The sequence below is a fragment of the Peristeroidobacter agariperforans genome, from assembly GCF_004138335.1.
GTDB lineage: Bacteria > Pseudomonadota > Gammaproteobacteria > Steroidobacterales > Steroidobacteraceae > Steroidobacter > Steroidobacter agariperforans.
This window is the reverse complement of record NZ_RYFW01000001.1, coordinates 2,531,770-2,647,112: the sequence shown is the minus strand read 5'-3', so window position 1 is coordinate 2,647,112 and position 115,343 is coordinate 2,531,770. Positions and strand designations below refer to the sequence as shown.

Genomic DNA, 115,343 nt, shown 5'->3' with positions numbered 1-115,343 from the left:
CATCCCAACGCTGATCACGCAGGCCGACCCCATCGAGCTGATCGCCGCCACCACGGCGCAGCTCAATCGGGTGATCCTGGGCAAGGAGCACCAGGTGCGACTGTGCATCTCGTGCCTGCTGGCTCGCGGTCATCTGCTGATCGAGGACATTCCCGGCGTCGGCAAGACCACGCTGGCGCACGCCATCGCCGAATCGCTCGGTCTGAGCTATCAGCGCATCCAGTTCACCAGCGACCTGCTGCCGGCCGACATCATCGGCACCTCGGTGTTCGATCGTGAGACCAGCACGTTCCAGTTCCACAAAGGTCCGGTGTTCTCGCAGCTGGTGCTCGCCGATGAAGTCAACCGCGCAACGCCGAAGGCACAGAGCGCGCTGCTCGAAGCGATGGAAGAACACCAGGTCACCGCCGATGGCGCCACCTATCCGCTCGCGGCGCCGTTCTTCGTCATCGCCACGCAGAATCCGGTGTATCAGATCGGCACCTATCCGCTGCCCGAGTCGCAGCTCGACCGGTTCCTGATGCGCATCGAGCTCGGCTATCCCGATGCAACGCTGGAACGTCAGCTGCTGCTCGGTCAGGACCGTCGCGATCTGGTCGCCACGCTCGCGCCCACGCTGTCGCCTCAGCAATTGTTGTTGATGCAGACGATGGTGCCGAAAGTGCACGTCTCCGACGCCTTGCTGGACTATGTGCAGGCCCTGGTTCGCTATACCCGCGAATCCCCGTTGTTCGAAGCCGGCATCTCTCCTCGCGCTTCGATTGGCCTGCTCCGATCGGCGCAGGCGTGGGCTTTGATTCACGGCCATTCCGGCGTCATGCCGGAGGACGTCCAGGCAGTGCTCGCCGCAGTCGTCGGCCATCGCCTCAAGCCGCGCGATGAGGCCGCCCCCAAAACGCCCACCGAAATCGGTCAGTTCGTCCTGAAAGAAGTCGCGGTTCCCTGACCGGTGGCGCCAGTGGTCGCGCGGCCATGAACTTGAGCCTTCATCTCGACTTCGGACTCATGCGACGGCTGCGTCAGTGGTCGCGCCGCTGGGCTCGCAAACGTCACGGCGTCGATCCCGATCCGCTGACACTGCCGAGCCGCCGCATTTATATCGTCCCCACCGGCTTGGGGATTGCGTTCACGCTGATGCTTTTTGCGATGTTCGTCGGCGCGATGAACTATGCAAACAACCTGGCGCTGGGGCTGACGTTCCTGCTCGGATCGCTGGCGCTCATCGCCATGCACTACTGTCATCGCAATCTGTCCGGCATCGTGATTCGTTCCGCAAGCAGCGAGCCGGTCTTTGCCGGCCACGACGCGACATTTCACATCGCACTGGAAAACACGGCGCCGCTGGCCAGGCACGAGTTGCTGGTTTCGAACGATCGAGGCGCAGCGAACCCGCAGCTCGTGCCAGCGAACGGCCGCGCCGTGTTCGATCTGCAGCTGCCTGCCCCTCGGCGCGGCCTGCTGACACTGGACCACTTCGAGATCGTCACCCGGCATCCTTTCAGCTTGTTTCGCGCCTGGACTCACGTGCACATGAATCTCACATGTGTCGTGTATCCCAAACCCGCCGCGCGCGGCCTGACGCCGCCGCCGGTGGAAACCGATACAGGCGGCGCTCAGGACTCGGTGCGCGGTGATGAAGAATTCGCCGGCATGCGTCCCTTTCATCCCGGCGACTCGCCACGTCGAATCGCGTGGAAGGCGTACGCGCGTGAGCAAGGACTGCAGGTGAAGCTCTATGCCGGCACCGCCGTCACATCGCATGTCTTCGATTGGAACGGACTCACCGGTCTCGACACCGAAGCACGCTTGTCACAACTGTGCCGCTGGATCGAAGACGCCTACGCCGAGGGACGCGCCTTTGCCTTGAAGCTGCCGGGCCTGGACGTCCCAGCAAACATCGGTCCCGGCCATCGGCAGCGATGCCTGACTGCACTGGCGCTGTTCGAGCCATGAGCGCCGTCACACTCGACCACCGCCTGCAGCAGCTGACGCCGCTCGGCCAGCGCCTGGTGTGGGTGATCGCGGGGCTGGCGCTGGCGGCCGCGCCGCATTTCGGTCACATCGCCCCATGGACGATGTTGATCGCGGCGCTCGCCGCCGCGTTCCGCATGACGGCCGAGGTCAAACGTTGGCCATTGCCCTCGAGAGCGGTTTGCACCGGCATCGCGTTCGCCTCGCTGCTCGGCGTGCTCGCAGGCTACCGCACGCTCAACGGCATCGACGCCGGCACCTCTTTGCTGATCGTGATGGCGGGCATGAAATTGCTCGAAACACGCACGGTCCGTGACCTCACCGTCGTGGTGTTCCTTTCCTACTTCGCGCTGTTCGCCGCCTTCCTGTACAACCAGAACATGCTCTTGCTGCCGTACATGCTGCTCACGGCGGGGCTGCTGACCATGACGCTGATGCGCATCCATCAGACCGAAGCGATGGCGCTGCGCGAGGCCGCGACGACCACGGCAAAAATGTTTCTACAGGCGCTGCCGCTCGCCGCCCTGTTGTTCCTGTTCTTCCCGCGCCTGCCCGGACAGTTCTGGGCGGTGCCGGCGCGCGAGCGATCCATCACCGGCCTGAGCGAAGAAATGACGCCAGGCGACGTCTCCGACCTGAGCGTGTCCGGCGCAGTCGCATTCAGAGCGAAGTTCGAGGGCGACCCGCCGCCACCGCGCGAGCGCTATTGGCGGGGCCCCGTGATGCATATGTTCGATGGGCGCACCTGGCGCTACGGCGGCGCTTCGCTGACGCCCCAGCAGGTCGCGTCGTCGGGCTCGAGTTATCGCTATCGCATCTCCCTGGAGCCGCAACAACGCAACTGGATCTTTGGGCTAGACATGGCCACCGGCTGGGATCCGAGGCGCGCCTATCGTGCTGAAGACTTTCAACTCCATGCGCGGCAGCAACAGATCTCGGTGCTGACTTCATTCGATCTGGAATCTTCGCCCACGTACGTCACGACAGGCGAGCTTCGCGACGACCTGCGGCGCCTGGATACATACATTCCTCGCAACCGGAACAGGCGCACCATCGAACTGGCGCGGCAGATGCGCGATCGCGCCGGCAGCGACGAGGCCTTCATCCAGTCCGTGCTCACCAAGTTCGGCAGCGAAGAGTACTACTACACGCTGCAGCCTCCGGCGCTGGACTTGAACGCCGTCGACGACTTCCTGTTCAACAGCAGGCGCGGCTTTTGCGAGCACTTCGCGTCGGCCTTTACGACGATGGCGCGCAGCGTCGGCATTCCCGCCCGAGTCGTGACCGGCTATCAAGGCGGCGAATTCAATCCCATGTCCGGCTATCTGGTCGTGCGTCAGTCCGATGCGCACGCCTGGTCCGAGGTCTGGCTGGAAGGCCGCGGTTGGCAGCGTATAGATCCGACCGCCGCGATCGCCCCGGAGCGCATCGAAAGCGGATTGGACGCCGCTATTTCAGCCGAGGAAGAAGTCCCCGGCAGAATGCTGCGCCAGAGCGCGGTGCTCTCTAAGCTGCGCATGACGTGGGATGCGGCAAACACGTTCTGGAACGATCAGATCGTCGAGTTCGGCGAAGCGCAGCAGAACTGGCTGCTGGAGCTGTTCAACATCAAGAATCCGCGCTGGCAGTATCTGGGCATCGGCCTGGCCATCACCCTGATCGGATTCTTTGCGATCCTGTCGGCTTATCTCGCGTGGAAATTCAAGCCTCGGTCGCGCGACCCGGTTGCACACGTTTACGAACAGTTGTGCCGCAAGCTCGCGAAGCTCGGTGTGCCCCGGCTGCCGCACGAAGGACCGAATGACTACGTCGCACGCGCCGCTCAGGCGCGGCCGGAATTGGCCGCGCAGCTGGCGGAAGTTCGATCGGTGTACGTGGGTTTACGCTACGGCCCGATGCCGCTGCCGACGCAGCTCAGCCGGCTGAAGTTTCTGGTAAACCAGCTGGAGGCGTAACGCCGCGCGCCGCGCGTGCTGCGATGACCAGCACGATCGCGCCGCCCGCGAACAACAGCGCCACCGACAGAATCGCCATGCGCGAACTGCCCGTGAGCAGCGCCGTGAATGCCATCAGCAGAGGGCCCAGCACTGCGGCGAATTTGCCCATCATGTTGTAGAAGCCGTAGAACTCGCCGGCCCGATCCGGGGGAATCAAACGACCGTAATACGAGCGACTCATGGCCTGCACCGCGCCTTGCACGCAGCCGATGGCGGCCGCCATCAAATAAAACTCGGACACCGTAGTCATGAACACGGCGTAAAACGTCACGGCGGCATAAACGCCGATGCCGACGAAAATGCCGACCAGCGGACTGATGCGATCGCCCATCGCGCCGAACAACAAAGTCGCCGGGAAGCCGATGAACTGGATCATCAAGATGCCGGAGATCAGGCTGTCCGCCGGGAATCCCAGCGCCAGGCCGTAGTCCACCGCCATCTTCATGATGGTGTTCACGCCGTCGATATACATCCAGTAAGCAAGCAGGAACAGAATCACCGGACGATAGGTGCGCACTTGCTTGAAGGTCCGCACCAGTTCTCGGAATCCTTCGAGCAACGCGCTGCCAGCAGCGACGGGCGCGCGCTCCGCGGTACGCGCGTACGATTTGAAGATGGGAATCGAGAACAGCGTCCACCACACTGCGACCGATACGAACGATGCACGAATTGCCGCTTCGGGGCTCGCCAGACCGAACGCCGCTGGTTTTGCAAACATCAGCACGTTGATGGTGAGCAACAGCGCACCGCCCAGATAGCCCATCGCGTAGCCGAAGCCCGAAACCGAATCGAGCCGCTTGGCCGGCGCGACCTTCACCAGCATCGAGTCGTAGAAAATCAATCCGCCCCAGAAGCCGAGCGAGGCAATGGCGAACAACACCGCCGCGGCCTGCCAATCGCCGAGGCCCACAAAGGCGAGCAGCGCCGTCGGAAGTACGCCGATGGCAGTGAAGGCCGCCAGGAAACGTAGATGATTACCGCCGCGATCGGCCAACGCGCCGAGCCAGGGCGCCATGATGGCCAGCACGAAACTCGACACGCCGTTGGCGATACCGAGCCAGAAGGTGCTGGTGGTCGCATCCTGCCCCGGCGTGAGGAACTGTTTGAAGAACAGCGGGAAGAACACGACCATCACCGTGGTCGCGAACGACGAATTCGCCCAGTCGTACAACGCCCAGGCGAACACCTTCTTGGTGATGAGGGGTGACTTCATGCCTTCCTGATTCGTCACGCAGCCGCCGCCAGATGCTCGCGCGTCTCGCGGAAGTCGAGATCCGGCCAGCGCTCCAGCGTCAGTTGCAGGTTGACCCGTGTCGGCGCGAGATAGACCAGCGCGCCCGAATGATCCAGCGCCAGGTTCTCGTAAGCCTTGGTGCGGAACTCCTCGAGCTTCTTCGCATCCTTGCCGTACACCCAGCGCGCGGTGTAGACGTTGACGTTGTCGAACGACGACTGCACGGAATATTCGTCCTGAAGACGGAACGTGACCACATCGAATTGCAGCTGGCCGACGGCGCCGAGAATCAAATCGTTGTTACGCAGCGGACGGAACACCTGCGTGGCGCCTTCTTCGCACAACTGATCCAGGCCCTTCTGCAGCGCCTTCATGCGCAGCGGATCGCGCAACACCACGCGACGGAACATTTCCGGCGCGAAGTTCGGGATGCCCGTGAACATCAAAGACTCGCCCTCGGTAAAGGTATCGCCGATGTTGATCGTGCCGTGATTGTGCAAACCGAGAATGTCGCCGGCGAACGCTTCGTCGGTGTGCTGACGATCGGCTGCGAGGAAGGTGAGCGCGTCGTTGATGCGCATTTCCTTGCGAAGCCGCACATGGAACAACCGCATGCCCTTGGTGAACTTGCCGGAGCAGATGCGCATGAAGGCGATCCGGTCGCGATGCCCCGGATCCATGTTCGCCTGGATCTTGAACACGAAGCCGGTGAGCTTCTCTTCCAGCGGCTTGACGACCCGTCCGGTCGTCTCGCGTTGTTTCGGACCTGGCGCATGCCGCACGAATGACGCCAGCAGCTCGGTCACGCCAAAGTTGCTGATGGCAGAACCGAAGAACACCGGAGTCTGCTTGGCCGCCAGATATTGCTCGAGATCGAACTCGGGCGCTGCGCCGCGCACCAGCTCCACTTCATCACGGAACGACTGGGCACGCGCGCCGAGAAATTCGGTGGCCTCGTCGCTGTCGAGCTTATCGATGGTCGCGTGCGTGCCGGCGCGGCCCTTTTCGCCCGCCTGATAGATATAAATGCGATCTTCGATCAGGTGATAGATGCCCTGCAGGTCGCGGCCCATGCCGATCGGCCAGGTAATGGGCGCGCAGGAGATCTTCAGCACCTTCTCGATTTCATCCAACAGCTCCATGGGCTCACGGCCTTCGCGGTCGAGCTTGTTGATGAACGTCATGATGGGCGTGTCGCGCAGGCGCGTGACTTCCATCAGCTTGATGGTGCGCTCTTCGACGCCCTTGGCGCAGTCGATCACCATCAACGCCGAGTCCACCGCCGTCAGCGTGCGATAGGTGTCTTCGGAGAAGTCTTCGTGGCCGGGCGTATCCAGCAGGTTCACCATGCGGCCGTCGTAGGGAAACTGCATCACCGAGGAGGTGACCGAGATGCCGCGCTGCTGTTCCAGGGCCATCCAGTCCGAGGTCGCGTGCCGGGCCGCCTTGCGGCCCTTCACCGTGCCGGCCAGCTGGATTGCGCCGCCGAACAACAGCAGCTTCTCGGTCAGCGTGGTCTTGCCGGCGTCCGGGTGGCTGATGATGGCAAAAGTCCTTCTTTTGCTTATCTCCCGGGCACTTAGACTGTTAGCTAAATCTTCTGACATGGGTGGAATCAGGCGCAAGCGATGCTGACAAAGTTGCGCATGATAGCCCACAAGTCCCTGGGCGCACGCCCTCGTGGCGGTCAGGGATTGGCGAGCACGCGTTTGTAGACCAGCGCGTCTTCGCGGCCGCCGGCCGCCTGGTAATAGGCCTTGCGGATGCCCACTTTGACGAACCCCAGCGACTCGTAGAGCTTGATGGCAACGGGGTTCGACGGGCGCACTTCCAGGAACACGTCCTGCATCTCGGCTTCCTTGGCCCGGCTCAGCAGGAAGTCCATCAAGCGCCGGCCGATGCCGACGCCGCGCAGATCGTTGCGAATGCAGATGTTGAGGATGTGGGCTTCACCGGCGCCATACGACATGATGCCGTAGCCGGCGACCTGCCCATCGAACTCGACGACGCGGCACAAATAGCCGACGCGCACGCAATCGTGAAAGACGCCTTCGCTCCAGGGAAACAGGTACGAGGCCCGCTCGACGGTCACGACCGCAGGAACATCGACGAGCGTCATCGGCCGGAAGCGAACCGCATGTGACAGCGCGCTACGGTCGAGCTCGGCGCTCACGTCGTTGCCCCACTTTGCAACGTCTCGAAGGTACGCATGGCCAATAACAGATCGGCCCATGATTTGCGCTTCTCCACCGGACTGCGTAACAGATAAGCCGGATGGTAGGTGACCACCATCGGCCGGTTGGTTGCAATACTATGCACGACGCCGCGCAGCTTGCCGATCGGCGTGTCCACATCGAGCAGGGTCTGGGCGGCAATGCGCCCGACGCACAGGATCAACCCTGGGTTGACCAGCTCGATCTGCCGATACAGGTAAGGAATGCAGGCGCGCACTTCTTCGGGTTTGGGGTCGCGGTTGTTGGGCGGTCGCGATTTCAAAATGTTCGCAATGAACACCTGTTCCCTCGCGAGCCCAATCGCCTTGAGCATGGAGTTGAGCAACTGACCGGCGCGCCCCACGAACGGTTCGCCCTGGCGGTCTTCGTCCGCGCCAGGCGCTTCGCCGATGATCATCCAGCGGGCGGTGCGGTTACCGACTCCGAAGACACCATTGGTACGCGTGGCGTGCAATGGGCACTTCGTGCACGAGCGCACCGCGGTTGCAAGCTCTTCCCAACCCAGCTTGGAAATGCCGGTGTCATCCTCGGGCAGAGCGGACTTGAGTGCGACGACCGGCGGCGCCTGAACGGTCCGGACCTGCACGGGAGCCAGCGTTTCCGCCGGCAGAACAGACGTGCGCGCGCTGCCGTCTCGACGTTCCCAGACGTCGATATCGAGTGCCTTGAGGTAGGCCAGGCGGCGGGAATCCATGCGGGACGATGCGCTGTAGATGGTTATGGGTGGAGCTTACCGAGACCCGCCCGAGTAGACCATCAGCAATCGCTACGCAACTTCGGCCGGGCGCTTCTTGCGAGTCAGTTTGCGCCACACCCAGTGCAAAGGGGCCGACGCTGCATACAGGCCGAACAGGGTGAACAATGAGACGGGCGCCAGCGAGACCAGCACATAAATCAATGGGATCAGCGCGGCGTACACCCACGGGATACGGCCCCGCATGTTGAGCTCTTTGCCGCTCCAGTAGGAGAACTTGCTGACCATCAAGGCGCCGATGCAAATGGTGATCGCGAAGGCCAGCGCCAGCGCCGGCAGCCCGGTGACTGGGAATTCGCTGACCAGCCAGATGAAGCTGGCGACCGCGGCCGCCGCCGAGGGGCTCGGCAACCCCTCGAAGTAGCGCTTGTCCGCCGTCGCGGCGCGGGCATTGAAGCGAGCCAGGCGCAAGGCCGCGGCGACTGCAAAGAAGAAGCAGGCGAGCCAGCCGAACCGGCCCCAAAACTTGCCGTAATCGTAGATGCGCTCGATGCCCCACTGGTACACGACGATGGCCGGGGCGAGACCGAAGGCGACCATGTCGCAAAGACTGTCGTACTCCTTGCCGAAGTCGCTTTGGGTGTTGGTCCAGCGCGCGACGCGGCCGTCCAGGCCATCGGCGATCATGGCCACGAAGATGGCGATGCCCGCGTTCGAAAAGTTACCGTCGATGGCGGCGACGATGGCGTAGAAGCCGCCGAACAGCGTGCCGGTGGTGAACAGGTTCGGCAGCCAATACACGCCACGACTCGGCCGCCGGGTCTCGGCCGGCTGCTCAACGTCGCTGCTGTGGTATTCGGCGCTCATGGTTTCCGGCGTCCTGTTCAGGCGGGGGTCTGTTTGCCGATCCTTGGAACGGCAATGCAGAATGAATGTGTTGACGCGAGCCAGGTTCCGCCCCCCCGCGATCGGTGCGCAGGATGGACGGTGTGACGTGCTCGATCTATCGCTGTTTCCGCGCATGATATTGTGCGGCCCGCAACGCGCACAACATACACGGTCGAAGAGTGACTGCACCGCGCAGCTTTCTCCTTACACTGCTACTGACCCTGCTTGCCCTGCCCGCCTGGGCCGATCGGCAACAGGACCCTGCGCTCGGCAAATTCCTGGCAAAGACCCTGAAGGAAGCCCCCTGCTTCGAAGACGAGTTCGAGAAGAAGGTGTGGCTCGCGGCCATGGAGCCGAAGCTGCTCAAGCTGGTCAAGGACCAGAAAGAGCGTGGCGAAATCCTGCACCACGTGTTTTGCGAGGCTCGACGCCTGCAACTACCGCCCGGCCTGGTGATGGCGGTGATCGACGTGGAAAGCCGGTTCGATCGCTGGGCCGTGTCCTCGGCCGGCGCCGTCGGCCTGATGCAGGTGATGCCGTTCTGGCCCAATCAGCTGGGCATGACCAACGCGGAGTTGGTCCGCACGCCGCAAAACGTGCGCATGGGGTGCACGATCCTCAAGTTCTACCTGGACCGGGAAAAGGGCGATTACACCAAGGCGCTGGCTCGCTATAACGGCAGCGTCGGGCGTCGTAACTACGCCGACCTGGTGCTGGTGCGACTGGCCAATCGCTGGCAGTACCACTGAAGGAATAGCTGTTGGGGTTGGGCGCTGGGCTGAATTCAGCGTTGGCCGAAGCCGACCGGCAGGTCTTCGAGTTCCTCGAGCGCCAGTTCCTGAACGTCCACCTGCCGTACGTCCGAGGCAGGCGATCCTCGCCACAACCAATCGAGCAGTCCCTGCACTGCCTGGGGCTCGCCGACCGCCAGCACTTCCACCCGGCCGTCAGGCAAATTGCGGGCAAAGCCGGAGCAGCCCAGCTCGGTGGCCTTCTGCCGGGCCGAGGCGCGGTAGAACACTCCCTGAACCCGGCCGGAAACAAAACAACGACGTGCGATCAGAGTCGACATCGCGGGATGGTAACGCCAATGAATCAGCTGGCGCCGTTGCGGTCGTCGGCTGTGCGGGTGGAGCTGAGTGCCTCGGCGGCCTTGCCGCGGGCGGCGATCGCATCCCGGCGGGCTTGTTTGTAAGCGCGCTTCTGCAGGTTGCTTTCAGCGCGATTCAACAAGGTCTCGGCCTCGATCAGGGAAGCAGGCGCGCTCGTCGATGGACCGGCGGCTTCACGCGCGGCCTTGATGGCCTGGCGGGCGTTGCTCATTTCCTGCACCGGAGCGCCCGCGCACGCGGTCATGCCCGCGCAGAGCACGAGTAACACCAGACTACGAAGGGATGACTGACTTACCATGGCGATTTTTTCAATCGACCGTAGCAATCGCAATCTACACCGTCAAGGAGCGCCTGAATACAATGCACACGCCTCGACTGCGAGCTTCGCGTTGCATTCCACCCACATGACGCGCGCAGCGATGATTTTCCGGAGCATCCGCGCGCATGGCTGAAATCCTTGTTTTGTTTTATTCACGCAAAGGCATGACGGCCGAGCTGGCCCGGCAAGTGTGTCGGGGCATCGAGTCCGTGCCCGGCGCAAAGGCTAAATTGCGCACGGTTCCGCAGGTCACCGCGGTGATCGAGCAACCGCAGCCGGCAGTGCCGAGCGAAGGCCCGCCATTCGCCACGCACGACGACCTGCGTCAATGTGACGGTTTGGTGTTGGGCAGCCCGACGCGCTTCGGCAACATGGCCGCACCCATGAAGTACTTTCTGGACGGCACCAGTGCGTTGTGGGCCAGTGGCGCGCTCGCCGACAAACCGGCCGGTGTGTTTACTTCCACGCAGACCATGCACGGCGGCCAGGAAACAACGCTGGTCAGCATGATGATGCCGTTGATCCATCACGGTATGTATATCGTCGGCCTGCCTTACACCGAACCGGCGCTCACCCACACTCGCTCCGGCGGCTCGCCATACGGCGCCAGCCACGTCGCCGGCCTCAGCCCCGGCAAGCTCACCGACGACGAACGTTTGCTGGCTTCACTGCTGGGCAAGCGAGTCGCCGAGCTCGCCGTCCGGTTGTCCTCCGAGCGTTGAGAGAATCTCATGATGAACTCAGACATGATCGCGCGAGTCCGAATCGCAGTCGTCTCGACCATCGGCATTTTGATTGCAGGGCTGGTGACCTGGCGGGTGCGGACCGGCTTTTCGATCGGCGATGCCGTGCTCATCGCTGCACTGACATTGCCTTTGTTGATCGCGTTGCCTCGCGTGTTCGCAGGCCATCGACGCACCTACGCGTGGCTGTCGCTGGCGGTCACACCGTTCCTGATCGTGGCGACCACCGAAGCCGTCGCCAATCCCGCCGGGCGGGTCTGGGCGGCCCTGTGCCTGATGGTCGCTTTCCTGTTGTTTGTTTTGCTGATCGCGTATCTGCGAGTGACGCGCGGAGAAGCTTAAGGAGCGAAGCGCCGCTCCAGTACTTCTTTCACGAAGCGCACGGTCAGCCGACGTTGCGCCACCAGTGACGCCGCATCGAGCTCATCGAGCACTGCATAGAGATGTGTCATGTCACGCGGCAACCGTCGCAACATGAACTGCGCCGTGTCGTCGGGCAATTCCAGTCCGCGCAGTTGTGCCCGCAAGCGCAACGCCGCGATCTGCTCCGAATCCTCCAGGGGCTGCAGCGTCAACACCAGTCCGCCATTCAGTCGGGAGCCGAGGTCGCGCAGCTTGAACGGGAGCGCGGCCGGCGGCGCATTGCCGGCGACGAGCAGCTTGCCGCCGCGCTCGTCCAGCTCGACGTGCAGACGAAACAACGCCCGCTCCCAGGGCTCGCGGTCGGCCAACACTTGCGCATCATCGAGACAAACGATGGCGAGCTCACCGAAACCGGCCAGCAATCCTTCGCCCAGCTGGATCACTTCAGTCAGCGGCAGGTAGGCAGCCGTGCGTCCATCGCGGGTTGCGCGGGCGCAGACGGCCTGTAATAGATGAGTCTTGCCCGTGCCCGTCGCGCCGTGAATCCAGGTGCACGTCGGCGCCTGCGGCCGCTCGCCTCCCTGCAACGACAGCAGCGCATCGACGACCGGCTGATTGCGGCCGGCGTAATAACTTTCGAACACCGAGCTGTCCGGCAAGCGGATGCCCAGCGATAACTGCGGCGATCGAATCATCCCGTGAGCCCGCGTTGCTGGCGGCTCGCATCGACCGCCTTGCGCGACCACACGACGACGTAATCGATGCCGCTCACCACGGTCGTCACAAACACCAGCGCGCCCAGAATCGTCAACGCCACCTCGGGGCACCATTCGCCCGCTCTCGCCGCCACGGCCAGCAGCAGATAGGCGATCTGGCACAGCGTGTTGATCTTGCTGATGACGGTCGGATTGCCGTGCGGATAACCATACAGCGCGTTGTAACCAATCGCGCCCGCAGTGATGGTGACATCGCGCAACACCGCGGTCGCCGCAAGCCACACCGGCACGATGTCGAGCACCGCAAGGATGATGAACACGCTCACCAGCAGGATCTTGTCGGCGAGCGGATCGAGCACCTTGCCCAGCTCCGACATCCAGCCACAGCGCTTGGCGAGAAAGCCGTCGAGCCCGTCGGTGAAGCCGGCAAACGCGAACACCCAGAGCGTGAGCTTGTATTCGCCGGCGTTCAGCAACCAGGCGATGGGCACGACCAGCAGCATGCGCAAAATGCACAGGGCATTTGGAATGTGCCGCATGGCCGCCGCCTGTTATTTTTAGGAGTGGCTCAGGGGCGGTACCGGAACGACAGCCGCTCGCCCATCGGCGCGGCGCCATCGTCTTGCGATACCAACCGGCTGTCGAGTGCAATCGCACGACGCAGCGTCGCCGCGTCGCCGCGCACGGCCAGCTTGAAGCGCATGGTGTCGCCGGACACCTGCTCCAACGCCACGGCACGCACCAACGTCATGCCTTCCAGATAATTCAGCGTGCTCGCGTAGGCGTCGAGATCGCCGATGCCGGACACTTCGACGACCACATTGCCCAGCGAAGAAGCCGACGCGGCAAATACGCGCGCGAAGGTGTCGGCCGCCAGATGAACGCCCTCGTCCATGCCGCCGCTGGCCTGTGACGAACCTTCGCTCGACACCAGCGTCCAGCGCACCGCACCGCCCTGCGCACGACCGAGCAACGCCGCGTTCGCGCCATAGCGCTCAGCTTCCTGAAGGGCGGACGCCTCATCTATGCCCTGCGGCGCGACGGCCGGCCACTTCAATGGCAAGCCGCGCTCGCGGGCAACCTTTTCCAGGATGTCCTTTTGCGCATTTGGCTGGTCGCCGCTGATCCAGTAGCTGTAACCGCTGGGGTCGATCACATTCAACAGCACCAGCGTCGCGGGACGCTCGCGCCCCCAGATCGGCAGGCCCGACTCCTGCAGCAGCCGGTCCACCGAGACGCTGTCGAAGCCCACCTGCAGAACATTGTCGACGGTGAAGCCGAAGCGTTGAACATATTTACGGGGATCGTTCAGCGCCCCGCCCAGGCGGGCCGGAGCGTCGCGCTGACCGCTGACACGCACCACCACTGTCTTCAGCGCATCGACGAAAGCGGCGTCACGCGCGTTGTTCAGCACGGGCTGGTCGGTTTCGTACAGGTTCCCGAGCGTCACGGCGCCCACGGGCATCGCGCCCGCCACCAGCGCCCACGCCATGCACAACGACAACCCGCGGATCAACGCCTTTGTCCTACTCATCAGTCAGAGCCCATCCCTTTAAAAACTCATTGCCCAATAAATCAAATCAGGGGCAGGTCCCCTCATCGAGCAACGACGTGTAAAATAACACACCCCCCATCGACCAATTTTGGCCATGCAACCTCCCGAGCCGATCACCTACAAAGACGCTGGCGTCGATATCGAAGCCGGCGATGAACTCGTCGAGCGCATCAAGCCCGCGGTCAAACGCTCGATGCGGCCCGAGGTGCTGGGCGGCCTGGGCGGTTTCGGCGCGCTGTTCGAGATCCCGCTGGACCGCTACAAGAAGCCGGTACTGGTGTCGGGCACGGACGGCGTCGGCACCAAGCTGCGCCTGGCTATCGAGACCGGCCGTCACGCCACCATCGGCATCGATCTGGTCGCGATGTGCGCCAACGACGTTGTCGTACAAGGCGCCGAGCCGCTGTTCTTCCTCGACTACTACGCCACCGGCAAGCTGAGCGTCGAAGTCGCGGAGACCGTGATCAAGGGCATCGTCGAGGGCTGCATTCAGGCAGGCGCGGCGCTGATCGGCGGCGAGACGGCAGAAATGCCCGGCATGTACGCGGATGGCGACTACGACCTGGCGGGCTTCTGCGTGGGCATCGTCGAGAAGGACGCCATCATCGATGGCCGCAATACGCGCCCCGGCGATGTGATCATCGGCCTGCCCTCCTCCGGCCCGCACTCGAACGGCTATTCGCTGATCCGCAAGCTGATCAAGACCAGCAAGGCCACGCCGACGACCAAGATCGACGGCGGCCTGCTGTACGACGCGCTGCTCGCGCCGACGCGTATCTATGTGAAGCCGCTGCTCGAGCTGGCGAAGATCGTGCCGGTGCGCAGCTTTGCTCACATCACCGGCGGCGGTCTCACTGAAAACATTCCTCGCGTCATTCCGAACGGGTTGGAAGTGATGCTCAGCGCGCAAACATGGCAACAGCCCGCGGTGTTCGACTGGTTGCAAAAGGCAGGCAGCATTCCGGCCGCCGAGATGTATCGCACCTTCAACTGCGGCATCGGCATGACGGTGTGCGTGGCCGCCGAGCACGCCGACAAGGCGATGCGCTCGCTTACCGAACACGGTGAGAAGCCGGCCATCATCGGCGAAGTGCGCCGTGGCGACGCCGGTGTCGTCATTCGCAGCTGACGCCAGGGAATGACATTCGTTGCCGGCGGCGAGCCGCTCAAGAAATTACCCATCGTCATTCTGATCTCGGGTCGCGGCAGTAACATGCGCGCGATCGCGGAGCGGGCGGCGAATGGCGAGCTGCCCGTCGAAGTTCGCGCTGTCATCAGCGACAAGGCTGACGCTGCCGGCCTCGCGATCGCCGCCGCAATGAATATTCCCACTCGTTCGCTGTCGGCGAAGGAGTTTGCGGATCGCGCGAGTTATGACCAGGCGCTTGCCGCGCTGGTGCAAAGCTTCGAGCCCGAACTGGTCGTGCTGGCGGGCTTCATGCGCATCTTGAGCCCCGGATTCATTGCCGCCTTCGCCGATCGCACCCTCAATATTCATCCGTCGCTGCTGCCTCTGTATCGCGGCCTGCACACCCATCGACGTGCGCTCGAGGCCGGCGACATCCTGCACGGCTGCAGCGTGCACTTTGTCACGGAGGAACTTGACGGGGGGCCGCTCGTTATTCAGTCGCAGGTTAAAGTCCTGCCTGGCGACAGTGAAAGCAGCCTTTCAGCGCGAGTTCAGCAGCAGGAACACAGGATCTATTCGCAGGCCATCGACTGGTTTGCCCGCCGCCGACTGCAGTTGCGCGAGCAGCGGGTCTGGCTCGATGGCCGACCGCTCGACGCTCCGGTGATCCAGACCGCGAGCGACTGACGAGGTACCGAATGCGGCGACTGGCTCGGTTGACGACGTTTCTATTCGCGACACTGCTGTTCGCCACTGCGGCGAGGTCCGACGCCATTCTTCCCAAACCCGTCACCGCCACCTACGAAGTCACTTATCGCGGCATGCGCGCCGGACAGCTGACGTTCAAGCTGACCCGGGACGATGCGACTGGCCGTTACACGTATGAAACAACGGCCGCCCCTTCGATGCTCGCGCGCTTTGTGATCAGCAGCGCCGCCGTCGAACGCAGCGTGCTGGAAATCGGCCCGGACGGCGTGCGCCCGCTCGAATGGTCGTTGGAGGATGGCAAGTCGAGCACCGATAGGGACGGCCACCTCAAGTTCGACTGGGACCGCAAAGTCGCGACCGGCGAGATCGAAGGCGAGAAGATCGAGCTGCCGCTGGAGCCCGGCCTGCAGGATCGGTTGTCCATTCAAATCCACGTTGTGACATCGCTGCTGCGCGGCCAGGAGCCCGGCCTCATTCCGCTGATCGACGACAACCGCATCAAGCGCTACAGCTACGTAAAGAAAGAAACAACGTCGATCGACACCGCCCTCGGCAAGCTCGACGCCGTCGTCTACGAAAGCACCCGCGAAGGCTCGAACCGCCAGTCCCGCTTCTGGCTCGTGCCCAAAATGGAATATCTCGCCGCCCGCGCGGAGCAGATCCGCAAAGGCAAGGTCGAGACGGTGATGGTGCTGCAGTCGGTGCAATAGGGCTGCGCCGGGCACGAGTTTCGACTACGTACCCATCAGGTGTGGTGCGCCGGAACTTGTTTGTTTACGGCCCATTGGACAGGCAGATCGTCTGGAGATATGCCATGGCCACCGTCGTTCACGAGCACCTCGATGTCGTCCCCGTCTCAGGCTTCAAGATTTCCTGGGGTGGAATCTGGGCTGGTGTGCTCACCGTCATGGGCACATTGCTGTTTCTAACTACACTCGGACTCGCAATCGGCATTTCCGCCGTCGACCCCGGGCAAACCGAGGCCGACACATTCGGCACCGGCGCCGCGATCTGGAGCGGTTTGTCTCTTTTGATCGCGCTGTTTGTAGGTGGAATGGCGGCGACGCGGCTGGGCATGGTGTTCGACAGGGCCGCGGGCGCGTTCGAAGGCGCCTTGGTGTGGGTACTGAGCTTTCTGGTCGTATTGTGGCTGGCGAGCAGCGGCGTACAGCTGGTAGCCAATGGCATATCCGGGCTGTTCGGCGGCATCGGCCAGACGATCGGGGCGAGCATGGCAGGAATAGAGGATTTGTCTGCGGGCGATGTGCAGCGAATCCGTCAGCGTCTCGATGACCCGCGCACGGCTCAGACCATTGCAGGCGCAACCGGCATGTCGGAGCAGGAAGTTCGTTCGCAGCTCGCCGACGTATCGCGCCAGGTCGAGGCGGCGGCGAATGATCCGCAGGCCGCAGCGGCAGCAGTACGTCAAGGCACGGCCCAGATGATGGAGCGCGCCCGCGCCCAACTGCCAGCCATGGCGGAACGCGCTCAGGATGAAGCAACCAAGGCTGCGTGGATTACCTTCGGCGCGATGCTCATCTCGCTGATCGCGGCCATTGCCGGCGCGATGGTCGGTCGGCGTCGAGTGGTGCAAACACTCGCCCACTCGGATGTGCCTTCCGAAATTGCGGACGCGAGCCTCGACCCGAGCTTCCGCGGCGAAAGAGGCAGACCTGCGCGCTGAGAGCCACGCAGGTCCACAGGCACGTCAGGCGCGAGGCAGCGTCACGCCCTTCTGGCCCTGATATTTGCCGCCGCGGTCCTTGTATGAGGTCTCGCAAACTTCATCGGACTCCAGGAACAGCATCTGCGCGACGCCTTCGTTGGCGTAGATTTTCGCGGGCAGCGTAGTGGTGTTGGAGAACTCGAGGGTAACGTGGCCTTCCCACTCCGGCTCGAGCGGGGTGACGTTCACGATGATGCCGCAGCGGGCGTAAGTGGACTTGCCGAGGCAGATCGTCAGCACGTTGCGCGGAATGCGGAAGTATTCGACGGTGCGGGCGAGCGCGAAGGAATTCGGCGGGATGATGCAGACATCCGAAGTCACATCGACGAAGCTCTTCGAATCGAAGTCCTTCGGGTCGACGATGGTCGAATTGATGTTGGTGAAGATCTTGAATTCGTTCGCGCAACGCACGTCGTAGCCATAGCTCGAGGTGCCGTACGAAATGATCTTGCCATTGTTGGCCGTGCGGACCTGTCCCGGCTCGAAGGGTTCGATCATGCCTTGCGCAGCCATGCGACGAATCCAGCGATCAGACTTGATGCTCATGATTTCCCGAAGTGATTGATGACTAACGACTGGTGACTGACGACGACCGTTCAGGTGTCTTCGACAGAGATATTTGGGAACGCCGCGGCGGGCTGCAAACCCGTGACCACCAGGCGGGCCGCCGTGCGGCGCGCGAGATCGATGTAGGCACGGCCGAGATTGCTGTCCGGTTCGGCAACCACGGTCGGCCGACCGCCGTCCGCTTGCTCTCGAATTCGAATATCCAGCGGCAACTCTCCCAGCAATTCGACGCCGTACTGTTCCGCCATCCGCTTACCGCCGCCCGCGCCGAAGATATGTTCCTCGAAGCCGCAGTTCGAGCACACGTGCGTGCTCATGTTCTCGACCACGCCGAGCACCGGCACTTCGACCTTCTGAAACATTCGCAGGCCCTTGCGGGCATCCAGCAGCGCGATGTCCTGCGGAGTGGTCACGATCACGGCGCCGCTGACCGGTGCGCGCTGAGCGAGCGTGAGCTGCGTGTCTCCCGTGCCCGGCGGCATGTCGACGATGAGATAGTCGAGATCGCCCCAGCGCGTCGCCTCGAGCAACTGCAGCAGCGCCTGCGTGGCCATCGGCCCGCGCCAGACCATGGGCTGCTCCACGTCCACCAGAAAGCCGATGGACATCACCTTCAGGCCATAGGCCTCCGGCGCAAGCATCGTTTTCTCATCCGGGCTGGTGGGCTTTTCGCGGCTGAGGCCCATCATTTGCGGCTGACTCGGGCCGTAAATGTCGGCATCGAGCAGGCCGACTGCCGCGCCGTCGTGCGCCAGGGCCAGCGCCAGGTTCACTGCGGTCGTGGACTTGCCCACGCCGCCCTTGCCGGAGGCAACCGCGATGATGTTCCGGATCCCCTGGATGGGCTTCAGATTCTTCTGCACCGAGTGCGAAGCAACGCGCCAGCTGACATCGACCTTCAGCTGTTTCAGCCAGCCCAGCGAGCGCGCCCGACGCTCCAGTTCGGCGGCCAACTCTGTACCATAGCGGCCGGCCGGAAAGCCCAGCTCGACGCTCACCGCGGCGTCGCCGTTGCCGACTTGGACGGTCTTGAGGGAACCGGCGCGCTCCAGCGTCAGACCGAGATAGGGGTCCACGTAGGCGCCCAGGAGCTGGCGCAGCTCGGATTCGTGCACAGTAGTTTCGGAGCTCATCGAATAGCCCAGCTGAGTGGGTCGCGGATTGTAGCGGATCTGGCCTGAAGACTCGGCCCCGCGTGCGGCTTTCGACCGATGGCGCCAGGACCGACCTAGAGAGGAAATGCCCGACCTGAACTTGCTGCTCGTCAGCCGTGGCATAATGCGCGGCAATATGCAGTGCGCATGGCAGCTGCGCCACTAAGAAACGGATACCGGACTTCTAGATGAGTTTTTTTTCCGATCTGAGAGCAGAGCGCCTGATCGCCGAGATCCGCCAGATCGGGGACCCGCTGCATCCGGATTCGCAAAAAGCGCTGCAAAAGCTCGCGAAGATCGGTCCGGGCGCCATCCCCAAGATCCTGGACACGCTAGCCGTCGCCGATCGCAAGGAAACCGCGGTCTACACCGACATCCTGACCCAGCTGATCGACAACAAGAGCTTTGCGATCCTGGCTGAAGGCATGGCCGAGGGCAGCCCGCGCACCGTCCAGGCCATCGGCCAAGCGCTGGCCGCCAGCCGCAACTACAGCGCCAACCTGCTGATCGAGCTGCTCGGCCGGGCCGAGATGCCCAAGCCGACCATTCTCGAAGTGATCGCGAGTCAGAAGGGCCGCTTCACCGTGCGCGACCTGCTGCAGCACGCTTACAGCCAGGAGGCGAACGAAAAGGCCGCGCTGTTCAAGATCGTCGCCGAGCTGGCCGATGAGTCGGCCCTGCCCGAGCTGATCAGCCGCATCGAAGGCAAGGACTCGACCGCCCGCATCCACATCATCAACATCCTGGCCCGCTTCAACCGGCCGGAGGTGTCGCAGGCCATTCAGACTCAGCTGCGCGACCCGAATAAGATGATTCGGCAAGCGGCGCTGAACGCGCTGTCGAAGATGGATGGCCCGTTGAACATCGGACCGATCTGCCAGCTGCTGCGCGATCCGGACCTGGAAGTCGCCAACCGCGCCATCGACGTGGTGGTGCGCGCCAAGGATCCGGACACGATGAAATATCTCATCGAGGTGCTCAAGGACGAGAACGAGTACGCCCGCCGCGCCGGCGTCGAAGTGCTGAACCATCTCGGCACCGCCAACGACATCAAACATCTGTTGCAGGTCATCAAGGATGACGACTGGTGGGTCCGAACCCGCGCCGCCGACGCGCTCGGCAAGATCGGCGGCCCGCGCGTCGTCGATGCCGTGATCGAGCTGATCCGCGATGAAGATGAAGACGTGCGGCGCGCCGCCATCGAGATCCTGAACCAGACCAAGGACGAGCGTGCTATCAACTTCCTGATCGAGGCCACCAAGGACAAAGACTGGTGGGTCAGCGAGCGCGCCGTCGATGCGCTCGCCGAAATCGGCAGCAAGAAGGCCATGCCCGCGCTGATGGATCTGCTGAAAACAGATAACACACGCTCGCTGCCGACCGTCGTGCGGGCGCTCGGCAAACTGGGCGACACGCGCGTGATCGAACCGCTGGTGCAGCTGTTGGATCGGCCGGAAAAGGAAATCAAGGTCGAGGCCATCAATGCCCTCGCCCGTCTCGCCGACGACAAGCGCGCCGATGCCGTGCGCAGCTACATTCAAGCCGCAGGCTCGAGCGCGAACGATCCGACGATCGAGTCCGCCGCGATCCGCGCGATCGAAGACATCGACCTGCGCTACTCGAGCACCGCCGTCGCTGCCGCCATCAAGGCCAGCCGCACCGGCTCCGAGCCGGCACGGAGCCCGGGCCGGACCATGGGTGCAGAACCGGCGCGCACGCTGCTGATCGATCGCGGCGACGTCGATCAAGTGATCAAGAAGGCCGAGGAATCGGCGGCGGCCAGCGCCAAGCTCGATATCGGCACGCTCAAGCCGGGCGATGTGGTTGAAGGCCGCTACAAGTTCATCGAGAAGATCGGCAAGGGCGCGTTCGGCACCGTGCTGTTGATGGAAGATACGGTGGTCGAGGAGCGGCTGATCCTCAAGTTCCTGAACCCGAACGTGGCGCAGGACGAGGAGATGATGAAACGTTTCGTGCACGAGCTGCGCTACTCGCGCAAGATCACGCACCGGAACGTCATCCGCATCTATGACTTCCTGTACATGCGCGGCAACTACGCCATTTCGATGGAGTATTTCCCCTCGCACACGCTCGGCAGCGAAATCGTCAACGAGAAGCCGCTGCCGTTGCCGCGCGCCATCAAGTACGGCATCGATATCTGCACCGGCATGACCATCGCGCACCAGGCCGGCATCGTGCACCGTGACTTGAAGCCCGCGAACATCCTGATCAACAACGAGGGGCTGCTCAAGATCGTGGACTTTGGCGTGGCCGCCGCGCAGAAGGAAGGCGATACGCAGCTCACCAAGACCGGCTACGTGATCGGCTCGCCCAAGTACATGGCGCCCGAGCAGATCCTCGGCAAGAAGGTCGATGAGCGCGCCGACATCTACAGCGTCGGCGTGATCCTGTATGAAATGGTCACGGGCGTGCCGCCTTACAGCCGCGGCGACCACATGTCGGTCATGTACCAGCACGTGCAGGGCAAGGCGAAGTCGGCGATCGAGGTCAACACGCAACTGCCCCGCCCGCTGTCCGAGCTGGTCAGCAAGGCCATGTCGGTGGACAAAGCCAAGCGCTACCAGAGCATGGACGAGCTGCGCGAGGCGCTGGAAAAAGCCCTGACCTGATCCCCTGCCCTGACGGATTTTTGACGGCCCGCCGATCAGCACGGGCCGCCCGTTGGTCGCTTGCAGTGGCGGCGACCCGCCCTTACACGGTAGGCTCCCGCCCGCCACGGCACCTCAGTTCTTCGCATGGCCCGAATAGACGCCTTTTTGAAGCTCGGCACCGACCAAGGCTGCTCCGACATCCATTTCGCGGTCGGCCTGCCGCCCATGTTGCGAATGCATGGCGACCTGCTGCCGATCAAGTTCCGCGACCTGAGCCAGTCCGAGCTCGAAGGTTACATCGTCGAGATCATGAATCGCGGCCACCAGGAGCAGCTGCGCCGAGGCCATGACGTCGACTTCTCGTACGTCTCCGGCACTGGCGGGCGGTTCCGCGTCAACGTCTTCCGCAAGGAAACGGGGGTGGGCGCGACGTTCCGAGCCATTCCGTCGGACGTGCCGACCATCGACCGGCTGGCGCTGCCGCCCATCGTCAAGAAGCTGTGCGACAACCACCAGGGCATGATCCTGGTCACCGGCTCCACCGGCACGGGCAAGTCGACCACGCTCGCGGCGATGATCGATTACCTGAACTCGACGCGCCGGCTGAACATCATCAGCCTGGAAGATCCGATCGAGTTCGTGCACAAGAGCAAACAAAGCCAGGTCATCCAGCGCGAGCTGAACACGCATCTGCCGTCCTTCTCCGAAGGCGTGCGCGCAGCCATGCGTGAGGATCCAGACGTGATTCTGGTCGGCGAGTTGCGCGATGCCGATACCATCCGCTGGGCGATGACGGCGGCGGAAACCGGCCACCTGGTGCTCGGCACGCTGCACACGACGGGCGCGGTGAAAACCATCGATCGTATCGTCGACGCGTTGCCCGCCGATGAGCGCGAGCAGACCAAGGCGTTCCTTGCGAACAGCCTGCTCGCCGTCGTCACGCAGGTGCTGGTGAAGACCGCCGATCAGCGTGGCCGCAAGGCGATCTGCGAAATCATGGTGGTCACGCGCGCCATCGGCAAGCTGATCATGACCGATCAGACGCACCAGATTCCCTCGCAGCTGCAGATGGGCAAGGACTTGGGCATGCAGATGCTCGACCAGTCGCTGCTCGCCAACGTGCAGGCCAAGGAGATCGATCCCGACGACGCCTATGTCTACGCGAACGACAAGAAGCTGTTCGCGCGCTTCGTCACTGATACCAGCGTACTGCCCAAGCTCGACCTGGCGCCGAGCTGATCTATGAGCACAGAACCCAGCCAAGCCGTAGCCGGCGCGACGCAGAGCGCTTATGTGCCGCGCAAGATCGACGAGTTCCTCAAGGAAGTGCTGAGCAAGAACGGCTCGGACCTGCACTTCATCGCCGGCGACCCGCCGCGCATTCGTTTATATGGCGAGCTGCACAACCTCCGGCCGGAGCCGCTGACGGCGCAGTTCGTCGAAGAAACATTGAAAGAGATCATGCCGCGCGCCGCACTGATGCGCCTGGAAGAAAAGCACGGCGCCGACTTCGCGTACATCATTCCCGGCGTCTCGCGCTTCCGCGTCAATGTCATGCGGCATTTGTATGGTCTGGGCTGCGTGTGCCGGGCCATTCCTTCCAAAGCATTGACGCTGGACCAGCTCAATGCGCCGGATGCGATCCGCAACCTGTGCAAAGTGAACAACGGCCTGATCCTGGTGACCGGCAAGACCGGCTCCGGCAAGTCGACCACGCTGGCCGCGATGATCGATGACATGAACCTGCGGCTCAAAGGTCACATCCTGACCATCGAGGACCCGATCGAGTTCGTGCATCAGCGCAAGAACTGCCTGGTGAGCCAGCGCGAGATCGGCACGCACAGTCCGTCGTTCTCCGAGGCGCTGCACTCGGCACTGCGTGAAGATCCGGACGTGATTCTGGTCGGCGAGTTGCGCGACTACGAAACCATGAGCATTGCGGTGACCGCCGCCGAGATGGGCATTCTGGTGATGGGCACACTGCACACCAACGGCGCGGCGCCGACCGTCGATCGCATCGTGAACGCGTTCCCGGCAGATAAGCAGTCGCACGTACGAGCGATGCTCTCGACCTCGCTGCGAGGTGTGATCTCGCAGCAGCTGATTCCCCGAGCGGGCAAGCCCGGCCGCGTCGCGGCCCACGAGATCCTGGTGAACACCCCGGCCGTGGCCAACCTGATCCGCCAGGGCAAGCTCGACCAGCTCGAGAACGCCATGCAGAGCGGCGCGGCACACGGCATGCGCCTGATGGACAGCGCGATCCAGGATTTGCTGGACAAGGCCATCATCAGCGGCAAGCACGCCTACCAGAAGGCCATCAACAAGGCGAAGTTCGAGCAGTTCAAGGACATGGGCTGACAGCGGACAGCTGCCAGCCGCGCCGGATCGTTCCACATGTGGAATCGTTCCACATGTGGAATAATTTGGCTCTTTGCCGCTGCCCTCCCGCGCCTAAATGACTGCCGCACCTCGTAATTATTTCGTCACGACCGCCCTGCCGTACGCCAATGGACCGTTCCACATCGGTCACATCATGGAGTACATCCAGGCCGACATCTGGGTGCGGTTCCAGCGCCTGCAGGGCCACAAGGTCCACTGGATGGGCGCGGATGACGCTCACGGGGCGCCCATCATGCTCAAGGCCGAAGCCGAAGGCATCACCCCGGAAGCGCTGATCGCTCGCATCGCCGCCGGCCGCCCGCAGTCGCTGAACGGGTTCCTGCTGAGCTTCGATCACTGGCATTCGACTCACTCGCCCGAGAACACCGAGTTATCTCAGGAGATCTATCGCGCGCTCCAAGCCAACGACCTGATCTACCGCGAGCCGGTGGAACAATTCTTCGATCCGGTGAAGAACATGTTCCTCGCCGATCGATATATCAAAGGCGAATGCCCGAACTGCCACTCCAAGGATCAGTACGGCGACGCCTGCGAGGTCTGCAGCTCGGTGTATTCGCCCACCGACCTGATCAATCCCTATTCGACGCTGTCCGGCGCCAAGCCGGTGCTGAAGTCGTCGGATCATTTCTTTTTCAAGCTGTCCGACCCGCGCTGCGTCGAACTCCTCACCGAGTGGACCCGACGTTTGCAGCCTTCGGTGGCGAACAAGGCCAGCGAATGGCTCACCGGCAAAGGGGACCGGGAACTGGGCGACTGGGACATCTCCCGCGACGCGCCCTACTTCGGCATCCCGATTCCGGACGCGCCGGGCAAGTATTTCTATGTGTGGCTGGACGCGCCGGTCGGTTATCTCGCGTCGTTGAAGAACTATTTCACGACCGGCAAGGCGAAGGCGAACGGCGAATCGCGCACGTTCGAACAGTTCATCACGTCGGATGACGTCCAGCAGATCCACTTCATCGGCAAGGACATCATCTACTTCCACACGCTGTTCTGGCCGGCGATGCTGAAGTTCGCGGGCCGCAAGGTTCCGGACAACGTCTATGTGCACGGCTTCATCACCGTGTCCGGCCTGAAGATGTCGAAGTCTCGCGGCACCGGCCTGAGCCCGGTTCGCTATCTCGAGCTCGGCATGAATCCCGAGTGGCTGCGCTATTACCTCGCCGCCAAGCTCAACGCGTATGTCGAAGACATCGATTTCAACCCCGATGATTTCGTCGCGCGCGTGAACTCCGACCTGGTCGGCAAGTACGTGAACATTGCCAGCCGCTGCGCCGGGTTCATCACCAAACGTTTCGGCGGCAAGCTCGGCGCGCTCGATCCAGCCGCGCAACAGTTGGCGCAGGATTTCGTCAGCGACAGCGAATGCTGGAATCGCATCGGCGAGTTGTATGAAGGCCGCGAGTTCGGCAAGGCGATGCGCGAGATCGGCTCGTTGCTCGATCGCGTGAATCAATACATCGACTCCGCCAAGCCGTGGGAGCTGGCGAAGGTCGCCGGCGAAGAACAGCGACTGCACCAGGTGTGCTCGACCGCCTTGAACTTGTTCTGGTACCTCACCGTATTGCTGGCGCCGGTGCTGCCGGAGACTGCGCGCAAGGTGCAGGGCTTCCTGCGACTGAGCGATGCGCAGATGCGCTGGGGTCAGCATCAGTGGCTGCCGGAAGGTCACGAGATCGGCGCCTATGAGCATCTGCTCCAGCGCGTCGATCCAAAACAACTGGTCGCGCTGTTCGATAACGGCGAGCCGGAAGTAAAGCCAGCCGCGAAGGCCACGACCGTCGCGTCCACGACGCCGGCCAAACCGGCCGAGGAAACTCCACCGGTGGGCGCGCTGGCCGAAGTCACCGTCGAGGATTTCGCGAAGCTCGATCTGCGTATCGCAAAGATCGTGGCAGCTGATGCCGTCGAAGGCGCCGACAAACTGCTCAAGCTCACGCTGGATCTCGGCGAGAGTCAGCGCACGGTGTTTGCCGGCATTCGCTCCGCGTACACGCCGGATCAGCTGGTCGGCCGCTTCACGCTGATGCTCGCCAATCTGAAGCCGCGCAAGATGCGCTTTGGAATGTCCGAGGGAATGGTGTTGGCGGCGGGTCCGGGCGGCAAAGATATCTTCCTGCTCTCGCCGGATTCCGGCGCGACCGCAGGCATGAAAGTGAAATAGCAACGCGGCGGCAGCGCTCTAACCATGTCCGCGCTCTTGCTCATTCTGCTCAGCGCCGTCCTGGTGAACGTGATGGCACTGACACGCATGCCCTCGTGGCGGCCGTTCGAAGCCGTCACGGGCACTTTGCAAGGCGCACAGGGCTTGGCAATCGCTTCGCTGATTGCGATTCCGGTCGTGGCCGCAATCGCCTGGTCGCTGTCGAGCTGGCTGCTGGAGCCGAACGCGCTGGGCTACCTGCGAACGTTTGTATTCGTGATCGTGGCAGTGGCGGTCGTGCCGCTGGTTGAGTTCGCCCTGCGGCGTGACGGCCGCCTGCAGCCGCAGCGCCCCGGTTTCACCCTGCTCGTAACAACGAACTCCGCCGTGCTCGGCATCGCGCTGATGGTCGACGCACGGATGCAGAATATTGTCGACGCCGTGGCATTCTCCATTGCGATGGCCGTGGCATTGGGCTTTTTGATGCTGGCGTTCGCGGCCATGCACGACCGGTTACAACATGCCGACGTGCCCAAGGTGTTTCGGGACGCACCGCTCGCGCTGGTGAGTGCTGGCATCATGGCGCTGGCGTTCATGGGGTTCACCGGGCTGATTCAGGAATGACGAACTCGCGATGATTACCGCGCTCGTCACAATCGTCGTCCTCGCCGCGCTTGCCGGCGTTGCGAGCGTTGCCACTGCCGGCGCGCCCAGAGAAATCTCTCTGGCCGATCGCATCGACGCGCTGCTGCCACAGACACAATGCCGCCGCTGCACCTTCGAAGGCTGCCGGCCGTATGCGGAAGCCATCGCGCGAGGCGCGGCCGATATCAATCAATGCCCGCCCGGCGGCGAACGCACGGCGAAAGCACTGGCCGGCCTCATGGGCGTCGAGCCCAAGCCGGTGGGCAAGGAATTCGGCGTCGTGCCCGACCATCCGGCGGTCGCTTTCATCGAAGAGGACGCCTGCATCGGCTGCACCAAGTGCATTCAAGCGTGCCCCGTCGATGCCATCGTCGGCGCTTCACGCCATATGCATACGGTGATCGCGGCGGACTGCACCGGCTGTGAGTTGTGCATTCCACCCTGCCCGGTCGATTGCATCGTCATGCGACCGGCGCCCGCGGTTGCACGATGACCGCCCGAGAATTACTCGCCGGCGGTCTGCGCATCGAAGCGCACAAGCAGCGCTCCACCAAAGCCCCGATCCGCGCGGCGAGTCTGGTCGAGCGCTATGTGATTCCGCTCGATCAGCACTCCGGCCTGCCAGCCGTGCCGCTGGTGAAGCCTGCCGATCGCGTCCGCATGTGGCAACCGATTGCGCAGCCTGCGCCGGGCATCAGCGCCTGGTTGCACGCGCCCGTGTCTGGCGAAGTGATCGCCATCGAGCCTCGGCCGGCGCCGCATCGCATGGGTGCGCCGACGCTCAGCATCGTGATTGCCAACGATGGTCGCGACGAGCGATTCGACAACGCCGCGGCCATCGTTTCGTTCGAACAGATCTCGCCGAACGAGGCCTGCGAGCACATCGCTCGCGGCGGCATCGTGGGCTTGGGCGGCGCCGCGTTCCCGACCGCGAACAAACTCGAAAGCTCGTTGTGCGAGAACGGCCCGCAGCTGCTGCTCAACGGAGCGGAGTGCGAGCCGTACATCAGTTGCGACGAAGTGCTGATGCGCGAGCGCGCCGAGGACATCGTGTTCGGCGCCCGGGCGTTGCTACACGCGCTGTGCTCGCCGAACTGCACGATCGCGATCGAAGACGATGTGCCCGAAGCGCAGGCCGCCCTGCGCCAGGCCGTCGACAAAGCCGCCGATCCCAGAGTTCGCATCAAAGTCGTGCCGGCCATTTATCCAGCCGGCGGCGAGCGACAACTGATCGCAACGGTGTTCGATGCCGAAGTGCCCCACGACGGCTTGCCCGCGGACATCGGCGTCGTCTGTCAAAACGTCGGCACCGCGGCTGCCATCGCTCGCTGGATTCGCGATGGACAACCGTTGGTGAGCCGCATCGTCACTGTTACCGGCGACGGAGTGAGAGAGGCCGGCAACTGGGAAACGCGTATCGGCACTCCCTTCTCCAGTCTCATCGCCGATTGCGGCGGCTACACCGAGCGCATGTCGCGTCTCATCATGGGCGGCTCGATGATGGGCACCTCGTTGTCTCACGACGATCTACCCGTCGTGAAAGCAACCAACTGCATCATCGCGGCTTCCGCTCTCGATCTTCAGCCCCGCGGCCTGGAGATGCCGTGCATCCGCTGCGGCAACTGCTCACAAGTATGTCCTGCTTTCCTGCTGCCTCAGCAATTGCACTGGTACCTGCAACCGTTCGACGGCGGCCAGCTTGCCCGTCACGGCCTGCTCGATTGCATCGAATGCGGCTGCTGCGACTACGTGTGCCCCAGCCAGATCCCGCTCGTCGAGCGCTTCCGCGAAGCCAAGCCGCTGCTCACCCGCGAGCTCGACGCTCACCTCTCCGCCCACGCCGCCCGTGCCCGCTTCCTCGCCCGTAACGAACGCCTCGCGCGCCTTGAAGCCGAGCATCGTGCGAAACTGGCGGAGAAGCGTCGACCCAAGAACGAACCCACTTCATGACCTTCCCCACCGCACCGGCTCCGCATGTGGTCGCTCATGACAGCGTCGGGCGGGTCATGCGGATTGTTATCTATGCATTGCTGCCGACGGTGGCGTTGCACGTAGTGTTCTTCGGCGCGGGATTGCTGGTGCAGATTGTGCTCGGCGCGGCGACGGCGCTGATCTCAGAAGCGCTGGCGTTGCGCTTGCGGCGCAAGCCGCTCGAGCCGTTCTTGAAAGATGGCAGCGCAATTGTGACCGCGATGCTGCTGGCACTGTGCCTGCCGCCGCTGGCCCCGTGGTGGCTGGTGGTAAGCGGCACGGCATTCGCCGTTTTGCTGGCGAAACATTTGTATGGCGGCCTGGGCGCGAACCCGTTCAATCCGGCCATGGTCGGTTACGCCGTGCTGCTCGTATCGTTTCCCGTGCAACTGTTGCAGTGGTTGCCCCCCGCGGGCATGGACATCGAGCACGTCAAGTTATCGATTGGCGAAACGATCCAGGCGATTCTCACTGGATCTCTGCCATCGCGGCTCACCTGGGACGCAGTAACGTCGCCGACGCCGCTCGATGCGCTACGAACCAATCTGAAGATGGGCATGACGATGGCCGAGGCGCAAGCGGCGCCGATCTTCGGCACGCTCGGCGGTCGAGGCTGGGAATGGATCAACGTCGCGACGCTGGCCGGCGGCCTCGCCTTGCTCCAGTTACGCATCATCCGCTGGCACATTCCCGTTGCCATGCTCAGCGCCATCGTCGTGTGTGCATCGCTGATGTACATGATCGATCCAGGCACGTACGCGGGCCCGATCTTCCATCTCACGTCCGGTGCGAGCGTGTTGGGCGCTTTCTTCATCGCCACCGACCCGATCTCGGCAGCGACCAGCGATCGCGGTCGTTTGATCTACGGCGCCGGCATTGGCGTGCTGACCTATGTCATCCGCACCTGGGGCGGTTATCCGGATGGCGTGGCCTTCGCGGTGCTGCTAATGAACTTGTCAGTGCCGCTCATCGACCGCTACACCATTCCGCGCATCTATGGCCACGCCCGCTGACAAGCGACACATCGCCGCACCTACGGCGACGCTCGCGATCATCGCGGCGGTGCTCACGGTCGGGTTGGTCACGTTTGCGAATCTCACGCGCGATCGCATCGCTCGCAACCAGCAAGTCTGGATCAAACAACATCTGGATGCGCTGGTGCCGCCAAAGAGTTACGACAACGACCCGCTCGTCGATATCACGGAAGTCATGGCGCCCGATCTGCTCGGCGCGGCGACACCGATCATCGCATATCGCATGCGCAAAGCCGGACTGCCTGTCGCGGTTGCCCTTCGACCGGTTGCACCGGATGGCTATCGCGGGCCGATCGAGTTGCTGGTCGCCATCGCGCCCGGCGGCCAACTGCTCGGCGTGCAGGTGATTCGTCACAATGAAACTCCCGGGCTCGGCGACGCATTCGAGAACCGCGATGCCGGCTGGCTCGGTGAGTTTCGCGGACTGTCGCTAACGAAACCGCCGCAGCAACGCTGGACCGTGCGTCGGGACGGCGGTGACTTCGACGCGTTCACCGGCGCGACGATTACGCCGCGCGCCATCGTGAAGGCCGTACGCCGCACGCTGGAGTTCTATCAAGGCAATGAGGATCGTTTGTATCAGGACGGCAAGCCGCAATGAGCGTACCGTCGCCAAACGAGAGCATCGAAGGCCTGAGCGTCAGGCCGGGCGCCGCGAGCAACCTCCCTCCGCCTCCGGCGCGGCACCGCGCGTTCGGCAGCACGTTACAGCTGCTTGCCTTGTGCCCTTTGCTCGCGGTCAGCGACACCGTGGTCAAAGCGCTTGGCTTCAGCACACTGGTGCTAGTGATCTTTCCGCTGGCGACGCTCCTGCTCAGCGCCCTCCGCCGCTGGCTCGCTGACTCGATTGTTCTTCCCGCCAGCCTGCTCGTCACCGCCGGACTCGTGACAGCGGCAGAACTCTTCATGCGCGCGTGGTTCCACGATCTCGGTGCATCGTTCGGCGTGTTCCTGCCGTTGGTGGCCGTGAATATCGTTGTGATCGATCACATCCAAGCACGCGATGTAAGCCGCGGCACGGCGCTCATCCGCAGTGTGCGCATCGCCCTCGGCATCGCATTGACATTGATTGCACTAGGCTTCGCTCGCGAACTGGTGGGCCGCGGCTCATTGCTCAGCGGCGCAGCCACGCTGTTCGGCAACTGGGGCGAGCACCTGGAGATCAAAGTCTTCAGCGTCGATATGGGCTTCCTGCTCGCCATGCTGCCGCCGGGCGCATTCATTTCACTGGGCCTGCTGATCGCCGTGCGCAACTGGATAGCCAGCCGCAATCCCACCGCATCATGAACCGAAAAAAGATCGCCGCGATTTTCGAGCGCCTCAAGGCCGCCAATCCCAAGCCCACGACCGAGTTGGAATATTCCACGCCGTTCGAGTTGTTGATCGCGGTGATCCTCTCGGCGCAGGCCACGGACAAGAGCGTCAATCTCGCCACGCGCGAGCTGTACAAACACGCGAACACGCCGCAGGCCATGCTGGCGCTCGGCGTGGACGGACTTTCGAAGTACATCAAGACCATCGGCCTGTTCAACACCAAGGCGAAGAACGTGATCGCCACCTGTCGCATCCTGGTCGAGCAGCACAGCGGCCAGGTTCCCGAATCGCGCGAGGCGCTGGAAGCGTTGCCCGGCGTCGGCCGCAAGACGGCGAATGTCATTCTGAACACCGCGTTCGGCCACCCGACGATCGCCGTCGACACCCACATCTTCCGTGTCTCGAATCGCACCGGCCTCGCGCCCGGCGACAACGTGCGCACGGTCGAAGATCATCTCTTGAAGGTCGTACCGCCGGAGTACGCACACGACGCGCATCATTGGCTGATCCTGCACGGCCGCTACACTTGCATCGCACGCAAACCGAAGTGCCCGGAGTGTGTGATCCTGGATTTGTGCGAGTACAAGGAAAAAACGCCCGCAGAGCAGACGAAGGAACGACATAGCATGTTCGCCAAGAAGCCCAGAACCGCCGCGCGGCCGCGGAAGAATTCGCGCCCGAGATCATCGATCAAAGCACGAGGAAGCGTATGAATCTGAATCCGCAAGGGATCTATCGATCGGCCCTGCTGCTGACCGTGTTCGCCCCACTCGCACCGGCTGCCACTGACGCACCGCTGCCGCTTCCGAATAGCGCAGGCGTGTACCGGTTGCCGTACGCGGACGGCACTCGCATCAAAATCTTTGACGATGCGAACACGCATCGACCGATCGGTCGCATCGACATGACGGGCACTGGAGGCAAAGCGCCATACCGGATTGTCGCCGCTGCTGCGGGCAAGGTGGTGGCGATTCAAGACAGCTACGGCGAACAACAAAGCGGCCGCGCTGCCGCGGACTGCCGCAACAACTTCATCTGGATCGCGCACGACAACGGCGAGTGGACCAACTATTCGCATCTGCGGCGGGGCTCCATTACCCAAGGCGCCAAACTGCGCGTCGGCGACCAGGTCGAGGCGGGCACGTACCTGGGCGAGGAAGGCGCGGTCGGTTGCGCCATGCTCGACCATCTGCATTTCGAAGTGGCCGTGCCGGATGCAACCAACCCGATCGACGCGGGCGGTTTTCTACTCGACAATGACAACAGCAAACGAGAACGCAATGTGCGCTTCTGCAACGTTGCGGGCGCCGTGCTCAAAGATGCGGTTTACATCGCTGAATCGTGCCCGGCGCAGTGAATAGACGCGACCTTCTCTATCGAGTCGCGCTCGCCACGGCGGCGACTCACATCTCAGCATTCTCTTCAGCCGAAACACCGCGCAGCTCGTTCACACGAGCATCGACAGCCGAAGAAGTCACCGCCGGCTTGAATCTCGCCGGCAAGACCGCCGTGGTCACCGGGTGCAACTCCGGTATTGGGTTCGAAACGATGCGCGTTCTCGCCCTGCGTGGCGCTCATGTCATCGGCACGGCTCGCACGCTCGATAAGGGCAAGGAAGCTTGCGCAAAGGTCAGCGGCAAGACGACGCCCGTCGCGCTGGAACTGGCGGATTTCGGGTCAGTCGGCGCCTGCGCGAGCACCATTCGCGCCATGAACGTCAACATCGACATGCTGATTCTGAATGCCGGCATCATTCTCGACGACTGGCAGCAGGTGAATGGCCTGGAGAAGCAATTCGTCGTCAACCATCTCGGCCATTTCATTCTCACGCAGCGGCTGCTCGATCGCGTGATTGCCGCTGAGCAAGGCCGTGTCGTGACTGTCGGCAGCGGCAATCACAAACAGGCGCCGCAGGGTGGCATTCAGTTCGCCGACCTGTCAGGCCGCCACTGGTACAAGAAGGGCTACCACCACTCCAAGCTCGCCAATGGTTTGTTCTCTCTCGAGTTGTCACGACGCCTGCGAGACACTCGCGCCACCTCGAATTGCGTAACGCCGGGCCCGGTGGACACAAACATTCGCCGCAACCTGTCAACCTCCAGCGCTCCGCCAAACATGAAGACACCGGCGCAAGGCGCGGCGACCGTGTGTTATGCCGCGACCAATCCTGCTCTCGCCAAAGTGACGGGCGAATACTTTGCCGACTGCAATCCCGCCCCGCAAAGCGCCCAGCAAACGGACCGCGCGATGGCCGCGAAGCTGTGGCAGGTGTCGACAGAACTGACTCGGGCGGTGGCGTCGCCCGATTCCTGACAGGGATGCACACGCCATAGCGGAGTACCCTGGCCGCGACTCGAACCGGCTAGAATCGCCGCATGCCGATTTTCGACACCCAATCCCGCGATCAGCTGCGCCAGATGTACATCGATGCCTGGCGCAAGCATCGCGAAGGCGTCCCGATGCAGCCGCTGGAAGCGCAGATCGCCGACGTGGTCGCGCTCCATCCTGAATACCAGGCGGCGCTGGAGCGCCCGGACACCGTGCTCGATCGCGATTACAGCCCCGAGAGCGGGCAGTCCAACCCGTTCCTGCACATGGGGCTGCACCTGGCGGTCCGCGACCAGATCGGCACCGATCGCCCGCCCGGCATCCGGGCCGCCTTCGAGGCCCTGGCGGCGCGCCTGAGCTCGCCGCACGACGCCGAACATCAAATCATCGAACGCCTGGCGGAGGCGCTGTGGGAAGCGCAGCGCGCCGGCCGTCCGCCCGACGAGCAGGCCTACTTACGTCGCATCCGGGAGCTGGCGGGCCTTCGCATAAAGTGATGCCTGCGTTCGCGGCCTGCGTGCTGGCCGGCCCTGGACGCCGATGGTAGATTCCGCCCCTCTCGATCTGCCCAAGTAAGCCCACAGGGGCGCCGCCGCCGCAACCATGCCGACCATCAAGCAAGACGATGTGATCCAGAGCGTCGCCGACGCCCTGCAGTACATTTCCTATTACCACTCGCCCGATTTCATCCAGGCCATGGCGGCCGCTTACGAGCGCGAGGAAAGCCCGGCCGCGAAGGACGCGATCAAACAGATTCTGGTGAATTCGCGCATGTGCGCCGAAGGCCACCGGCCCATCTGTCAGGACACGGGCATCGTCACCGTGTTCGTCAAGGTGGGCATGAACGTGCAGTGGGCCGACGCCACCTTGTCGCTGAGCGACATGATCAACGAAGGCGTGCGGCGCGCTTACAACCATCCGGACAACATGCTGCGCGCCTCGATCGTCGGCGATCCGTTGTTCGATAGAAAGAACACCAAGGACAACACGCCCGCGGTGATTCATATGGAAGTCGTGCCCGGCGACACGCTCGACATCGCAGTCGCGGCCAAGGGCGGCGGCTCGGAAAACAAATCCAAGATGGTGATGCTGAATCCGTCCGACTCCATCGTCGACTGGCTGGTGAAAACCGTGCCGCAGATGGGCGCCGGCTGGTGCCCGCCCGGCATGCTCGGCATCGGCATCGGCGGCACCGCCGAGAAAGCCATGGTGATGGCCAAGGAATCGTTGTTCGAAGAAATCGACATTCATGAAATCCGCGAGCACGGCCCGAAGGACAAATTCGAAGCGCTGCGCCTGGAGATCATGGACAAGATCAACGCGCTCGGCATCGGCGCGCAGGGCCTCGGCGGCCTCACCACCGTGCTCGATGTGAAGATCAAATATTATCCGACGCACGCGGCGTCATTGCCGGTCGCGGTGATTCCGAACTGCGCCGCGACTCGTCACGCGCATTTCGTGCTCGACGGCTCGGGCCCGGCGAAGCTCGATCCGCCGGATCTGGAACTGTGGCCGAAGCTCACGTATCAAGCGTCAGCCGAATCGCGCCGAGTGAATCTGGATGCACTGACGCGTGAGGACGTGGCGTCGTGGAAGCCCGGCGAACGTTTGCTGCTGTCGGGCAAGATGCTGACTGGCCGCGACGCCGCTCATAAGCGCATCAGCACGCTGATCGAAAAGGGCGAGCCCTTGCCGCCGGGCCTGGATTTCAAGAACCGCGTGATCTACTACGTCGGCCCCGTCGATCCCGTGAAGGGCGAAGCCGTAGGCCCCGCCGGCCCGACGACGGCAACGCGCATGGACAAGTTCACCGACATGATGCTCGGCAAGACCGGCCTGATCGCCATGATTGGCAAGTCCGAGCGCGGCCCCGAAGCAATCGAGTCCATTCGCAAGCACAAGGCGGCGTACCTGATGGCGGTCGGCGGCTCCGCGTATCTCGTGTCCAAGGCGATTCGCTCCAGCCGCGTGGTCGCATTCGGCGATCTCGGTATGGAAGCGGTCTATGAGTTCGAAGTGAAAGACATGCCCGTGACCGTCGCGGTCGATGCCCGCGGCGAATCGGTGCACGAAACCGGCCCGGCGGAATGGAAGAAGCGCATCGCCGGCATTCCCGTGAAAGTCATGTAAGGAGCAAGGCGGTGGAAGGACCCGTGCAGATTCAATACGCGATTCTGTTGCCACCCACCGCCCTCGCGCTGCTGACGGGCCTGGTCTTCATAAAGTTATATCAAGACCGCATCGCCGAGATCCGCGCCCGTCGGATTCATCCGCAGCAACTGGCGACCGCCAAGGCCGCGCACGAGACGCTGCAGAACGTGGCGGCCTCGGACCACTTCCGCAACCTGTTCGAAGTGCCGGTGCTGTTCTATGCACTGTGCGGCTTTCTCGCGATCACCCGGCTCACCAACCTCTTGTTGCTGGCAGGCGCCTGGGGATACGTCGTGCTGCGGACGGCGCACACGTACGTGCACCTCACCAGTAACAAGGTCATCCGACGCTTTCAGTTGTTCTTCGCCAGCAGCATCGTGCTGTACGCGATGTGGCTGCTGTTCGCCGTGCGGCTGCTCACTGCATGAAGCCGACCTTCACGTCCTGTTGAGACAATAAGCGGACCGGCACGGACGGCGCGCGCCAGATATCGGCGCCATACTCTCGAATCGTTCGATCGGAAGAGAACTTGCCGCTGCGCGCAGCGTTCAAGACAGACATGCGCGTCCAGCGATCGATGTCTCGATACGCGTTGCTCACCTGCAGCTGACACTCGGAATACGACTCGAAGTCCGCGAACACCAGGTAAGGGTCGTGCCAGAGCAGCCCATCGGTCAGAGCACGGAACAACTCCGTGTCGCCTCGCGAGAAGAAGCCGCTGTTGATCAGCGAGATCGCCTCCTGCAACTCGGGCGTCATCTGCTCCAGCGGCCGATAGCCACGAGCCTTGGTGTGCGCGACCTGCTCTGCCGTCAAACCGAAGAGGAAGAAGTTCTCGGCGCCCACCTCCTGGCGGATCTCGATGTTGGCGCCGTCCATCGTGCCGATGGTCAAAGCCCCGTTCATGGAGAACTTCATGTTGCCCGTGCCCGAGGCTTCCTTGCCCGCAGTGGAGATCTGCTCGGACAGCTCCGCCGCTGGATAGACGCGCTGCCCGTTGGTGACATTGAAGTTCGGCAGGAATACCACTTTGAGTCGATCGTTGACCGCCGGATCGCGATTGACCACGTCCGCCACGGAATTGATCAGTTTGATGATGAGCTTGGCGATGTGATACGCCGGCGCTGCTTTGCCGCCGAAAATGAATGTGCGCGGCTGCATGTCGGCATTCGGATCCGAGCGCAGTCGGTGATACAAGGCAATGACGTGCAGGATGTTCAAGTGCTGGCGCTTGTATTCGTGAATGCGTTTGACCTGCACGTCGAACAGCGACTGCGGATCGATCGCGATGCCATTGCGCTCCTTCACGAACGCCGCGAAATCGACCTTGTTGGCCTGCTTGATCTCACGCCAGCGCTGCCGGAAGGACGCATCGTCCGCCAGCGGCTCGAGCCTGATCAGCTGATCCAGATTCTTGACCCAGGAATCGCCGATGGCGTCAGTGATCAGGCTGGTCAAGCGCGGATTGCTCAGCGCCATCCAGCGACGCGGCGTCACACCGTTGGTCTTGTTGCTGAACTTGTGCGGCCACATTTCGTAGAAATCTTTGAGCACATCGTGCTTGAGCAGCTCGGAGTGCAGCTCGGCCACGCCGTTGATCGTGTGACTGCCGACGCACGCGAGGTGCGCCATGCGCACATAGCGTTCGCCGTGCTCATCGATCAGTGACAGCCGCACGAGGCGCGACTCGTCGCCGAAGAAGCGGATGCGCACCTCATCGAGAAAGCGCGCGTTGATCTCGTAGATGATGTCCAGATGCCGCGGCAGCACCGACTTGAACAGTTCGAGCGGCCAGCACTCCAGCGCTTCCGGCAACAACGTGTGGTTGGTGTATGAGAAGGTCTTGCAGGTAATGTCCCAGGCCTGATTCCAAGGCATCACGTGATCGTCCACCAGTAGTCGCATCAGCTCGGCGACCGCGATTGCCGGATGCGTGTCGTTGAGCTGCACGGCGAACTTTTCGTGGAAGCGCTCGAGCGGCAGCTTCTGCACGCGCATGATCCGCATCATGTCCTGCAAGGAAGCGGACACGAAGAAGTACTGCTGCTCCAACCGTAACGTCTTGCCCTGGATCTGCTCGTCGTTCGGATAGAGCACCTTGCTCAACGTCTCGGACCAGACCTTTTGCCGGACCGCGCCACCGTAGTCGCCGCGATTGAAAGTAGAGAAATCGAACGACTCCGGCGCCTCGGCCTTCCACAGCCGCAAGGTATTCGCGGTGTTGTTTCGATAGCCGAGAATCGGGGTGTCATACGGCACACCGACGACGACCTTGCCCGGCACCCAGCGAATGCGCAGCCGCTCGTGCTCGTCGCGATACTGTTCGGTGTGGCCGCCGAGCCGCACCTCGACCGCCCACTCCGGCCGCAGGATCTCCCAAGGATTGCCGAAACGCAGCCACTTGTCGGTGCGCTCCATCTGCCAGCCGTCGACGATCTCCTGATGGAAAATGCCGAACTCATAACGAATGCCATAGCCCAGCGACGGTATTTCCAGCGTCGCCAGCGAGTCGATGAAACAGGCGGCGAGGCGCCCGAGGCCGCCATTGCCCAATCCCGGCTCTTCTTCCTGACTCAACAAGGTATCGAAATCCAGGCCCAGCTCGGCGATCGCTTCTCTGACCTGTGCGTAAATACCGAGATTGATGAGATTGTTGCCCAGGTGCGGCCCCATCAGAAACTCGGCCGAAAAGTATGCGACGGTGCGCGAGCCCTGTTTGGTGTATGCCGCCGCCGTGCTGATCCAGCGCTGCAACAGCCGATCGCGCACCGCACAGGCCAGCGCCTGGTAGTAGTCGTTCTGAGTAGCGAGCGCAGGAAACTTGCCTTGCACGTAAAACAGATTGTCCAGGAAGGCGCGCTTGAACGCCTCCTTGGTGAGCGCCGTGCGCTCGTCCTCGTACGCTTCGTTTTCCACCGGCTTCATTGAAGTCGCCATAGCAATTCCTGGGTCTGCAGACGTTGTGCATCGTGCAAATATCGTGCGTGGCTGGACAGCTGTCGGTATTCGCAGTCAGCGGGCGCCGACGGCAACGTACGCACCGCGTTCTATCAGCGCGTCCGTCCACCCGCCTCTTTTGAGTGCAGCCTAAGCCGCCGCCTTGGCGCGATACGCGGAGAACATGGAGAACACCCACGGCCGGCATGCCAGCAGCAGCGCTACGCTGGTCTTGTCACGCGCCGGCAATTGCACGTCGAGTGCGGCGAGGTCGGCAAAATCCGCCGCCAGCTTGTCGATCTTCTTGAGCAGGATGCGCACCGACGCCGGCGACAGCTCCGCCGAATGAAACGACAGTGCCTCGCTGCTGCCGGTGAACGGCCCCTGCAGAAACTCCGCTCGCACCTGGCGCTCATATAACTTACGCACCGGCCCATCCGGGCGCCACGCAATCGGCAGGCGCGCGTGCAGGCGAATCCTGCGCTTCACGTCGATATCGATGAGCTGCGCTTCGACGAGCCGGTCCAGCAGCATTCGCATGACGCGAGCGTTCAGACCGAGCCGGCGCTCGGCCGCTTCCACCGACCTGCCATTCAACAGCAAATAAAACAAGGCGAGCAACGATGCATCGCTTGCCAAAGTGCGCTCCTGCTCCAGCGACAGACTGAAGGTCTGCGCTTCGCGCGTGCCGGCCGCCATGCGTACCAAATCGGCGACACTCATATCGATGGCGGCGCACACGCGCTCCAATCTCACCAATGTAAAAGATTCATCGGAGAACAAACGTTTCACCGACGATTCGCTCAGCCCCAGTGCGCGCCCAAGTTTGTGGTACGTCATACCACGCGCGCGCAAGCAACGCTTCAAAGTTCCCAGTAAGTTCTTGGTCTCATTCACTGCAACAAATCCCGACAGAGCCAATACCGCAGTGCCTAGGGTACCGTAATCCGGTACTTCGGTTTTCAAAGCTTGTTCGACACGCTCAGGCCGCTAAGGTGTCGCCCCGTCGGCATATCCGGTCCAACGACGGTGTGCAGGCAAGTCGAACAAACAAGAGGAATCGATATGAAGGTGTTTCACGCGTTACGTGCGATGGCAAGGCCGGCATTGCGCTGGTCCGTGCCTATGCTCGTCATCGCCGCGCCGGCGATTGCCGCGGCTGACGATGTCGGCCACTGGTACATCACTCCGCAAATCGGCGGGATTTCCGTCGACAACGACCGGCCTCTGCAAGACAAGGATTGGTTGTACGGCCTGGCCGTCGGCAAGGTCGTCAATCAAGGCTTGAACGCCGAGTTCAATCTCAACGGCTCGCAGATCGGCGGCGGCCCCGGTCGCAGCGATCTGAGCCTGTATGGCGGCTCGATCGACCTGCTGGGCGTGATGAATCGCGGCGGTGTCGTGCAACCGTTCCTGACCGCCGGCCTCGGCATCGCACAGAACGATCGGCCGAAGAGCAACGGCGGTGACGCAACGGACTTCATGTCGCAAGTCGGCGTCGGCATGTTCATCAAAGCCTGGGAGAGCAGCGACGGCTCGCGCACCTTCTCATTGCGTCCTGAGCTGAAGGCACGCTGGGATGACGCTGGCGCCGAAGGGCATCTGCGTGACTATCTCGGCCTGCTCGGCTTCCAGTTCTCTTTCGGCGCGCCGCCACCGAAACCGGTTGAGGCCCCGCCGCCCGCTCCGCCGCCGCCGCCGCCTCCGCCGCCGCCCCCGCCGCCTCCGGGCGATCAGGACAAGGACGGCGTGCTGGACAACGTCGACAAGTGCCCGGATACACCTCCTGGCGTTGCCGTCGACGCGTACGGCTGCACGCGCAAGGGCTCGATCACGCTGGAAGGCGTGACGTTCGAGTACAACTCGGCGAAGCTGAAGCCGGAGTCGCGCACCGCTCTCGACGCCGTGGCTGCGGATCTGAAGAAATATCCGAAGCTGAGCATCGAGCTGCAGGGCCACACGGACAGCGCGGGCTCGGATGCATACAACCTGAAGCTGTCACAGCAACGCGCTGACTCGGTCCGCACGTATCTGCTGGACCAGGGCGTGCCCGCCGGCGGCCTGGTATCGAAAGGCTACGGCGAATCGCAGCCGATCGCTGACAACAAGACCGAAGAAGGTCGCGCGTTGAATCGCCGCGTGGTGATGTACGTAATCAACAATCCAGGCGACGTGGACGTGAAAGGCCAGGGCAAGGTCGAGCAATAACGTTTCTTGTGAGACCACAGCGCCTCCCCGTCCGGGGAGGCGCTTTTTCATGCCGTTGGAAACTGGTAACCCACGAACTGCTGTCGCAGTTGTAACTTGCTGAGCTTGCCCGTCGCCGTCAGCGGCAGCTTCTCGACGAACACCACGTCATCCGGGATGCACCACTTCGCGACCTTGCCCGCGAAGAACTGCAAGAGCTCTTCCGCAGTCACCGACGCCCCCGGCTTGAGCACCGCGACCAGCAACGGCCGCTCCTGCCACTTCGGATGTGGAATCGCGATGGCGGCCGCCTGCGCCACGGCCGGATGCGCGACCGCGAGATTCTCCAGCTCGATCGAGCTGATCCACTCACCGCCCGACTTGATCACGTCCTTGGTGCGATCCGTGATCTGCAGATAGCCCAATGGGCAAATGGTCGCGACATCGCCGGTGTTGAACCAGCCATCGCTCTCGAACACATCGTCGCCGCTGCGCTTGTAGTAGCCGCCGGCAACCCACCAGCCGCGCACCTTCAGCGCGCCGAAGGTCTTGCCGTCGCGTGGCACTTCCTTGCCATCGTCGCCCGCCACTTTGAGCTCGACGCCGAACACGGTGCGGCCTTGTCGAGCCCGCAAGGCAGCGCGACGCTCTTCGGGCAAGCTGCTCGCCTCGGGCGACAGCGAGCGAATCGTGCCGATGGGACTGGTCTCGGTCATGCCCCAGGCCTGCACGACTTCCACCTCGTGGCGTTCTCTCAGTTGATCGATCAGCGCGAGCGGCACCGCCGAGCCGCCGCTCAATACATGAGTGAGGCTATCGATGCGCTTGCCCGTCTTCTCCAGGTACGCAATCAGCCCCTGCCACACCGTCGGCACGCCGGCCGAGAAGGTCACTTGCTCTGCTTCGATGAGCGATTGCAACGTCTCCGCATCGCCCATCTTCGCGCCCGGAAAAACCAGCTTGGCTCCCACCATCGCGCACGAATACGGCAGGCCCCACGCATTCACATGAAACATCGGCACGACCGGCATCACCACCTCGTGCGCCGATAGCGACATCGCATCCGGCATCGCCGAGGCGTAGCAATGCAGAACGGTCGAGCGATGACTGTAGAGCACGCCTTTCGGATCGCCGGTCGTGCCCGACGTGTAGCACAGCGAGCTCGCAGTCCGCTCGTCGAACTCGGGCCACTCGAAGCTGTCGCTCTCGGCGGCGATGAAAGACTCATAACTGCGAGCGCGAGGCAGCTGAGTCTGCGGCATGTGGGCATCGTCGGTCATGACGATACAGCCTTCGAGCTTGGGCAGCCGCGACTGCAGCTTCTCGACCAGCGGCACGAACACAGGATCGAGGAACAACCAGCGGTCCTCGGCATGATTGACGATGAAGACGATCTGATCTTCGAACAGGCGCGGGTTGATGGTGTGACAGACGAAGCCCGAGCCGGACACGGCGTAGTAGATCTCGAAGTGCCGATAATCGTTCCAGGCCAGCGTCGCCACCCGATCGCCCTGCTGCAGGCCGAGTCGACTCAGCGCATTGGCGAGCTTCCGGGAGCGCGCGAACGCATCCCGATATGTATACCGGTGGCGGGGATTGTCGGCGGTGATCGAAACGATCTCCCGCCGAGGGTGCTGCAATTCTGCATGGCGCGCGATGCCGCTGATCAGCAGCGGCCGGTCCATCATCTGTCCGAACATGACCGTCCCCCGAACGATGCTCATGTAGTATCTAAAGAGATACCACAAATATCGCCAGGGTGAACTTTCCGGTTAAAAAAGTATCACTGAGCGGCACCGGCGCCCGTGAACGCCGCAGGCGTCGCCACTGCCGGCAACGACTCAGCGGCAATAACCGCCGGCACCTGCGTCGGCGTCATCTGCACTGGCACGGTCATCGGCGCAGGCTCGATCGGAGTCGGCGCATTCCCGAAGCCGAACTCGACGACGATCCGCGCGATATGCGGATGCTCGCTGCTCCACTGCATGAAATTCACGCACACGGCCTTCAGATCCTCGCCCTGCGCATACTCGAACGAGTTGCCAGTGAAGCGTGCGCCACCGAGATCCTGCTCGAACGTAACCTGATGTTTGTCCCAGGGGTACTGCATAGCATCCGGCTGCGCGAACAACTGGATGCGATCGACACGAGCGTACGCCGGTATCGTTCCACACAGAGCAATGCGTTGAGCTTCCTGCTCGTTGCAAGCGTTGGTCACACCACCTGCGCGACAGGCAGGAACATAGACAACAGACTCCACACTGTCGGCGACGCTGTCCATCGACGCCGGCAACGTCACTGCACTGTGATCCATAGCAGGAGCCTCGAGTGCAGCTGACGCTTCAGTGCGCGCGGCCTCGCGCTCGGCTGCAATCAATGAGCGCAGCTCCTTCAGCTCGCCACGCATGGCGCGCATATCTTCAGACGCGCGCTCTTTGATGAACTCGGAGTAGAGAAATCCGCCGGCCCCGGAGGCAACCATCAACGCGAGTACCGCCAGAACCGACCGCAGCGCGGAGCGCTTCTTCGGCCGCACGTCGACCTTGCTGCTACGTTGCTGTTTGAAGCTGCTGAACAGCTGAAACAAGGCGGTGGCAACGGTTGCCAGTGCACCGATCATGGCCGCCAGAATGGTCTCAGAAACATCCATCGAAGTCCCTTGACGTTGAAGCCACTGTCTTGCGCCCTTCCACCGAACCTGCGGAAGCGCGCGAAGCCCTTCCTTATGTCTGGTCTGCAGCAGGACTGTACTGCGTCACACTTTGCAGCTCTGCCAAACAGTTGGCAGTTTCGGACGGGGAGCTCGTACGGATGCGAGCTGTTCAGCGTGCTCGTTCAGCTAAGCCTGCGTTATGTCGGATGAGCTCGAGCAATGCCCCAGCTCAGATCGGCTTGATCGCAACGAGCACCTCCCCTGCCGAGACCGCGCGGCCGGCGGCGCTGCGGATTTCGACGATCTCGCCTGATTGATCGGCGATGATCGGAATCTCCATTTTCATGGCTTCGATGACCAGCAACTCATCGCCAGCATCGATCCGTTGGCCCACGGCGAGCGATTGTTTCCAAACGCTGCCGGTGACCGGCGAGGTGATCGCCTCGCAGCCGGCAGGCACGGCCTGTGCGCTGGATTCGTTGATCACGGCAGGTTCTGTGTCGAAGGTGAGCTGGCCGCTCGCGCGCCAGCGCTCTCTTTCGGCTTCAAACGCCGCTTGCTGTCGAGCTTTGAACGCACCGATCGAGTCGTGGTTGTCGGCCAGGAACTGCCGATACTCGCGCAACCTCAGCATGCTCTCTTCCACGCGCAGCTGGAACTTGCCGCGAGGGAAGTCCTCCCGCATCTGTAACAGCTCGTCCGCCGACACCGGATAGAACCGCAGTTGATCGAAGAAGCGCAGCAGCCATTGTTTGCCGTCCTTGAAATCCCGGGTTTGCCGGTGACGATTCCACATCTGCACCGTGCGCCCCACGAACTGATATCCGCCCGGCCCCTCCATCCCATACACGCACAAGTAAGCGCCGCCGATGCCGACGGCGTTCTCCGGCGTCCAGGTACGCGCCGGGTTGTATTTGGTCGTGACGAGACGATGCCGGGGGTCGAGCGGGGTCGCGACTGGCGCACCGAGATAAACATCGCCCAGCCCCATCACGAGATAGCTGGCATCGAAAACGATGCGCCGAACGTCATCGATGGATTCGAGCCCATTCACGCGACGAATGAACTCGATGTTGCTCGGACACCAGGGTGCGTCCTTTCTCACCGACTGCACATATTTGTCGATGGCGACGCGCGTTGCAGGATCGTCCCAGGAGAGTGGCAGGTGAACGATGCGGCTCGGCACCTCGATGTCGTCGACCGCGGGCAGTTCATCTTCTGCGCAAAGCAAAACGTCCGACAACGCGCGCTGTGAGATGACGCGACTGTCGAAGTGGACCTGCAGTGAGCGGATCCCCGGCGTCAGTTCGAGCACCCCGCGAATTCGCTGCCGCTGCAGCCAGTCCATCAAGGCATGCACCCGGAAGCGCAGCTCGAGATCGAGTGCGAGCGGGCCATACTCGACCAGCAAGTAGTTGTCGCCAGCCTGGCGGTAGCAGACAGCGGGTATTCCGGTGGTCGACCCAGGGTGAGTGTAAAGAACAGGCGTGGTCGAGCCCACGCATCTGAATCTGACCTTGTCGCCGGGCCGCAGCTGACCAACCTTCCACAACTCGCTGCTGATGATCGTCGCCGGACAGACAAATCCGCCGAGGCTCGGCCCGTCCGGTCCGAGGATCACTGGCATGTCGCCGGTGAAGTCGATTGCGCCGATAGCATACGCGTTGTCGTGAATGTTCGAAGGATGCAGCCCCGCCTCGCCGCCATCAGCCCGTGCCCAAGTGGGCCTGGGCCCAATCAGGCGCACGCCGGTGCGGCTGGAGTTGTAGTGCACTTCCCATTCGGCGGCGAAGAAGGTCTGAATGTCCTGATCGGTAAAGAAGTCAGGCGCCCCATGCGGACCGGACATCACGTCGATCGTCCACGCGTTCGAATAGGCGGGTATGCGCGACGGTGGTAACGAAGCACCAACCGCCGTCAACTCAACGTTCTCGTGCAGCCGTAACGTATCGCCGGCGCGGAGCGCGCGACCGGCGTGGCCGCCGAACTGGCCGAGCGTGAAGGTGGCCCGGCTGCCCATATAGGTCGGCACATCGAATCCGCCACGCACGGCAAGATACGTGCGCTGCCCAGCGCCTTGAATGGAGCGCATCTTCAACACGCTACCGGCAGCGACGTTGACTGCGGTCCAGTACGGCAGGGGCTCGCCATTCAACTCCGCCTGCATCTGCGCGCCACCTAGCGCAATCACCGCCGCTGCGTTGAACTTCAGCGTCGGTCCGCTGACCGTCAGTTCCAGGCCCGCAGAAGATCCGGTATTCCCAACCAGCTCATTCGCGAGCCGAAACGCGAGGTCATCCATGGGCCCCGAGGGCGGCACGCCGATATCCCAATAACCCACGCGACCCGGAAACTCTTGAATGCTCGTGTGCGTGCCCGCCTGAATGACTTCCACCGTCGTGGGCCGATATTCGAATCGAGCGAGAAAGCGCGTCGTCTGCCGCCCCTCGCGAAACACCTCATCTGCAATCACGTGCCGCAGGTACGCGAGGTTCGTCTCGATGCCATACAACTGCGCAGCCTTTAGCGCATCCTGCAGCTTCTGCAGCGCCTCCTCGCGATCCGACCCGTGAGAAATGATCTTCGCGAGCATAGGATCGTAGTGCGCCGGCACTTCCGTGCCCGTCTCGACCCAATGATCGACCCTGACGCCGTCCGGCCATCGCACATGTGACAGCAGGCCACTCGACGGACGAAACTGATGCGACGGATCCTCCGCATACACGCGAACCTGGATGGAATGACCGCGCGATTGCACCCGATCGCCAATCAGGTCCGGCGGCTCACCGGCGGCGACCCCCAGCATCCATTCAACGAGATCGACTCCAGTGACCTGCTCGGTGACGCCGTGCTCGACCTGCAAGCGCGTATTCACCTCGAGAAAGTAGAACTGGCCACTCGCGTCGTCGTACACGAATTCGACGGTGCCGGCCGATTTGTATCCGACGCTCCGACCGAGGCGTTCGGCGCACGCAAATAGGTGCAGTCGTGTCCGATCGTCGAGCCGCGGCGCGGGCGCTTCTTCGATGACCTTCTGATTGCGTCGCTGTACCGAGCAATCTCTTTCGCCGAGCGCCACGACATTGCCGCAACCGTCGCCGAAGATCTGCACTTCGATATGGCGCGCCTGCTCGACGAACTTCTCGATGAACACGCCGCCCTGACTGAAGTTGCTTGCGGCCAAGCGCTCTACCGTGTGATAGGCGGCAGCCAACTCCTCGGCACTACGACACAGCTGCATGCCGATGCCACCGCCGCCCGCAGTGCTCTTCAACATCACGGGATAGCCGATAGCAGCAGCCTCCAGAACAGCGTGTTCGGCGTTCCTCAACAACCCACTACCGGGCAGCAGCGGCACTTCCTGCGCTTGAGCCAGCTCGCGGGCCGTGTGCTTGAGTCCGAAGCTTCGCATCTGCTGGGCGCTCGGCCCGACGAAAACGATCCCCGCGGCTTCACACTTTTCCGCGAACGCCGCGTTCTCGCTCAAGAATCCGTAGCCCGGGTGGATCGCCTGAGCGCCGGACTCGCGAGCGGCGGTGATGATGCGATCCTGCTGGAGATAACTTTCGGCAGCCGGCGCCGCGCCGATGTGAATGGCTTCGTCGGCCATCGCAACGTGCATCGAATGACGATCTGCCTCGGAGTAGATGGCCACCGAGCGAATGCCCAGCCGCCGCAGGGTACGAACGATCCTGCAAGCAATCGCGCCACGATTCGCGATCAGCACTTTGTCGAACATGATAACGCCTTCGACCCGCCCGGCGGCGCCGGGCTGCCCTGTGCCGGGTCGTCCCGGCGTTGTCATGAAACTCGCGGGTCGTCCCGCAAGTGGCGACGTGGGCGTCGCCTGCCGTCAGTCCCAGACCAGCACTTCGACCGGCGTCGGGTTATAGCCGTTGCACGGGTTGTTCAACTGCGGACAGTTGGAGATCAACACCGTCACATCCATCTCGGCGCGCATCTCGACATAGCGGCCGGCAGCCGAGATGCCATCGGCGAACGTCAGCTTGCCTTGCGGCGTGACCGGCACGTTCATGAAGAAGTTGATGTTGCTCGCGAGATCGCGCTTGCCGATGTCGCGGTGATACTTCGCGCCCCAGTGTGTGAGCGCCAGCAGGAAGTTGTCGCGACAGCTGTGCATGTGCCGCTTCTCAATTGCGTACCGAACCGTGTTGCTTTCCGCCGAGCACGCCCCACCCAGCGTATCGTGACGGCCGCACGTATCGGCAACGATCGTCAGCATCGTATTGCCTTCGTTGGACACCAGCTGCGTACCCGCCGTGAGATAAATGTTTCCCTGGGCGCGAATCGTGTCCTGAGCGCTGTAACGCTCGTCGAGCGAGGCGCTGCTATAGAACAACGTGTCGACGGCTTGATTGCCTTCGAGATCGACGATGCGGAAGTGCTGCCCTTTCCTGAGGCTGCCCATCCAGGGCTCGCCGGCGGGAATGACTTCCCGGCGCACCGCCTTCGCCGCATCCAATGAGCTTTCTTTGAGTGGCATCAGCGGTACCACACTTCGGTGTTGCGAAAGCCGCGCTCATTCTCGGGGCAGCGCGTGCGACAAGGATCATTACGCGGAGCCGGACGCGAGTGCCACGTCGTCAGCCGCACCTCCTTGGGCTGATACTCGGTCGCGGGATCCAGCGGATGCTGACAGGCAGCCAGCACCACCAAGGTGTTCATCTCGAAGCGCAGATCGATGTAGCTGCCCGCAACCGAGTTCCCCACATGGAACTTGAGATTGCCCGCGTCATCGGCCGTCACTTTGCTGAAGAAATTGATGTTGGCAGCCAGGTCGCGCTTGCCCAGGCCGTACTTGCCCAACTCATTGAGAAAACCGTCGTAAGCGTTGCGGTGATACTCGTTGCGACGTTCCTGATAGCGAGCATCGCCGTACTTCGAGCTGACCATGGAAGCGTTCGTCACACCGCATAAGGTGTCGTGCCAGCCGCAGGTGTCGTCGGTAATGGAGCACATCACTCGGCCCATGTCGGAGTAGCACACGCAGGCGCGGGTCAGGAACGCGGTGTGCTGGGCCTTGAGCGTGTCGGCCATGTTGTAACGCTCGAGCCGGTCCTCATAATTATAGAACAGCGCCGAGACATTGCCGCCGCCGGCCACGTCGGCGAGCCGCAGCGTCGTACCCCGCCGCAACAGCCCGGACCAATGGGCCCCGCCGACGACGAGTTCGTCCCAAAGCATCCAATACGGCGCGCCTTCGGCCATTCCCACACCCATGAACAAGTCGGCGTTGACTTGGAAGGGGCAGAGCAAGGAGCGTACCAAGCGCGCTGCTCGTGCATTTCAGCGCCACATTCACTTTCCGGCGCAGCTCTCCATCGACTCGAACGCACTGCTTGAGTGCGACTATGACAATTCGGCGCGCCATTTGAATGCATTCGCAACCGACTCGCACCAGGGATGTCGCGTCAAATGCAGTGACCGACGACCGGCACGTCATTTGCAAACTTCAGCATTGCAATTTGCCTCTAGGGTTCCGGTCGCTCGCGATGCTGGTCCGAGAGAGGCAGTCCAGTGACGAGGCTGGATACACGGCGGGATAAAAGCCCGGGAGGTTTGCGCGCTGGCAGGCGGCCTCCCCATTTATTCTGGCGGGATGCGTCTTCCGGCACTCGGTTCGAGTGACCTGTCAAATAAGAGGAGACGCCGAATGCTTTCCCACGCTCATTCGCTTGCTGTTCGCACGCTCCGGGTCGCGCTGCTGACCCTGACGCTGCTGGCGCTGACGCCGGCGGCGCACGCGGCCGAAAAGAAATCATTCAAAATCGCCTGGAGCATCTACGTAGGCTGGATGCCGTGGGACTATGCCGCCGAGAGCGGCATCTTGAAGAAGTGGGCGGACAGGTACGGCATAGCCATTCAGCTCACGCAGATCAACGACTACGTCGAGTCCATCAATCAGTACACCGCCGGCGCGTTCGACGGCTGCGTGATGACCAACATGGACATGCTCACCATTCCGTCCGCGGGCGGCGTTGATTCCACCGCGCTCATCGTCGGCGACTTCTCCAACGGCAACGACGGCGTGGTATTGAAAGGCAAAGGCAAGACACTGGCCAACATCAAAGGCCTGCCGGTGAACCTGGTCGAACTGTCGGTGTCGCACTATCTGCTGGCCCGGGCGCTGCAAACGGCGGGCATGCAGGAACGTGACATCAAGGTCGTCAACACATCCGATGCCGACATCGTCGGCGCATACGCCGCCGCAGACACGAAGGCCACTGTGACCTGGAAGCCGCAGCTCAGCGAGATCCTCGCGGCGAAGGATGCGCAGCTGGTGTTCGACTCCAGCAAGATCCCGGGCGAGATCATCGACCTGATGGTCGTGAACACCGCAACGCTCAAGGACAACCCGAAACTGGCGAAGGCGTTGGTCGGCGCGTGGTATGAAACATTGCAGCTCATGGTCGCGAAGGACCCGAAGGCGCTGGCTCACATGGCCAAGGCATCCGGCACCGACCTCGCGGGATTCAACAGCCAGCTTGCGACCACGAAGATGTTCTGGACACCGGCGGAAGCGCACACGTTCGCAACCAGCCCGACGGTGATCAAGACGATGGACCTGGTGCGCAAGTTCTCGTTCGATCACGGCCTGCTCGGCGAAGGCGCGAAGACGGTCGACGCGGTCGGCATCGAATTCCCCGGCGGCAAGACGCTCGGCAATGCGAAGAGCGTGAAGATGAGATTTGACGCGAGCTACATGAAGATGGCTGCGGACAGGGCGCTGTGATAAATCACAGCGGCCTTCGGTCGAACACGATCGCGAAGCACGGCGAGCCGAACTCATGCCTCGGCTGGTAAACCTCTATCCTTCTCGCGGTAGCGCGCTGGCTCTCGGCGCGTTGCCGTTCTTGATTCTGATCGCCGCTTATCTATTTGGCTCGGCCGCCCGACTCGCCGAGAACCCCGACGACAAACTGCTGCCGGCGCCCAGCGCCTTCGTCGATACGTTGAAGAGCTATGCCGTCGAGGAAGACAGACGCAGCGGTGAAGTACTGTGGTGGTTGGATACGGGCGCGAGCATGAAGCGCCTGCTGATTGCGCTCGCCATCAGCGCATTCATCGGCATCGTCGGCGGTCTCGCCATCGGCGCCCTGCCGGTCGTGCGTTCGTTATTGGGTCCTTTCGTGGCCGCGTTAGCGATGATTCCACCGCTGGCCATTCTGCCCATTCTGTTTATCGTCCTCGGCCTGGGCGAGGTCGCGAAGATCGCATTGATCGTGTTCGGCGTCGCCCCCTGCATCGTTCGCGATGTCTCATTGCGCGCCGGCGAGCTGCCGAAGGAGCAGCTCATCAAAGCGCAAACGCTGGGTGCATCGAGCTGGCTGCTGTCGACGCGCGTCATCCTGCCCCAACTGTGGCCGCGGCTGATCGACGCATTGAGGCTGACACTCGGCTCGGCCTGGTTGTTCCTGATCGCCGCCGAAGCGATCGCATCCACCGAGGGACTCGGCTATCGCATCTTCCTCGTGCGCCGTTACATGGCAATGGACGTGATCCTGCCGTACGTCATCTGGATCACGCTGCTCGCCTACACCATGGATTGGCTGTTACGACTGGCGCGGGCGAGATTCTTTCCCTGGGCGGAGAGCCGCTGAGCATGGCCTGCGTCACCGTCAAACATCTGTGGAAGGAATATGGCGACCAGGTCGTGCTGGAGAATCTGAACCTGCACGTCGCCGATCGCGAGTTCGTCACGATCATCGGCGCGTCGGGATGTGGCAAGACCACGTTCCTGCGCATGCTGCTCGGAGTCGAGCAACCCACGAAGGGTCAGCTGCTGATCGATGGCCAACCGGTGCCGGCCGAGCCGGGCCCGGACCGCGGCATCGTGTTCCAGCGCTACTCGCTGTTCCCGCACTTGAGCGTGCTCGACAATCTCATGCTCGGCTTGGAGTTCTCCGGCTCGCGCTGGCTGGGCAAGCTGTTCGGCGCGAGGCGGCGCGAGGCGGCGGAGAAGGCCGAGAGCCTGCTCGAAGCGATCGGCTTGCACACCGCACGCGACAAATATCCCTCGCAGCTCTCCGGCGGCATGCAGCAACGACTGTCCATTGCGCAGTCGGTGATTCGCGAGCCGAAAATCCTGCTGCTCGACGAGCCGTTCGGCGCTTTAGATCCAGGAATCACGGCCGACATGCATGAAATCATCCTGCGCCTGTGGCAGGCGAACCGCATGACCATCTTCATGATCACGCACGATCTGAAGGAGAGCTTTCAGCTCGGCACGCGGCTGCTGGTGTTCGACAAGCGTCGTCACGACCCGCACGCGCCGGAACGCTATGGCGCGACTGTGACGTACGACATCCCGCTGAACCGGAAAAAGCACTCGGCGCCCACACCGCCCCTCACAGCCGAGCTGGTGCGGTAACGGCCGCACTACCGGATTGCGACCGGCCACTCATTCCGGGAACCCCCTACTCAACTCGCCGCAACACGCGCCGTTAATACGGCAAACGATGCAGTCACTTCCCCTGTGACGGCCAGATTCTGTGTAATTGGAGCGCGTGTAATGTCTGGAGCCTCGAAGTCAATTCTCGCCGTGGACGATTCCGCGTCCATGCGGCAGATGGTCCGCTATACCTTGGAAGGGGCCGGCTACGAGGTGGTTCAGGCTGCCGACGGCGTGGAAGCCCTGGACCTCGCGAAGACTCGCGGCGTCGACCTGGTGCTCACCGACGTCAACATGCCCCGAATGGATGGCATCACGCTGGTCAAGGAACTGCGCGGCCTGGACAGCTACAAGTTCACGCCGATGCTGGTGCTGACCACCGAGTCCGGCCCGGAAACCAAGCAGCGTGGCAAGCAGGCCGGCGCGACCGGCTGGATCGTCAAGCCGTTCAATCCCGATCAGTTGCTCGCGACCATCGCCCGAGTGCTCTGAAGCCCGAAGCCACGAGCCGCGGTGACCGAAGTCCATGCTGCCCAATTCCATAGAAATCGCCAACGCCGAAGCGGCGCCGCTCGCCGATTGGACGCCCGAACAACAGATCGCGCAGATGCTCGAGCTGTGCGAGGCCCAGGTGGAATCGGCGACCTGCGAATCGGACCTCGCGGTCGACTCGCTCGTCAAAGCATTCTCCGGCCTGGCCGAGACCGCCCGCGCCATGAAGGCCGCGGCCGCCAAGTTCACGCCCGAACAGCGCGCAGCGCTCGGTGATCTCGATCTGAAGAAACAGATGGAAGCCATCGAACGGCAGATGACCTCGGCCGTGGTCGCGTTCCAGTTCTACGACAAGCTCACGCAGCGGCTCGGCCACGTGCGCTACAGCCTGTCGACGCTCGCCCTGTTCGTCTGCGACCGCGCTCAGGCGACGCAGCGGGACCAGTGGCGTCGTTTGTTCACGACGCTCAAGCGCCTGTATCGCACCGAGGAAGAGAAACAGATCTTCCAGATGATGGTGGAAGGCGCGTCCGCCGATGAAGCCCGCGATCATATTCACCAGAGCACGCAGACCATCCGCGTCGGCACCTCCGGCGACATCGAGCTGTTCTGATCTTTGTTTGCGACAGCGCCACGGCCGAGCCGTGGCGCTTTTTTATTTCCAGCGGATGTTCCATAACGCCCGCGGCCGCCGGGGCTTTGCGATTTTCCCTGCAAATATTTCCGACCTGTGACGTTCGCTTAAATATGAAGCTGAGAAGCGCGTCGCGTTTCCAGGTTTTTTGCGGCGCATTTTCCGAATCGGTGTGATCTGACGCACGGTGGAGAATCGTCAACGAGCTATTGTTGCCACCGTCGATTGGCTGAAGCGAGCGGCAGGATGTAGCAAGGGAGCCCATCATGGTGATCAAGTCACAACAAATCGTCGGCATCGCGGGTGCATTTGCGCTCGTTGGCGGGGCCTTGTGGGCCTCTTCGGCTCTGTTCAGCCCGCCCAAGGACATGCCCAGCGTCGAAATCAGCCAGGTGCAGGAACGCTCCTGGGCTGTCGAGATCACCGACCTGGGGCCGGTCGAGCCGACCCCGGAGAAGCGCACCGCTGCCAATCGCTAGGACGGCCGTCATTCGGTCGGCGTAATTTCGCCTTCGCCGACCTTCTCGATCATCGTCTTGATGCCGTTCTCGAAGCCGGGCCCCGAGCCGTTGTAGAACAAGTACACCGGCTTCTCGTTGCGTAACAGGTCGATCGCGTTCTGATAGTGGTCGAGGTGGTAGTACAGCACCACCTGGCCTTTGGTGATCGTGTCCGCCGGCAGCGTCGTCCCGCCGGGCAGAAATACCAGCATGCCGATGTAATTGCCCGCGCCCTTCAAGGCGATGCGCGGCGGATAGGCGTTCGCCGAATAAAAGACCTCGTACGCATCGATGCGAGTCAGCGACATTGCCAGCGGCTCCTGCCAGAAGTGATAGGGCGCACTATATACGACTGGCGAGCGGCGCCAGCTACACTGCGTGCATGAGCACGATTTATCTGGTCCGTCACGGACAGGCGTCCTTCGGCACCGACAACTACGATCAACTCTCCGCCACCGGCCGCGAGCAGGTCGGCCAGCTCGGCAGCTACTTCGCGGGGCTGGGCGAGCGCGTCGATCGCATCTATTCCGGCAGCCTGCGACGGCAGACTGAAACGGCCGAAATCATTGCGGAATCCTTTGCAGACGCCGCGCCGCCGATTGCGCTCGAGCCTGCGTTCAACGAATACGACAGCGACCTCATCCTGCACACGTTCGCAAAGTCGCTGACGCCCGAGCAACTCGCCGAGGCAGGCTGGCCGGGATTGCGAACCGACCGACGCAAGTTTCAGTTCTTCCTCGAGCGCGCCGCCCGCGCGTGGGTCGAAGCTCAGATCGAAGCCGAAGCAATGACCCCGTGGCGCAGCTTTCATGGTCGCATCGTCGCCGCCATGGAAAACATCATGCGCAGCGAAGGCCGCTCGAAAACATTGATCGTCAGCACCTCGGGCGGCGTCATCGGCACCCTCGTGGCGCACGTGATGGGCTTGTCGAATCACATCGGCATCGAGCTCAACTGGGCCGTTCACAATGCGTCCATCACGCGGCTGATCTACAGCGCCGAGAAAGTGTCGCTGTCTCTTTTCAACGGCCTGCCGCACCTGGATCGTGCAGAGCTGCGACATCTCATTACATACAGATAGATCGCGCACTATTTTGGACGCGAGAAATCGCGAACCAGCACGCGTTTTACATTTCAAGGTTGCTGCGTCGCGAGCCGTTATCTGTCTGACAAGCTCGGCTCGAGGGACAGCAATCCATGGTCAAGGCAGCGGTGGTTCGTCATATGTCCTCGGTGGAGGACTATCGCGCCCGCCTTGCCAACTTGCAGGGCTCGTGGGACACGCTGTCGTTGTTGTCACATCTGCGCGGCGACGGCGCCGACATGAGCACTACTCGGCAGGCCTTCGAAGGCCTGGCCAACGACCTCGTGCACAGCCTTAGCGAGGAAACATATAAGAAAGCGATGCTGGCGCTGAAAGCCCGCGGCCAGATCGCCATCGACGTGATCGTGCGCAACTTGTTCGAGCGCACCGCTGATATCGGCTTCCTCGCCATCGACGATGACATCCGCGAATACCTGCGACAACGCCGCGCAGACGCTTCACAGACCAATAAGCTGAGCGATCGCCTGCGCGCAAGATTTCGTGAGTACGTCGGCAAGTATTCGGTCTACCACGATGTCGTGCTACTGGATGCGGACGGTGCAGTCCTCGTCCGACTGGACGAGCGCCATACCGTCGAGCGCACTTCGCACGAACTGCTGAAACATACGTTGACGACTCGTCAGGGCTACGTAGAGACGTTTGGCCGCATGGACCTGCTGCCCGACTCCGATCGCAATCTCGTCTATTCGTTCCGTGTCGGCGACGGCTCGCGCGTGGCAGGCGTGCTGTGCCTCGGCTTTCGTTTCGAAGACGAAGTCAGCGGGATCTTCGCGAAGCTGCGCGCCGAAGAAGATTGGACGGTGTTCTGCTTCCTCGATGAACGCGGCACCGTGCTCGCCAGCAGCGATGCCTGGCAGGTTCCCGTCGGCGCGCCAATGCCCGTCGTGCTCGATGCTGGTGGTCGCATCATTCGTTTTGCGGGCCGCGAATATCTCGCCATCACCTGCCGCACCCAGGGTTACCAGGGCTACATGGGGCCTGGCTGGTACGGCCATGCGATGCTGCCGGTCGAGCATGCCTTCGACAATCAGGCGGACCAAGCCTCGAGAACGATCCCGGGGGAATTGCTCTGCGCGCTGCGCGAGAGCCAGACCATCTTCTCTCCTGCCCTGCGCAAGATTCCTCTGCAGGCCGACGCCATTCAGCGCGAGTTGAATCGCACGGTCTGGAACGGCAACGTGCGCCTCGCGACCAGCACGAACACCGGCAGCGATTTCACCAAAGTCCTGTTGCGCGAGATCGGCAACGCCGGCCGCCGCACGCAGGACACATTCGAGCGCTCCATCGGCGAGCTGCAGGAAACGGTGGTGTCGTCCATCCTCGATGACGCACAGCTGCTCGCTTCGCTCGCGGTCGATGTGCTCGATCGGAACCTTTACGAACGCGCCAACGATTGTCGTTGGTGGGCGCTGAATGGCGCGTTGAGCCGCTATCTTGCGGACGGTGGCGGCGACCGCAACGCGGCCGAGATCCTTCGCCACATCAATAGTCTGTACACCGTCTATCACGACATCGTGCTGTTCGACGCTGCAGGCTGCATCGTGGCCGTCTCCAATCCTTCGCATGCCGACAAGGTCGGCAGCACGATCGACGAGCCATGGATCGCGGCCACACTAGAACTGCGCGACTCGCAGCAATACGCGGTGTCGGCCTTCGCTCCAAGTGATCTCTACGCGGGCCGACACACGTTGATTTACGGCGCCGCCCTTCGCAATGAATCGCGTCGCGTGGTCGGCGGCATTGGCATCGTGTTCGACTCGGCGCCGCAGTTCAAAGCCATGCTGAGCGATGCTCTGCCTCGCACCGAGGCTGGCGACATCGTCAACGGTTGTATCGGCTTGTTCGTGGACTCGCGCATGACCGTCGTCGCGGCCACGTCCGAGTATGAGCCCGGCGATACCCTCGGCCTGTCGCGCGAGATGCTGAGCACGAACGCGCCGCAGACCGTTTGCATGAACGGCACTCACTACGCGATCGGTGTGCGCAAGACCTCCGGCTATCGCGAATACACCGGCATGGGGGTGTTCGGCCTGATCCTCATTCCGTTGGGTGCGGCGATCGAGCGCACCATCGTCCGGCGCGCCGAACCGCAAAGCCATCGCCGCGCCGTCGCGCAAGAGCCCATGATCGATATCGCGACGTTCTATTGCGGCCAGCAGCGACTCGGCCTGGAACGCAACGATATCGTCGAGGCGATGGACGGCGCCCAATTGCGCCCGATTCCGGGCGCTCCTGCCTGGCACGCCGGCTTATTGATGTATCGGGAGACACCGATCCCCGTGATCGATCTCGGACAGCTGCTGCACACGGGCCGGGCCACCGAGGCGCGCAACGTGATCGTCTTGCGCGCGGTGGAGTCAGGACAGTTGTTTGGTTTGCTCGTCGAAGAGCTGGCCGACATTCCCGAGATCGCGCTGAGCCGCCTGCTGCCGGTGGGCGATTTGAATGTTCGTGGCGCGGCCATTCTCGACCGCGCGGTTCGCCCGGAGCACGCGGATGAGCAGGTGCTCATGCTGCTGAATACCGAACAGCTGCTGATTTATGCCGGCGCGGCCGGCTTCAAGTTGTCGCAGCCGATGGCGTCGGTAACTCCGCTCAGAGCCGCGGGCTGAGTCGCAACTGACGGATCAAACCAGCGTAGTACGCGTCCTTGCTCGCGTTGCGGGTGGTCTCCAGCTCGAACTGCTCCTCTCGCAGCAGCGCCATGCGTGTTGCTTCTTCGGCCTTCGGCGATGACATGAACGCCTGGGCCCGGCGCAACGCCTGGCCGACATCGCACTTGTAGAAGCGCTGGGTGGCAAGCACCTGGCGGGTTTCTTTGCCGGTGCCGCGATTCGAAATCCACAGCGAGTTCACCGTGAGCTGGCCGTTCTGCACACTGAACTCTTCATCGGCGCCGACCAGCGCCCGGCGCACGAACACGTTCGGCGCTTCGGGGGTCAAGTTGATCGATGCCTGGTTGCCGATGCGACGAGGGTCCGCCTCGGACAGGACCGTGAATGCAGTGACCTCGGAGTCCGTCGCCGAGTACTGCACGATGGTTTCGCCGGCGCCGGCATCCTGACTGCACCACATGCCCTCGAGCGCCTTCGCAGATCCGGAGGTTGCGTGCGCAGCCTGCGTGACCAACAGCGTCATCAGGGCGGTCGAGAACATCGAAACGAACAACTTGGCGTTTGACATGTAGCGAATCGCAGCTCGATCGTTGGACGGCATCAGTCGGAGCAATTTGTATGCCGACACGCGCGGACCCTTGTGACGCCGATGGATTGCACAGCCGTCAACAAACCGACGCCGCCAATTTGATAAGAACATCGACACCCGTTCATGCCCGCAGACCGCACGCCAAACAGCCCTTCCGGGAGTATGCTCGACGCCAGGCTTCGTTCGGGCTCTCGCCATGGATCGTCGTCGCACCGTCCTGCTGATTCTCGGGCTGATAGTTTGCCTGGGTCTGCTGAGTCGTTGGGTCATGCGCCCCGACGCAGTCGACGCACCCCCGACGCCCTCAAGCCCGGTTACACAGGCCGCCCCACTGGCAACCGAGCCTGCGGTCGTCGAGCCCCCTCCGCTCGCTGCCGAAACCCAGGATGCGGTACCGGTCGCGGGACCCGAAGTCTTCCGGGGCCGGGTCATCGATGCGGTCAGCCGCCAGCCGGTGCGTGCGTTCCAGCTGGAATTCCACCCGCACTTTCAGCCCGGCTCGCCAGCTCCGGAAGCGCAGTCGTATCGAACCAAGGACGGGCGCTTTGCAGTTCGGGGACTGCCGGACGGTGTCTGGACCATCTACACGACGGCCCGCGGCTATCAGCGTTTCGAGCTGGCCGACCTGAGCATTTCCAGCAGCAAGGCGGTCGAGGAGATATTGATCCCGATGCAAGCGGGGCTGGTGCTGCGGGGTCGGGTCTTCGATGAAACGACGAACGAAGGCGTGGGCGCCGCGAAGATCAGCTTTCGCGAGGCGCACGTGGGGCGCTATGAAGGCAACTTCCGCAATCGGCCTTCGACAACCTCCAAGGCCGACGGCTCGTTCGCGCTCGACGGCGTTACCCCCGGATCGGTGCGAGTCGCCATCGAAGCGCAAAACTATGTCTCGCGTGAGCTCGACGTATTCATCCGTCCGAAAGCGCCACCTCTGGAAGTTGCGTTATCGACGGGCGGCACGATCACTGGCTATCTCGCGGGCGCTGACGGCATTACGCCGGTCGCTGGTTTTGCCAGCCTCCGGCATCTGGAGGAGAACAGCACCAAAGCGCGTCAGTCCAGCAGCGCCGGCGAGTTCACGTTCAACCGCCTGACCGCCGGCCGGTATGAACTCGTCGGCCGCGGCGGATCGTTGAGCGGCAAGCGGGAGATCACGCTATCTCACAATGAGCGGCTCGCAGGTGTCGTGTTGGCGATGAGCGCGAATCACAACATCAGCGGGGTCGTCTCTGGCTTGCGGCCTGAAGAGCTCCAGCGCGTGAATGTGTTTCTATTTCGCGAAGGCGGACAGGACGTACACTCACCGCAATCCACCGTGGATGCCAACGGAGCTTACGAACTTACCGGGGTCTCGCCCGGCCGGGTGCGGATCGTTGCCAGCATCGGCGCCGGGCGGAAGGTCACCAAGGTCGTAGAAATGCCTGAGGGCAGCGACCTCGCCGTGAACATCGAATTCAAGCGCAGCTTCAGTTTGACGGGACGTATCACGCGCGGCGGCAAGCCGGTGGCTGGAGCCGCGGTGGAGCCGAACTCACTGACCGCAAGCGCAGGCGAGTTTCTTACGCAGGGTGCAGTCACCTCGCCGGAGGGCGACTATGCTTTAGAGTACCTGCCGGACGGGGAATATTCGCTCATCGTGGGGTATTCGTATGTCACCCCGTCGGTGCGAGTCTCCGAAGACACGGTGTTCGACATCGAAGTGCCCGAGTCTCAACTGGCCGGTCGAGTGCTCGAAGAAGGAGGCAAAGTGCCCGTGGTCGGCGCCGTGGTGGGTCTCATTCCGGCTCAGCCTGGCGGCAATGGGCGCAGAAACTGGACCGGCGGCACCTCCGATCATTTCGGGCAATTCTCGGTGCTCGGCCTGCAACCGGGCGATTTCCTGCTGACCGCGTACAAGCCTGGCTTCGAGTTGTATCGCGTACCGTTCGCGTATGGCTCGCCTATCTCGGACATGGTGATTCCCCTGCGCCGCGGCCGAGGCGTGGAGGTTCGAGTGCGTGATGCAGAAAGTGGCAAGACGGTGAGCACGGCGCGTGCCCTCGAACTACTCAGGGGTTCGGCCGGCATTGTCGTGCACTTGAGCCCCGACCAGAACGGCGTGAGCTACCTGCCAGGCGGACTTGCGGGCAGCTCGCTGAGGATCAGTGCCAATGGCTACGCCTCGAACGTCATCAACGACTGGAACGGTCAGCAGCTGGAAGTGAGCTTGCAACGACAGTCCGCGCAATGAGCTGCGTCAGCCCGCTTTCAATTCAAAACGTTCGCTGACACCCGTGGTGGCCGATGGCGAGACCCAGACATCGAACTCGCCGGGCTCGGCACCCCACTGCATCTGTGAGTTGTAAAATGCGAGCTGCCGACGAGTCAGCGTGAACTGCACTTCGGTGGATGCACCCGGAGGCAAACGAACTTTCTTGAACCCCTTCAGCTCCCGGATCGGTCGCGTCATGCTCGCCGCGCGATCGCGAATGTAGAGCTGAGCGACCTCCTCGGCCTCGCGTTCGCCGATGTTCGTGATTTTAGCGGTGATGGTCAGAGTTGCGTTCCAAGCCAGCGACTCGGCGCTGAGCTGCGGCCGTCCGTACTCGAATCGTGAGTAAGTGAGACCGTGGCCGAACGAATACAGCGCCTCGTTCGACACTTCGCGATAACGCGCTTTGAACGCAGGCCCTTCGTCGCCTTGCGGCCGGCCCGTCGTGCGACGGTTATAGAAATACGGTTGCTGGCCCGAATCCTGCGGAAAGCTCACCGGCAGCCGACCGCTCGGGCTGTAATCGCCGAACAGCACATCGGCAATCGCGCTACCCGTCTCCGTACCGAGGAACCAGGTGGTAACGATCGCCTGCGCTTCACGCACAGCGCCCTCGAGTGCGAGCGCCCGGCCGTTTCGTAACAGCACGACCAGCGGCTTGCCGACTTTCGCGACGGCTTCTACCAAATGCTGCTGGGGCGCAGGCACGATGATCTGAGTCCTCGACTGCGCTTCGCCCGACATATCCTGCCCTTCGCCAATCGCGAGCACGACCACATCGGCTGCGCGAGCCGCGGCGACAGCGGCGTCGATGCCGCCGTCGATCGGCTTCTCGATCCTCGAGCCAAGCGTCACGGTCAACAGCGACTTATCCGCCAACGCCGCACGCATGCCCTGCTCGACGCTGACATCGTGATCGGGCTTGGCCCAGGGCGCCCACGGCCCGGCGAGATTCAGCGTGTCGTTGGCGAAAGGACCGATGAGCGCGATCTTCCTGCCCGATTTGGGCAGCGGCAGCAGATTATCTTCGTTCTTGAGCAGCACGATGGAAGCACGCGCACTCTCGCGAGCGATGGCCCGCAACTGCGGCGTCATCGTGTTCTGCTTCTCGACTTCAGGGTTGAGCGAGCGATACGGATTGTCGAACAAGCCGAGCAAATGTTTGGTGCGCAACACGCGTCGCACCGATTCGTCGACGACTGCCATTGGCAGATCGCCGCTGGTCACCAGATCGGGCAGATAAAGATTGTAGAGATCGCTCTGCATGCTGATGTCCACGCCGGCGAGGATGGCGAGCCGCGCCGCTTCGCGATCATCCTTGGCAACTCCGTGCATCACCAATTCCTTGTCGGCGGTGTAGTCGGACACCACCATGCCGCGGAACTTCCATTGTTCGCGCAGCAGTCCAGTCATCAGCTCGCGATTGGCCGACATCGGCACGCCGTTGATGTCGTTGAACGAGCTCATCGTGGACAGCGCGCCCGCATCGAAGGCAGCTTTGAATGGCGGCAGGTAGACCTCGTGCAACGTCTGCTCGGACATCTCGACAGTGTTGTAGTCCATGCCGCCCATGGCCGCCCCATACGCGACGAAATGTTTGGGGCAGGCCAGCAGACTGTCCTCGTCGGTGAGGCTCTTGCCTTGAAAGCCTCGCACCCGTGCGGCGGCCAGCGCCGATCCCAAAAAAGGATCCTCCCCCGACCCTTCTGCCACGCGGCCCCAGCGCTGATCCCGACCGATGTCGACCATCGGCGCAAACGTCCAGTGCAGACCGTTGGCGGTCGATTCGATAGCGGCGGCGCGTGCCGTGCGCTCGGCCAACTGGAGATCGAAGCTCGCAGCTTCGCCCAAAGGAATGGGAAAGACCGTGTAGAGACCGTGCAGAACATCGGCGCCGAAAATCAGCGGGATCTTCAGGCGCGATTCTTCGACGGCGATGCGTTGAATGGCGCGGGCGCCGGCGGCGCCGAAACCGTTGAAAACGCCGATCAACCGGCCTTCGCGTACGCGCTTCGCGAGATTGTCGTCGACCGGCGGACCGGCCTCGGGATTGATCTGCGTCTTGGGCGTCAGACGCGTCATGTCGGAGAAGATGCTGAGCTGACCCGCCTTCTCCTGCAGGTTCATTTTCGCGATCAGCGCTTCGATGTGTTGTTCGGCGCTCTTGCTGAGCGAGCTCGCGCACGCTGCCCGCTCGGCTAGAGCGAGCAGCGTGAGAGACGACGCACCGAGTAGAAATTTCCGACGAGTAAAGGCGCTGGCGGCTGGATTCATCGAACCATTATGCCAGCTTCACTCCTTGCGCCGACAAAGGCAGCGAGCGCGTGGGCTTGCCGTCGATCTGCGCCAGCGCATTCGCCAGCGCCGGCGCAATCACCGGCGTGCCCGGCTCGCCCACGCCCGTGGGCTTGTTCCTGGACGGCACGATGTGCGTTTCGACCGCCGGCATCTCGTTGATGCGCAGGACCGGGTAATCGTCGAAGTTCCCTTGTTCGACGCGGCCTTCCTTCAACGTCACCGCGCCCATCAGCGCAGCCGACAATCCGTAGCCGATGCCGGATTCCATCTGCATGGCGACGATGTTCGGATTCACTGCAATACCGCAGTCCACCGCGCACACCACGCTGACCAGCTTCGGACCGTTCGGCGTCTTCTTCAGCTTCGCAACCTGGCCGACGACGCTGTTGAAGGACTCGTGCAACGCCAGGCCGTAGATCTCATCGGCGGCGCGCTGCTTCTTCCAACCGGACTTCTCCGCGACTAGATCGAGCACGGCCAGATGACGAGGATGTTTCTCCAGCAGCGAACGCCGCAGGGCATACGGATCCTGCTTGGTCTCGCGCGCGATGTCGTCAAGGAAACATTCGGTGGAGAACGCCGTGTGCGTCGAACCCACCGAGCGCCACCACAACACCGGCACCTTCGGCTCCGTAGTGTGCAACTCCACCTGCAGATTCGGAATGTGATACGGCAGATTCTGCGCGCCCTCCACCGAGGTGAAGTCGATCTTGCTCTTGGTGTCGAAGAACGTGCCGCGCGTGATCGACTGACCGACGATGCGATGCTGCCAGGCGACGATCTTGCCCTGCGCGTCCACGCCGGCCTTCAGCCAATGAACATACATCGGCCGGTAATACCCGGCCTGCATGTCATCTTCACGCGTCCAGACGAGCTTCACCGGATCGGGCGTGCCCATCGCCTTGGCGATCGCCACGGTTTCCACCAGATAATCCGACAGCGGATTGGCGCGACGGCCAAAGCTGCCACCGGCGTAGAGCTGATTGATCTTCACATCCTTCGGCGCGATGCCCAGCAGCTTTGCGATATTCATCTGGTCGGCGGTCTGGAACTGCTCGCCGTTCCACACTTCGCACGAACCCTGGCCGAGCTGCACGACGCAGTTCATCGGCTCCATCGCCGCATGCGCCAGATACGGGAACTCGTAGGTCGCCTCGAAGGTGCGAGCCGCCGAGGCAAACGCCTTCTCGACGTCGCCTTCCTGTTTTGCGATGTCGCCGGGTTGTTTGCTGAGCTCGCGATATTCCTTCAGCATCTCATCGGAGCTCTGCTTGAAGGCGTTCGACTCGTCCCACTCGACGCTCAGCGCGTCACGGCCCTTCTTCGCGGCCCAGAAATCAGTGGCGACGACGGCAACACCGGCACGAGCCGGCGTTTCGAACGCGACCACTGCCTTCACGCCTTTGATCTCCTTGGCCTTGCTGGCGTCGAAGTTCTTCACCTTGCCGCCAAAGCGCGGCGCATGAGCGACGACCGCGGTCAGCATGCCCGGCAGCTTGAAATCCTGCGTGAAGATCGCCTTGCCGGTCGACTTCGCTCTGCTGTCGACGCGCGGTGCGCTCTTGCCGATACGGTTGTAAGCGGAAGGATCTTTCGGCTTCACCTCGGCCGGCACCGGCAGCTTCGCCGCATCTGCCACCAGCTCACCGAAGCGCGCCGACTTGCCAGACTTGTGCTGAACGACACCCGCTGCAATCGTGATCTCGCTGGCGGGCACGTTCCAACGATTGGCCGCTGCCGTCACCAACATGGCGCGCGCCGTGGCGCCAGCCTTCTTCAACTGATCGTATGAATTCGCGATCGCGGTGCTGCCACCGGTGCCCTGGAACGGACCGAACGCGAGGTTGTTATAAAGTTTCGCGTCGGCGGGCGCGCCCTCGACCCGAATCTGATTCCAGTCGGCGTCGAGCTCTTCGGCAACGATAGTCGCCAGGCCCGTGTAGGCGCCCTGCCCCATCTCGACGTGCTTGGACAACACGGTCACGGTGCTGTCCTGGTCGATGCGCACGAATGCATTCGGCACGAACGTGCCGGCCTTCGTGGCATCGGCTGCGTTGGCTTGCGCGCCACCGGCGGGCAGCCACATGGCGACCGTCAACACGGCGCCGCCTTTCAGCACGTCACGACGAGTTGCGTGGATCCTTGCGTCTTGTTCGATTGCGCTCATGTTCGTCTCCTCAGGTCGTCAACGAGCCAGCGGCGCGCTTGATCGCCGCGCGAATGCGCACATACGTGGCGCAACGACACACATTGCCCGACATCGCTGCATCGATATCCGCATCGGTGGGCTTGTTGTTGGTGACGAGCAGAGCGGTCGCGCTCATGATCTGTCCCGACTGGCAGTAACCACACTGCGGCACGTCTTCGGCGATCCATGCATCCTGCACGGCCTTGCCGACCTTGGACTGACCGACGGCTTCGATGGTCGTGATCTTGCTCGAGGCCACCGCCGATACCGGCAACACACAGCTGCGAGTGGCATTGCCGTCGATGTGCACGGTGCAGGCTCCGCACAGCGCCTTGCCGCAGCCGAACTTGCTGCCCGTCATGCCCAGATGATCACGCAACACCCACAGCAACGGTGTATCGGGCTCGGCGTCGGTCTGGACCTTCTGGCCATTGATATCGAGCGTGATCATGGAAGACCTCGGTTGGCGTCTGGCTACCTGGAAGCGGGCTCGAATCTTACTCCGGCGCGACTGCAGCCGGGTTGCACAATCCTGCCCGATTCCGCACAGCGCATCGGCGAAAGTCGAGATTCATCAAGACGTGGATGAGCGACGATCTGACCGATTGCTCCATCCCTGCGATGTGCGTAGGCTCGCCCTCCACTTCCAGATCGAGAGGAACAGCATCGTGCCAATGGATGTCCGCGCCGCCGTCGTGCATGGCCCGAACCAGCCGTTCGTCATGGAAACGCTGCAACTGGACGGACCGCGCGAAGGCGAAGTCCTGGTGCACATCAAGACCACCGGTCTGTGCCACTCCGACCTGCACGTCTACGAAGGCAAGTTGCCTTGGGCGTTTCCTGCATTGCTCGGCCATGAGGCCGCGGGCGTGGTCGTCGAGTGCGGTCCGGGCGTCACCAAGTTCAAGCCGGGCGACCACGTCATTCCATTTTTGATTCCTCACTGCGAAAAGTGCGGCTACTGTCATTCCACCAAGACCAATCTGTGTGTCGAAGCGTTCTCGCGTTTGAAACCGGGCGAGTCGCGCTTCTCCCTGAACGGCAAGCCGGTGACGCAGCTGTGGGGGCTCGGCACCTTCGCCGACTACTCGGTGTTGCCCGTGAACATGCTCGCCAAGGTGCGCGATGACGCGCCCTTCGATCCGATCTGCTACATCGGCTGCGGAGCCACTACAGGCTTGGGCGCCGCGTTGTTTGCAGCCAAGGTCGAAGCTGGCAGCTCGGTCGTGATCTTCGGGCTCGGCGGCATCGGGCTGAATGTCGTGCAAGGCGCTCGCCTGGCAGGCGCGAAGAGAATCATCGGCGTCGATACCAATCCGGCCAAGGAGGCGATCGCACGTCAGTTCGGCGCGACGGACTTCGTCAACCCCAAGACTGTCGAGAAGCTCACCAGCCACTTGATGAAGCTGACCGCGGGCGGCGCGGACTACACCTTCGAGTGCATCGGCAATCCGCAAGTCATGCGCCAGGCGTTTGAGTGCACCAATCCGGCGTGGGGCACGAGTTACGTCGTGGGCGTCGCTCCGCAGGGCGCGGAGGTCACGTCATATCCGGGCCATCTGATGATGGGCCGGCATTGGACCGGCTGCTACATGGGCGGCGCGCGTGTCACCAAGCTGCCGGAGATCGTGGACTGGTATGTCGATAAGAAGATCGACCTGGACTCGCTGGTCACGCATCGGCTCAAGCTCGAGCAGATCAACGAAGGCTTCGAGCTGATGCGCAAGGGCGAGTCGATCCGCTCCGTGATCGTGCTCTGATCTATTCCAGCCACGCGCGCGAGAAATACAGCTCGCTCGCGCGTGGCGAATCTTCGGTCCGAAAAATAATCATCCCCGCGACGTGGCGGAGGTCCAGCTCGCGCGTGCTCGGACCCGCCGCCACATCCTGCAATGGAATGCGAATGATCTGGCGTGTCCGAGGCGCGAGCTCGAAGCGCCTGTTGAATCGATCGCTCCATTCATTGTTGTGAGCGGCGTCGTGCACCCTGAGCACGAGCTGCAGCGGCAGTGGCGTTGGATTGGTCAGATCGACTGCCAGCGTCGAATAGCCGCTCCAATCCGGTCGCAGCTCGATGAAATCCAGTCCGGGGAAAGCAGTGTCGAACAATTCGACGTGCATCGCCGCCTCGCCCTCTTTGCTCGCCCACGGGGTGGGCAGTTTTGCGGGCGAGAATTTGGCCCACTGCTGCAGGATGAAGTAGCGATCGTAGCGCTCGGTGAAGTCCGCCAACACCGGAAAGCGCGCATCTCTTTGCTGATACTTCATTGCCGCTCGCGTCACCGGCGCAACCGCGACGGCAAGCGCCACCGTGCCGATCATTGCAGCGGCAACTCGAACGGCGCCCGGGTGCGTCGAGGCGCGGACTCGCGAATCGAACGCGGCAAAAATGCCCAGCAGCGCGAGCGCGCCGACGACATCGTGTAATGCGTCTTCCACCGAGGCATCGCGCCCGGTAAGGATTTGTAGCAGCTCGGTCAGGATGCCCAGCAGCAACGCCGCCGCCAGCGCCAGCGCATACTGGCCCGCCAGGCCCACGGAGGCGAAGCGCGGATGACCGCGAACGAGGAACAATGTCAGCAGGGAAACGCAGCCAAAAACGGGCGCGTGCGCCGAGTTGTGTAATGTCCTGATCCAGCGCGTATCGCCCTGGACTGGCGCGAACACCACCGCCGCCAGCAAAATGCCAATCGCCAACAGCGCGATCCAGTAAGCGCGCTTCACCGGAGCGATCCGATATCGTGAACAATCCAGCCAGTCCGCCACCTGCCATCCCTCGTCACGCGGCCAGCGTGCTCCTGCTGCGTGAACAGCAGGGCGCGATCGAAGTCCTGTTGACGCGTCGACACGAAAACCTTGCGTTCATGGGCGGCATGTGGGTGTTTCCGGGCGGCACGCTGTGCCCCGCCGATACATCGGCGCAGTCGCTTGCGCTGATTCCCGAGGCTGCGCGCGCCGGCTGTCATCGCCTGAGCGATCTCGAAGGCAATGCGCTGCCGACGACTACGTGTTTGGGGCTGGCTATCGCGGCGGCTCGCGAGACGTTCGAAGAAACGGGCGTGCTGCTGGCGACGACTGCGGAAGGAGACCATTGTGGAAGCGAGCGACTGGCGCGACTGCATGACCGACAGCGCGCAATCGTCTCACAACCCGAGCTGTTTGCCACCTCGTTGCACGAAGAACGCCTGCAACTGGATGTGCGCCGCCTGGTCTACTGGTCGCACTGGATCACTCCATCGACGGTGCCGAAGCGATTCGATACGCGCTTCTTCCTCGCCAGCTTGCCGCCGGAACAGAGCGCGACCGTCGATAGCATCGAAGCAACGGAGCTGTGCTGGATGACTCCAGCAGCACTCATCGCAGCCTCTGATGACGGCACGATGACGCTTTCGCGACCGACGCTTTACAACTTGATGGAGCTTGACGCCAGCGTGCGACAGCACGTTTCCCTAAACGCAATTCTCGCTGCTGAAATGCAGCGAGACGTCGCGCCGGTGTTGCCCAAGATACGCAAAGTCGAACGTATGATCGTCATGCCATGGGATGCGGAATATCACGTGTTGAGTAGCGAAGGCGTGTCGCCTGATATTTCTTATCCGCAGCGCTTGCGCTCGCTGCCCTCGCGCACGAGCAGCGAGCGTTGACACAACAAAATATATGAATGCATGTCCCTTGGCGCCAGACTAGAGTCCTCCGGCACGGACAGCATAAGCGCGATCGCAATGAGCGCGCCGTGAGGTCAGGGAAGCTCACCAGGAGGTTTGCAGGATGTCTCGACGGCAACGGCTCCATGTTGCGGGCGGTACGTATTACGTCGTTCAACATGGCAACACACATCATCCGATCTTTTCTCAACCCGAGGACTACGCGCTGTTCGAGCGCTTGCTCGCGACCGGTCTGCGTCGTACCAACGCCCGCGTGCACGGCTATTGCTGGACACCGCAAGCCATTCATCTGATCTTGCAGATCGACGAAATCTCAGTGGGCCGCATCATGCAAGGCCTCACCAGTCGCTACGCACGCAGCATGCATCGTCGCATCGGCGAGTCCGGACATTTTTTTCGGCAGCGTTATAAAGCGGTATTGATCGACCCGAAACATTACCTGCTCAAGCTGCTGCACTACCTGCACCACATTCCGGTATTGGGCGGGCTGGCGGAGCATTCCGGTGCGGCTGAACACACCAGCCATGGCACGTATCTACGCCAGTCCGCCACCCCTTGGCTGACGACGCGCACCGCGTTACGGCTGCTCGAGCTCAAAGACGGCGGCACCGAGTACGAGGCATTCATGGCTCGTTGCCCCGAACCCGAAGACGTCGTCCAGTTCGAGCGCGTCGGCTCGAACGATCTGCGCGTCATCGGCAGCACCGAGTTCCTCGAGAACCTGCCTCGCAACTCGCGCACCTATCGCAGCAAAGCGTCGCTCGATCAGATCATTCACACCGTCACCTGTCGCATGGGTGTGGAGCGCGACCTGGTGCTGTCGAACTCGCGTCAGCGCGAATTCACCTTGGTGCGTGCATTGATCGCGTGGTACGCGACAGAACGAGGTGTAGCGACATTGAGCGAGGTGGCGCGCTGCCTGCGTCGCGATCCATCGACCCTGTCGATGGCGATCAGTCGCTATCGCACGCGTCGGCCGGAGCTGTTCAAGATCACGGCCATGCACGACATCTCACCGCTGGTGCCGATAGGCGGCAGCGCCAAGGTTCACTATTGGGATGGCGCCGCCGAAGCCCGCGACGGCGACGATGAGGACCGGCAGGCAATATAGCGAGGGAGAAGGGGCAGTGACGTGAAGGCGTGTCGAAAGGGCCTCGGCCGCTTTCGACCAGAAGAATGGGGCGTTGCTGTGCTCGGCAACGCCCCGGCTGGCGGGCCAAGCCACGCTTTGCGCACGCGGGAGGAACGGCCTCTATCCTTGAGCTGCCGATGTCGGCAGTTCCTCCCGCTGCGAGACGTTGCGCGAGCGCTGCGGCCGCCAGCACGGCGCCGCTCGCAGCATTGGCAAGCGCCAGCGGCAGTCGTTGCTTCGCAGACTCCCCGGCAGCCGGCCAGAAAAGCTGCAATACCTCGCGCACGGCTTGCAGTAGCTGGCAGATTCCCTTCGATGCGCTCTGAGCTCAACCATGGTCACCCTCCCGGCACCGAACCATGCCACAGCGCTTCAGCTCCGGCGGGCGCGTGCGGCTAGTGCCTCGACAATCGAGGCAATCGAGTCAGTGACAGGCGTTGTGCTTTTTGCTTCGTGCGCAACTCACGGCGGTGGCGATTTTGAGGGTTGCTACTTAATAGGAAACGGCAGAAAGACGGACGGCTTGCGGAATTCCGTAGATATATTTGGCCGTCCCCTCAAAGGTATATTGACGCCGGCACGCAAACCTTGCAGCGTTAGCAACGCTGGAGGACTGTTGCTTCATCGAGGGAAAGATCATGACGGACAAGCAAGAAGGAATGGAGATCGAATTACTCGATCTCGGCGATGCGACGATCGAGACCAAGCAGTATGGGGCGTACCCTCAAACATTCGACTCCATCTTTGTATTGGGGGAAAGAGTGCCTTGACGGGAGGTCCCTCAAGGACAACCTATAGTCAATGAAGTGGGCCATTGATGGGCAGGGCTCGCGCGCAAGCGCGTGCCCTGTTTAGAAGAACCAGCGATAGCAGATCGATCTTTCTGGGACGATTTTTGGCAGTCTGGCCATGCACACTGAAAAAGCGTACTGGCTGCCGTCGCACGTGCGGGCGTGCTCGACAGCAACTGGCACTGTGTTACTGGACCTGCAGCGCAATCGCTATTTCGGCGTTGGCCGGAATGAAACCATCGCGCTCCGCTCACTCGCGGGAAACTGGCAGAGTCTCGCACCTGCTCCGGCCACTTTCGCCAGCGACGCCGAGCCGCTGCCCATTCAAGAAGCCGTGAGCATCGCAGACAAGCTCGTTCAGGCGGGGCTGCTCAGTAATAGCGCTCCCGAGCCTGCCGCATTCACGATCACGCAAGTGGACTTGCAGAGCCTGCTCACCAGCGTCGGCCACGAAGTCGATCGCAAATCGGCGATTCGCTGGCGCCACATGGTCAGCTTCCTGCGCGCTTGCACGTGGGCGCGCCGCTCGGTGCGATCGCGAAGTTTGTTTCTCGTGGCCGAGGACATCGGCAAGCAGAAAAATGTCGCTGGCGCGCCATTCGACAACGATCGGGCGATCGAGCTGGTCGGCATCTTTCGCCGGCTACGGCCTCACACGTTCGCGGCGCGCGATCAATGTTTGTTTCATGCATTGGCGCTAGTGCGTTTTCTTGCTTACTACGACGTGTACCCGACGTGGGTGATCGGCGTGCGCACCAAGCCATGGGCGGCACACAGCTGGGTACAGCAAGGGACACTGCTGCTCGACGCCAATCCCGAACAGGTTTGCGAGTACACGCCGATTCTCGCGATCTAGGGAGCGTGGCGATGTTTCGATATCTCGGGATGGTGTGGGACGACTCGAGCCCACAACAACAAGAAACAGCTCAGCTGATCGCCAAACGTCTGCGCGAGCTCTCGCCTGCATGGCGAGAGGAATTCTCCGCGGCCGGGATGCAAGTGTTTTGCGCGGGTGCTCGCGACCCAGCGCTCCAACTGCACCGGGTCGGCGACCAGGGCGGCCTCGTCATCGGCTCGCTGCTGGCGCGCAGTCGGGATTTGTTTTCTCCCGCGCCGGCCGAACTGCTCCGCTTCGACGCGGCGCAGAGCCGATCCTTTGTGCAGAGTCGCGGCAAATGGCTGATCGATCATGCCTGGGGCGACTATGTCGCCTTTGGCCACGACGCCGCCGGTGGTTACAAGTGGGTGCTGAAAGATCCGACGGGTCTGCTGCCCTGTCTGCGCACCGAATTTCGCGGCGTGAGCGTTTTCTTTTCACGCATCGCGGACTGCCTCGATCTGCACCTGCGCTTTACCGTCAACGAAACTTTCCTGCGCTCGCTGATGATGCTCGGAACTACTTTCGAGGACGCATCGTCGCTCAACGAAGCGTCCCCGGTGCGCCGAGGCGAGTGCATCGAGTTCGAGCGAGACAGCTCGGGCTGGCACAGCAGTCGCAAGCTGTACTGGACGCCAGTCGATTACACCGGAGCCGAGGATCTCATCGAAGATCCACAAACAGCCGCGCCGGCCATGCACAGCGTGATCAAAGGCGCCTCTGCCGGCCTGGCGCGCCTGCACCGTTCCTTGTTATTGAGATTGTCGGGTGGCCTCGACTCCTCGATCATGGCCGGCTGCCTCAAGGGCACGACCGAACGATTCACCGCCTACACTTATTTCAGCCCCGTCGGCCGTTCCGACGAGCGTCCCTGGGCGCGGCTCGCCGCCGCGCACGCCGGCTGCGAGCACATCGAGTTTCCGCTCCAGGCTCTGGATATGGACCTGACCCTCGGGCTGCGCATGCCGCCGTCTCCCGAGCCCTCGCCGCTGCTTGGCTTCATCCAGCGCAACACGGTCGAGCGGGGACTGATCGAGCGCACGCAAGCCACCGCCATCTTCAGCGGCGACGGCGGCGATTCGGGCTTTTGCAGCGACTCGGTGGTCTTTGCGGTGCCGGAGTTCTTGCGGCAGCATGGCGTCACCCCTGGCCTGTTCCGCCTCGCCTCGCAAGTCGCGCTGCTCACGGAAAAGTCCAGCTGGACCGTGCTCACCGGCGCTGTCCGCAGGGTCATGGCCAAACAGAACACCGGCATGCCGCGCGATCGCGTCCTCGCTGCGAGCCAGTTGGTCAGTCCCGAGATCAAGCACGCCTTTGAAGGCCACTACAGCGTGTCGCATCCCTGGTTCCAAGGGCAGCGCCGCGTGCCCTGGGACAAGATCCGACGCATCGGAACGTTGATGATGGCGCCTGATTACTACTCCGTCGCGACACCGGCCGATGCGCCGGTACCCGAGATCGTTTCCCCACTGTACTCGCAGCCGGCAATCGAGCTGTTGCTGAGGATTCCCATCCACACTCACTTTCATCGCGGGCGCGATCGGGGGCTCGCGCGACTGGCGTTCGCGGCGGAAGCGCCCGAACCCATCCTGCGGCGCCTGTGGAAAGATCGCGCGCCGGGCTTTCACGATCAGCTGCTCGAACGCGAGCGGCCGTTCCTGAAAGAAACATTGCTGGATGGGGTGCTGGCGCGCAACGGCCTGCTGGATCGGCCGCTGCTCGAGGAAGTGCTGTCGCCCGGCCCGACCAAGAACACGGTGTTTCCGGGCGAAATCTTTCGCCACCTCGATTCGGAGCTGTGGGCGCGCCATTGGCTCGGCAATTCGCAATCCCAACCGAAGTGAAGCTCAGAATCCTTTGGACAGTCGCAGATAACTGAAGCGGCCGATCAAATCGCCCTGCGACGAATCGAAGCCCAACGCGAATCCGATGTCGGAAAACGGCGCCAGCTCGTCGAATACATTCTTCACGCCCAGCTGCAGTTTGAAGTCGTCCCACAGCAGATTCCGCCCGAGCAACTCATCGATCGCGAAGCTCGCCTGCACATCCACGATCGCGCGCTCAGGCAGGCGCCGGCCGGTCAGTCCGGCAGTGCCGACATCCAAGTATCCGGGCGACCAATCCATCGTTGTGGACAACCCCACACCCTTGCGCTTCCAGCCCAAGCTGCCGACGACGCGCCACCGTGGTATGGATCCCGCCGGATTCGCAATACCGACGCGATCGACGGTGGGCACCCCGGGCGCCTCGACGCTCGTGAATTCGTCGATCCAGGTAGCCGACAATCGCGGCGTGAAATCGCCCCAGCGCGTGCTCAGCTCGTACCTCGCCTCGACGTCGATACCGCTGGTGCTGAGCCGTCCGAAATTCATTCGCGATATATCCAGCTGCAGCAGCCGGCCCGGCATACCGGCAGCGATATCGGCCTGTGTCGGCGCATCGCGCAGAATGCGGTCGCGAAACGACTCCTCGTTCGCAAGCAGCGACGTGAAATGCAGGAATGTCACGCGATGCTCGGTCTGGATCCGCCAATAGTTTGCGAGCAGCCGCAGACCAGGCAGCGCGCTCGGCGTAAGAACGAAGCCCGTCGTCATCGAGTCGGCCTCGATCGGCCGAAGATTCGGATTACCGCCCGCGACGAACGTTACCGGGCTCAACGCATAGTTGCGGGCGGGATCGCGGACCGACGCATTCGTCACGCTTGTGCGAGGAGCGTGCAACTCGAATAGCGACGGCGGGCGAAAGCTCGTCCCATAGGAACCGCGCAACAACACGCCCTCGGCCGGCCGCCACAGCAAGCCGAATTGTGGATTCAGCGAGCTGCCAAAATCGCTGTAATCGTCGACACGCGCGGCCAGCGTCATGGACAAGACGTCGCCATGACTCGATGCCGCGGGCCCGATTAGCGGCACGCGCAACTCAGTGAAAGCCGCGCGCACGTCCCGGCCGTTATTGACGGGCAATGTGCGGTCGTCATAGACCATTTCTTCATCGCGCCATTCGCCGCCCACCACCGCTTGCACGGCGCCCGCCGGCAATTCGAACATCTCGCCTTGCAAGAACGCCGACAGCTGGCGGCCGCGCGACAAGTGCCTGCTCTGTTCTGGATCGACCAACGAAGCCAGCAACTCATGGCTGCCCGCGGGCCCGTCGACGAAAGGATTCAAGGCACGCGCCGGATCTGTTTCCGCGAGCGCCGCATCGAGGCGCGTGGCACTCAGATCGATAGTGCTCAGAGCATCGTCTGTCTCGGTACTGGCGATTGCCGCGACTTCCCACTGCCACCTGGAACTCAGCCAGCCTCGCAGCCCGAACGCGCCCCGTAACCAATCCATATCGTGCTCGAAGCGGCGCGGCTCGAGGCCATCCAGAATGAAGTCCACCAACACCGGCTGGCCAAATGGATTGAAAGGATTTTGCGCCGGCACCAGCGCGCTCTGGACGGGGTAAGGACCTTCCTGTGAATTCACCCGTCGGTTGGTATAGAGCACTTCGGCGAACGCCATCAGATCTGGCGTCATATCGTACTCACCGAACACGGCCACGCTCCGCTGCTCCGCTGCGGGCACTATGGACAAAGCGTTCAGCGTGCTGGTGCGATTGCGAACGCCAGCGGTCGCGACGAAATCTTGTGGCGTGAGCCCGATGCCGCTACTGCCTTCGGGCACCATCGCAAAAGACGAAGACAGTCCTGGCAGGTTCGCGCCACTCAATGATCTCACGGTGCCGGGCACGCCGGCCGCCGATCGATAGTCCTCGCCGCCATAGCGCGTGTAGTCCTGATCGCGCCACAGCTCGCGCTCGCCCCCCAACAGGGAATCACGTCGGTAGTAATCGAAGATCATCGAGGACCGCAGACGCTCGGTCCGGTAGCCCAGGCTGAACGAGGCACGCAACTGATCTGCGCCGCCACGGGCGCCGCCGTACTGAACATCGAGCACCGGTTGCGGGATCTCTTTCTTCAACACCACATTGATCACGCCGCCCATGGCGTCTGCGCCGTAGATCGCAGAGGCCGAATCTGACAGCACTTCGATCCGCTCCACCGCAGCAAGCGGAATGCTGTTCAGATCGAAGGCATTGAGCGTCAGGCTGTTCGAGGTGGGCACGACGCGCCGGCCGTTGATGAGAATCAGCGTGGTGTCGACGCCGATACCGCGCATCTGCGAGTACTCGGCGCCATTGGTGTAATAGTGCTCGGCGCGATTGAACGGCTGTTGCGGCAAATAGCGCAGCACATCCGGAATCGAAGCCGCACCGAAATCGTCGATCATCCGGCGAGTGAACACCTGCACCGGCGCGGGCCCTTCGCCATTGCGATCGATGCGCGAACCGATGACGATCACTTCGTCGACGCGCTCGATGTCGGGCTTCCCGATGATCGCATTCGAGCCCGCGCGCCCGACGACCGTCAAACTTTCTTCCGGGGGTTGCTGCTGCTTGCGCAGATAAGGCTGTCCTTCGGCCAGCCGGCTTCGATCTTGATCGGAGCCGCTCACGCCATTGCGAGGCGCGCCGAGCAGTGACGGCGCCATGACGACGAGCGAGCGCTCATTGGTCCGCCGATAGGTCAATCCGCTCTCTGCCAGCAGCCGGGTCAATGCGACTTCTGCGGTGAACTTGCCCCGCAGCGGCCCTACCAGCCGGGCCTGATCGGTTTGCGCGTCCGGCCAGAAGCTGATCAGCAGGCCGGTTTGGGTGGTGAAGTCTTTCAACGCCTCGATGATGGGCAGGCGTGGAATATCGAGCACGTATTCCGGTGCGGCAGGCGCCTGTTCGCGGGCGTGTTGAGCGAGCGCCGTCTCGGGCCACACACAGCCGGAAAGAACGGCCGCCACGACTCCGGCGATGACCTGTTTCGCGACCATCTTCCCCAGCAAGATCCGTTTGACACCGGGGACTGACCCCGCCGCTGAATGAATACGAATCTACCGTACCGCGTTGCGACGCGCTGTGACTTTGTTACTTAGGGAGGCACCCGGATCGAAAATATATCTTTATGCGGATGCCGGACCGATAGCGATCGGTTCAGATCGGATTTGGATTCACCGACGGCGGCGCCGCGGCGCTTGACTCGCCGATCTCCGCCGACTCGGAAATTTCGGCATCGGGCCGGCGTAGCTCGATGCGCAGGACGTTGGGATCGTCTCGCACGACCGCGATATCCGGATTGGTCGCCAGCGCGGCGACGAACGATTCAGGATCGGTGGCGCTGCCTCGGAAAAACGACAGTCGGCGTGCGGCGATCGACGGCTCGGCGACCGAGATCTTCAGCCGATTGAAGCGATTGAAGTCGCTGGCCACCGCGCCGACCGTGGTGTTCTGGTAAACCAGCCAGCCTTCGGCCCAGGCCTGCTCGTAATTCACATTCACCTTTTCCTTGGCGACGGGCTTGGCGCGCGTGGACCGCGTGATCGAGACTTGATCGCCCGCGGTCAGCGCGACGCCCCCGGTGGTTTCGGCAATCTGTGCGGGAGCTACCGACAGGGCGCCACGAACGGCATGGCGACCATCGCGATAGAGCGCGACCGTGCCTTCCGTGACTGCAACGACATCTTTTCCACCGAGCCGCGAGACACGAAACTCCGTGCCAATCGCCAGCACGCCGACCATCTCCGACTCAACATAGAACGGCCGCGCGCGATCCTCCGCGACGTCGAACATCGCTTCGCCGCGCACCAGGCGGATCGTGCGGTGATCGTCACCAAACGACACTCGCAACAGCGAGTCGGGCCCCACGCGAACTTTCGTACCGTCGGTGAGCGACTCCGTACGCCACTCGCCCAGCTCGGTTTCGATGGCCCGATCGAGCCACGCCACTTTCGCCATGAAGCCCAGCAAGAACGACACTGCAAGACCGGCGACTGCAGCCGCCACCTTCCACTGCCGGACAGGGCGCCGCCGGGGCCGGATCGAAGAGTCGTCCATCAAATCGAGCCGCATCGAATCGGACCCGCCCCACGGACGCTGCTCGTCGAGATCGACGACATTGGAGCTTGCTCCGCCCGCCATCTCCCTGGACTCGCCTTGGAGCTTGGCGGCGCGCAGCACCTGATAGACCTGCTGGATGCGGAGCAATTCAGCGATGTGAGCCGGGGACTGTTTCAGCCAGCGCACATTGCGCTCGCGATGGCGCATTCCCATGCGATCGTCGCGCAGCCGTACGAACCATTCGGCTGCTTCGTTGCTCAGGGACATTCGGGTGACCTGTTCCTGGCCGTCGTCGTTCAGGCTTCCTTGCATGCCATCATCCTCATCGCCCAGGGGCCTGGTCACAGGTCCTCCAATCGCAACTGCATGCGCAACGTACTGTAGGCACGCGTGAGATCGCGCAATACGATCCGGTACGTCAGCCCCCTCAGCTGAGCGATCTGCTTATAGGTGAGGCCCTCGTTCACGTGTAACAACAAAACCTCGCGTTGCCGTGGCGGCAGCCGGTCGACGGCAGCCTGCACGTATTCATTGGCCCGCGTCCTGGCGAAGGTGTTTTCCGGTTCCTCGCCGGCCTCGATCTGCAGTTCCTCGAGCCAGCTATCGTCATGCGGCTTGCGGACTCGGGAGCGCTCGCGCCACTCGTTGGCGACATTGGCCGCGATCCGGAACAGGTAGCCCTGCGGGTTGTCCACGGCGACATCGTCGCTATAGCGCAGCAGGCGCAGGAACACTTCCTGGGCAAGGTCGTCGATGTCCCCCGGCGGCACCGAGGCACGGTTCCGCAGCCAACTGCGGATGGGCTTGCGCCACTTGCCAAACCACTCAATCAGCCGGCCGTCGCGGTATTCACGCGGACGGGACGCGGCATTCGGAGCTTCGCCGTGCAGTTTTTCAGGGCGCAAGTCGTCCTGGTCGCTCCGTTCATCCTCCTCCCTGGACGAATTCCAACGATCTTGGTCACCCGACTGCTTGTGCCGATCGATCACTGAGTCAGAGCTAGCTGGCCGAGAGAAATTTATCCCTCGCCTGTTTGACTGGCTTACGGAGGCGACTCATCCCCTCCACATTAAGTTGAACGGCGCCTACCGCCGCTCCAGCCGCAGGGCGTGGGTGCTGGTTTTCCCTGGATAGCCCTCGTACCAGCGATTGATCTTGCTCACGAACTCTTCGGGCTGGCTCGGCCGGAAGCTCAGCAGGTTCACCCGCAGCCGTAACACTTGAGGATCGTCGACGATCACCTGCGAATCGTTCAGCAGATTCAGCTGCGCGACGATGTCGCCGACACGCTCGCCTTCGTACTCGTACCAGTCACGCAGCCACATCAACTCGCGATCGGCATCCACCGAAACCGGCGTGCTCACTCCGGTCGATGACAGCACTACTTGCTGATTCGCAATCGCATGCACCATGGGCTGCACACCCCCGCGAACCGCCGTCGCGGTCACCGCAACCTTGCCCTCGGCCACAGTGACGAGCACGCTATCGCCCAGATCGGACGTTGAAAAGGCGGTGCCGACGGCGCGCACCGTGCCCTCATCGGTGGACACGATGAACGGCCAAGCCGGTTGCTTCGCCACTTCGAACAAAGCCTGGCCGCGCACGAGCGCGACCCCGCGCATCTCCTCGGTGAAGTGAAACCGCAGCTTGGTGTGCGGGCCGGCATACACCACCGTGCCATCCTTCAGGAGTTGTTTTTCCCAACTCCCCGAAGCAGTGCTGATGACCCGGTCAGTGCCGACCACGCTCACCCACAGAGTCGCGATCACAGCGAGCACGACACTCCCCGCAAGAGCGAGCCTCGTGAGATTGAAGCGTGAGCGCGCGACGGCTGGCTGTTGCAACGGTCGTGGGCGCGGACGCACCGTGTCCGCATATGAATCGAAATCAACCACGTTCTTCGGCAGATCGCGCCGAACGCGCTTTTTGAACGCGCCTTCCAGAAACGCATCCATCAAACAAAGGCGGCCCAGCTCTTCGACGTTCGCGCGCGATTGCAGCCAGACGCGAAACTCACGCCGTAAATCCTGGTCCAGCTCACCCAACTTGAGCCGCTGGTGCCATTCCACGGCCTGTTTGATCACAGCGCCCTGTTCTGGTGTTGGATTCATGGATCCCGGTCCCCGCTGGCTGCCGCAGCAGCTCACCGACGCCAATTCTTCCGTCGTGGACTGGTAGAGCCCGTTGACTCACCAGTCGTTGCAGCTTACGTGTGAAGCAAGCCGTGGAGTCTCCCGCGCCTAAAAGAAGACCGGGCGTAAGCAGCACTCCATCCCTGGGGAATGTGACGATGTTCAGGAAAAACGCCGCCGCAAAGCAGCGTTTTTCCGCTCCGGCGATTACTCGGGTAGTAGTCGAATGACGCTCGCGCTTTCGTAAGCGACCTGCACGTCAGGACGCGCCGCGAGCATGAGCACGAACGTTTCGGGATCGTCGAGCTTTACTGTCGTGAAAGGCATGGCAATCGCACCGATGGCGGGATCGGTCATGACCACCTTCAAGCGATTGCGACGATTGAACTGTTCGATCGCTTCGCGCACCGTCTCGCCGCGAAATTCGTAGTAGCCCGTGGCCCACTGCAACTCACGCGACGCATCGACTTGTTTGACCGGCTGCACGCCGGTGTCCGACAAAATGATCTGTTGGTCTTGGACCAACTCGGCCAAGTCGGCGCTGCGATCGATCGTAACGATGCGAGCGTCGTTGTGTTTGCTCACTGCAACTTTGCCGTGAGCGACCGTCACGACAGCGGTCGATGCATTCATCAACGACACACCAAACTCTGTACCGACCGCGCGCACGTCGCCAATTTGCGTCGTCACGACAAACGGACGATCGGGATCCTTCGCAACTTCGAAGACCGCCTCGCCTTCGCTGAGCACGATGGTGCGGCGGCTTGCATCGAACGACCAACGCAACCGGGTATTCGGCCCGATGCGCAACACACTGCCATCGCTGAGCATTGCCCGATCCCATTGGCCCGGACCGGTGGCGATGCGCGTATCGAAGTAGGTGGCCTTGACCGCCCATCCGGCAACGACGGTGAACGCAACTCCCGCGACCACTGCGGCAACTTTCATCAGGCGCGCACGTCGGCGCTTCATTCGCAGCGCCTCTTGATGTACGACAGTCAGACCGCGCGGTCCAAACGGAATCACATTCTCCGGATCGGTGTCCGGCGCCGAGCGCATGTGCAGCTTCGCTTTGCGTCCGTAGCCGTGATAGCGATAGATATCGAGCAGGGCTTCGACATGACGGTCGGACGTCTTCAGCCACGTCAGATACTCGCGCCGCTCGTGCGGCGACAGATCGTTCGCCACCAGACGCACGAACCAACCCGCCGCCTGCTCGCTCAAGAGCGCGTCGATCTCGGATTCGCTGTCTTGTTTCATACCTCTTGCCCTCAATGGCCTGCTCTTGCTAGAGGTCTTCAGCCTTCAACTGCATGCGCAGCGTGGCGTAAGCGCGGGTCAGATCCCTTAGAACGATCCGGTAGGTCACATTCAAGCGATCGGCGATTTCTTTGTACGTCAGACCCTCGTTGACGTGCAGCAACAGCACTTCGCGCTGCCGCTTCGGCAAGCGATCGACCGCGGTCTGCAAGTGCTTGCTGACGCGGTTCTGGAAGGCAGTGTTGTCAGGCTGATCGGCCGGATCGATCTGCAGCTCATCGAGCCAGCTCCGATCGTGCGGCTGGCGCACGCGCGAGCGATCTCGCCATTCGTTAGCAACGTTCGCCGCGATCCTGAACAGATAGCCTTGGGGATTCTCGACCGCGATGTCGTCGCTATATCGTAGCAGCCGTAGAAACACTTCCTGCGCAAGATCATCCACTTCTGCGCGCGGCACGGAGGCGCGACTCGAAAACCAGCTGCGAATCGGCTTGCGCCACCGGCCGAACCAGAGTGCGAGGCGATCGTTACGGGTTTCCATCAATGTCGCGCCGTCCTGCTCGGCGACATCGGGCTGCGGCGCTTGCGCGAGCACCCGCTCGCGGCGCTCCTGGTGCTTGTGGCGGTCGATCACTAGATTTCCCTATGTTTCGGCAGCACGACCCGCCTGCTGCAATTATCTCACCCGCTAATGCAAGTGTGCCTGCGCGCGGCGGCGTGCGTCATTAGGTACTGACCGGGAGCGAGCCCCATGCTAGCCCCCGGAGGCCAAGAATGCCTCCGGAGGGCGCAATGGCATTATTTATTTTCGGCAAGAAACGGCCGAAATAGCAGCTCTTTGCAAATTGCCGACACCAGTTCACGACGCTTCTGGTGATATGTCTGCAGCGCGAGCTGCAATTGTTCCTTGTTGTTCTCGCTGTACAGCTGACGTAACCGCGCCAGCTCATCGAACGCATCTTCGATGATCTCGCCCTCGATCATGCGTGCGTGGTGCAACCGATCGTTGAAGTTACGAACGATATCCGCGAGCTCGCCGATGCCCGAGCGCGTCGCGATGCGCACGAACAGATCGTCGACGGTGCGCGTCAGCTGATCGGGCTTGTCCGACAACGGCACCGACGCGAAGATCTTCGAAGTCACTTTCGAGTCCTCGTCGAGCGACGCCCCCGCATTCCACTCTCGAATCGCCGAGTCGAGCAATGTTTGATTCAGCGTGTACAGCCCGCGCAATTCATCTTCCGATGCGGTCTTGGCGAAGAAGCCCCGCTTCGGCGCAAACACGATCAATCGTTCCGCGGCGAGCCTCGTCAACGCCTCTCGCACTGGCGTAGTACTGACGCCGAGTTCTTCGGCGAGGGTACCGATCTGCAACAACTGCCCTGGCGCGAGTGTATGAGCCAGCAGCAACGACTTGATTCGATCATAGATGCCTTCCACGGCGTGATCGCTGCTGGCCTTGCGGCTGCCGCTCTCGTCGCGTTTCAACACAAAGATTCGCTTGCTTGGATCCGTCGAGAGCATGGTGCGCCCTCCGTAGTTGACCTGAAGATGAAGCCCTTTTGAGACGTCGAAGTCCCACCCTGGTGTTCTGTCGTCACCCCTACCCCCCGGCAGCGCGATTCTGGTAATGCGCCTTCAGAATTGATGTGCGAGAGAAATCTTCGGCGGGCGCCGTGGATCCGCGAGAGCAGGCGCGAGGCCTCAAGTCGAACAACTCGAATCGATGCATGGCCGAATCCCTCAACCACTACCCGCTGATGACGCCGAAAAATCCCTTTAGATCAGGTGGCTGCAAGCCAGGCCCGTCTATCGACGCCGCAATATTCCCGGTAACACTGGTTGCCGCCGATGCAATGTGCGGCGCGGCATCTCAAGCCATACGCAGCGATACAGGGTCGGCAAAAGCTACCAGAGCCCGCCGTGATGCATCGGCGAAGTAACGGCAAATTCGGAAAGTGCCTAGAGATGAACTCTCAAAGAGGGCCGGTCTTAGCGACTTTTTAATTCGACTTTCGAGATGTGCTAAGAAACGGCGATATCAGGCGGCCGCCGGCTCGACTGTGAGCACGATTTTCCCTCGATGCGCGCTACTTTCCATATACGCATGAGCCTCATTCGCACGTTCCAGCGGAAACACGCGGTCGACGATGGGCTTGATCTCGCCACGCGCCAGCAACGGCCAGACCGCTTCCAGCAAGCGGGCCTTGATGAATCGTTTGAATGTCACATCCCGCGGACGCAGTGCCGAGCCCGTGATCACCAGTCTGCGCTGAAGAACACGCAGCAAGTCAGCCTCGCCTTTGATGCCGCCTTGTGTGGCAATGATCACCAGCCTGCCCTCGACGGCCAGCGTAGCAATGTTTTTTGACAAGTAACTACCGCCCACCATGTCGAGCAGCACATTGACGCCGCGCTTGCCGGTTTCTTCAGCGATTACAGCGACGAAATCTTCGGTCTTGTAGTTGATGGCGCGCCTCGCGCCGAGCTGTTCGCAGAAACGACATTTGTCGTCGCTGCCCGCAGTCGTGAACACGGTGTGACCCAGCGCTTTTGCAAGCTGAATGGCGGACACACCAATCCCACTGGAACCGCCGTGCACCAGCAACGTCTCGCCGGGCTGCAGACGCCCGAACTCGAACACATTGCTCCACACGGTGAAATACGCCTCGGGCAGCGATGCCGCTTCGACCATGCCGAGCGTGCCAGGAATCGGCAGCACTTGCGCTTCGTCCACCGCGCAGTATTCAGCGTAGCCGCCGCCTTGTAACAGCGCGCAGACCTTGTCGCCGACTTTGAATTCGCGAACGGCGGATCCGACTGCCGCCACGACACCGGCGCATTCCAAACCAGGATGGCTCGGCGCACCGGGCGGCGGCGGATAGCCGCCCTTGCGCTGGAGCACGTCCGCACGATTGATGCCCGCCGCCGCAACCTGGATGAGCACTTCGGTCGGTTGCGGCGTCGGCGTGGGACGCTGCGCGACGACGAGTGCCTCAGGACCACCGGGTTGTGGAACATCGACGATCTTCATATCTGCACCTCAACCCGGTTCGTCATCGCTCGCGTGCGTCAGTTCTTGACGCCTTCGGTCCGCAGGTCGGCGAGGCCGTCGAGATCCACCTGCTCCGCCACCTCACGCAGCTCAGCCACACTCTCCGCTGCGCCTTCGACCTTCACGGTGAACCGATCGCCGACTACCACGGTGTACTGCCCCTGCGAGGCATTGCTGTCCCACTCTTCATGCATCAAACGATCGTCCTCGCGAAAAGTTTTCTCGTGGCGACCATTTTCCTCCCGCTCGCCTTCCACGCCGGCCCAGCTGGCCAGGCCCAGCAAGCCCTTGGCATTGCCGGCGTCGGTGATTTCCAGCCGAACCTCCCGGCCCGAATCGTTGGAGTACGTCGCCGTCGCCGTCGAGACCTGCAGCCCGAGTGCGCCACTGCGCTCGGCGGACAGGCTCGAGCGATTCAGGCCCGCGAGCTCCTCGGGAACGAAGGACTTCAAGCGATCCGGCGTCAGTGACTCCACCTGCTGACCGCCGCCGAGCGCGGCGCCGAACACGGCCTTCATCGCCTCTTCCTGAGCCGCTTGATCGCCCGACTTCTGAGCCTCTTCGAGCTTCTTGTTGGCGGCTTCCATTTCCTCGCTCCACTTCTGCATCTTGCCGAGCGTGCTGTCTTCGTCGAACTGCACGTCATCGTCGCCGCTCGAAGAGCTGTAGGTCGCGCCGCTCATCATGCTGCCGACGCCTGCGATACCGCCGACCACCACGCCGACGATGGCGCCCACCACGATCGCAATGATGACGATCACGGCGGTATAACCGGCCGCCTTTTCCGGCGGACACTTCATCGTCTGCGGCAAGCCGAGATACATCAAATAAATGCTGTAGATGGCGCCGGCAATCATCAACAGCATGCCCAGCCAGGGAAGGATCTGCGCGATGCCTGCCACCCAGCTGGCGGTGTACGCGTACACGACGACCTTGAATGCCTGGATGCTATTTTTCTGACCGCCGAAACTCGGCGCCAGCGCATCGACGATCAGCGCCAGCACATAGAGCATCGCAAGCGCCAGCACATAGCTCATGACCATCGTGGTCAGGCCTGCGCCGATGCCGATGCGGACCGTGCCGGCGAACATGACCGACGTGCCGATCACGCTCATCTTAAGGAAAGTGAAGATCGCTGGAATCGCGGCCAGCCAGATGGCGTAGCCCTTGTACAGGTCGGCGACGGTGGTCGGCTCGCCGGCGATCACCGGCCACTCGCTTTTGGGGGACAGCAAAATGGCTTTGGCGCGAGCCATTAACTTATTGAGATCCACAGGGACTCTCCTGATTCGTAGTAAGAGGTTGGCGCTGGAGGCGATGCAGTCCCGCCGGCGACTCCGACCGGTGCCAATAAGTATCTAATTTATCTAGGAAATTAGCAATTACTGCCCCGCTCTCACCCGTGCTTGAGCGAATTCGAGGCAGGCACTGTATGTGCTTCGAGACTGCAACCGCACACATCTATGTATGCCAGAAGGTTCGCGGTCGCAGCACTGACCTAAAGGTCTAGCGGGGCAACTCGGTGGCCAACTCTCGATAACGACAATATGCGTTCGCCAATTCCATCTGACGCGGCGTATTGCAGGCAGGCTCGAAGATCGCCGGCGACGACGCCAGCACGCATACACACTTGGCTCGCGACACCGCGACATTAAGCCGATTCAAGCTGTACAGGAACTCCATGCCCCGCGGCGCATCGGCGTGCGATGACGTCGTCACGGAGTAGATGACGATCGCCGCCTCCTGACCTTGAAACTTGTCAACCGTGCCAACACGGGCTTGCGGCAAACGGCGTTGAATCTCGAACACCTGCGCGTTGTACGGCGCAATGATCAAAATGTCCTCGACAGTGACCGCGCGACGGCGACCGTCGCGATCGATCCATGTGGCGCCCGCCGCCAATGTTTCTTCGACCAATCGCTGAATGGCTACAGCTTCCTCCGGTGCGATATTCTGATTTCCTTCGTGCACCACCGACAGGTATCGCAGGCCCGTGCCGCGGATGCGTCCCTGCGAGTTTACTCCTTGATGTCCCAGGCCCACGCGACAGGCGAGCCGGCCTTCATAAAAGAGCTCCGACGTGAACGAACAAATATCGGGGTGCAAACGCCAGGTCTGCTCCAGAAACATGCCTTGCTCCTTGCCGATGGTCGCTGCGCCGTCGAGTATGTGTTCGAGCGCCGACACGTCGGTGCCTTCCGGATGACTGCCTTGAATCGGTTGCTCCAACTGCTGCGGGTCGCCGAGCAACACCAAGACTCGACCGGCTTGCGACACGGCCAGGACATTGGCCAATGACATTTGCGCGGCTTCGTCCACGAACAGCGTATCGACAATCTCGAACGCATCCGGGCGCGACCACAGCCATGCCGTTCCGGCGAGCACCTGACACGACGTGCCGATCGCCGCGAGCGCCTTCTCGTTATCCGTTTCGAACCGGATGCCGCTCGCATCGGCGGTCTTCTCAGCAACCTTCTGCAAACACTGAATGGCAAGACCCGCAAGAGCGGCCTGCTCCACTACCTTGTCGAGCAGATTGCGGATGACTTTGTGACTATTCGCCGTCACGCCCACTTTCTTGCCCGCCTTCACCAGCGCGCAGATCATCTGGGCCGCGGTGAACGTCTTGCCCGCGCCGGGCGGCCCTTGAATCGGCAGCACTCCGCTCGCCAGCTTGGTCGAAACTCGAACGGCGGCATCGCTCGCTGATTCAGCATCCTTTTGCAGTGGTTCGTTATCCAAGCGCGGCGGGAACTTGAGCAGAAGATCTCGCGCCGCCTGATACCCGCCCATGCCCGTGATGCCGTGCTCGGCGACATGCGCCGCAAGCCGCGACAGAGAATCTGCCAGCACTCCCGTCCGCACGACCTCGTGCGCAAACGCCGCTCGCGGGTGAACACCGATCGTGTCGCCGCGCTTCTTGATATCTATGGTGCCGCTTGCGAGCGAAATAGCCGCGACTGTTCCCCACTCCTGCTCCTTGCTGAAATGCAGCTTGTCACCCTCGCTCAGTTCCAGCTCTTGCGGCGGAAATCGATACCGATGAATAGGCGCTCGCGCGGTTCCACCGACATTGCCCTGATACTCCAGTCCTGCGATGCCAGCACGCTCGTCCAGCAAATCCCCGGGCGTGAGATCGGCAAGCCGAAAGAACTCCCACCACGCGGACTTCTGCTCACGCCGATGCCAGTCGAGCGAATGCGCAAGAATCCAGCGCGCCTGCTGCTCTGTCGTCCGCTCATTTGCATCCGAAGGTACATCGGCAGTGAGACGATCCACCAACGCCGCAACTTGCCGCTGACGCTCATCCAACTCCACCGGCGGCTCCGGATTGCCCGCCACCGGCCGTGAAATCGTAGCCCCGCGGGCAATCGTTTCGACCCTGATCTTCTCCAGCCAATCCCGCAGCCTCTGCGCCGAGAGACAATCGTCGCGGTTGTAGCGGAGCACGATGTCTTTGCTCTCGTCGCTGATGGCCGCTGCGTCGTTGAGCTCGAGGCGTGCCTGCAACTTCGCCAACGCGCTTCTGACCTCGATCAGCGGCACGCTGCGATTGAAGTCGTAGAAAGGCTCGAGGTTCTTGATCGAGTACCTTTCCACGCTCGCGCGAATGCTTTGTCGGGCAATGGTGTAGAGATCGACGAACAGCGAGCCGCGCAACATCCGATCGATCTCATCTTCACGCGTCGCATATCGCCCCATCAGCCGCTTCAGCGCGCTCGGCTCATAGGGCGCGTAGTGATAGATATGAAGCCCGGGGTACTGCCTCCATCGAGCCATCACGAAATCGACGAAATGCTCGAACGCCCGACGCTCTTCGGCCCGCGAGAACGCCCACTCCGCGACATAGTTTCGCGTGCCAGCGGCATCCGCGGTCACATAGCCAAACAGAAACTCCAACCCCTCCTCGCCGACGAACGGATCCGCCTCGAGGTCGAGAAAGATGTCACCGGGCGAGGGCTCCGGCAGCCGATGGAGTCCGACATTCGGCGTAAGCGGCAGTGCCTCATAAATCGGCTGTGCACTCTGCCGCCCCTCCGACTGGACCCGCGCCTGCTCGCGACTTCGCTCGAATGACTGCGCCACGCCCCGCTCGGGCTTCCAGGGCAACGGGACCGGCAAATGCGCCAGGCCCGTCAGTGTGGTGATGTTGTGTCGAGACAGCTCCGCAATCTGCGTCGCCGAGATGCCGGCCACGAGGCACAAATGATCGTCCCGCCGCCGCCGCGCGTCACATTCCCGTCGCCAACGGCAAATGTCGCAGTGATCTTTAGGCTTTGGATACGTTGGCGCGCCATCCGTTTCCGCCAGCGCTGCTTCCAACGCCTTGCGCACTTGCCGATAGTAGGCTGCGTAGGCTGCCGTCCTGTAACTCACCGGCTCGAAGCCGCAGCCGGGCGTGACGACACGCATGCGCTCAGGCGTCCGCCCTTGTGCGTTGGCCAACAAATCCGAGTACAAGCACAGCTGCAACACCGTGCCGCCCTTGGTCTCGCGCGCCAGCTTGGTATCGACAACTTCATACGACCAATCGCCGAGTGCACTCGCTGCCGGCACGCGAAGGAGCACGTCCGTGCGCCCGCTCCAGACTCCTTCGAGAAACGCTCCCTGCACGATGACCTCGGCTCCGGTGCGCATGGCCATCATTGTTTGTTCTACCTGTGCCTGCGAGACACCGACGCCTTCGATCTCAAAGATCTTCAATCCGAGCGAGCGCAAGTGATCGACATACGCGCGCTCGTGCGCGGCGCCGCGTTCCCACAGCACTTCGAGCGAGGGATCCCACACATCGGGTTTCGACAACGCACCGCTGGCAACCTGCGCGTCGAGGTGCGTCAGATGATGGCAATTGAGGTAGCCGACCAGATCCGAAGCGCTGAGCTGCAGCGCATGACCGCGTTTGAGCAAGGCGAGCCCTTTTTGCCGACGCTTGTTAGACGAGCCGCGACTGTACACCGCACTTCCGGCACTGCGATATCGCGGCGATCGAAATGGACGGTGGCGCGATCAAGGGAACACACGGCTGCCCCACGCCCCGGTTGTCACTGAAAAGGGAAGCTGGCCGCATTGACACCGGTTCGATCTGGCCGAGCGGAGGCTTCAATGGACCTCGGATTCGAGACGTGCGGCAACGCAACGTTGATTGTCTACGACGGCGGCATTCCAGTGCTCGTCACCGATCCCTGGATCTCGGGGGCGCAGTACTTCGGATCCTGGATGCTTCCTTATCGCTTCACACCCGAACAGTCGGAAGCATTTGCTGCGACCCAACATGTCTGGCTGTCCCACGGGCATCCGGATCATCTGAATCTCGACTCTCTCGCACAGTTCCACGACAAGACTGTGCTCGTGCCTCGTCACCATGGCGGGCGGATCATTCGCGACCTGACTGCCGCGGGCTACCGCGCCCATGAGCTTGCAGACGATTCTTGGCTGCAAATTTCACCGCACGTCAGGATTCTCTGCTGCGCGGATTGGAATCAGGACGCGGCGTTGCTCATCGCGCTGGGAGACCAGTGTGCCGTCCTGAATCTCAACGATGGCTCCGCGCTGGGCACGCGGGCTACGTTGCAAGCCCGTCTGCAACCGTTCAAGCGTCGGTTCGTGCTCAAGCTCTTCAACAACGGCACGGCCGACATGATGAACTTCTTCACCGAAGACGGGCAGCGGATAGAACCGCTGCCCGCCGACTCAAAGCCGCTCGGCTACTCCTACAGCGGGCTGCTGAAGAACTGGTCCGGCACTCACACGGCGCCATTTTCCTGCCACCACGTGTTCGCGAGGACCGATTCGCGCTGGGCATCGGATTATGAGATTCCCATCGAGGCACACGGCACCTGCTTCAAACGCGAGCGCGGAGAATTCATTCCAGGATACTTTTCGTACGATGTGACCAAGGACTGCATCTCCGAAACTCCGATGGAGGCTGCACCCCGGATTTTTCACGAGCCGAACGAGTTCGGCGATGACTGGTCGGAACCGCTCGATCATCAGGACGTGCAAACGGTGCGCGCGTACTTCCAGAAATTCGATCACCTGCGACAGAAATTCCAATTCATCGATGTACGCGTCGGCGGCCAGGACAACATCGTGGACCTCGGCGGCCCGAAGGGCCGTGGCATTACCTTCGAGGCGCCCCGCCACTCTCTGATGACCGCGATCAACTACGAGATCTTCGATGACCTGCTGATCTCCAACTTCACGAAGACCGTTCTGCACGGTGGCGTGCGCTCGCTCTACCCGGATTTCACTCCCTATGTCGCCAAGTACGGCGACAACGGCCGCGCTTTCACCGTCGGCGAGCTCCATGACTACTTTCGCGCCTACCGCAAAGACTCTGGCTTCCACGGATGGCTCGACCAAGTGCGCCTGGACTCCTCCCGGAAGCTTCGCCGAACGTTCCTTGCCGCGCTTCAGTCGGCAACGCCGGAGCTATACAAGATCGCACGACGCAGCTATCGGCGCTTCACGGCGTGATGAGGCGCGTCGTCTGTATCTGTAGAAGGGAACGCAATCGGAAATCGCACGACCGGTGCGACGGGATCAAAGGAGCTTTGCAGCCCCTTTCTCCCTAAAAAGGCTGCAAATGCAGACGCTCAAACGGCGCTGGTTCTAAGATCCGCAGCAGACCTCATCCATGAGGCCCGCTACAAACCACCAAGGGCGAACCAAGCACCTAGGTCCTGATGATCTTCTCGGTCTCTGCTCACGTTGACCGGGCCACTCATTGAGCTTAACCCCCCTTTTTACTGATCGTAAACTATTATTTTTGAGCTCCGGAAGTTGTCTTATTGTTGTTAACTAAGAGGAAGCGTTATCTACCGACGGGCAGGAGGATGGTCATAAATCCTTGAAGGAACCGTCATGAAACAGAAAACAGAAGAGCGGAAGGACGAGGAGGTTCAAGGGATTGAAGTGATCGATTTGGGTGATGCGAGCGCGGAGACGAAGCAGAATGGCTTCCCTCAGATTCCAGACAGTTGCTGCACGCTTACATTTGATTGGCTGAGCGAATAGCCAAAAAATCCGTTCGGGCCCGCGCTCAAGATAGGCGGGCCTTCCGGGCCAATTCTTCGACCTGATTAAAAGCTCTTGGTGACGCGCAAATAAGCGAATCGCTGTTTCAGATCCGCTTGCGATATATCGAAGCCGAACATCAATCCGGCATGCGCAAAATCCACATCTTCATCGAAGAGGTTCAATGCTCCGGCCGTGACCTTCATGCCCTCCAAACAAGCTGCGCCGAACAGTCGGTCCATTTCCAACCACGTCTGTAAATCGATGACTGTGCGGGATGGTAGCCGCCGATCGAGCGGCCCGGTCGGATCTGAATCCTGATAGCGAGGCGTAAAAGTCGCTGTCGTGGAAACGCCCCAGACACTCCCTTCCAAGGTCAGCGCGCCTACCAGGCGCCACTCGGGAATCGTGCCCAGATAATTCGCAATGCCGACGCGATCCGGCGTCGTGAGCGGCGCAAAATCCTTCGCAGAATACTCATCCACCCAGGTGGCCGACAGCGACGACTGCAGGCGGCCCAGGCTCGTCGTCAAGCGATATGAAAGATCAAGGTCGATACCGCTGGTCTCCAGTCGTCCGTAATTAAGTAGCGAGGCATCTACTGATTCAACTGCACCAGGCCAGCCAACGGACCTGTCGGCTTCCGTCGGCGCTGAGCGAGTGACCCGACCCGGCACCTCTTCTTCCAGTTTCTGCACATTAAGAGCAGGCGTGAAGACTCGGTCGTCCATGACCACCCGCCAGTAGTGAGCTCCCCAATGCAGCCCAGGCCGGTCGCTGTCTCGATAGGCGACCCCTGTGGTGAAGGAATGCGCTGATACATTTCCAAGGTTGGGGTTGCCTCCGTATATTAGCCTGACTTGGGATATCGAGCCGCCGCGCCGACGGTCGGCGAGCGGGACCAAACCCTCCAATCTCGGGAAGGACAGCTCGGCCAACGACGGCGGCCGAAAGCTCGTCCCATAGGCGGCCCGCACCAACCAGTCCTGGGTCGGACGCCACACGAGGCCATACTGCGGGTTCACCGAGTCTGTTGCGTGCTCATAGAAGTCTGCTCGCAAAGCCAGTTTAAGCGCCAGCTGCTTGAGTAGTGGCAATTTGAGCTCGGCGAATTCAGAAACGATGTCGCGCTCATTCTGCAGCGGCGACGTGTCAACGGCTTTCACCTCTTCTCGCCGCACCTCTCCTCCGAGGACAAGCTCGCTCATGCCGCCGGGCATGCGAAACAGCGAGCCCCGCAGGAATCCTGCGAGCAGCCACGCCCGCGAGGAGTAGTCGAATTCTTGATCACGCGCCAGGGACGACAACAATGCATCGCTCCCCGCAGGACCATCTGCAAACGGATTTAGCGCCGTTTTCGGATCGGTCGATCCTAATGCCGCCTGAACACGCGTCAGATCAAGCTCGTTGGTCATCACGTCGGCACTCTCGTCGCTGCTGGTCAGGGCCAACTCCCAATTCCAACGATTTGAACCGCCGCGAGCCCCAAGCACGAATCGCGTGGTCTGCGCTTCCGTCAAGTGTGATGCGGGCTCCGTTCCGGCCAGTGAAAAGTCCACTCTGATCGCCTGGCCAAAGGGATTGTATGGATTCTCGGCGGGAACGATCTGCCCCGTCACGGGTGATAAGGGGCCTTGGCTCACGACTTCCCTCGCGCTTATCAACATCTCGCCGAAAATGGCGGAGCGCTTACCGAGGGAGAGTTCGGCCGAGCCGACGGCGGACAATTGTTTTAGGTCAGGCTCGATAGACAGGGTTTGCCGGGCAGTGTAGCGACTGACCTCTCCAGCTGTTGCCAGGAAATCTTCCGGCCGAAGACCGATACCCGTACTCCCCACAGGCACCGATGCTTGCGAGGTCGGCAACCCCGGAAGCGGTGCACCGGTAAGCGAGTAAACATTGGCTCGCGGCGCCGCAGTTGTGCGATAGTCTCTACCGCCAAAGCGCCGGTAATCCTGGTTATGCCAGATGTCACGCTCTGCACCCACGAGCATGGAGCGATCGAAGTAATCGAGCGTGAGCGAGGACCTGAAGCGTTGCCCGGAAGTGCCCACGGTGCCCGCGATGCGCCGCTCGTCGGCTCCCCCAGCCGCACCCCCGTAGTGAAGATGAACATCTGGCGCAGCACCTGCCTCCTTGAGAATGATATTAACGACACCGCCGATGGCATCGGAGCCGTAAATCGCCGAGGCCGAATCTGACATGACTTCGACCCGCTCCACTGCTGTGAGTGGAATCATGTTCAGGTCAAAGGCATTCAGACTAATGCCGGTCGCACTCGGCTGCGCTCTGCGCCCATTGATGAGCACCAGCGTAGTGTCCACTCCCAGCCCGCGCAGCTGAAAGTGCTGAGCTCCGCTTCGCTGAAAGAATGGTCCTAATGAAAACGGCTGCTGAGTCAAATAGGTCGCCACGCCGGGCAGCGAGGAGACGCCCATGCGATCAATCTCCTCCCGGTCGTACACACGAATCGGCGCCGGCCCCTCCCCGCCTCCGAGCCGCGTGCCCGTCACCTCGACCTCCTTCTGACCACCGTCCCCTTGCGGCCGCACGATGCCCGGATAGATACGAACCGTATGATCGCCCTGCCACTCCGTAGCAAGGCCACTACCCTCTAAGATCCTTGCGAGCGCAGCGCGAGCCGACAGGCGCGCGCGAAAACCCTGAATGCGCAGGAAATCGACTTCCGTCGCCTGCATGTCGACAGTGAATTGAACGTCGGTTTGCTGGGAGAACTGCTTGATTGCCTCGATGAGCAATCCGGCGGAGATGTTTAGTTCGTATTCATTACTTGTCGAATCGCCCAGAGCCCATAACAGCGGTGCCCATCCGCACAAAAGCACGATGGCCAGCGTACTTGGAACGTGCCAGCGGCTGAGAGCCACGATGGCTCATTCCGACCGCAGCTGCAGCATCTTATGTTCGCGGTCTTCGCTCACTGCAACCCCCTTCTGATTTTCCATCGCGTCTCTGAAGTTTTCGACTGAATCGATCCGCATGCGGGCATAACGAACCTTCTTCTCCGCCACAGCGGGATCGACGATGCTGACCTGAACCTCATGGCGGCGATTGAACTGCTTCACCATCTCTCGGACGGTGGCGCCTTCGTCGAAGTGGACCCAACCTGTGGTCCACTCCAGTTCGGCCTTGGCATCGACATAGACCTTGTTCTGTTCGGAAACGGGCAGCGACGTTTCGGCGACAGCGCGCGGCGCGACATACAGCTGTTCGTTGTGAGCCAGCATCACAGCAGTTGAATCCGTCTCGCCGTGCTTGATCACTTTGACGACCCCTTCTTCCACGATCGTCGTGACACCAGCATCCAGATCGATATCGACACTGAAGCGAGTGCCCACAGCAATGATATCGGCCAACGGCGTCCGCACGATGAAGGGCCGCCGCGAATCTTTGGCCACATCGAAGGCCGCCTGGCCATGATTGAGATAAACGATGCGCTGCGTGTCGGTGAACTCGACCTTCAACTGCGTACGCGCATCCAGGTGAATCGAGCTGCCATCATCGAGCGACCTGTGTTTCCATTCACTCGCAACGGTCTCGAAGACGCCGTTGGAACGATCGAACACTGCATCACCCAGCCAGGCCGTCCCAACCATTGTCACGACCGCAGCCGCCACTTTCCAAGGCAACTTGGCGCCTTCCTTGCGCTTGACCTTGTCGCTGACCGTCCTGCTGGGCTGATAGTCGTATTGCGCCGCGCCGCCGAAATCGACTTCGACGACATTGGACTCGTTGAGCCCTTTGACCGCCTCGCGCAATCGCTGCCGGCAGCATTTCCCATCCAACTTGGAAATACGCAGGATTTCCGCAACGTGCTCGGGCGACTGCTTCAGCCACGCCAGCAGCAGCTTGCGATCGTGGCGAGACATCGAGCGCTCGTCGGAGCAGCGGATATACCAATAGGCAGCTTGTTGGCTCACCATGCGTTTTCGGTCCATTGCTGTTGGCACGTTGCGTTCCTCTTGTGTGTCCATCACTTGAGGTCTTGCGGGTCCAGCCGCGTCCGTAGCTGGCTGTAGGCACGGGACAGATCACGCAGCACGACACGTGGCGACAACTCGAGTCGCTCGGCGATCTGCTTGTAGGTCAGCCCCTCGTTCACTCGCAACATAAGAACCTGACGTTGCCGTGGCGGCAGCTTGTCGACGGCGGCCTGCACGTTCGCATCGCTGCCGGCCTGGCCAACAGAATTCTCCGGTTCCTGATCGGGCTCGATCAGCAAGTCTTCGAGCCATTGCTGATCGTGCGGCTTGGAAATCCGTGCTCGCTCGCGCCATTCGCTGGCGACGTTGCCCGCAATGCGCAACAGATATCCCAACGGGTTCTCGACCGCCGTCTTCTCGCTGTAACGGAGCAACCGCAGAAAAACCTCCTGCGCGAGATCGTCCAGCTCAGCGGCGGGGACCGAGGCGCGCCGGGACAGCCAATGTCTCACCGGTTTGCGCCAGTCCTTGAACCACTGTGCGAAGCGATTCTTTGAATTGCCCTGATCGACAGACTCCGGCGTCTCTGAAGCCACAGTTTCTCGTCGCGCGTCGACAGCGCGCGCAGGCGAGGTCATCTTGACTTCCCCATGACTCTGGTGATCGATCACGAGCATTCCCTAAGCGACGTGTCTTGCCCGACCACTCTTATGCATCGCGACCTACTTGTATCCTGTCGTCGACGGGCTATGCAAAAGGGGTTTCCACTGGGGTGGACCGGTCATGGCGCAGAAATTAACCCTGGAGGAGCCACGCAGTTCGTGGTTCCGTTCAGGCATTCATTTGCGATGAACTGCGCTAGGGATAAACGGCATAAATGAGCGCAGTTGTTTCCTCACAAGAAACGCGCTCGAGGGCTTGTCCCAGAGGACAAACCCTTGCCATGAATGTTTCCAATCGATGACGCTTTGATTAAACGTCGTCAGTGGGCGGGGCGTGCAGCCTTCTTCGGCACGTACAGATCGGTCAGCGTGCCTTCGTACGCTTCGGCCGAGAACATCACCGTCTCCGACAGCGTCGGATGCGGATGGATGGTCAGACCCAGGTCGGACGCATCCGTGTTCATCTCGATCGCCAGCGCGATCTCGGAGATCAGATCGCCGGCGTTGGGGCCGACGATGCCGCCGCCGATAACACGATGCGTGGCGGGATCGAACAACACTTTGGTCATGCCGTCGTCGCGCCCGAGCGTGAGCGAGCGGGCATTGGCCGACCAGGGGAAGCTACCCTTCTCGAATGCGATGCCCTTGGCCTTCGCTTCGGTCTCGGTAAGGCCGACCCACGCAATTTCCGGATCGGTGTAAGCGACCGACGGAATCACGCGCGCATCGAAGAAACGTTTCTCTCCATGGGCGACTTCGGCCGCGAGCTTGCCTTCATGCGACGCCTTGTGAGCGAGCATGGGCTGCCCGACGATATCGCCGATCGCAAAGATGTGCGAAACGTTCGTGCGCATCTGCTTGTCGACCGGAATGAAGCCACGCTCGTTGACGACGACGCCGGCCGCTTCCGCGCCGATCTTCTTGCCATTCGGGCTGCGACCGACCGCGATCAGCACCTTGTCGTAGAGCTGCGGCTCGGTGGCCTGCTCGCCCTCGAACGTGACGCGAATGCCTTCCTTGAGCGCCTCGATCTTGGTGACCTTGGTCTTCACCATGATCTTTTCGTAACGCTTGCCGATGCGCTTCTCGAGCGGCCGCACCAAGTCGCGATCGCAACCCGGGATGAGCCCGTCGGTGAGCTCGACGACGCTGACCTTCGTGCCCAGCGCGTCATACACACAAGCCATTTCCAAACCGATGATGCCGCCGCCGACGACCAGCATGCGCTTCGGTAGATCCAGCTCGAGCGCGCCGGTGGAATCGATGATGCGCGGATCGTCCGGCAAGCCCGGCAACCGAATGACTTCAGAGCCAGCCGCAATGATGCAGTTCTTGAACGAGATCTTGCGCGCGCCTTCGCCCGGCGCGTTCTCGCCTTTCGACAACACCGTGGAGAGCGGAGTCATATCGGTGTTCGCAATCTGCATCTCGTGCGGAGAGACGAACTTGCCGATGCCGCGGATGACCTCGACTTTGCGCTGTTTTGCGAGGATACCGAGACCGCCGGTCAGCTTGCTGACGACCTTTTCTTTCCAACCCTTCAGCTTGACCGCGTCGATCTGGGGCTTGCCGAAGGTAACGCCGAAGCTCTCCATCTCGTGCGCTTCTTCGATCACCTTCGCGGCGTGAAGCAGTGCTTTCGAAGGAATGCAGCCGACGTTGAGACACACGCCGCCGAGCTGCGGCCAGCGTTCGACCAACGCGACCTTCATGCCGAGATCGGCAGCCCGGAACGCAGCGGTGTAACCACCGGGGCCGGCGCCAAGCACGACCATGTCGAAGTCGTACGTGCCACCCGATGCGTCCTTGGCAGGAGTCGGAGCAACTGCTGGCGCATTCGCAGCTGCCGCCTTCGCTCGTTGCTCGCGGACAATCGTGTCCGTGAACGGAACGTCCTCTTCTTCCTTGGCAGGCGCAGGCGCTGCGGCCTTGGTTTCCTTCTTCGCAGCAGGTGCTTCTTTCTCAGCCGGCGCAGCGGCAGTGCCCGCGGCTTCGACCTCGAGAATCAGGCTACCTTTGGAAACGCGGTCGCCCTTCTTCAACGAGATCGACTTGACGACACCCGCCGCGGACGACGGCACATCCATCGTCGCCTTCTCGGTTTCGAGCGTGACCAGCGGAGTTTCCAGCGCGATCTCATCGCCCGGCTTGACGAGCACATCGATGACTTCGACTTCTTTGAAGTCGCCGATATCGGGAACATTGACTTTGGTCACGGCACGGCCTCGATGAGCCCACGGACATCAGCGAGCTTCTCCGCCAGGAAGGTGGTGAAGCGCACGCCGGCGGCGCCGTCGATCACGCGGTGATCGTAGGCCAGAGTGAACGGCAGCATCAGGCGTGGAACGAACTGGCCGTCTTGGTAAACCGGCTTGAAACTAGACTTCGCGACGCCGAGGATCGCCACTTCCGGCGCATTGATGATGGGCGTGAAGCCCACGCCACCGATGCCGCCGAGGCTCGACACAGTAAACGTCGCTCCCTGCATCTCGGTGATTTTCAGCTTGCCATCACGCGCCTTCGCAGAGAGGTCGGCGAGCTCGCGCGCGATCTCATATATATCCTTCTTGTCGGCGTCCTTGATTACCGGCACCACGAGGCCGCCCGGCGTGTCCGCCGCGAAACCCAGGTTGATGAACTTTTTGAGGATGAGGTTCTTGCCCGAAGACTCCAGCGAGCTGTTGACGTTCGGGAACTGCCGCAACGCCAGCACGCAGGCACGCAGCACGAACGCGAGCGGCGTGAGCTTGATGCCCTGCTTCTCGGCCTCGCCCTTGAGCTTCTTGCGCGTTTCTTCCAGCTCGGTGATGTCCGCCTCGTCCATCTGCCAGACGTGCGGAATGTTCAGCCAGCTCGCCTGCAAGTGCGGACCGGAAATCCTCTGGATGCGGCTGAGCGGCTTGACCTCGATCTCGCCGAACTTGGAGAAATCGACTTCTGGAATCTTCGGCAGCGCACCGCCCCCGGCAGCTGCACCGCCGCCAGCAGGCGCACCTGAAGTGAGCGCTTGTTTGACGAACGACTTCACGTCCTCGGGCGTGATGCGACCTTTCGGTCCCGTGCCCTTCATGCGACTCAGATCGGCGCCGAGCTCACGGGCGAACTTGCGAACCGAGGGGCTCGCGTAAGCGCGAGCGAAACCGGCTTCGTCGATCTGCGGCAAACCTTTCGTCGCGGCCGGAGCGGGAGCTTCAGGCGCTGGCGTCGGCTCCTTCTTCGCAGGCGCTGCGGCGGGTGCGGCGGCTTTTGCGGGCTCAGCGGGCGGAGCTTTCGGCGCTTCCGGCGCGGCCTTCGCAGCCGGCGCGGCGCCGCCTTCGAGCACGCCGATCAGTGTGCCCTTGGAAACACGATCGCCCTTCTTCAGCGCGAGCGACTTGACCACGCCGGCGGCCGTGGATGGAACATCCATCGTCGCCTTCTCGGTCTCGAGCGTCAGCAGCGGAGTGTCGACATCGATGCGATCGCCGGGTTTGACCAGCACGTCGATGACTTCGACATCTTTGAAGTCACCGAGATCGGGCACGCGAACTTCGCCGCCGGCCGGGCCACCACCCGAAGCGGGCTGGCTCGGAGCTTCCGCCTTCGCAGGCGCACCGGCATTGCGGTCCGATTGTTCCTTGCTGATCGACGGCGTGGAAACGGGCTCTTCGACCGCTCCGCTCGTCTTCTTCGCGCCAGCGGGAGCTGCAACGGCCGAAGCGGCGCCACCTTTGGCTTCGATCTGACCGATCAGGGTGCCCTTGGAAACACGATCGCCCTTCTTCAAGGCGAGCGAGGTGATGACACCGGCGGCCGTGGACGGCACATCCATGGTCGCCTTCTCGGTCTCGATCGAGATCAATGGAGTGTCGACGTCGACCTGATCGCCGGGTTTGACCAGGACGTCGATGACCTCGACGTCCTTGAAGTCGCCCAGGTCCGGGACTTTGATATCTGTTGCCATGCTTGCTTGACCGGGACCTTACTGCGTGACCGGATTCGGCTTGTCCGGATCGATGTTGAATTTCTTGATCGCTGCTTTGACGGTCGCCATGTCGAGCTTGCCTTCATCCGCAAGCGCGCGGAGCGAGGCCACCACGATATGCGCGGCGTCCACTTCGAAGTGGCGGCGGAGTTCGGCGCGTGAGTCGCTGCGCCCATAACCATCGGTGCCCAGCACGACGAAACGTCCGGGGACCCACTGACGTATTTGATCGGCCACGATGCGCATGTTGTCCGTCGCCGCGATGAACGGGCCGGTGCGGTCGCCGAACACCTGCCGCAAGTACGGCACGGCCTGCGGCGCATCCGGATGCAGCATGTTCGTGCGTTCGATATCGAGCGCCTCACGCCGCGCCTCGGAGAAGCTGGTCGCGCTGAACACGTCGGCCGGCACGCCGTAATCCTTCTCGAGTATCTCGGCAGCCTTGATGACCTCCCGAAGGATCGTGCCGGACCCCATCAGGTTCACACGCACCTTGCCCTTGCCGCCGGACTGCAGCAGATACATGCCTTTGAGGATGCCCGCCTCCGCGCCCTTCGGCATGGCCGGGTGCGCGTAGTTCTCGTTCATCACCGAGAGGTAATAGAAAACATCTTCCTGATCGGCAAACATGCGGCGCATGCCATCCTGAATGATGACCGCGAGCTCGTATGCGAACGTCGGATCGTAGGCGATGCAGTTCGGAATCGTGCTCGCCGCGAGATGGCTGTGACCGTCCTGGTGCTGCAAGCCTTCGCCCGCGAGCGTCGTGCGCCCCGACGTGCCGCCCAACAGGAAGCCGCGAGCCTGGCTGTCGCCAGCGGCCCAGATGAAGTCGCCAACGCGCTGGAACCCGAACATCGAGTAATAGATGTAGAACGGGATCATGTTGACGTTGTTGTTGGCGTACGCGGTACCGGCCGCGATGAACGAAGCGAGCGCGCCGCCTTCGTTGATGCCTTCCTCGAGAATCTGACCTTTCTTGTCTTCCTTGTAGAACATCAGCTGATCGGCGTCCTGCGGCGTGTACAGCTGGCCCGCCGAGGAATAGATGCCGACCTGGCGGAACATGCCTTCCATACCGAAGGTGCGCGCTTCGTCGGGCACGATCGGCACGACGTTCTTGCCGATGTTCTTGTCCTTCACCAGCATCTGCAGGATGCGCACGAACGCCATCGTGGTGGAGAACTCACGATCGCCCGAGGACTGCAGCAGCGAGTCGAAGGTTTCCAGCGGAGGAATGGTGAGCGACGGCGCATTCGAGCGGCGCTGCGGCAGCGGGCCGCCGAGGCGTTCACGACGCTCGCGCAGATACTTCATCTCTTCGCTGTCTTCCGGCAGTCGCTGGAACGGCGACTTGGCGAGTTGCTCGTCCGGAATATTGATGTGCACGCGCTTGCGGAATTCCTTCAGCGCTTCGTCGTCGAGCTTCTTCTGCTGGTGGGTGATGTTCTGGCTCTCGCCCCACTTGCCCATCATGAAGCCCTTGACCGTCTTGCACAGGATGACGGTGGGCGCGCCCTTGTGATTCACGGCCGCGTTGTACGCGTTCCAGACTTTCTTGTAGTCGTGGCCGCCGCGGTTCAGGCGCCAGATGTCGTCGTCCGACATGTTGGCGACCATTTCCTTCAGCTCGGGATATTTGCCGAAGAAGTTCTCGCGCGTGTAAGCGCCGCCCTTGGCTTTGAAGTTCTGATATTCGCCGTCGACGCATTCTTCCATCACACGGCGCAGCAGGCCCTTGGTGTCCTTCGCGAGCAAAGGATCCCAACGCGAGCCCCAAATGACTTTGATGACGTTCCAGCCCGCGCCGAGGAAAGCGGCTTCGAGCTCTTGAATGATCTTGCCGTTGCCGCGCACCGGACCATCCAGGCGCTGCAAGTTACAGTTGATGACGAACACCAGGTTGTCGAGCTTCTCGCGCACCGGCATGGTGATCGCGCCCATCGATTCGGGCTCGTCCATTTCGCCGTCGCCGAGGAAGGCCCACACCTTGCGGTCGGTGACCGGCGCCAGGCCGCGATTCTCGAGGTAGCGCTGAAAGCGCGCCTGATAGATCGCCATCATCGGGCCGAGACCCATGGACACGGTCGGGAACTGCCAGAAGTCCGGCATGAGCCACGGATGTGGGTACGAGCTCAGTCCCTTTTCCGGGCTGGCCACTTCCTGACGGAAGTAACGCAGGTTCTCTTCGGAGAGGCGCCCCTCGAGATACGCGCGTGCGTAGATGCCCGGGGCAACGTGGCCCTGGATGTACACCATGTCGCCGGGATGCTTCTCGGACGGCGCGCGCCAGAAGTGGTTGAAGCCCACTTCATACATGGTCGCCGACGAGGCGTAGCTTGCGATGTGGCCGCCGTATTCGGAGCTCTGCCGATTGGTGTGCACCACCATGGCCATCGCGTTCCAGCGGATGAAGGCTTCGATGCGCCGCTCGATGCTGCGATCGCCCGGGTATTCCTGCTCCTGCCCGGGTGAAATTGTATTTACATAGGCCGTATTGGGCTTGAACGGCAGGTAAGCGCCGCTCCGGCGTGTGAAATCGATCAACCTTTCGAGCAGAAAGTGGGCCCGGCCGGCGCCTTGCGCCTTGATCACCGAGTCAATCGATTCGAGCCATTCCCGGGTTTCTTCGGGATCGAGATCATCAAACCTGGAGGGTTCGGACATGTCGGGTGTGCTGCAAAAGTAGGCCGCGTATCATCGGAGTTTGAGAATTTTCGGTCAAGGAACCCTGTAGGTAATCAGCGTGGTGGAATTGCTTCCCGCAGAGCGCGACATCCGTATTTTTCAGCGTCGCGCGCAGCTGAGCGAAAGCTCAATGCAAAAACACGATGCCTGCATCGTCGTCATCGATAAGCAGCAGGCCGAGCAGCGCTTGACCAAGCTGCCCTACGGGGCGGCCTGGCAACGGCTGTATCGCGAAGCCAAGGCACGCGGACCTGTATCTATCCTCAGTGCGCGAGTGGCAGCCGATGCATCACCTATGGTGGTGGCGCTTGCAAAAGCTTCAAGCTCGCAGTTCGAGCGCCTCTCGCTCGCGAGCCGCATCTGGAAGGAGTTAGCGCCTGCTTCCGGCGCAAAAGTGCTGCTCGCAACACAGGGGCTCGATACCACGGCGAGTGCAGCGATGCTCGAAGCGCTGACGGCCGCTGCGCTGGCCGCGACTGCGCCGATGCCGGTGATCAAGTCGAAGACGCCCAAGGCGCCAGAACCTCCGCAACTCACCCTGAGCGGCGATGGCCCGGAGATCGATGCGGCGCTGTCGATCGCGATCGATCGCGGCAATCATCTGGCGCGCTGGCTGACCACGCTGCCGCCGAACGTCCTGCACACGGCGAGTTATCGAAAAGCGTTGCGTGACCTCGCGAAACGCGAAGGCTGGGCGTTCTCCTTCCTCGACGAGCGCGCGCTAAAGAAACTGAACGCCGGCGCATTTCTGGCGGTAACGCGCGCGAATGAGCATCGTGAAGCGGGCATCGTACGTCTGCGCTATCGCGCACGCGGCGATGCCGCGCGCAAGAAATTGGCGCTCGTCGGCAAGGGTATTTGTTTTGACACGGGGGGTATTAATTTAAAGCCCCACAAGAGCATGTATCAGATGCACGAAGACATGCAGGGCAGCGCCGTCGCCGTCGGCACCCTGCTCGCGCTGACTCGCCTCAACGTGCCTTATGACATCGACTGCTGGCTCGCGATCACCGAAAACCAGATCGGCCCCAACGCATTTCGCCCGCAAGAAGTCGTGCGCGCAGCGAATGGCACAACGATCCAAGTCGCGCACAGCGACGCCGAAGGTCGCATGGTGCTCGCTGATACGCTCACCATCGCTGCGCGCGAGAAGCCGGATTTGATCATCGACTTCGCGACCCTTACCGGTGCGTGCGTAACAGCACTGACGGAGCGCTATTGTGGTGCGTTCACGAATCGGCCGGAATGGCACAGTGCTATCGAGGCCGCGGGTCGTAACAGCGGCGAGCGCGTGTGGCCGTTTCCGATGGATGAGGACTTCGACAGCGATCTGGAATCATCGATCGCCGATGTCCTTCACTGCACGCCGGATAGCAAGGGCGATCACATTTTGGCGGCGCGATTCCTGAGTAAATTCGTGCCGGCGGAGATCCCGTGGATTCACATCGATCTCGCCGCCGGCAACCGCCCCGGCGGACTGGCGCATGTGCCCACCGACTTCACTGGCTTCGGAGTCCGGTACACGACTCAGCTCTTGCTTGAGCAGGACGTACTCGCCAGCGCACGCACGAAGCGCGCGCGCAAGGAGTGATTGTGGCGACTCGTAAGGCGTCGTGCTGTTGTGGCCAGCTGAGCATCGAAGTCGACGGTGAACCTCGCGGTGTTGGCGTCTGCCATTGCCTGGCGTGCCAACAGCGGACCGGCAGCGTGTTCGCTGCGCTCGCCGGCTTCTCGGCGCCTTTCAGAGTTTCAGGCAAGGCGACCGAGTATGTGCGCACCGGCGATCAGGGCGCGCAGTTCCGGTTTCGGTTTTGTCCGGTGTGTGGCTCGACGGTCTTTCACACGGAAGAAGGTGTTGAGGGCGGAGTCAGTGTGGCCGTGGGCGCGTTTGCGGATCCGAACTTCCCACCGCCGGAGGCTTCGGTCTATGACAGCCGGCGACACTCCTGGGTGCAGTTGCCGGCGGATGTGGCTGCCTTCGCGAAGGATCCGGACTGAGAGCGAACTCTCAGCGCTGGAAATTTGCAGAAGCGCCAACTGTCAAATTACTGCTCGAGCCGGCTCGCGCTCACGCTGCAGGTCTTCGTACCAGTCGCCCAATGCATTGATCAGCGGGACCAGCTTGCGGCCAGCCTCCGTCAGCTCGTACTCGACGTGCGCGATCTTTCCAGGCACGACAGTGCGCGTGATGACGCCTGCGCCTTCAAGCGCTCGCAATTCATGCGTCAAGATGCGATGAGAAATTTTCGGGTTGTCTCTGCGCAGCTGTGCGAAGCGTTTCTTACCGTCGATCAAGTAATAGACCAGCAACGTACGCCAGCGCCCGCTCAACAAGCGCATGGCGTCTTCGATGGGACAACCAGAAACGGTAGTTTTCATAGCAGTAACAAATTTGTGCCCACTCAGGGGCTCCAGTCACAAATTTGTTCGTAATTTACAGTGCGCACGTGCTCAATAACATAGGGCTCCCTGCTACATTTCGGAGTTCATTCATGGAGCCCGTGCTGTTGTATGGCATCCCGCAGGGATGCTCGTTCGGATCGATCGTTGCGTTGGAATGGCTGGGCCAGCCTTACCGGCTGTGCAGGATCGACATGCTGCGGGACATGCAGTCGCACCTGTACGCGCGATTCCATCCAGATCGCAAAACGCCCGCCTTGCTGCTCGAGGACGGCACGGTGCTCACGGAGAGCGCCGCCACACTGCAAAACATTGCCGCGCGCGGCATCCCCAAAGGCTTTGGATTCGCCCAAGGCACGCGTGAGTTCGATCGCCTCAATCAGCGCATCGCGTTCTTGACCACGACCTATTTCGCCGCGTTCGGGCCGCTCTGGCATGCGTACAAGATGGATCAGAATTCTCCGGTGCCAGGTGTGCTACGTGAGGTCGGTCGGGAGACCGTCGCCAAAGCCAATGAACAGCTGGAATCGATGCTCGCGAACAGCGAGTGGCTCATGGGCTCGCGGAAGTCATTGGCCGACGCGTACTTCATTGGCCTCGCGCGCTGGGGCAAATACCATCGCGTCGTCGAGCCGGGACAGTATCCAAACGTCGATCGACTCATCCATCGTCTCGAAGCGGATCCCGCGGTGGTGTTCGCACATGCCATCGAAGATGAGCGTTCGGCTGCGAGTAGCGGCGGATTCCGTGGGCACATTGCGCTGGAAGAATTGAGCCACAGGCTTGCGGCGTAACTGGTCAATCCTTCGGCAGCAGCTGCGGATTCCAAGCCACTTCCCACAGATGTTTGTCCGGATCCTGGAAATAGCCGGCGTAGCCGCCGTAGAAGGTATCGTGCGCGGACTTCACGATGGTCGCGCCGGCATTCCAAACCTGATCCATCACCGCATCCACTTCCGCCTTCGAGCTCACATTGTGAGCGAGGCAAAAATCAGTCGGGCTCGGTGCGGACACGGGCAACCCGCAATCGTGCGACAGGCTCTTCCGCGGCCACAGCGCCAAACGCAGGCCACCTTCGAGTTCGAAGAATGCGACCGCGCCGTACTCGAACTCCTTGCCAACGATGCCCTCGGTCTTGAACCCGAGACCGCGGCCATAAAACTCGACAGCGCGCTCCAGATCGTCGACGCCAAGCGTAATGAGCGTGATGCGAGGTTTCATGTTTCATCCTCCAACGTCGGCCAGGCAAGGAACAACCATGCTGCGCACCCTGGCGCGACGATGCTGCTGACTAAAGCGAGTTGATCGCCGGTCCATAGGTTCGGTAGCGCCGTGGGTGCCATTCAGCGCCGCGAAAGTTCATACTGCCGGCATGACAGCCTCTTCGACACCGCTAAGCATAGAAGTTAAAAGCGGCCTACGCGTGTCAGCTTTACTGCAACTTCCGCCACAGGCCCGCGCTTGTTTCGTACTCGGTCATGGAGCCGGCGCAGGAATGGCGCATGCTTTCATGACCGATCTCGCCAACGCACTCGAGGCGCGCCAGATCGGCACGCTGCGTTACAATTTTCCTTACATGGAGAGCGGTTCGAAACGTCCCGATCCGCCAGCACTTTGTCATGCAACTGTGCGCGCAGCAGTAGAGGAAGCACGCAAGCAAGCGCCGGGCGTGGCATTGATTGCGGGAGGCAAATCATTCGGAGGTCGGATGACCTCGCAGGCTCAGGCGGCGAAACCGTTGCCCGAGGTGCGCGGCTTGGCATTCGTCGGCTTCCCGTTGCATCCGGCGAAAAAGCCATCGACCGAACGCGCGACGCATCTGTCGGACGTACAGGTTCCAATGCTGTTCCTGCAGGGTACGCGCGATGAGTTGGCTGATCTGACGCTGCTCGAGCCAATCGTGCAGAAACTCGGCCCAGGCGCGACGATGAAACGCATCGAAGGCGCGGATCATTCCTTCCACGTGCTGGCGCGCTCAGGTCGCAACGACCGCGAAGTGATGGCAGAGCTCGCGGATACGATCGCGAGCTGGGCAGCGAACCTCTAGTCGAAAGGGCCTTGGCCGCTTTCGACCCGAAGACATCAGCCGATCGCCGCCTTCATCGAATTACAGATCTTGCAGAACAACTCCGCCGTCTTCTGCGCATCGTAAGCCGCGGAGTGCGCAGCGTTCGAGTCCCACTCGATGCCTGCGGCCTGCAGCGCCTTGCCGAGCACAGTCTGACCGTAAGCAACGCCAGCCAACGTCGCTGTATCGAAGCTCGAGAACGGATGGAACGGATTGCGCTTGATGTCCGTGCGCGCAATCGCCGCGTTGATGAAGTTCAAATCGAAGTACGCGTTGTGACCGACCAGGATGGCGCGCGTGCAATCGTTGTCCTTCATCGCACGACGGATTTCCTTGAACAGCCGTGTTAGTGCTTCTTTTTCCGGAATGGCCGGACGCAGCGGATGAAACGGATCGATGCCCGTCACCGCCAGCGACGCCGGCTCGAGATTCGCGCCGGCGAATGGCTGCACGTGATAGCGCCAGCTCTCGCCGGGCAGCAAGCTGCCATCACCCTGGATTTCCAGCAGCACCGCTGCGATCTCGAGCAGCGCGTCGGTGTTCGGGTTGAAGCCGCCGCACTCGACATCGACCACCACGGGCAAAAAGCCGCGAAAGCGGCGAGCCATGGGCAACTTCCCGTCAACCTCGACACCGGCTACATCGCTCAAGACGGAATTTCCTCGGCCAGCTGCCAGGCAACGCTCTCGCCCGCACGGAACGGCGTCAGCTCATCGTTACCAAATCGGTATACGGCCGGCGGTGTCCATGACGTGCGATTCAATGTGATCTTCGTAGTATTGCGCGGCAGGCCATAGAAATCAGGCCCGCGCTCCGACGCGAACGCCTGCAGCCGATCCAATCGACCCGCCGCTTCGAACGCCTCGGCATACAGCTCGATGGCCGCATGCGCGGAAAACACACCGGCGCATCCGCAAGCATTCTCTTTCGTGTGACGCGCGTGCGGTGCGCTGTCCGTGCCAAGGAAGAAGCGAAGATCGTCGCTAGTCGCCGCTTCCACGAGCGCCTGACGATCATGCTCGCGCTTGAGCACGGGCAGGCAATAGTTGTGAGGCCGAATGCCGCCCTGAAAGATCGCATTGCGGTTCAACAGCAGGTGTTGCGGCGTGATGGTCGCGCCGACGCCGGCGCGAGCGCCTTTCACGAACTGCACGCCCTCGCGCGTCGTCACGTGCTCGAACACCACACGCAACTTCGGGAACTTCTCCACGATGCGAGACATGATGCGGTCGATAAAAACCTTCTCGCGATCGAACACGTCGACGGTGTGCTCCGTGACTTCGCCATGCACCTGGAAGACCAGGTCGACTTCCTGCATGGCCTCGAGCACTGGAAAGACCTTTTCGATCGCGGTCACGCCGGCATCGGAATTGGTCGTCGCGCCGGATGGATATAACTTCGCGCCGATGATGAACCCGCTGGCCTTGGCTGTGTGAATCTCCTTCGGCGACGTCGAATCCGTGAGATACAACGTCATCAACGGCTCAAAGCGCAGACCCGCAGGCACCGCCTGCAAGATGCGCTCGCGATACTCAGCCGCAGCCGCCACCGTCGTCACCGGCGGCTTGAGATTCGGCATGATGACCGCGCGCGCGAACTGGCGGGCGGTGAAGGGAACGACGCTGGCCAGGTGGGCGCCATCGCGCACGTGCAAATGCCAATCGTCGGGACGAAGCAGAGTCAGCTGGGTCATGCGGAGAGTTTAACGGACCCGAGCGGAGGAAGTTGGGCCCGTGATGCCCTCCGCCCGGGGGCGGAGGGCAACAAGGAAAGAATCAACCGGTGGCCTTGGCCGCCTCGCCGATGAGCGTCTGCAGCTCGCCGCTCTTGTACATCTCGATAATGATGTCCGAGCCGCCGATCAGCTCGCCGTTCACGTAAAGCTGCGGATAGGTGGGCCAGTTGGAGTATTGCTTCAGCGCCTCGCGCAGCTCCGGATCCTCGAAAATGTTGACGTGCGCGAACTCGGCGCCGACAGCGCCCAGAGCGCGCACAGCGGCAGCGGAGAAGCCGCACTGGGGAAAGTCAGGCGTGCCCTTCATGTACAGCACGACCGGGCTGGAGGACAGCTGCGACTTGATGCGTTCGATGACGTCCATACAAACCTCGAATTAAAGCCAAAGACGGTTCACGGGGCGGCCTGGCTGCGCCGCTGGCGTGCCCGGTCGACGACCTGGCCCCGCTGCTCCTCCGTCATCCGCGACCACTGAGCGATCTCGTCAAGGGTACGCCCACAGCCAACGCAGACCTGCTGTGCATCCAGTACACAGACCTTGATACAGGGAGAAGCAACAGCCGGAAGTGGGGGCGGCAACGTCATGACGGAAGGGGCTGACAATTGAATTATGGGGATGCCTCCCCTATTCTTCAAACGCTTTTTGCTGACAAATCCCGTAGTCCCCGGACTGGCAAGGTCGCATCGGACGCGGCGACAAGAACGAATAACCGGCGGGTTTAGCGAGGAGTACAGGTCATGCATCCACTGACTACGGTGCGCGGGGCCATCATCTCGGCCTTTGTGCTTGCCATTGTTCTCTCGGTCATCCTCACCACCACGTTGGTCGGCGCCGACGGGCTGGGCCTGCACCATACGCGCATCGATCGCTGGCTGCACATCGTCTCAGGGGTGATGTGGATCGGCCTGCTCTACTACTTCAACGTCGTTCAGGTCCCCGCGCTGGGCGATGCCACCGCCGATAAGGGCGGCCCGGGTGGCGCCGGAATCACGAAATATGTCGCCCCGCGTGCGCTCTGGTGGTTCCGTTGGGCCTCGGTGGCGACCTGGGTCACCGGTGCGTATTTCCTGCTGTTCGGCTATGGCAGCCCGGTAGCCATGCACAAGGCCTTCCTGCTGCAGGAAGGTTTCGTGACCATCGGCGTAGGCGCCTGGCTGGGCACCATCATGCTGCTCAATGTCTGGGGCCTGATCTGGCGCAATCAGAAGAAAATACTCGGCATCGTCCCCGCCACCGACGAGGAAAAAGCCAAGGCGCGCAAAGTCGCTCTGTACGCCTCACGCGTGAATTTCATCCTGTCCGTGCCGATGCTGATGTGCATGGGTGGCCAGAGCCACGGGTTACCTTTTTAAGCCCTAGCCTCGCGAGTTTTGGCAAAACCCAGCTCTGGCTGGGTTTTGATAGTCTTCGACGTCTCGCGTTCGAGGACTCAATCATGTCGATTGCCCCGCCCAGCTCGGAATACATCACCCGCACCGTCAAGATTGCGCTTGAAGAAGACGTCGGCACGGGCGACCTGACCGCGCAGTTGATTCCGGCCGATCGCGTCTCGAAAGCCACCGTCATCACGCGCGAGGACGCGACGCTCTGTGGCCGCGCGTGGTTCGACGAAGTGTTTCGTCAAATCGATCCCAAAGTGCAGGTCACTTGGAAAGCGGCAGACGGCGATCGCGTGCGCGCCAACCAGTTACTTTGCGAATTGTCCGGCCCCTCGCGCTCGCTGCTGACTGGCGAACGCACGGCGCTGAATTTCCTGCAGTGCTTGTCTGCAGTGGCGACCGAGACGAGCCGCTATGTCGAAACGCTGAATGGCACGCAATGTCGAGTGCTCGATACGCGCAAGACGATTCCTGGCCTGCGACTGGCGCAGAAGTACGCCGTGCGATGCGCGGGCGGCACGAATCATCGCATCGGTTTGTTCGATGCCATCCTCGTGAAGGAAAATCACATCGCAGCGGCGGGCTCGATCGCGGCCGCGGTGACCGAGGCGCGCAAGGTCAACAGCAAGGTGATGGTGGAAGTCGAGGTGGAGAATCTCGACGAACTGCGGCAGGCGCTGGCCGCGAAAGTGGACCGCATACTGATCGACAACTTCTCCAACGAAGACATGAAGACCGCGGTGCGCATCACTCGATCGCACGAAAACAAGGGCATTGAGCTGGAGGCGTCGGGCAACATGTCGCTGGAGACGCTCCGGAGCGTGGCAGAGACAGGAGTCGACTACATCTCCGTGGGGGGGCTCACGAAGCACGTAAGAGCCGTGGATTTATCGATGCGCTTCGCCTAGAACGCTTCGCCGCCCGAGGCGAGCTTCATCACTCGCTGCGGCGTCGCTATTCCGTAGCCCTGGGCGTAGTCCACGCCGATACTGCGGAGCATCTCGATGATCTCGACGTTCTCGGCAAACTCGGCAATCGTCTGCTTGCCGGTGAGGTGACCAATTTCGTTGATCGAGCGCACCATCTCGCGATCGATCGGGTCGTGCAGGATTTCTTTCACGAAGCTGCCGTCGATCTTCAGGAAGTCCACCGGGAAGTGCTTCAGGTAACCGAATGACGACAGGCCGGTGCCGAAGTCGTCGAGCGCGAAGCGGCAGCCCAACTCCTTCAGCGCGTGAATGAAACGGTTCGCCTGCGAGAAGCTGGCGATGGCCGCGGTCTCGGTGATCTCGAAGCAGATCTTCGAGGCGTCGATGCCGCTGCGATGGAAGTGATCGATCACGAACGGCAGGAATTTGTCGTCGCCCAAGCTCTGGCCCGACAGGTTGATGGAGCACAACTCCAGCTTCTCGCGCTCGTCCGCTTCGGACACCAGCCAGCGCAGCGCGTGCTCGATCATCCACCGATCGATGTTCGGCGTCAGGCCGTAGCGCTCAGCCGCGACGATGAATTGATCCGGCGCCACGATCTTGCCTGCCTCATCGCGCATACGAAGCAGCAGCTCGTAGTGCAGTCCGTGCGCCTCCTTGTGCTGGAGCGGCTGAATGACCTGACGGAAAATCTCGAAGCGATTGTCTTCCAGGGCATTGTTGATGCGTGCAGCCCACTGCATTTCGCGGCGACGGCGCATCAAATCGATGTCGTTTTCCTGGAAGCTGTAGATGCGGTTGCGACCGCTTTCTTTGGCAGCGGCGCAGGCGCTATCGGCGGCAGAGATCAGTGAAGCAACGTCTTCGTTCTCCGGCGACAGCGGCACGACGCCGATGCTGGCGCCCAGACGGAACGTGCGCTCTTCCCAAACGAACTTGTAGTTGCGAATCGCCTCGCGAAGCATCTCGGCGTTACGCACGGCTTCTTCGAGCGAGCAGCTTTCGAGCAGCACGCCGAACTCATCGCCACCCAGACGCGACACCGTGTCGCGCCAGCGAATCTTCGACTTGAGCAGTGCGCCGACCTGGCCGAGCAGCGCGTCGCCCGCGCTATGGCCGCAGTTGTCGTTGATGATCTTGAACTGGTCGAGATCGATGTGACACAGCGCGTAGGATGCCTCGCGAGCCTTGGCGCTCTTCAGAGCCCGCTCCAGCCGCGACTCGAACTCGCGACGATTGACCAGGCCCGTGAGAATGTCGTGGCTTGCGTGATAGGAGAGTTTGCGATTCAGCTCGCGGCTCTCGCTCACGTCATGGAACACCAGCACGCCGCCAGACACATTGCCCGCGCCATCGCGAATCGGCGAGGCGCAGCTCTCGATATAGAGCTCGTTGCCGTCGCGACGAATCAGCAGCGTCGGGCGAACCGACTTGATCGCGCGCGTGCGCCGGATCGCGACCGCCAGCGGATTCTCCAGCGGCTCGCAGGTCTCTTCATGGAAGCTGCGATAGATCTCGTCGATGACGCGACCCTGCGCATGCTCGAGCCGCCAGCCGGTGAGCTGTTCGGCGACCGGGTTCAGATACTCGATGCGGCACTTCGAATCGGTGGTGATCACGCCGTCTCCGATGGACTGCAACGTGATCTGCGCGCTCTCCTTCTCCTTGAACAGCGCCTCTTCGTACAGCTTTCGCTCTGTGACGTCGAGATCGACGCCGACGATGCGCCGTGCGCGGCCTTGCTCATCGAGACGCGCCTTGGCGCGACTCTCCACCCACAGCCAGACGCCATCGCGATGGCGCAGCCGGTGGACGCTTTCGAACAAGGGCTCTTTGCCGGACAAGTGATCGCGCAGGGCCGTGCCCACTCGCACCGTGTCATCCGGATGTAACAATTGTTGCCAGTCGACCAGCGGTTCCGCTTCGTCGTCGCTGTAGCCGAGCATGGCTTTCCAGCGCGGCGAGAACCACGTCTTCTGACTATCGACTTCGAAGTCCCACAAGCCATCGTTCGCGCCGTGCAACGCCAGCTCATTGCGCTCTTCGAGCTGATGGAAGTGCTTCTGGTAGCGCAACCTTTCGATGCCACTCGAATAACTCGAACCGAGCAGCTTGAGCATCAAGTGCAGGTTGGCATCCCACGAATCGCGCGGCAGCGTCGAGCACAGCGCGATGAAAGCCTGAACGCGCCCCTGAATGGCCACGCCGACGATCAACGCGGCGCCAATATGTAAAGACGCAAAGCGCGCTCCCTCGGCCGCCAGCTCGCGCCGAGGACGAGAGGTATCGCGAATCTCGACGATGCGCAGATGACCCAGCTTGCTGCGAAGATACGGCAAGCGCTCGAGCGGCTCGCCGTGGAACACGATGGGATTGAAGGTCGCGAACAGGCCGCTCGCCGCGACCACGTGCTCGATGCTCTTGTGAGCTTCATCGAACGTCGAGATCACAACTGCATCGAGGCCGGCCGATTCGCGCAGCGCCTCCAGATTGTGCTTCAGCAGCGGATCGTCGCGCTCCGACGTGAGATTCTGAAAATCGATGGACGCCTTGGTGAGCAGAACGTCCAGGCCCACCTTGGTGTTACGGCGAGGACGCGCAGTAAACAGCGTATCGCCGCTCGGCGCGGAGATCAGCGGTCCATGCTCTGTCGGATTGCTTGCCACTTGCGACGTGCGTCAGCGGGTGGTGGGCGCCAAGCGGCAGTTACGCGGACTCGTTGGACCGCGATTGGTATCGTTCATTCAGGGCACCCTCCCGAATCGAAACTTTCTTGCGCGTCGCCGGCACTGCACTGCTGAGCGAATATGAATAGCAATGCGGCGATCGTCCGATTGTGGCACAGCAAAATATGCGATGGAAAGCAGGCTGCCAAGTGTCGCACCCAACTCTCGACGCCAAACAGCGACATTTCTCTGTGCAGGCCGTACGCAATCCGACGGAATCCCCGTCAGATGCAGACCTCATTCGTGGGGCAGGGATTCCCGGATGCGAATGTGCGGCGAGTTCCTCAGGATCAGCCAGCGCACCCCGAACAGATCCACGATCCCCACCCATAATCGATTGCTCAACCCGTACTTCGAGACCCCCCGAGTGCGGGGCCGATGGCGCACCGGCACGGAGATCACGCGGGCGCCGGCGCGTTGATACAACGCCGGCAGGAAGCGGTGCATGTGGTTGAACCAGGGCAGCCGCATGAACGTGGCCCGGTGCATGAGCTTGATGCCGCAGCCCGTGTCGGGGGTGCCGTCGCGAAGCAGCCCGCCGCGTACACCATTCGCAACACGCGAAGAAAACCGGCGCAGCCAGGTATCTTTTCGTGTGGTGCGATTGCCCATCACGAGCCGCAGAGACTCATCGCCCGCGGTCACGGCCTTGATCATTTCGGGGATGTCGGCCGGGTCATTCTGACCGTCGCCATCCAGGGTCGCGACCCACTCCGCGCGCGCCGCTTCGACGCCGGTGCAGACCGCCCGGCTCTGGCCGCAGCGCTGGGAATGCTCCAGCAGACGGATTTCGGGGATGCCCTCGGCGCGGGCCGCCTTGACGGCCGCCACAGTGCCGTCGGTGCTGCCGTCGTCCACGAAAATGATCTCGAAGGGCTGATGGTTGGCCAGGGCGGCCTGGATTTCGCGGGCCAGCGGCCCGACATTGTCAGCCTCATTACAAACTGGAATGACGACGGAGAGTTTCATGCGCGCGCAGATTATAGACCGGGCAGGTAGGACGTCTGGCCGGGCAAAATCAATCGACTTATCCTGACCCCATGAACGAGCACCGGCACGGGCACGAGCATGGCCATGATCATGCGCACGATCATGACCACAGCCACGACCATGATCACGACCATGCCGCGGGCGCCAGCGGCAAGGTCCTGGGGATAGCCTTCGCGCTGACCGCATCGTTCATGGTGGTCGAATTTGCTGGCGGATTGCTGGCGCGCTCGCTCGCCCTGGTCGCCGACGCCGGCCACATGCTCACCGATGCCGCCGCCCTGGCGCTCGCCTGGGCAGCAGTCCGAATCGCCACCCGCCCGGCCGATGCCAAGCGCTCCTTCGGCTATCAACGGCTGCGAGTGCTCGCCACTTTCGTGAACGGCTGCGCCCTACTGTTCATCGTCGCCTGGATCGCATTCGAGGCCATCGCGCGCCTGTTGAACCCAGTGCCCGTGAACGCCAGCGCGATCCTGTGGATCGGCGCAATCGGTTTCGCCTTGAACCTGCTCGTGTTCGCGATGCTGCGCCAGGGCGACTCGCACGACATGAACGTTGCGGCCGCCACGATGCACGTGCTCGGCGACCTCTTGGGCTCGGCCGCGGCCATCGTCGCGGCGCTGGTCATTCTGTGGACCGGCTGGATGCCGATCGACCCGTTATTGTCGTTGCTGGTGAGCGCGCTGATCGTGAAAACCGCGATCTCGCTGGTGCGCCGGTCAGCGCACATTCTCATGGAAGGCTCGCCGGAGTGGCTGGATCAGGGCGAGCTGCGTCGCACGCTCGAGCAGAAGATCCCGGCGATCCGGGACGTTCACCACGTGCACACCTGGTCGGTCGGGCCGCACGAAACATTGCTCACCATGCACGCGCTGGTGAATGGCTCGGCGGATCAGGCAATGGTGTTGAAAGACACCAAGGCGCTGTTGGCGGAGCGCTTCGGCATCACGCACGCGACGATTCAGATCGAGGTGGAAGACTGCGTCGACAAAGATTGCGCGGAGGAGCCGCCGATCAAGCGCGCTCGCGGTTAACGCTCGTGCAAAGCGCGTTCGGCGATTTTGAAGGTCTCGTGCAGGCGCCGCTCTAGTTCCTTCTGCGCGGCCTCCATCTCTTCTTCAGTCATCCGCTTCGGCGGAAAGTAAGGCTCGCCGATCGCGATGCGCAGGCGCGCGAAGGGAAACGGGATGACGAACTTGTCCCACGTCCTGAGCAACTTCGCGGGACTCGCCGCATAGGCAATCGGCACGACCGCCTTGCCGCTGATCTGCGCCGTGAAGATGGCGCCAGGCTTCATGACGAAGCGCGGGCCGCGCGGACCATCGGGCGTGATGGTCGGCGAGATGCCTTCCTTCACGATCGCGTTGTAAACACCGCGAACCGCACGCACGCCGGTGTATGAGCCCGAGCCGCGCACCACGTGCGCGCCGTAC

The 115,343-nt window shown here is 62.0% G+C and carries 101 protein-coding genes and 1 riboswitch (2 of these 102 only partly in view); of the genes, 51 read left to right on the top strand and 50 right to left on the bottom strand.

Annotated features, from left to right (window positions below):
• The 3 genes in view from EK373_RS11535 to EK373_RS11525 are tightly spaced (at most 26 nt apart) and all read left to right on the top strand, a layout consistent with a single transcriptional unit that may run on beyond the window.
• Positions 1 to 946 carry the 3' portion of an AAA family ATPase gene (locus tag EK373_RS11535; RefSeq protein WP_129642796.1) on the top strand. Its footprint begins 11 nt before the window's first position, so only the last 946 of its 957 coding nucleotides appear in the window; its start codon lies beyond the left edge, outside the window; it ends in the stop codon at positions 944 to 946.
• A 26-nt stretch (positions 947 to 972) separates the two neighbouring features.
• Positions 973 to 1,953, top strand: a complete 981-nt coding sequence (locus tag EK373_RS11530) for a DUF58 domain-containing protein (RefSeq protein WP_129642795.1) — start codon at positions 973 to 975, stop codon at positions 1,951 to 1,953.
• Positions 1,950 to 3,926 (top strand): transglutaminase TgpA family protein, encoded by a 1,977-nt coding sequence (locus EK373_RS11525; protein ID WP_198683223.1) that lies wholly within the window; start codon positions 1,950 to 1,952, stop codon positions 3,924 to 3,926. The genes EK373_RS11530 and EK373_RS11525 overlap by 4 nt, the downstream gene beginning before the upstream one ends.
• Here the strand turns inward: EK373_RS11525 and EK373_RS11520 are convergent.
• From EK373_RS11520 to pssA, 5 genes are all read right to left on the bottom strand, one after another.
• Entirely contained in the window at positions 3,886 to 5,181 is a 1,296-nt protein-coding gene (locus EK373_RS11520; RefSeq protein ID WP_129642793.1) for an MFS transporter, read from the bottom strand. The two genes, EK373_RS11525 and EK373_RS11520, sit on opposite strands and share 41 nt — an antisense overlap.
• Before the next feature lie 14 nt (positions 5,182 to 5,195).
• Positions 5,196 to 6,809, bottom strand: a complete 1,614-nt coding sequence (locus EK373_RS11515) for a peptide chain release factor 3 (RefSeq protein WP_129642792.1) — start codon at positions 6,807 to 6,809, stop codon at positions 5,196 to 5,198.
• A gap of 80 nt (positions 6,810 to 6,889) precedes the next feature.
• Positions 6,890 to 7,375 (bottom strand): ribosomal protein S18-alanine N-acetyltransferase, encoded by a 486-nt coding sequence (gene rimI, locus EK373_RS11510; RefSeq protein WP_198683222.1) that lies wholly within the window; start codon positions 7,373 to 7,375, stop codon positions 6,890 to 6,892.
• Complete coding sequence (locus EK373_RS11505) at positions 7,372 to 8,130, bottom strand: uracil-DNA glycosylase (protein WP_129642791.1); 759 nt, start codon at positions 8,128 to 8,130, stop codon at positions 7,372 to 7,374. The genes rimI and EK373_RS11505 overlap by 4 nt, the downstream gene beginning before the upstream one ends.
• 72 nt (positions 8,131 to 8,202) lie before the next feature.
• Positions 8,203 to 8,997 (bottom strand): CDP-diacylglycerol--serine O-phosphatidyltransferase, encoded by a 795-nt coding sequence (gene pssA, locus EK373_RS11500; RefSeq protein WP_129642790.1) that lies wholly within the window; start codon positions 8,995 to 8,997, stop codon positions 8,203 to 8,205.
• Between the two features lie 200 nt (positions 8,998 to 9,197).
• Here pssA and EK373_RS11495 point away from each other — a divergent pair, with 200 nt between their 5' ends.
• Positions 9,198 to 9,767, top strand: a complete 570-nt coding sequence (locus EK373_RS11495) for a transglycosylase SLT domain-containing protein (protein ID WP_232831073.1) — start codon at positions 9,198 to 9,200, stop codon at positions 9,765 to 9,767.
• Between the two features lie 35 nt (positions 9,768 to 9,802).
• On the opposite strand, the gene EK373_RS11490 is transcribed toward EK373_RS11495, so the two are convergent.
• Together EK373_RS11490 and EK373_RS11485 are read right to left on the bottom strand one after the other, a co-directional pair.
• Positions 9,803 to 10,090, bottom strand: a complete 288-nt coding sequence (locus EK373_RS11490) for an acylphosphatase (protein ID WP_129642789.1) — start codon at positions 10,088 to 10,090, stop codon at positions 9,803 to 9,805.
• A gap of 23 nt (positions 10,091 to 10,113) precedes the next feature.
• Entirely contained in the window at positions 10,114 to 10,341 is a 228-nt protein-coding gene (locus tag EK373_RS11485) for a DUF4398 domain-containing protein (protein ID WP_157994327.1), read from the bottom strand.
• A gap of 233 nt (positions 10,342 to 10,574) precedes the next feature.
• Between EK373_RS11485 and wrbA the strand changes: the two genes are divergently transcribed.
• Positions 10,575 to 11,171 (top strand): NAD(P)H:quinone oxidoreductase, encoded by a 597-nt coding sequence (gene wrbA / locus EK373_RS11480; protein WP_129642787.1) that lies wholly within the window; start codon positions 10,575 to 10,577, stop codon positions 11,169 to 11,171.
• 9 nt (positions 11,172 to 11,180) lie between these two features.
• Positions 11,181 to 11,534 (top strand): DUF2069 domain-containing protein, encoded by a 354-nt coding sequence (locus EK373_RS11475; RefSeq protein WP_129642786.1) that lies wholly within the window; start codon positions 11,181 to 11,183, stop codon positions 11,532 to 11,534.
• Here EK373_RS11475 and hda read toward each other — a convergent pair.
• From hda to EK373_RS11460, 3 genes are read right to left on the bottom strand one after another with little or no spacing between them, the layout of a single operon-like run.
• Positions 11,531 to 12,250, bottom strand: a complete 720-nt coding sequence (hda, locus tag EK373_RS11470) for a DnaA regulatory inactivator Hda (RefSeq protein WP_157994326.1) — start codon at positions 12,248 to 12,250, stop codon at positions 11,531 to 11,533. The genes EK373_RS11475 and hda overlap by 4 nt on opposite strands.
• Positions 12,247 to 12,810, bottom strand: coding sequence for a CDP-alcohol phosphatidyltransferase family protein (locus tag EK373_RS11465; RefSeq protein WP_129642784.1), 564 nt, complete (start codon positions 12,808 to 12,810; stop codon positions 12,247 to 12,249). Before EK373_RS11465 ends, hda begins: the two co-directional genes overlap by 4 nt.
• A 29-nt stretch (positions 12,811 to 12,839) precedes the next feature.
• The gene (locus tag EK373_RS11460) at positions 12,840 to 13,805 is read right to left on the bottom strand and encodes a DUF2066 domain-containing protein (protein WP_129642783.1); all 966 of its coding nucleotides are present in this window, start codon (positions 13,803 to 13,805) and stop codon (positions 12,840 to 12,842) included.
• Between the two features lie 109 nt (positions 13,806 to 13,914).
• Here EK373_RS11460 and purM point away from each other — a divergent pair, with 109 nt between their 5' ends.
• The 4 genes from purM to EK373_RS11440 all read left to right on the top strand — a co-directional run bounded on the left by purM (position 13,915) and on the right by EK373_RS11440 (position 17,347).
• Complete coding sequence (gene purM / locus EK373_RS11455; protein WP_407676178.1) at positions 13,915 to 14,955, top strand: phosphoribosylformylglycinamidine cyclo-ligase; 1,041 nt, start codon at positions 13,915 to 13,917, stop codon at positions 14,953 to 14,955.
• Positions 14,956 to 14,964: 9 nt separating this feature from the next.
• The gene (gene purN / locus EK373_RS11450) at positions 14,965 to 15,642 is read left to right on the top strand and encodes a phosphoribosylglycinamide formyltransferase (RefSeq protein ID WP_129642781.1); all 678 of its coding nucleotides are present in this window, start codon (positions 14,965 to 14,967) and stop codon (positions 15,640 to 15,642) included.
• An 11-nt stretch (positions 15,643 to 15,653) separates the two neighbouring features.
• On the top strand, positions 15,654 to 16,373 hold the full coding sequence (locus EK373_RS11445) for a DUF3108 domain-containing protein (protein ID WP_129642780.1): 720 nt from the start codon (positions 15,654 to 15,656) through the stop codon (positions 16,371 to 16,373).
• A gap of 104 nt (positions 16,374 to 16,477) precedes the next feature.
• Entirely contained in the window at positions 16,478 to 17,347 is an 870-nt protein-coding gene (locus tag EK373_RS11440; RefSeq protein WP_129642779.1) for a hypothetical protein, read from the top strand.
• Positions 17,348 to 17,371: 24 nt separating this feature from the next.
• Here the strand turns inward: EK373_RS11440 and dcd are convergent, their stop codons facing one another.
• Together dcd and apbC are read right to left on the bottom strand one after the other, a co-directional pair.
• The gene (dcd, locus tag EK373_RS11435) at positions 17,372 to 17,935 is read right to left on the bottom strand and encodes a dCTP deaminase (RefSeq protein ID WP_129642778.1); all 564 of its coding nucleotides are present in this window, start codon (positions 17,933 to 17,935) and stop codon (positions 17,372 to 17,374) included.
• A 50-nt stretch (positions 17,936 to 17,985) separates the two neighbouring features.
• Positions 17,986 to 19,089, bottom strand: coding sequence for an iron-sulfur cluster carrier protein ApbC (gene apbC / locus EK373_RS11430; RefSeq protein ID WP_129642777.1), 1,104 nt, complete (start codon positions 19,087 to 19,089; stop codon positions 17,986 to 17,988).
• A 209-nt stretch (positions 19,090 to 19,298) separates the two neighbouring features.
• Here apbC and EK373_RS11425 point away from each other — a divergent pair, with 209 nt between their 5' ends.
• The 16 genes from EK373_RS11425 (at position 19,299) to EK373_RS11350 (ending at position 36,136) form a co-directional block, all read left to right on the top strand.
• Positions 19,299 to 21,740 (top strand): HEAT repeat domain-containing protein, encoded by a 2,442-nt coding sequence (locus EK373_RS11425; protein WP_129642776.1) that lies wholly within the window; start codon positions 19,299 to 19,301, stop codon positions 21,738 to 21,740.
• A gap of 126 nt (positions 21,741 to 21,866) precedes the next feature.
• Positions 21,867 to 22,961, top strand: coding sequence for a type IV pilus twitching motility protein PilT (locus EK373_RS11420; RefSeq protein ID WP_129642775.1), 1,095 nt, complete (start codon positions 21,867 to 21,869; stop codon positions 22,959 to 22,961).
• Positions 22,962 to 22,964: 3 nt separating this feature from the next.
• Entirely contained in the window at positions 22,965 to 24,080 is a 1,116-nt protein-coding gene (locus EK373_RS11415) for a type IV pilus twitching motility protein PilT (RefSeq protein WP_129642774.1), read from the top strand.
• A gap of 97 nt (positions 24,081 to 24,177) precedes the next feature.
• Positions 24,178 to 26,286: a methionine--tRNA ligase gene (gene metG, locus EK373_RS11410; RefSeq protein WP_129642773.1), complete on the top strand. Its 2,109-nt coding sequence runs from the start codon at positions 24,178 to 24,180 to the stop codon at positions 26,284 to 26,286.
• 24 nt (positions 26,287 to 26,310) lie between these two features.
• On the top strand, positions 26,311 to 26,889 hold the full coding sequence (locus EK373_RS11405; protein ID WP_129642772.1) for an electron transport complex protein RnfA: 579 nt from the start codon (positions 26,311 to 26,313) through the stop codon (positions 26,887 to 26,889).
• A 10-nt stretch (positions 26,890 to 26,899) separates the two neighbouring features.
• Positions 26,900 to 27,403, top strand: a complete 504-nt coding sequence (locus EK373_RS11400) for an RnfABCDGE type electron transport complex subunit B (protein ID WP_129642771.1) — start codon at positions 26,900 to 26,902, stop codon at positions 27,401 to 27,403.
• Positions 27,400 to 28,860, top strand: coding sequence for an electron transport complex subunit RsxC (rsxC, locus tag EK373_RS11395; protein WP_129642770.1), 1,461 nt, complete (start codon positions 27,400 to 27,402; stop codon positions 28,858 to 28,860). Before EK373_RS11400 ends, rsxC begins: the two co-directional genes overlap by 4 nt.
• Positions 28,857 to 29,894: an electron transport complex subunit RsxD gene (gene rsxD / locus EK373_RS11390; protein ID WP_129642769.1), complete on the top strand. Its 1,038-nt coding sequence runs from the start codon at positions 28,857 to 28,859 to the stop codon at positions 29,892 to 29,894. Before rsxC ends, rsxD begins: the two co-directional genes overlap by 4 nt.
• Positions 29,878 to 30,516, top strand: a complete 639-nt coding sequence (gene rsxG / locus EK373_RS11385) for an electron transport complex subunit RsxG (protein WP_129642768.1) — start codon at positions 29,878 to 29,880, stop codon at positions 30,514 to 30,516. The genes rsxD and rsxG overlap by 17 nt, the downstream gene beginning before the upstream one ends.
• A complete protein-coding gene (locus EK373_RS11380) occupies positions 30,513 to 31,202 on the top strand; it encodes an Rnf-Nqr domain containing protein (RefSeq protein ID WP_129642767.1) in 690 nt (229 codons plus the stop codon). The genes rsxG and EK373_RS11380 overlap by 4 nt, the downstream gene beginning before the upstream one ends.
• Entirely contained in the window at positions 31,199 to 31,942 is a 744-nt protein-coding gene (nth, locus tag EK373_RS11375; RefSeq protein ID WP_129642766.1) for an endonuclease III, read from the top strand. Before EK373_RS11380 ends, nth begins: the two co-directional genes overlap by 4 nt.
• Positions 31,939 to 32,586, top strand: coding sequence for a M23 family metallopeptidase (locus EK373_RS11370; RefSeq protein ID WP_129642765.1), 648 nt, complete (start codon positions 31,939 to 31,941; stop codon positions 32,584 to 32,586). The genes nth and EK373_RS11370 overlap by 4 nt, the downstream gene beginning before the upstream one ends.
• Positions 32,583 to 33,542 carry an SDR family NAD(P)-dependent oxidoreductase gene (locus EK373_RS11365; protein WP_157994325.1) on the top strand — a complete coding sequence of 320 codons (960 nt, stop codon included), beginning with the start codon at positions 32,583 to 32,585 and terminating at the stop codon, positions 33,540 to 33,542. Before EK373_RS11370 ends, EK373_RS11365 begins: the two co-directional genes overlap by 4 nt.
• Positions 33,543 to 33,604: 62 nt before the next feature.
• On the top strand, positions 33,605 to 34,054 hold the full coding sequence (locus tag EK373_RS11360; protein WP_129642763.1) for a DUF1841 family protein: 450 nt from the start codon (positions 33,605 to 33,607) through the stop codon (positions 34,052 to 34,054).
• 106 nt (positions 34,055 to 34,160) lie between these two features.
• On the top strand, positions 34,161 to 35,687 hold the full coding sequence (locus tag EK373_RS11355; protein ID WP_129642762.1) for a fumarate hydratase: 1,527 nt from the start codon (positions 34,161 to 34,163) through the stop codon (positions 35,685 to 35,687).
• Between the two features lie 23 nt (positions 35,688 to 35,710).
• The gene (locus EK373_RS11350) at positions 35,711 to 36,136 is read left to right on the top strand and encodes an MAPEG family protein (RefSeq protein WP_157994324.1); all 426 of its coding nucleotides are present in this window, start codon (positions 35,711 to 35,713) and stop codon (positions 36,134 to 36,136) included.
• Here EK373_RS11350 and EK373_RS11345 read toward each other — a convergent pair.
• A complete protein-coding gene (locus EK373_RS11345) occupies positions 36,126 to 38,645 on the bottom strand; it encodes a glycogen/starch/alpha-glucan phosphorylase (protein WP_129642760.1) in 2,520 nt (839 codons plus the stop codon). The genes EK373_RS11350 and EK373_RS11345 overlap by 11 nt on opposite strands.
• Positions 38,646 to 38,795: 150 nt before the next feature.
• Complete coding sequence (locus tag EK373_RS11340; RefSeq protein ID WP_269813423.1) at positions 38,796 to 39,542, bottom strand: helix-turn-helix domain-containing protein; 747 nt, start codon at positions 39,540 to 39,542, stop codon at positions 38,796 to 38,798.
• A 168-nt stretch (positions 39,543 to 39,710) separates the two neighbouring features.
• Here EK373_RS11340 and EK373_RS11335 point away from each other — a divergent pair, with 168 nt between their 5' ends.
• Entirely contained in the window at positions 39,711 to 40,853 is a 1,143-nt protein-coding gene (locus EK373_RS11335; protein WP_129642758.1) for an OmpA family protein, read from the top strand.
• Between the two features lie 47 nt (positions 40,854 to 40,900).
• On the opposite strand, the gene EK373_RS11330 is transcribed toward EK373_RS11335, so the two are convergent.
• From EK373_RS11330 to EK373_RS11310, 5 genes are all read right to left on the bottom strand, one after another.
• Positions 40,901 to 42,532, bottom strand: coding sequence for a 3-(methylthio)propionyl-CoA ligase (locus tag EK373_RS11330; protein ID WP_129643625.1), 1,632 nt, complete (start codon positions 42,530 to 42,532; stop codon positions 40,901 to 40,903).
• Between the two features lie 83 nt (positions 42,533 to 42,615).
• Complete coding sequence (locus EK373_RS11325) at positions 42,616 to 43,482, bottom strand: hypothetical protein (RefSeq protein WP_129642757.1); 867 nt, start codon at positions 43,480 to 43,482, stop codon at positions 42,616 to 42,618.
• 232 nt (positions 43,483 to 43,714) lie between these two features.
• On the bottom strand, positions 43,715 to 47,224 hold the full coding sequence (locus EK373_RS11320; RefSeq protein WP_129642756.1) for an urea carboxylase: 3,510 nt from the start codon (positions 47,222 to 47,224) through the stop codon (positions 43,715 to 43,717).
• A 114-nt stretch (positions 47,225 to 47,338) separates the two neighbouring features.
• Complete coding sequence (locus EK373_RS11315) at positions 47,339 to 47,989, bottom strand: urea amidolyase associated protein UAAP2 (RefSeq protein ID WP_129642755.1); 651 nt, start codon at positions 47,987 to 47,989, stop codon at positions 47,339 to 47,341.
• The gene (locus EK373_RS11310; RefSeq protein WP_129643622.1) at positions 47,989 to 48,714 is read right to left on the bottom strand and encodes an urea amidolyase associated protein UAAP1; all 726 of its coding nucleotides are present in this window, start codon (positions 48,712 to 48,714) and stop codon (positions 47,989 to 47,991) included. Before EK373_RS11310 ends, EK373_RS11315 begins: the two co-directional genes overlap by 1 nt.
• 252 nt (positions 48,715 to 48,966) lie before the next feature.
• Positions 48,967 to 49,065, top strand: a riboswitch (guanidine-I (ykkC/yxkD leader).
• 94 nt (positions 49,066 to 49,159) lie between these two features.
• Here EK373_RS11310 and EK373_RS11305 point away from each other — a divergent pair.
• The 6 genes from EK373_RS11305 (at position 49,160) to EK373_RS11280 (ending at position 53,503) form a co-directional block, all read left to right on the top strand.
• Positions 49,160 to 50,239, top strand: a complete 1,080-nt coding sequence (locus EK373_RS11305) for a putative urea ABC transporter substrate-binding protein (protein ID WP_129642754.1) — start codon at positions 49,160 to 49,162, stop codon at positions 50,237 to 50,239.
• 55 nt (positions 50,240 to 50,294) lie between these two features.
• Positions 50,295 to 51,107 carry an ABC transporter permease gene (locus tag EK373_RS11300; RefSeq protein ID WP_129642753.1) on the top strand — a complete coding sequence of 271 codons (813 nt, stop codon included), beginning with the start codon at positions 50,295 to 50,297 and terminating at the stop codon, positions 51,105 to 51,107.
• A 2-nt stretch (positions 51,108 to 51,109) separates the two neighbouring features.
• Positions 51,110 to 51,877 carry an ABC transporter ATP-binding protein gene (locus EK373_RS11295; protein WP_129642752.1) on the top strand — a complete coding sequence of 256 codons (768 nt, stop codon included), beginning with the start codon at positions 51,110 to 51,112 and terminating at the stop codon, positions 51,875 to 51,877.
• 141 nt (positions 51,878 to 52,018) lie between these two features.
• Positions 52,019 to 52,390 (top strand): response regulator, encoded by a 372-nt coding sequence (locus EK373_RS11290; RefSeq protein ID WP_129642751.1) that lies wholly within the window; start codon positions 52,019 to 52,021, stop codon positions 52,388 to 52,390.
• A 34-nt stretch (positions 52,391 to 52,424) separates the two neighbouring features.
• Entirely contained in the window at positions 52,425 to 53,003 is a 579-nt protein-coding gene (locus EK373_RS11285; RefSeq protein WP_129642750.1) for a hypothetical protein, read from the top strand.
• 287 nt (positions 53,004 to 53,290) lie between these two features.
• The gene (locus tag EK373_RS11280) at positions 53,291 to 53,503 is read left to right on the top strand and encodes a hypothetical protein (protein ID WP_129642749.1); all 213 of its coding nucleotides are present in this window, start codon (positions 53,291 to 53,293) and stop codon (positions 53,501 to 53,503) included.
• Positions 53,504 to 53,511: 8 nt separating this feature from the next.
• Here the strand turns inward: EK373_RS11280 and EK373_RS11275 are convergent, their stop codons facing one another.
• Positions 53,512 to 53,832 carry a hypothetical protein gene (locus EK373_RS11275; protein ID WP_129642748.1) on the bottom strand — a complete coding sequence of 107 codons (321 nt, stop codon included), beginning with the start codon at positions 53,830 to 53,832 and terminating at the stop codon, positions 53,512 to 53,514.
• 74 nt (positions 53,833 to 53,906) lie between these two features.
• On the opposite strand from EK373_RS11275, the gene EK373_RS11270 reads away from it, so the two are divergent.
• Together EK373_RS11270 and EK373_RS11265 are read left to right on the top strand one after the other, a co-directional pair.
• Positions 53,907 to 54,605 carry a histidine phosphatase family protein gene (locus EK373_RS11270; RefSeq protein ID WP_129642747.1) on the top strand — a complete coding sequence of 233 codons (699 nt, stop codon included), beginning with the start codon at positions 53,907 to 53,909 and terminating at the stop codon, positions 54,603 to 54,605.
• Between the two features lie 116 nt (positions 54,606 to 54,721).
• Positions 54,722 to 57,241, top strand: coding sequence for a chemotaxis protein CheW (locus EK373_RS11265; RefSeq protein WP_129642746.1), 2,520 nt, complete (start codon positions 54,722 to 54,724; stop codon positions 57,239 to 57,241).
• Here EK373_RS11265 and EK373_RS11260 read toward each other — a convergent pair.
• Positions 57,225 to 57,812: a hypothetical protein gene (locus tag EK373_RS11260; protein WP_129642745.1), complete on the bottom strand. Its 588-nt coding sequence runs from the start codon at positions 57,810 to 57,812 to the stop codon at positions 57,225 to 57,227. The two genes, EK373_RS11265 and EK373_RS11260, sit on opposite strands and share 17 nt — an antisense overlap.
• A gap of 217 nt (positions 57,813 to 58,029) precedes the next feature.
• On the opposite strand from EK373_RS11260, the gene EK373_RS11255 reads away from it, so the two are divergent.
• Positions 58,030 to 60,063, top strand: a complete 2,034-nt coding sequence (locus EK373_RS11255; protein ID WP_129642744.1) for a carboxypeptidase regulatory-like domain-containing protein — start codon at positions 58,030 to 58,032, stop codon at positions 60,061 to 60,063.
• 6 nt (positions 60,064 to 60,069) lie between these two features.
• On the opposite strand, the gene EK373_RS11250 is transcribed toward EK373_RS11255, so the two are convergent.
• From EK373_RS11250 to EK373_RS11240, 3 genes are all read right to left on the bottom strand, one after another.
• Positions 60,070 to 62,211 carry a glycoside hydrolase family 3 N-terminal domain-containing protein gene (locus tag EK373_RS11250; protein ID WP_407676193.1) on the bottom strand — a complete coding sequence of 714 codons (2,142 nt, stop codon included), beginning with the start codon at positions 62,209 to 62,211 and terminating at the stop codon, positions 60,070 to 60,072.
• A 154-nt stretch (positions 62,212 to 62,365) separates the two neighbouring features.
• On the bottom strand, positions 62,366 to 64,549 hold the full coding sequence (locus tag EK373_RS11245) for a xanthine dehydrogenase family protein molybdopterin-binding subunit (RefSeq protein ID WP_129642742.1): 2,184 nt from the start codon (positions 64,547 to 64,549) through the stop codon (positions 62,366 to 62,368).
• A 10-nt stretch (positions 64,550 to 64,559) separates the two neighbouring features.
• Positions 64,560 to 65,021 carry a (2Fe-2S)-binding protein gene (locus tag EK373_RS11240; RefSeq protein ID WP_129642741.1) on the bottom strand — a complete coding sequence of 154 codons (462 nt, stop codon included), beginning with the start codon at positions 65,019 to 65,021 and terminating at the stop codon, positions 64,560 to 64,562.
• 223 nt (positions 65,022 to 65,244) lie between these two features.
• On the opposite strand from EK373_RS11240, the gene EK373_RS11235 reads away from it, so the two are divergent.
• Complete coding sequence (locus EK373_RS11235; protein ID WP_129643619.1) at positions 65,245 to 66,330, top strand: zinc-binding dehydrogenase; 1,086 nt, start codon at positions 65,245 to 65,247, stop codon at positions 66,328 to 66,330.
• A gap of 1 nt (position 66,331) precedes the next feature.
• Here the strand turns inward: EK373_RS11235 and EK373_RS11230 are convergent, their stop codons facing one another.
• Entirely contained in the window at positions 66,332 to 67,294 is a 963-nt protein-coding gene (locus EK373_RS11230; RefSeq protein WP_129642740.1) for a VanZ family protein, read from the bottom strand.
• A 17-nt stretch (positions 67,295 to 67,311) separates the two neighbouring features.
• Here EK373_RS11230 and EK373_RS11225 point away from each other — a divergent pair, with 17 nt between their 5' ends.
• The 5 genes from EK373_RS11225 to EK373_RS11210 all read left to right on the top strand — a co-directional run bounded on the left by EK373_RS11225 (position 67,312) and on the right by EK373_RS11210 (position 72,879).
• Positions 67,312 to 68,214: an NUDIX hydrolase gene (locus tag EK373_RS11225; protein WP_129642739.1), complete on the top strand. Its 903-nt coding sequence runs from the start codon at positions 67,312 to 67,314 to the stop codon at positions 68,212 to 68,214.
• A 124-nt stretch (positions 68,215 to 68,338) separates the two neighbouring features.
• A complete protein-coding gene (locus tag EK373_RS11220) occupies positions 68,339 to 69,346 on the top strand; it encodes a transposase (protein WP_129642738.1) in 1,008 nt (335 codons plus the stop codon).
• A 659-nt stretch (positions 69,347 to 70,005) separates the two neighbouring features.
• A complete protein-coding gene (locus EK373_RS33975; RefSeq protein ID WP_269813421.1) occupies positions 70,006 to 70,137 on the top strand; it encodes a hypothetical protein in 132 nt (43 codons plus the stop codon).
• Between the two features lie 139 nt (positions 70,138 to 70,276).
• Positions 70,277 to 71,014 carry a lasso peptide biosynthesis B2 protein gene (locus EK373_RS11215; protein WP_129642737.1) on the top strand — a complete coding sequence of 246 codons (738 nt, stop codon included), beginning with the start codon at positions 70,277 to 70,279 and terminating at the stop codon, positions 71,012 to 71,014.
• 11 nt (positions 71,015 to 71,025) lie between these two features.
• A complete protein-coding gene (locus tag EK373_RS11210) occupies positions 71,026 to 72,879 on the top strand; it encodes an asparagine synthase-related protein (protein WP_157994323.1) in 1,854 nt (617 codons plus the stop codon).
• A gap of 3 nt (positions 72,880 to 72,882) precedes the next feature.
• Here EK373_RS11210 and EK373_RS11205 read toward each other — a convergent pair whose 3' ends face one another.
• The 10 genes from EK373_RS11205 to EK373_RS11160 all read right to left on the bottom strand — a co-directional run bounded on the left by EK373_RS11205 (position 72,883) and on the right by EK373_RS11160 (position 88,321).
• Positions 72,883 to 75,903: a TonB-dependent receptor gene (locus EK373_RS11205; RefSeq protein ID WP_129642735.1), complete on the bottom strand. Its 3,021-nt coding sequence runs from the start codon at positions 75,901 to 75,903 to the stop codon at positions 72,883 to 72,885.
• A gap of 160 nt (positions 75,904 to 76,063) precedes the next feature.
• Positions 76,064 to 77,311: a FecR family protein gene (locus tag EK373_RS11200; protein WP_157994322.1), complete on the bottom strand. Its 1,248-nt coding sequence runs from the start codon at positions 77,309 to 77,311 to the stop codon at positions 76,064 to 76,066.
• Positions 77,308 to 77,955 (bottom strand): RNA polymerase sigma factor, encoded by a 648-nt coding sequence (locus EK373_RS11195; RefSeq protein ID WP_157994321.1) that lies wholly within the window; start codon positions 77,953 to 77,955, stop codon positions 77,308 to 77,310. The genes EK373_RS11200 and EK373_RS11195 overlap by 4 nt, the downstream gene beginning before the upstream one ends.
• Before the next feature lie 96 nt (positions 77,956 to 78,051).
• Positions 78,052 to 79,077 (bottom strand): FecR family protein, encoded by a 1,026-nt coding sequence (locus EK373_RS11190; protein ID WP_129642732.1) that lies wholly within the window; start codon positions 79,075 to 79,077, stop codon positions 78,052 to 78,054.
• A gap of 228 nt (positions 79,078 to 79,305) precedes the next feature.
• Entirely contained in the window at positions 79,306 to 80,358 is a 1,053-nt protein-coding gene (locus tag EK373_RS11185; protein WP_129642731.1) for a FecR family protein, read from the bottom strand.
• Positions 80,359 to 80,386: 28 nt separating this feature from the next.
• Entirely contained in the window at positions 80,387 to 80,992 is a 606-nt protein-coding gene (locus EK373_RS11180) for an RNA polymerase sigma factor (protein WP_129642730.1), read from the bottom strand.
• Positions 80,993 to 81,156: 164 nt separating this feature from the next.
• Entirely contained in the window at positions 81,157 to 81,882 is a 726-nt protein-coding gene (locus tag EK373_RS11175; protein WP_129642729.1) for a GntR family transcriptional regulator, read from the bottom strand.
• 517 nt (positions 81,883 to 82,399) lie between these two features.
• On the bottom strand, positions 82,400 to 83,392 hold the full coding sequence (locus tag EK373_RS11170; RefSeq protein ID WP_129642728.1) for an NAD(P)H-quinone oxidoreductase: 993 nt from the start codon (positions 83,390 to 83,392) through the stop codon (positions 82,400 to 82,402).
• Positions 83,393 to 83,430: 38 nt separating this feature from the next.
• A complete protein-coding gene (locus EK373_RS11165; RefSeq protein ID WP_129642727.1) occupies positions 83,431 to 84,687 on the bottom strand; it encodes a Yip1 family protein in 1,257 nt (418 codons plus the stop codon).
• A gap of 232 nt (positions 84,688 to 84,919) precedes the next feature.
• On the bottom strand, positions 84,920 to 88,321 hold the full coding sequence (locus EK373_RS11160) for a TM0106 family RecB-like putative nuclease (RefSeq protein WP_129642726.1): 3,402 nt from the start codon (positions 88,319 to 88,321) through the stop codon (positions 84,920 to 84,922).
• Between the two features lie 195 nt (positions 88,322 to 88,516).
• Between EK373_RS11160 and EK373_RS11155 the strand changes: the two genes are divergently transcribed.
• Together EK373_RS11155 and EK373_RS33050 are read left to right on the top strand one after the other, a co-directional pair.
• The gene (locus EK373_RS11155; protein WP_129642725.1) at positions 88,517 to 89,890 is read left to right on the top strand and encodes an MBL fold metallo-hydrolase; all 1,374 of its coding nucleotides are present in this window, start codon (positions 88,517 to 88,519) and stop codon (positions 89,888 to 89,890) included.
• A 387-nt stretch (positions 89,891 to 90,277) separates the two neighbouring features.
• Positions 90,278 to 90,430 carry a hypothetical protein gene (locus EK373_RS33050; RefSeq protein ID WP_157994320.1) on the top strand — a complete coding sequence of 51 codons (153 nt, stop codon included), beginning with the start codon at positions 90,278 to 90,280 and terminating at the stop codon, positions 90,428 to 90,430.
• Positions 90,431 to 90,495: 65 nt separating this feature from the next.
• Here the strand turns inward: EK373_RS33050 and EK373_RS11150 are convergent, their stop codons facing one another.
• The 6 genes from EK373_RS11150 to aceE all read right to left on the bottom strand — a co-directional run bounded on the left by EK373_RS11150 (position 90,496) and on the right by aceE (position 101,664).
• A complete protein-coding gene (locus tag EK373_RS11150) occupies positions 90,496 to 93,315 on the bottom strand; it encodes a TonB-dependent receptor plug domain-containing protein (protein WP_129642724.1) in 2,820 nt (939 codons plus the stop codon).
• A gap of 6 nt (positions 93,316 to 93,321) precedes the next feature.
• Entirely contained in the window at positions 93,322 to 94,317 is a 996-nt protein-coding gene (locus EK373_RS11145) for a FecR family protein (RefSeq protein ID WP_232831070.1), read from the bottom strand.
• A 104-nt stretch (positions 94,318 to 94,421) separates the two neighbouring features.
• Positions 94,422 to 94,967 (bottom strand): RNA polymerase sigma factor, encoded by a 546-nt coding sequence (locus EK373_RS11140; protein WP_157994319.1) that lies wholly within the window; start codon positions 94,965 to 94,967, stop codon positions 94,422 to 94,424.
• Positions 94,968 to 95,353: 386 nt separating this feature from the next.
• Entirely contained in the window at positions 95,354 to 97,249 is a 1,896-nt protein-coding gene (lpdA, locus tag EK373_RS11135; protein ID WP_129642721.1) for a dihydrolipoyl dehydrogenase, read from the bottom strand.
• Positions 97,246 to 98,976 (bottom strand): dihydrolipoyllysine-residue acetyltransferase, encoded by a 1,731-nt coding sequence (aceF, locus tag EK373_RS11130; RefSeq protein WP_129642720.1) that lies wholly within the window; start codon positions 98,974 to 98,976, stop codon positions 97,246 to 97,248. Before aceF ends, lpdA begins: the two co-directional genes overlap by 4 nt.
• Positions 98,977 to 98,994: 18 nt before the next feature.
• On the bottom strand, positions 98,995 to 101,664 hold the full coding sequence (gene aceE / locus EK373_RS11125) for a pyruvate dehydrogenase (acetyl-transferring), homodimeric type (protein ID WP_129642719.1): 2,670 nt from the start codon (positions 101,662 to 101,664) through the stop codon (positions 98,995 to 98,997).
• A gap of 151 nt (positions 101,665 to 101,815) precedes the next feature.
• On the opposite strand from aceE, the gene EK373_RS11120 reads away from it, so the two are divergent.
• Complete coding sequence (locus tag EK373_RS11120; protein WP_129642718.1) at positions 101,816 to 103,276, top strand: M17 family metallopeptidase; 1,461 nt, start codon at positions 101,816 to 101,818, stop codon at positions 103,274 to 103,276.
• Positions 103,277 to 103,278: 2 nt separating this feature from the next.
• Positions 103,279 to 103,683 (top strand): GFA family protein, encoded by a 405-nt coding sequence (locus tag EK373_RS11115; RefSeq protein WP_129642717.1) that lies wholly within the window; start codon positions 103,279 to 103,281, stop codon positions 103,681 to 103,683.
• A 42-nt stretch (positions 103,684 to 103,725) separates the two neighbouring features.
• Here EK373_RS11115 and EK373_RS11110 read toward each other — a convergent pair whose 3' ends face one another.
• Positions 103,726 to 104,064, bottom strand: a complete 339-nt coding sequence (locus EK373_RS11110; protein WP_129642716.1) for a winged helix-turn-helix transcriptional regulator — start codon at positions 104,062 to 104,064, stop codon at positions 103,726 to 103,728.
• 113 nt (positions 104,065 to 104,177) lie between these two features.
• Here EK373_RS11110 and EK373_RS11105 point away from each other — a divergent pair, with 113 nt between their 5' ends.
• Entirely contained in the window at positions 104,178 to 104,879 is a 702-nt protein-coding gene (locus EK373_RS11105) for a glutathione S-transferase family protein (RefSeq protein ID WP_129642715.1), read from the top strand.
• Positions 104,880 to 104,883: 4 nt separating this feature from the next.
• On the opposite strand, the gene EK373_RS11100 is transcribed toward EK373_RS11105, so the two are convergent.
• Positions 104,884 to 105,306 (bottom strand): VOC family protein, encoded by a 423-nt coding sequence (locus tag EK373_RS11100; protein WP_129642714.1) that lies wholly within the window; start codon positions 105,304 to 105,306, stop codon positions 104,884 to 104,886.
• A 151-nt stretch (positions 105,307 to 105,457) separates the two neighbouring features.
• Here EK373_RS11100 and EK373_RS11095 point away from each other — a divergent pair, with 151 nt between their 5' ends.
• Positions 105,458 to 106,132 (top strand): alpha/beta hydrolase family protein, encoded by a 675-nt coding sequence (locus tag EK373_RS11095; protein WP_129642713.1) that lies wholly within the window; start codon positions 105,458 to 105,460, stop codon positions 106,130 to 106,132.
• 35 nt (positions 106,133 to 106,167) lie between these two features.
• Here the strand turns inward: EK373_RS11095 and rnt are convergent, their stop codons facing one another.
• From rnt to EK373_RS11075, 4 genes are all read right to left on the bottom strand, one after another.
• Positions 106,168 to 106,761: a ribonuclease T gene (rnt, locus tag EK373_RS11090; protein WP_129643617.1), complete on the bottom strand. Its 594-nt coding sequence runs from the start codon at positions 106,759 to 106,761 to the stop codon at positions 106,168 to 106,170.
• Between the two features lie 38 nt (positions 106,762 to 106,799).
• Entirely contained in the window at positions 106,800 to 107,846 is a 1,047-nt protein-coding gene (pyrC, locus tag EK373_RS11085; RefSeq protein ID WP_129642712.1) for a dihydroorotase, read from the bottom strand.
• Between the two features lie 82 nt (positions 107,847 to 107,928).
• Positions 107,929 to 108,252 carry a Grx4 family monothiol glutaredoxin gene (gene grxD, locus EK373_RS11080; protein WP_129642711.1) on the bottom strand — a complete coding sequence of 108 codons (324 nt, stop codon included), beginning with the start codon at positions 108,250 to 108,252 and terminating at the stop codon, positions 107,929 to 107,931.
• Positions 108,253 to 108,281: 29 nt separating this feature from the next.
• Complete coding sequence (locus EK373_RS11075) at positions 108,282 to 108,473, bottom strand: DUF1289 domain-containing protein (RefSeq protein ID WP_129642710.1); 192 nt, start codon at positions 108,471 to 108,473, stop codon at positions 108,282 to 108,284.
• A 309-nt stretch (positions 108,474 to 108,782) separates the two neighbouring features.
• On the opposite strand from EK373_RS11075, the gene EK373_RS11070 reads away from it, so the two are divergent.
• Entirely contained in the window at positions 108,783 to 109,241 is a 459-nt protein-coding gene (locus tag EK373_RS11070) for a urate hydroxylase PuuD (RefSeq protein ID WP_129643615.1), read from the top strand.
• An 83-nt stretch (positions 109,242 to 109,324) separates the two neighbouring features.
• Positions 109,325 to 110,176: a carboxylating nicotinate-nucleotide diphosphorylase gene (gene nadC, locus EK373_RS11065; RefSeq protein ID WP_129642709.1), complete on the top strand. Its 852-nt coding sequence runs from the start codon at positions 109,325 to 109,327 to the stop codon at positions 110,174 to 110,176.
• Here the strand turns inward: nadC and EK373_RS11060 are convergent.
• Positions 110,173 to 112,863, bottom strand: coding sequence for an EAL domain-containing protein (locus EK373_RS11060; protein WP_129642708.1), 2,691 nt, complete (start codon positions 112,861 to 112,863; stop codon positions 110,173 to 110,175). The two genes, nadC and EK373_RS11060, sit on opposite strands and share 4 nt — an antisense overlap.
• Positions 112,864 to 113,160: 297 nt before the next feature.
• Positions 113,161 to 113,892: a glycosyltransferase family 2 protein gene (locus EK373_RS11055; protein ID WP_129642707.1), complete on the bottom strand. Its 732-nt coding sequence runs from the start codon at positions 113,890 to 113,892 to the stop codon at positions 113,161 to 113,163.
• A 71-nt stretch (positions 113,893 to 113,963) separates the two neighbouring features.
• On the opposite strand from EK373_RS11055, the gene EK373_RS11050 reads away from it, so the two are divergent.
• Positions 113,964 to 114,944: a cation diffusion facilitator family transporter gene (locus EK373_RS11050; RefSeq protein ID WP_129642706.1), complete on the top strand. Its 981-nt coding sequence runs from the start codon at positions 113,964 to 113,966 to the stop codon at positions 114,942 to 114,944.
• On the opposite strand, the gene EK373_RS11045 is transcribed toward EK373_RS11050, so the two are convergent.
• Positions 114,941 to 115,343: the 3' portion of a lysophospholipid acyltransferase family protein gene (locus EK373_RS11045; RefSeq protein WP_129642705.1), read on the bottom strand. It continues 335 nt past the right edge of the window; the window shows 403 of its 738 coding nt (coding positions 336–738); its start codon lies beyond the right edge, outside the window; its stop codon occupies positions 114,941 to 114,943. The two genes, EK373_RS11050 and EK373_RS11045, sit on opposite strands and share 4 nt — an antisense overlap.

Excerpts from the sequence above, each read along its gene's own strand:
- EK373_RS11530 (WP_129642795.1), top strand. The coding sequence starts at position 973 with ATGAACTTGAGCCTTCATCTCGACTTCGGACTCATGCGACGGCTGCGT.
- EK373_RS11525 (WP_198683223.1), top strand. The coding sequence starts at position 1,950 with ATGAGCGCCGTCACACTCGACCACCGCCTGCAGCAGCTGACGCCGCTC.
- EK373_RS11520 (WP_129642793.1), bottom strand. The coding sequence starts at position 5,181 with ATGAAGTCACCCCTCATCACCAAGAAGGTGTTCGCCTGGGCGTTGTAC.
- EK373_RS11515 (WP_129642792.1), bottom strand. The coding sequence starts at position 6,809 with ATGTCAGAAGATTTAGCTAACAGTCTAAGTGCCCGGGAGATAAGCAAA.
- EK373_RS11505 (WP_129642791.1), bottom strand. The coding sequence starts at position 8,130 with ATGGATTCCCGCCGCCTGGCCTACCTCAAGGCACTCGATATCGACGTC.
- pssA (WP_129642790.1), bottom strand. The coding sequence starts at position 8,997 with ATGAGCGCCGAATACCACAGCAGCGACGTTGAGCAGCCGGCCGAGACC.
- EK373_RS11490 (WP_129642789.1), bottom strand. The coding sequence starts at position 10,090 with ATGTCGACTCTGATCGCACGTCGTTGTTTTGTTTCCGGCCGGGTTCAG.
- EK373_RS11485 (WP_157994327.1), bottom strand. The coding sequence starts at position 10,341 with ATGAGCAACGCCCGCCAGGCCATCAAGGCCGCGCGTGAAGCCGCCGGT.
- wrbA (WP_129642787.1), top strand. The coding sequence starts at position 10,575 with ATGGCTGAAATCCTTGTTTTGTTTTATTCACGCAAAGGCATGACGGCC.
- EK373_RS11475 (WP_129642786.1), top strand. The coding sequence starts at position 11,181 with ATGATGAACTCAGACATGATCGCGCGAGTCCGAATCGCAGTCGTCTCG.
- hda (WP_157994326.1), bottom strand. The coding sequence starts at position 12,250 with ATGATTCGATCGCCGCAGTTATCGCTGGGCATCCGCTTGCCGGACAGC.
- EK373_RS11465 (WP_129642784.1), bottom strand. The coding sequence starts at position 12,810 with ATGCGGCACATTCCAAATGCCCTGTGCATTTTGCGCATGCTGCTGGTC.
- EK373_RS11460 (WP_129642783.1), bottom strand. The coding sequence starts at position 13,805 with ATGAGTAGGACAAAGGCGTTGATCCGCGGGTTGTCGTTGTGCATGGCG.
- purN (WP_129642781.1), top strand. The coding sequence starts at position 14,965 with ATGACATTCGTTGCCGGCGGCGAGCCGCTCAAGAAATTACCCATCGTC.
- EK373_RS11445 (WP_129642780.1), top strand. The coding sequence starts at position 15,654 with ATGCGGCGACTGGCTCGGTTGACGACGTTTCTATTCGCGACACTGCTG.
- EK373_RS11440 (WP_129642779.1), top strand. The coding sequence starts at position 16,478 with ATGGCCACCGTCGTTCACGAGCACCTCGATGTCGTCCCCGTCTCAGGC.
- dcd (WP_129642778.1), bottom strand. The coding sequence starts at position 17,935 with ATGAGCATCAAGTCTGATCGCTGGATTCGTCGCATGGCTGCGCAAGGC.
- apbC (WP_129642777.1), bottom strand. The coding sequence starts at position 19,089 with ATGAGCTCCGAAACTACTGTGCACGAATCCGAGCTGCGCCAGCTCCTG.
- EK373_RS11425 (WP_129642776.1), top strand. The coding sequence starts at position 19,299 with ATGAGTTTTTTTTCCGATCTGAGAGCAGAGCGCCTGATCGCCGAGATC.
- EK373_RS11420 (WP_129642775.1), top strand. The coding sequence starts at position 21,867 with ATGGCCCGAATAGACGCCTTTTTGAAGCTCGGCACCGACCAAGGCTGC.
- EK373_RS11415 (WP_129642774.1), top strand. The coding sequence starts at position 22,965 with ATGAGCACAGAACCCAGCCAAGCCGTAGCCGGCGCGACGCAGAGCGCT.
- metG (WP_129642773.1), top strand. The coding sequence starts at position 24,178 with ATGACTGCCGCACCTCGTAATTATTTCGTCACGACCGCCCTGCCGTAC.
- EK373_RS11405 (WP_129642772.1), top strand. The coding sequence starts at position 26,311 with ATGTCCGCGCTCTTGCTCATTCTGCTCAGCGCCGTCCTGGTGAACGTG.
- EK373_RS11400 (WP_129642771.1), top strand. The coding sequence starts at position 26,900 with ATGATTACCGCGCTCGTCACAATCGTCGTCCTCGCCGCGCTTGCCGGC.
- rsxC (WP_129642770.1), top strand. The coding sequence starts at position 27,400 with ATGACCGCCCGAGAATTACTCGCCGGCGGTCTGCGCATCGAAGCGCAC.
- rsxD (WP_129642769.1), top strand. The coding sequence starts at position 28,857 with ATGACCTTCCCCACCGCACCGGCTCCGCATGTGGTCGCTCATGACAGC.
- rsxG (WP_129642768.1), top strand. The coding sequence starts at position 29,878 with ATGGCCACGCCCGCTGACAAGCGACACATCGCCGCACCTACGGCGACG.
- EK373_RS11380 (WP_129642767.1), top strand. The coding sequence starts at position 30,513 with ATGAGCGTACCGTCGCCAAACGAGAGCATCGAAGGCCTGAGCGTCAGG.
- nth (WP_129642766.1), top strand. The coding sequence starts at position 31,199 with ATGAACCGAAAAAAGATCGCCGCGATTTTCGAGCGCCTCAAGGCCGCC.
- EK373_RS11370 (WP_129642765.1), top strand. The coding sequence starts at position 31,939 with ATGAATCTGAATCCGCAAGGGATCTATCGATCGGCCCTGCTGCTGACC.
- EK373_RS11360 (WP_129642763.1), top strand. The coding sequence starts at position 33,605 with ATGCCGATTTTCGACACCCAATCCCGCGATCAGCTGCGCCAGATGTAC.
- EK373_RS11355 (WP_129642762.1), top strand. The coding sequence starts at position 34,161 with ATGCCGACCATCAAGCAAGACGATGTGATCCAGAGCGTCGCCGACGCC.
- EK373_RS11345 (WP_129642760.1), bottom strand. The coding sequence starts at position 38,645 with ATGGCGACTTCAATGAAGCCGGTGGAAAACGAAGCGTACGAGGACGAG.
- EK373_RS11335 (WP_129642758.1), top strand. The coding sequence starts at position 39,711 with ATGAAGGTGTTTCACGCGTTACGTGCGATGGCAAGGCCGGCATTGCGC.
- EK373_RS11330 (WP_129643625.1), bottom strand. The coding sequence starts at position 42,532 with ATGTTCGGACAGATGATGGACCGGCCGCTGCTGATCAGCGGCATCGCG.
- EK373_RS11325 (WP_129642757.1), bottom strand. The coding sequence starts at position 43,482 with ATGGATGTTTCTGAGACCATTCTGGCGGCCATGATCGGTGCACTGGCA.
- EK373_RS11320 (WP_129642756.1), bottom strand. The coding sequence starts at position 47,224 with ATGTTCGACAAAGTGCTGATCGCGAATCGTGGCGCGATTGCTTGCAGG.
- EK373_RS11315 (WP_129642755.1), bottom strand. The coding sequence starts at position 47,989 with ATGCCACTCAAAGAAAGCTCATTGGATGCGGCGAAGGCGGTGCGCCGG.
- EK373_RS11310 (WP_129643622.1), bottom strand. The coding sequence starts at position 48,714 with ATGGCCGAAGGCGCGCCGTATTGGATGCTTTGGGACGAACTCGTCGTC.
- EK373_RS11305 (WP_129642754.1), top strand. The coding sequence starts at position 49,160 with ATGCTTTCCCACGCTCATTCGCTTGCTGTTCGCACGCTCCGGGTCGCG.
- EK373_RS11300 (WP_129642753.1), top strand. The coding sequence starts at position 50,295 with ATGCCTCGGCTGGTAAACCTCTATCCTTCTCGCGGTAGCGCGCTGGCT.
- EK373_RS11295 (WP_129642752.1), top strand. The coding sequence starts at position 51,110 with ATGGCCTGCGTCACCGTCAAACATCTGTGGAAGGAATATGGCGACCAG.
- EK373_RS11290 (WP_129642751.1), top strand. The coding sequence starts at position 52,019 with ATGTCTGGAGCCTCGAAGTCAATTCTCGCCGTGGACGATTCCGCGTCC.
- EK373_RS11285 (WP_129642750.1), top strand. The coding sequence starts at position 52,425 with ATGCTGCCCAATTCCATAGAAATCGCCAACGCCGAAGCGGCGCCGCTC.
- EK373_RS11280 (WP_129642749.1), top strand. The coding sequence starts at position 53,291 with ATGGTGATCAAGTCACAACAAATCGTCGGCATCGCGGGTGCATTTGCG.
- EK373_RS11275 (WP_129642748.1), bottom strand. The coding sequence starts at position 53,832 with ATGTCGCTGACTCGCATCGATGCGTACGAGGTCTTTTATTCGGCGAAC.
- EK373_RS11270 (WP_129642747.1), top strand. The coding sequence starts at position 53,907 with ATGAGCACGATTTATCTGGTCCGTCACGGACAGGCGTCCTTCGGCACC.
- EK373_RS11265 (WP_129642746.1), top strand. The coding sequence starts at position 54,722 with ATGGTCAAGGCAGCGGTGGTTCGTCATATGTCCTCGGTGGAGGACTAT.
- EK373_RS11260 (WP_129642745.1), bottom strand. The coding sequence starts at position 57,812 with ATGTCAAACGCCAAGTTGTTCGTTTCGATGTTCTCGACCGCCCTGATG.
- EK373_RS11255 (WP_129642744.1), top strand. The coding sequence starts at position 58,030 with ATGGATCGTCGTCGCACCGTCCTGCTGATTCTCGGGCTGATAGTTTGC.
- EK373_RS11250 (WP_407676193.1), bottom strand. The coding sequence starts at position 62,211 with ATGAACCTGCAGGAGAAGGCGGGTCAGCTCAGCATCTTCTCCGACATG.
- EK373_RS11245 (WP_129642742.1), bottom strand. The coding sequence starts at position 64,549 with ATGAGCGCAATCGAACAAGACGCAAGGATCCACGCAACTCGTCGTGAC.
- EK373_RS11240 (WP_129642741.1), bottom strand. The coding sequence starts at position 65,021 with ATGATCACGCTCGATATCAATGGCCAGAAGGTCCAGACCGACGCCGAG.
- EK373_RS11235 (WP_129643619.1), top strand. The coding sequence starts at position 65,245 with ATGGATGTCCGCGCCGCCGTCGTGCATGGCCCGAACCAGCCGTTCGTC.
- EK373_RS11220 (WP_129642738.1), top strand. The coding sequence starts at position 68,339 with ATGTCTCGACGGCAACGGCTCCATGTTGCGGGCGGTACGTATTACGTC.
- EK373_RS33975 (WP_269813421.1), top strand. The coding sequence starts at position 70,006 with ATGACGGACAAGCAAGAAGGAATGGAGATCGAATTACTCGATCTCGGC.
- EK373_RS11215 (WP_129642737.1), top strand. The coding sequence starts at position 70,277 with ATGCACACTGAAAAAGCGTACTGGCTGCCGTCGCACGTGCGGGCGTGC.
- EK373_RS11210 (WP_157994323.1), top strand. The coding sequence starts at position 71,026 with ATGTTTCGATATCTCGGGATGGTGTGGGACGACTCGAGCCCACAACAA.
- EK373_RS11205 (WP_129642735.1), bottom strand. The coding sequence starts at position 75,903 with ATGGTCGCGAAACAGGTCATCGCCGGAGTCGTGGCGGCCGTTCTTTCC.
- EK373_RS11190 (WP_129642732.1), bottom strand. The coding sequence starts at position 79,077 with ATGAATCCAACACCAGAACAGGGCGCTGTGATCAAACAGGCCGTGGAA.
- EK373_RS11185 (WP_129642731.1), bottom strand. The coding sequence starts at position 80,358 with ATGAAACAAGACAGCGAATCCGAGATCGACGCGCTCTTGAGCGAGCAG.
- EK373_RS11175 (WP_129642729.1), bottom strand. The coding sequence starts at position 81,882 with ATGCTCTCGACGGATCCAAGCAAGCGAATCTTTGTGTTGAAACGCGAC.
- EK373_RS11170 (WP_129642728.1), bottom strand. The coding sequence starts at position 83,392 with ATGAAGATCGTCGATGTTCCACAACCCGGTGGTCCTGAGGCACTCGTC.
- EK373_RS11155 (WP_129642725.1), top strand. The coding sequence starts at position 88,517 with ATGGACCTCGGATTCGAGACGTGCGGCAACGCAACGTTGATTGTCTAC.
- EK373_RS33050 (WP_157994320.1), top strand. The coding sequence starts at position 90,278 with ATGAAACAGAAAACAGAAGAGCGGAAGGACGAGGAGGTTCAAGGGATT.
- EK373_RS11145 (WP_232831070.1), bottom strand. The coding sequence starts at position 94,317 with ATGTCTCGCCACGATCGCAAGCTGCTGCTGGCGTGGCTGAAGCAGTCG.
- aceF (WP_129642720.1), bottom strand. The coding sequence starts at position 98,976 with ATGGCAACAGATATCAAAGTCCCGGACCTGGGCGACTTCAAGGACGTC.
- aceE (WP_129642719.1), bottom strand. The coding sequence starts at position 101,664 with ATGTCCGAACCCTCCAGGTTTGATGATCTCGATCCCGAAGAAACCCGG.
- EK373_RS11120 (WP_129642718.1), top strand. The coding sequence starts at position 101,816 with ATGCAAAAACACGATGCCTGCATCGTCGTCATCGATAAGCAGCAGGCC.
- EK373_RS11110 (WP_129642716.1), bottom strand. The coding sequence starts at position 104,064 with ATGAAAACTACCGTTTCTGGTTGTCCCATCGAAGACGCCATGCGCTTG.
- EK373_RS11105 (WP_129642715.1), top strand. The coding sequence starts at position 104,178 with ATGGAGCCCGTGCTGTTGTATGGCATCCCGCAGGGATGCTCGTTCGGA.
- EK373_RS11100 (WP_129642714.1), bottom strand. The coding sequence starts at position 105,306 with ATGAAACCTCGCATCACGCTCATTACGCTTGGCGTCGACGATCTGGAG.
- EK373_RS11095 (WP_129642713.1), top strand. The coding sequence starts at position 105,458 with ATGACAGCCTCTTCGACACCGCTAAGCATAGAAGTTAAAAGCGGCCTA.
- rnt (WP_129643617.1), bottom strand. The coding sequence starts at position 106,761 with ATGGCTCGCCGCTTTCGCGGCTTTTTGCCCGTGGTGGTCGATGTCGAG.
- pyrC (WP_129642712.1), bottom strand. The coding sequence starts at position 107,846 with ATGACCCAGCTGACTCTGCTTCGTCCCGACGATTGGCATTTGCACGTG.
- grxD (WP_129642711.1), bottom strand. The coding sequence starts at position 108,252 with ATGGACGTCATCGAACGCATCAAGTCGCAGCTGTCCTCCAGCCCGGTC.
- EK373_RS11075 (WP_129642710.1), bottom strand. The coding sequence starts at position 108,473 with ATGACGTTGCCGCCCCCACTTCCGGCTGTTGCTTCTCCCTGTATCAAG.
- EK373_RS11070 (WP_129643615.1), top strand. The coding sequence starts at position 108,783 with ATGTGGATCGGCCTGCTCTACTACTTCAACGTCGTTCAGGTCCCCGCG.
- nadC (WP_129642709.1), top strand. The coding sequence starts at position 109,325 with ATGTCGATTGCCCCGCCCAGCTCGGAATACATCACCCGCACCGTCAAG.
- EK373_RS11055 (WP_129642707.1), bottom strand. The coding sequence starts at position 113,892 with ATGAAACTCTCCGTCGTCATTCCAGTTTGTAATGAGGCTGACAATGTC.
- EK373_RS11050 (WP_129642706.1), top strand. The coding sequence starts at position 113,964 with ATGAACGAGCACCGGCACGGGCACGAGCATGGCCATGATCATGCGCAC.